Genomic DNA, 115,343 nt, shown 5'->3' on the forward strand with positions numbered 1-115,343 from the left:
AAAACAAAGACCTTGTCCTCCGTGAGCGGCTCTCTCGCATAGCCGTTTATCTTTTCAAGCTCCTCGCCTGATACTGTTTCGCTCATTGCATTTCTCCTTTATAGTTCTTTCTGTTCTTTCTCTTTCTCGTCAATTTAAAAATGTCTTTAGTGGTCTTATTTCTTCTTCAATCTCTTTATACCTTTGGTATTGCTTATCCGTCACTGCTGTCACCGTCCATTCTAGCTCCGCTAATTATGTCTCTATTATTCATTTCTCTCCAACGAATTGTAGATTTTGGTATTCCAAAGCGTTCACTACATTCTGATAATGTCATAGTCTCGTTATTGATAGTAATATAATGATTTGTAGATTTGTTGTTTGCCTGTGTTTTCATAGTAACCCATCTACAGTTATCAGGAAAATAATTTCCGTTGACATCTATCCTATCAAGGGTGAGAGTATCAGAGTATCCATTGTTTTCTGCCCAATTTTTAAAATTATAGAAGCTTTGCCATTCGTCACATACAGATATCCCTCTCCCACCATATGAGTGATAATAAGGGTGTTTCGCTCTTGTACACCTTTCCCTCATGCCGTCCCAGATTTTATAAAGACGTGTTTTTGTAGCGTGGTGAGTTGTTATTCCGTTTTTTATAATTGAATATCCTTTACATTTTGATTTTTTCCCATAGCAGGAAGACACTGTACTTTTCGCTACTCCTAAAAATTTGCAAGCATCTTTTTCAGAATTAAAAGTAATGTTTTCTTCACCTTTGATAAGTGTATAACTTGTTGTACCATGTATCATTACTTTTCCTCTTTTCAAATATCGCATTTTGCTCCGCAGTTAGGGCAGTAATTCGTTGCATTGTATTCATTATATCCGCACCAACCGCAGACCGAACATATAGGAATTTTTAATGTTATACGTTTCATCATAATCATAATTTTTTGATTAACGTTTTTGTCATCTACAATAGCACAGCTATGACCATTAGTGTATTCTTCTTTTATGCTAAGTTTGTTAGTCGGTACAAGTTTTGTGCGTTCGTGAAATATCCACTTTCCATGCTTAACCTCCTGCACGTCTGCCGCAGGTGCAGGCTCGTTTTTTGTGTTGTTTGCTATGTATTCTGAAAATTTTATGATACATTTTTCAAATCCTTCTCCTAAAACTATAAACGGGCAGGTGTCGCAACTCTTTGCTGTGCAGCAAAGTGCCGCCTCTACGACTTCCTCATCAGTGAATTTTCTACTCATTTTCAACCTCCTTAAAGAACTCTCTCGGTTCAAACCATTTATCTTTAATGATATTTCCTATTCCGACAACTAATCTATCTTCCTGTTTTACTCTAACATAACGACCTTTTATATCTTCCCATTTTGAAACGCCTACAACATACATAATTCTCGCAAGAGCTTCAAGTCCCTTTTCAGAACCTTTAAACGATGTTCCGTTGAAAAAAGCTAAGTTATAACCGCCAAAACTAGCTCCCCAGCCTGAGCCTCTAAGAGTTATAGAAAAGGTAAGGCAACAATGGTCGCCTATTCCCAGTGATACATCAGTTATTTTAGCGTTTTCATAAATAGTGTTAGTGTTGCTTTCTGCCGAAGGTATATTTTTTATTACAGGTTTAAGCTCATTATTCGTTATGTATTCAGCAAGATAAGCACTGCACATACGGTACTTATCGCTGGCACAAAGCGGACAGCCGTCACAATCTGTAGTGCCACTAACACAGTACTCCACCGCCTTTTCAAACTCCTCTTTCGTTATCATATTCTACCTCTTTCTATAAATAAAACTAAATTTTTATTTGTCGTTGTTTTCTTTGTGCGGTTTTCCGATAAACGCTTCCATCATTCTTTCCCTATCTTCTCTTTCGTGTATTACTCCAATAAACTTTTCGTAACATTGATTGCAAATATCAAGTTCAGCCCATTCAGATGCTTCATAACGACCTTTCCAAGTCCAAACTCCACTAAGTTTTTTAACCTTAAAATGCTGATTGGCTTCATTACTTCTGCATACATCACAAATACATTTATATATTGGTTTCACCTTCTCTCAATAAAAGAAAACTTTATGTATTACTTATTCATGTTTTTAAGTCTATATTTAGCTATATCTGCCCAATACCAACCTTCAAACTTACCTTTTCTATCACAGATACCATTATCTACACCTATGTAATTTCTATGTTCAATTTGAGCAGCTTTAGGGATAGTTCCTGATCCACAGCAAAAGTCAACCACTAAATCTCCTGCGTTAGAATAAGTACGAATAGCATACCTGCATAAGTCTAAAGGTTTTTGTGTTGGGTGAAGAGATATTTGTTGTTTATCTGTAGCAAATTTCCAAATACTTGTTGGGTAACGTTCGGTACTATCATAAGTTGTAAGACCAAAATCGCCATAATTAGATGTTTTAATACAATTTATTTTATTTTCTGCGGTACTTATTTTACGTTTATGTCCTGTTGTCTTTTGTGGATTGTAGGTAGGAAGTTTTTGATAAAACACCATTATATCTTCATGTATTCTTAAAGGCATTTTCTTTGCATTTAAGTGTCCTGTAGGAGTTGTTTTCTCCCATATAATATTGTATCTATGTAATTTAAGTTGAGATAACATCATTTTAGCTGTAAATTTATCTTGTCCAAAAAATAAAATTGGTGTAGTAGGTTTAGCTACTCTTATAACTTGTTCCCACATAGGTTCTATTGGAATAACATTATCCCATTTATTCTTAGCAGTAACTCCGTAAGGTAAATCTACAAAGAACATATCAACAGAATCGTTATCCATTTGTTTTAAAGCTTCTATACAATCCATATTGTATATATTATTTATTTCTAGTATTATTATCATCTCCCTCTGGCATGAAATATAGATTCTTTCCTTCATCAACAGTTTTCATAATTTCAATCATGACTAATTCAGCTTTTTCCCTCGTATATTCTCCCATATTTATTCCAAACGAACTTGCATCATAGTCTATAATACCTCGAATAACAACCGTTTCGTGTTTTACAGAAGGTTCTGCCCATATTGACACCAACGTATTCGTATTTATTATTTGAGTTCTATCTTGTGATATTATAAGCATTTCATATTCACCTCAATAAAAGAAAACTTTTATATTACTCATTCTTATCTTTCTTACCAAGCAACCACTCGATAGAGGTAGGCTTTTCATCTTCCCAAGAACAAAGATTGTTTAATACCTTTGTTATGTTGTTGACACTAATTGAATGTATTCCACCATACCATATTGCTTCTGCTTTGCAGGGGCGTGTTTCGTAAGCTACTAAAGCATTACGAATATCGTCACAAGCCAAGTACCTATAGCCGAGTAAATAAAGTCCTTCCAAAACAGTTCTCTGCTCATCTGTTATTTTTGGCTCGTTTGATTTATTCGTTATATCACCAATGATTGTACCTCTTACTGTAGGCTCATCGGTTGTGAATTTTGGATTGGATATTCTTATGATAGTTTCGCCAGTCTTTCTTTCAGTCTCAATAGTGATTGTCTGCTTAAAATTATCAGCATCTGAGTCCATGCGTTCAAGTGAACTTTGAGATATCCAAGTATAAATTCGACCCTGGTCAATTTTTACATAATATTTAATAGAATTATCTTCAAGTTTAGTGCCAACAATCGTTCCTCTACAATCTGTAATTTTTACTCTGTCACCTTTTTTAAATTCTTGATTAGCCATTTAATGTACTCCCTTTCTACATTTTAAAACAATTCACAACCCTGTGCTTTGAAACCATCAACTTGTTCATTCCATTCTTCTTTTGATAAATTAAACTCACGTTTAAAACATTTTTTACAATAAAACTTTGCTGTGTCTCTACCTAAATATTGCTGTGTCTCTACCTAAATATTTCATATTCATAGCCAACACATTGTTTTGCCGTATATTTTTACCGCATTTACAGCAAGTTTTATTAAAGAATTGTTCTGCAACATGATAATTAGACAAACCTTTATATTCCATCAATTCTTTTATTACCTCATTTGTAGGAGCAGTTCGTAGCAAACCACCATTCCAACAAGAATGATATTCTTTAACGGTACAATTAAGTTGTTGCCACCGAGAATTTTTTAAAAAATCTTCTTGTAGAATTTTATGCCAACGCTCATATGCTAACGGATACCAATATTTGTCCAATACCCAAGTTGTTTTTGTATAATAAGGACAACATATGGAACACCCAACTCTTGAATATCCTTTACGATATTTATTGTTAATTTCAAGTTGGTTATGTAATATATAAAGCCACACATCCAAGCTAGTCCATTTGCGAATTGGTAAAAGTCCATACCAATCTTTATCATTCCATTTGGGGTTATGTATGATATATTCTCTATCAGCTCGTTTGTTACTTTCGTCATTTCTCACACCCATAATTTGTATTAATTTATCTATACCATGAACTTTAAAATATTGAATAGATTGACCTTCTTTGTAGATACTACAGCAAGCTCTACCAAATCTTGTTGGAATGAAATTTGATTTATCAAAATAGTTATATATACTTTCTTCAGGTGTTGTAATTATCCAATCTGAATGCTTTTTAACAATTCTATATGTATCTGCGGCATCACAGGTTGTATTATTAAACATTACCTTTACATTAGATGTAACCTTGTAAACCAAATCGAGAACAACGGTACTATCCTTACCAGTACTTGTCAAACACCAAAAATCATAATTTGAATATGTATCAAGAGTTGATTTTATTACATTTAGACTTTCATCAATTTTATTCTGCAAGCCATTTTTTAGACGTTTGTATGTTTCTTCCCAGCTCTCTGGGTTAAAATCGCAATATTCTTTATGTTTTGTAATATTAATTGTCAGATCATCATTAACTTTGTATTTATAAAGTCTGTGTAATATTCCGTCAGACGAAAATGCTCTAATGATACCTCGGTCGAGCCAATAAAACCCCTCTGTAATTGGTATATTAAAACCCAAATCAGACCACATTCTAATCTGTTCTTTAAAAATTGGTTGTATTTTTATCGCTTCCTTTCAAATAAAATCAACTTTTTATAAGTTGCTCTATAACGTTCTTAATATCTTCAAATATTTCTTTGGTTGTCCATTTCTTGCCACAGTAACAAATACCAAAAATATAGTCATAACCAACAGTAGAGAAACTCCAACCAATATAATGACCCTTATTAGGATTTTTAATAGGAACAAATGGAAGTCCTGTATATGTGTTAAAATTAATTCCACCATGACAAGCAATATCATAAAATTCATTTTGGTTACTAGCATTATACAACTTATGCCCCTCTGGAATTTCTATATATGCACAAGGGTGAGTGCCGTAAGAAACTATAACATAATGAAAACCCTTGTAAATGCCTTCATCAAGCATATCAATAACCTTTTGTTCATTCTCTACAGAACCTTTATATATCATTTCTTTCATAGTATTTCCTCCTATCTCTTGTACTTCACAAAGTCTTTTATTTTGTAAAGCCATTTCTTAATTGTCTTTAGCACTCTTTAACCACCTTTCAACATATTAATTTTACTATGCTACTTTTGAGATTATATTTATAGTATACTACTACTTTTGAGATATGTCAAGTATACAAAATGTACAAATCTATACCATAAAAACTATATATTATTGTACAACAAACTCAACCAAGTGTTTCTTTGCGAAGCCTGCATTTTCAAGCACCTCTGAAAGGCACTAGGCTCGGCAATCAATGCACATTTAGTTTTGGCTCTGGTAATCGCAGTATACAGCATACAGCGGTCAAGCAGTTTATAATGGGTATTGTCGATCAGTACGATAACATTCTTAAAACCGCTACCTTGCGTTAAATGGCAAGTCAGACAGTAAGCCAACTCAATACTACTTAAATCATTTTGTAAGAAATCAATTTCCTTGTCGGCAAATTTAATTGTAACAACATTCTGCTTCTTGCCGTCTTTAATTGTCTGTTCAATTTTTGTAATATAACCCATTTCACCATTGAACACATTTCTATCATAGTCATTTGTTCTTTGAATAACTTTCGACCCAACACGAAATATCTTGTTGCCATACCTGATTTCAGGTGCAGTATCGGGTGGAATTATCATATCTTGTAAAATAGAGTTAATTTCAAAAGAGCTATTTATCCTGTCCTTTTTACAAGGTGTCAAAATAATCGTTTCATCATAGCCGTCTTTCTTAGCTGCCATGGTATACAATTTAATAGCCAATTCACGCATACCCTCACGGCTCTCTCTAAACATATAGGTCATGTCTTGTAGTTCACCAGTAACAACTTTTAGTTTTGGTTCAGGCAATGGGTTTTCTCCATTTCTAATTTTAACTGAGTCCGAAATAATACCTGACTTTTGAGCCTGTCTTAAAATCTTAGTCAGTTTACAACAAGTAAACGCATTACAATTAAGCAAATCATGAAAGATATTGCCACAGCCTATTGGTGGTAACTGACCGTCATCACCTACAATAATTACTTTTGCACCCTCTTTTATAGCAGAAACCAAGCTATAAAATAATGATGAATTAACCATTGAAGCTTCATCAAGTACGATAATATCACTAGACAACCTGTTGTTAGAGTTATAAACAAAACCTGTCTTGTTAAAACCAAGCAACCTATGAATTGTACTTGCGAACAAACCTGTTGCCTCAGTTATCCTAATTGCAGCTTTGGCAGACAAAGCACAAGCTGATATAGAATAACTTTTATATATCTTTGTGAGTCCTCTTAAAATCGAGCTTTTACCTGTTCCTGCTCTACCTGTTATAAGCACTACAGGGCTGTTGCAAGCCTTATATATCTCTTGTTTTTGTTCGTCAGTATAGCAAAAACCTTGTTCTCTTTCTGCTTCTGAGATACCATTTTCAATGTTAATTTTATAGTCTGTTTCTTGTTCATTGAGATTTTTTAGAATATCCAAAATAGATATTTCAGTTTTATATTGGCGTAATAGCCCTACCTTATTTTCTTCAAAATGTAAAAATATCTCATGTTGCTTTTGTGTGGATTTAAAATTCTCGTACATTTCATAACAATCGTTTATGTTATCTCTTATTGCACTGTTCAATACTGACTCTAGCACATATGAATGACCGTCATTGTTTCCAACACTCTCAAGATAATACTTAACAAATGCCACAACTCTTTTGGTTGATATCCTGATATCTGGATTTAACTTCAACGCCAAATCATCAACTCTCTTAAAACCTAAACCACGAATTTCTGTCATGATATAAGGGTTATCAAGTAACTTTTCCTTCAATAATTGAGGATTAGGCTCATTGGAAATCAATTTACTTATCATGGCATACGTTACACCTAACGGCTGAAGCATAATAAGGATATCTGAAATAACATAATTATTCAGTATATTATCCTTTATTCTATTCCAACTCTTTTCGCCTATACCCTTGATTTTTGTAAAATCAATTTCTTTGTTATGAATAACATCATCAATAACATTTGGGTAGACAGCTAAAATGTTTTTTGCTTGCAGTTCTGTGACCTGAGTTTTCAAATATGCTATTTGTTGTTCTTCTGTCTTAGGCACATTTGCAGTAATGGAGATTGGTGTATACTGATACGAGTTATATTTGCTATTAAAAGAGCAAGTAACCTCAGCATTGTACTCGACACCGATTGTCAAGCGTTGCATTTTACCTGCCAATGTGCTACCTTTTAACTGCTTTGGATCGTCACCAAAGGGATCGTCATAACAATCATAAAAATATGGAATGTCATTAGAAGTTGTTGTGAATGTGTACACTCCCCAATTACTATTTTCGTTATAAAATCGCTCCTGTTGAGGAACGATTTTAAACTTAAATGTTTTTTCTGTCATGTCTTTTCTTCCTTTCTGAAAGCCATTCAACATATGGTCGCATAGCCTGTATTGTAACTTTATCTTCGTCTGTTTTCCTGCATTTAATAGCAACCTGAGAGCCTTTCTTGGCTAGATCTTCATACTGTACAAGTTGACTATTCCAAAGAACACCCTCTATAATACCGAAAGTGGAGTAAATATTTACAAAAGCAAATGGTTTTTTATTTCTGTCCTTTTTCTTTTGCACTCTGGAAATAACACCTACAATAACGCAATCATTATCATTCTCAACGGCTTCAAATGCTGTTGTTAGATAGGGGAGTGCTTCTTCAAATGGATTATTGTGTATAAATATCTGTAATGCTTCAAACTCCCAAAAATCAGCGTTTTCAAGATATTTGTTATTGGTTGAAAGAAATTGTTTCAACCTATCTTCTTGCTGTAAATCAAACTTTTCTTTCTTTTTCTGATTTGCAAGAGTGAGTAACAAATCTTTGTCATAGTCATACTTGCCGTTACCGATACGATATTTTTCAATATCAATATCATAGTCAATAATAAGCTTGTTATATGTTGGCAACTTAGACAATTCTTTATACTCTAATGGTTTATACAATGACTTCAAATATTTTAACAAACAACTCTTTTTATCTTTCGTAGGTATTGCACCTGACTTCATTAAGTTAATAATTTGAGTTTTTGCCAGTGTTGTTCTTGACAGCATGTCTTGAAGGTTTTTATACTTGCCGTTCTTCTCACGATCAGCAACAATCTCTTGGGCTATTCGTTCACCAATGCCTGTAATCGCAGAAAAACCAAACAGCACATTGTTATCGTAAATAGAAAAATCGACTTGCGATTTATTAATATGAGGTGGTAAAACAGTTACTCCAAACTGTTTAGAGTCTACAATGTATTTATTCACCATACCTGCCTTATCTTTGTTCAAATTAAATAGTGCTTTGAAAAAATAAACAGGATAATTTATTTTTAGATAAGCAGTTTGAAAGCATAGAACAGCGTAGCTATAACTATGCGATTTGTTGAACAGATAGCCACCTTTAGTTTTCAATTCTTCACTAATCGTTTTGGCAATTTCATGAGAATATCCATTGTCAATAATTTCTTGGTACAGTTTTTCTGACTCTTGCTTAACAAGTTCAATATTCTTTTTGCCTATCGCCTTGCGGAATAAGTCAGCTCCACCGTAGCTTCTGCCACCAAAAGTTCTTACAATATCCAAAAGTTGTTCCTGATAGATCATGCAGCCGTAAGTGCTTTCCAAAATAGGCTTCATGTCGGGGTGTATATAGGTGACAAGTGAGGGGTCATGTTTACATTTAATAAACTCCTCCAAAGCTCCCATTGAATCAGGTCTATACAATGCTAAAACAGCCGACAAATCTTCCATATTAGTTGCTTGTAGTCTGAGTAGTAAGTCTTTCATACCTGCACTTTCCACCTGAAACACACCATTCGTCAATGCTTTGTTTAACAGTTCAAATGGACTTCTATCATTTTCAAATTTGGGGTTGTTGATATTTATATCGTACTCAGATAAGTGCAAGTCATTTTGAATTTCCTGCACCATTTTTAAAGTTTGTACACCCAAAATGTCAAATTTAATGATACCTATTTGTTCAACAAGTCTTTTATCAACTTGAATAACGTGTTCACCGTCAGAGCCTAGTTTCATTGCCATATAATCGCTAATATCAGTATCAACAATACCGACACCGCCTGCATGACAGCTAACTGTTTTAACCCTACCACTTAATTTGCCTGCTATATCAAGTAACTCACTGTACTCTGGGTGTTCAGATAAGTAGTTTATGTTGTTGTCAATACACTCTTGGAATGTATTGTACGAAAACTTTTTGGATAGTTTATCCATTTCATTGTATTTAAAACCTAGTATTTTACCAACATCTTTTATGGCTACAACAGGTGTTATATACGAGAAGTTTATAATCTGACAAACACGATTTTCACCATATTTATTAATAAGATAATTTATTACTGTAGGTCTGTCTGAAACATCAATATCCAACTTTACTACCTTGCATTTCTGCAAGGAATAGACTATATCTTCACCATGCGTATTACAGTTTTAACAATACGTTTAGGTGTGTGGCACTTCGAGTCAAGAATTTCACTTGGCTCTACGCTCCTTTGAGCTAGTCGTTTGACGTTTTATACTTATGATTTGACAAAGTGCTATACCTTTTATTAAATCATAAAATACAACTTCGCACAGGATTGTCATATCGTCAGACAGAACGACTTAGATATTCCCTGTTAGCTAATTAACACACCGCCATTTCCTGCGGTTACAATTATAATAATTGTTTAATTAACACCCTATATTTTATAGGTTCACCACACTTAACACATATGGTTTCCCATATGCTCGACCGAAAACCAATCTGGCATTGAAACTCTCTCTGGATTGAGGAACAATTTGTTATTAACCATAGGCTCTTTATCCTATGCTCTGGAGGTTTCCCTCATTTTCATCTGTTGGTTACTTCCAACCCAGTTTAGACTATATTTTTCAAACTTCATTTATTTATTCAAAGTTTTTATTCCGTCTTCGTGGGAAATTATTGGCTCTAAAGTCTCATTTCCTAGTCGTTACACACTTTCTTTTATCACTAAAAGATTTGGCTCGGTATTCCCTTTATCTCACCTAGTTATAGGTTTAGGGTTTCTTAGTCAGCTTATTCGTCTATGGTCTTGTCTCATTATCGGTTTGCTCTCAATGAGAAGTCTTATTTTGCTGATACCGAATTAACGGAATTTAACGAGTGCAACCTATCTACGCTCAAAAATTAATCCATATTTAATAGGGTTAAGATCAGTTATACCTATTGTATAACACACAAGGCTTCCTGCTCCAGAGCCACGTCCCGAACCTATTTTAACTTTGTGAGTTTTTGCATAATTTATGAAGTCCCATACAATAATGAAATAACCGTCAAAATTCATTTGATGAATAATTCCCATTTCATAATCAAGTCGGTCTTTCATTATTTTCTGATCTTCTTTAGAAAGCTTGTCAAAATTTCTAGTTTTCCACCCCTCATTAATAAGGTGTAAAAGAAATTCATTATTAGACTTATATCCACTTGGCAGGGGATATGTCGGTAACTGTGGGTCTTGAAAAGGCATATGTACTTCTTCTATCATATCAGCTAAAGCATTAGTCTGATATAGACCATGTGATACATTATCTGCACCAATTTGTTTATCCATAATTATATGAATTTCTTCTTCACTTTGCAGATAACAGCCTTCATAACTTTCAGACATTGTTTCAGTGTCGTGGGCTATCTGGACGTGTCTACCTTGATAGTATAAATCTTCCTTTGTGGCTGCGTGACTATCTGTAGTAATTATGTATGGAGTGTTTGTTACCTCAGATAGTTTCAAAATCTTTTTATTGTAATTAGCCTGCTCCTCTGATTTGTGAGATTGCATTTCCAAATAGAAATTAGGAAATGCCGATTTGTATTCTTCGATATACTTAACACAAATATTAAAATCACTTTCTTTAGCTAATTTTGAAGCCAAACAAGCAGAACAAATAATTAAATCTTCTGCATACGGAGCAATATCTGAAATCTGTACTCTAGGCTTAAAATAAAAATTTTCAAGATTTGACTTAGTGATAATTTTATTTAAAGCCTTTCTGCCGTTCTCATTTTTTGCGAGAGCGATAAGATGGAAATACTTATTGTTTTTATCTTTTATGGCAGTATCGAAGCACTCATACAGCTCTACGCCATATATCAGCTTAATATCAGGATATTCTTTAGATAGTTGATCGAAATATATCCATGAATATTGGTTGCCATGTTCCGTAACTGCGTATGCTTTAATACCGACTTTTCGGCATTGTTCAAGCATTTCTTTTGGTGTGCCATAGCCGTCCAACAATGAGTACATTGTATGGTCATGCAAAGAACTGTACATTACCTTTCAACCTCCTCATATTTCAAAATAACTATTTGTGGAGTAATTACACCCTTATATTCAGAAACATTTAATTGACATAGAGCATTAATACACATTTCATCATCATATCCATTCAAAAAGTCTAATACTTTATCGTCACTAGGGTTGCAAAACTTGATAATTGCGATATTGTCATCGGTAATGAATTTCCATGTATCTTCATTTTTACCCATGACAACGCCTTGGCTATGCTCCAAAACTATATTATTAATGACAAATAAAGGCTCTTTAATCCCTGCACCGTAACAATTCTCCAATGATGTAACATCGGAAATCATTCCAATATTAAATTCTCCATAATCAAAACAAAAATCTATTGGTAAAGGATTGTCTGAATCAATATTCTTATTTAAAACTTTAATTGCTTCAACCACGTTTTCGGCTTTTATCTCAAAACCAAAAGCATTTGCGTGACCCTGACACCAATTAAACAGACCTGTTTTAAGCAGATCAGCCTTTAGGTCTAGTACATAGCTATTATCAAAGTTTCTAGCAGACCCTCTATATATATTATTTTCTTCATCTTTGCGGAGTATTAAGCAAGGTTTTTTTGCATAACTAGCCATTTTCATGGCTATTAATCCAGAAAATACACTTGGGATATTGTTACCTTTTAAGAATAAAACTGTATTTTCGTCATTGTTTACGCTTTTCCTTAACGCAGGAAGTAACTTTTTCACTTGATTATCCTGTCTTGATTTAGCGTTTTTACAGAGTCTTACAACTCTTTGATAAATATTTTCTTTTGTATTTTCAGTTTCGCCACGTTTTTTGTATTCAAATTCTTCGTCCCGCTCAATAAACGCTCTGAAAAGCAAGTCCTTTTCTTCCATATCACCGACTCTACACATGGCGTTTATCAGAGAAGTAATGCAAAATGCAATAGTATGAGGATTAACCTTGCCTTTCATAGAATAATTTTGAGCATTAATAAATTCTTCAAAGCATTTATTTGTGACGTTATAAAGACCTTTATCAATAAGTCTTTTTGTTTCAAGAGAACGCAAATCCATAATGTCAGAAATATTAGCCAATGCCACAAGGTCAAGGTAATCATCGGCATAATCATTCCAGTAGCAATCATCGAGTGCTTGTAGAAATTTATATACAATTCCTGCACCACACAATTCTTTATTAGAGTATTTTGAACTAGCTTGGTTATTTACTATAACCGCATATGGATTTATTCTTTCAACATCATGGTGATCGAGAACAAGTACATCAATACCTTGTTCTGTCAACTGTTTGCATTGTTCAGTATCATTACTTCCTGCATCGGGAATAATCAACAATTTTATATTTTCAGGTATTTCTATCTCAAAAGAAATACCATGTTGCTTTCCAGAATGTATCAGATATGTAATATCAATTTTTTTGTTAAGCCGTTTCAGATAAGAATACATCATGGCAGCACTGCACTGACCGTCAACATCGCAATCAACAATAATCGCCATTTTACTATTATTTTTTATGTGTTTATCTAGTATTTGAACCGCTTCAGTAATATTATCAAGATTATCATAAGAAATTAATACATCATCGGTTAAATGAGTGTATTCACTAACGTTAGTTATTCCTCTATTAGTAAAAATAGATATTGGAATATGGTAATAATCATTATTGCCTATTATTTTATAATTCATGTTTGTTGTTTCACTTCCCATTCTTTATAACTTGCGTATATTTGGCAATCAACTGTTTAAACTTGTCGGGATTATCTGTTGGACTTTCTTTTTCTTCTAGTAAATTTTCAGTGTCAACAATAGCACTTATTTGAATACAATCCAGAAATTTGTACGCTATATCGTTTAATTCGTCTATAGTTACATCTTTATCAAAGCAAAATATAATATGAGAACTCAGTCTTGTCAGCATATTTATTTGATATTGGCTTATTTTCTTGCCACAAGTTGCTACACAATTCTTTATTCCCATATTCCAAAGTTGCATAACACCTTTTTCAGCTTCAACCACATAAACGTAGCCTGTCCGAGCTATATATTTTTCGGATAAATAAAGTCCATATAATATTCTAGCTCTGTTGCAACGCTCCAAATATATATATTTAACTCTTTGCTCTTCTTCTGTCATTTCTTCTTGCTTTAAAAATAGTCTACCCTTAACACCGACTAATGTTCCCATTTCATCTCTTACAGGAATTGTAATTCGATTGGAAACATCGTCATAACCTATTTCAAACAGCATTTGTGTACTGTATGATATGTTGTCCCTTAAAAAGAAATCATTTACGGCAGGGAAGTAGTATGATAGAACATTTTCCTTAATCGGCTTTAAAGGTTGCATTTCTTCGTAACTAGACTCATCGTCTGCCATTTCAGAAATAAATTTCGTAAACTTTAGACTTTCAGGCAAATCGTTATATTCATCTTTATAATAGTTAATGCCGCACCAATTACAAACTTTGCGAACAGCTTCATAAAACGTACAGCTGCAAAAAAATTGCACAAGGTCAAAAATATCTATTGTATCTAAGTTTGAACTACTATGTATTTCTCGTGTGTAGTCAACAGTTAAAAGACCTTCATTGAGATAAACAGTAATTGCCCCTTGATTATCTCCATCAGGATTGCCACACTGAACATAACCTGCTTTGCAGGAAATATGGTGACAACCTATTTCATCAAGTATGACAGGAACATAATTGTTCTCTAGTATCTTTTCTTTGAGGACAGAAATATCCATTTTATCCTCACTTTCTTCTTAATTCTCCGACTTCATACCAAGTGTTCAAATCTAGGTCAACTTCAAATACAACTTTCTTTTTACAACCAAATCTGTTTTTGTCTACATTGCCTACATAATACCTCTTACCAACTTTAAGTTCGCATTCAACATCTTTGCCCCATTCAGCATCATGCTGAACATAACGATATTTATGAAAGTCACCAACAGATATTTCTTTGAATAACGTCATAGTCCATATAATATGCTTTAACTGTTTTGCATTGGCAATATTATTTGAGTTTAGTTCATCAGGTTTACAAAACTCTGTATCGTCTGTGAGCTGAATTGAAAGATAGCCAAACATATCTAGTTGCTTTGCTAAATCAGTGAGTTTTGTTACTGTTGCTTTTAAAGCTGCCCAATCTCCTGTGGCTTGTGTGTCTTGCTTACAGGTATCGTAAAAGAAGTATTTCACACCATGAGTTAGATTAGCTTTTCTTATTTCAAACTCTAGTGTCTTATCGTCATAACCACCAGCCATGTCCTTAACAAGAATAAGTTCATTAGTTTCAGCCTCAATCCATTCGGCAATTTTCATTATTTTTACATATTCCTCTGAATTTTCAGCGACCCTTTGAATGTACTCTTGTAAAGTTTTTGTTGGCTCTCCCCAATCGTCTGTTTTCTGATATATGTATTCACCTGATTTATCCTTGTACAAACCAAGTGTTAATTCCTTTTCAGGCTTTTTCAACTTTATACCGTGTAATTTTTGAAACTCAGCATTGTTTATACACGTTGTAATTAAACACTTTCTGAGATCGTCAACGCCCATTTCATTAAGCATGACAAACACTCTTTCGTGCTTTACAAGCGTTAAATATGCAATGATTTTTGTCATAAATCGTGATTTTCCTGCATTGGAAAGCATACCAATAGCCATTGTCGAGCCTAGTTTACAGCCCCTAAATATATCATTTAGGATAGGAAAGGGAAGTGATACACCCAAATCAGGTTTTTCCATACACGCAATAAGCGATTGCTTAATATGACTATTCAGAATTTCGGCTTCTTGATTTGTCAAGATCACCGTATGTATTCTATCTGCTTTACCTCTAATTAATCTGTATATATCTGAAGCCGTAAACTGTTCAAACTTCTTATGCTCTACAATTTTTGTAATATCAAAGCCATTCCTTTGATACTCTCTTAACAAAGAATACTTTTTAATGATTTCCTGATACTTACCAATATCATCAGTTATAGCAATTTTCATCCAACTGTCAATAGTTTTCCAACCACCATACTTTTTATATAAAGAAAGTCTCTCAGGCTCTTCTGAAAAATAAGTTAAAATAGTAGTTTTATTGAATGTTTGTGTCCTAGTTTTGTAGATTATTTCAGCCGAATCGTAAAAAAAACGAGTGACTTCATCTGAAAAATCGTATTTACTACGTATATATTGTCCGTAATTTACCAGCAAATCAGGCTGTTTGTAAATACAACCCACAAATAGAACTTCGGTAGGAACGTTTGTTATAATATCCATGTTTGTCACCTACCTAAATTTCATCAATGATGCTGTCAATATCAAGGCTATCATTATTGTTATCACGTTCTTTGGTAAATTTTGATGTTGCCATTTTTTCATAATCTATATTAACTTGTTCTTCGCTTGTACCTGTTTTAGCCAATGCCTGTTCTTCTTTCCATTTCAAATAACCATCATATTTAGATAGGATAATAGCGAGATCATATGTAACTAACGCTGCACCTTCGATTTTTTTACCTTTACGAGTATTAAATTCGTGTACTTTACGAAGAAATGACATTTTCTTTCGCCACATATCCCATAAATCTTCAACGGGAACAGGTTTGTTCAAATTCTTGTAAGTACCTTTATACACCCTATCAAGATTTATAAAAAAATATTTTGGCAAGAATGAAATATCATATTGTTTATATAGCCAATCTGTAAATTGTATTCTTGTTTTTTTGTCCTGCTTGTCTTTCTCTATCTGTTCTTTTGTTCTTCTTTTTGCCAAGTATTTCACCGCCTTAATTAGAATAGCTAAATAAGGCAAGTGAGGGAATAACCCTCACCGCTTTATTTATTAAAAAGTTAAATCTTTGAAATGACTTCAAGAACCCTTTCGAGAGTCTTAATATCGGTGATCTTCTTCATTTCTGTTGGCTTAATGGGCAGATCTTCTGCTGAAAGAGCTTCCTTTGCCTTTGTCTTGCCGACAGGATTAAGACTTTTCATAACGGCTGAAATCTTATCCAAAAGTTCTGTTGTCTGATTTTCGGCAGAGTTTTCATCAATACTATCAACTGGCTCTCCAACCTTACCCATAACTTCCTTTGTATAAATATCCTGCTCAATATCGACAGCCTTTGTGAGATCATTCTTAACAGAAAACTCTTTCTTATCCTTTGTTCTGTCAATAATTACCTGCCAATCAACAAGTGACAAGTCCTCAACAGTTTCCTTATCATGTACTCCTGTTCTGTCCTTACTGATATACGCACAGAAATTATTATCCTCGTTAATATACATTCTCACAACAGTTTTAACGTTGTAGTTCATCTGCTTAAAGCCGTCAGGAATTTTTCTGCCTGTTGCTACGCTGGTAATTTTACCATCGTCACCCTTTACGGAAACCTTTTCGTCTGTTTCTCTTGCGGTCACAACAAAGTGTGCGCCACAAGACATAAGATCAAGTATCAAGTCCTGACCCTTAAAGTTGATTGTCTGATAATCACGAAGTTCCAATCCTGCATTTTCAATGGCAACAAGTTTTTCATCACCAATAAGCTCTTTCTTCTTTGCCTTAACACCATTTCTCTTTTTAGACAGCTCCACAAGTGCCTGCTTAGTTGTCAGGTTAAGAATAGTTGTACCATCAACTACAATAGCATCAGCTCTGAATGGCTCACCATCTCCGTCAAGTACAATTTCATCTGTTTCATTGCCCTCATCATCAAGAACATGAAAATCTTCTTTGTTCTTAACCTTATTTATGTATTCTCTTGTTTCACCAAGGGACTGGGTGTACACAATATAAATATTCTCAGTGTTAATGCCGTCAGCTTCAAGTCCACCGATAAAATCATCAATAGAGCCGTTCTCATTATCTATGTAAAGAACTCTAAACGGCTTGCCGTCAGGTCTTTTAAAATAAGCAAGCTGCAATGCAAGTGTTGACTTGCCTGTGCCCTCTTCTCCAAAAAGTATCATCTGAAGCTTGCTCTGTGTCTGTGCTGCTTTTCTTGCTCTAGCCATATTTTTTTATCTCCTTTTATATTATCGTTTCGTCGTTAATAACGGTGAGTAGCAACAATTTACCACTCATCGTCCTCGTCTGTCAGATCATTATCTGAAACAGAACCCCAATCATTATCATCAGAGCCAAAGTCCTTATTTGCGTTTTCAGTAGCCTTTGTCTTTGCGATAGCCTTATCAATTATCTCCTCCGAATATAGCTCTGTATCTACACTATCCTTATCGGCTCCAGTAATCAGAAGTATTCTCTTTGTTGGATTGTTCACTCTATCCATAGGGTTGCTTTCGCCCCAACCGTCATCATCTTCCTCAATTTCTTCAATATCATGTTCTATTACGATATCTCCGAATACTTTAAGGGCTGTATATGGCTTGAGCTTTCTTAGAGTGCTTGCAAACTTTGACTTTGACTTGTCAATAATAAATTCGGCATCTTCTATAGAATTGTATGTTACAATCTTTGCAGATACGGTGAAGTTACCCTCATCATTCTTTTCAATGCCCATGAATACAATGACCTGTTCAAAATTGCCAATCACATTAAATTCCTCTGAGTCAAAATCTACGTCCTTACAAAGCGACATTTGTGACGGAACAAATCTTGTCTGGTGTCTATCCTGATAGGTGGAAAACTCATTCTTTCCTCTGACAAACACGGACATACCGTCCTTTGCATTATCTGCTATGTACTTACAAGCATCATATTCAACAAGTATCTTCTTGTCATTTACTTCCTTGCCTGTTGAGTCAACCACCTTTGTCAAGCCAAGATTAATTCCAATAGGTCTAAAGTCCTTTTTGTTAAATGTAAATCTGTCAGCCCACTTTACCTTTTCTGTTGTTGTCTTTCTATCCTTACCTTTGCCCTCGGTCTTAGAAAAATATACTACGTCTCTTTCCATACCATTAAGGTTTATGTATACAGACTTATTCTTATCAATTTCAACTCCTACATTAACCATTCTCATAGGCTTGCCTGTAGAGGTTGTCAACTCCGTATAGAACTTGTCCTTATCACAGCCTGTCAGCTTACCTCTGATCTGAAAACTGCCCTTTGTTTCCTGAAGTCCAAGACCCTTATTATTTTTCTTTTCAGCCATATTTTTATCTCCTTTTATATTATCAGATTTTGTTGTCAAATAAAATTATCATAATAAAATTATCATTTTGTGAACTCAAAATCACACCATCTTATCATGCCTTCTTTCTAAAACACATTAAATTTAGTTTATCTTTTAGTTTATCTAACGTTAATGATTTCTATTGCTACTAACATTTCCCTCACATCCTCTTCATAACAACAATCAAAGAAAAGGTCATTGCCATTATCATCGTGCAATATACAAGAAAAGCTCTCGTTATCTTCGTCAACCTCAAATTCGCAGTTGCTTGAAACGATATCAATACTACACATTGTGGCAAAAATATCTGGGTCAAGAAGATCAGCTCCTCGACAAGTGCCACCAACCTCAGTAGTAAACCAACCCTTATACTCACCGGATTGTAATGTATATTTAATCTCGTGCCAATTTCTGCCGTCCTTTGGATTATACACTTCCATTATTTGCTCTCCTTCATGTTTTTAAGTTCTTCATGTAACGCAATTCCGAAATTATTCAGTGACTCTGCTACCCATGTATCAGCAATGTCATATCTACTAATTAAATTGTATATTGCTTTATTTATATCAGAGTGCGAGAACTGCTTATCACATCTGTACTCAGATTTTTCTTTAGGGTTTATTTTAGTATCAAAAAAACGTATCTCTTTATTATCACAACTAGCGTTAGGAAAATATATTCTAGCCAAGGCAAGCAAAGCACCAATATATGCACTATATGTATCATCAGAACAACATTTTGAAGTGCCAACTCTTACTACCTTGCCGTATTCTTTCATTTTGGCAACCGTTGTCTTATCGTGGAAAGTAATCTGAATTTCACGGTCAATATCAGACGATATTTTCTTTAAGCAATTAGCAAAATCGCTATAAATATAAAACATACTATCGCCACCATTTGGCTTAACTGTTTGATACCTAACCATTTTCTTATTGTCTATATACTCTATTGCTTTAATCCTTATTACGTTTCCAGTTTCGGTCATTCTATCACCGAAACTATCTAAACCAACTCGATAAAGTTCTCCGATCTTAAATTTTCTTTTGTTCATGTTTATCAAACTCCTTTATTTATATCAATACCTGTGATTTCTTTAAAAATCTCTGCGTCAAAATTCGGAAGTGATTTGACAATATCCTTTTCACATTCTGATAATTTATCCCAGAAAAGTTGATTACTTTCAAGATTGTTCTGTTTTCTTAAATAACCACCTAGTATCTCATAATCAGGATGCTGTTCTTTTTCTTCCCTAGACATCTTGATGGTAAGAATCCATTGAAGAGAATTATTATGAAGTTTATCTAATATAATCATTGCTTTTGAATGATACCAGTCTCCGATTGTCCAATTAGATGGCTTATTAAACATAAGAATCTTCGGCTCTTCTGTGTTAAAACAGCCACATGAACAGTTAGTACGGTTCCAATCACCACTATTACGATTACCAATATTATGGTTACCACTATTGCCATTGCCATTATTGCAGTAGCCGCTATTAGAATAACCATTGTTATTAAAACCGCTATTACGATTACCCTTGTTACAACCACCACTGTTACAATCGCCAGTATTGCGACCACCACTATTATATTTGCCCTTATTTCTTTTACCACTATTAGAGTCGCCATTATTACAAATACCAGTATTATAATTACCAGTATTATGGCTACCAGTATTATAATTGCCGTTATTATCAGTACCAGTGTTACCGAATCCTGTATTATTCTTTCCCATATTAACTTTTTTTAAGACTTCTTCCCATGACAGTTCACGGATAATTTTAATTTTATTGGTACAGGATTTTCTTCCTTCTTCTTCTGTGTCAATCTCACCGAGGGTTTCAATTTCGGCAACTTTGTTAAGTGGGTCAAAACAATAATAGTTAAAACAATCTTTTAACTCTGTGCAAAAATGAAAACCTCTCTTGCAACAGCGAGGAGTTACATCTTCTTCATATGTCTCTCCAACTGAGTACTGAAAATCTCTACACGTCCAATCGGGGTTAAAAACTTTATAACCTTTCATTGTTTTACAACTCCTTTGTTTTTTCTACAATAAAATGTGTATTTTAACGCTCTTTTCAGAGCGGAATTAAGAATAAAATCTATGTCAACAGCATGGCTGCTAATTGCTGAAACATTGTAGTAAACACTCTAACGAAGAATGTGCCAAGGTAGATTATTCTTACTACAAAACAATAATTCATTCCATATTTGTTGTGATATTATCTCAATATCAGGATGCTTACGCATTTGCTCAAATATTTCCTTTGTTTCTTCAACCGTAAATTTGCCATAAACATTCTGAAACCACTTTACCAATGTTTTATTAGTATCTTTCGGAAATAAAAATTTAAGTTCATCTGCTTTTAAAATGCTATATGTACCAAAGACATTGTAAAACATATTATGCTTTGAATTAAATCTAGCTACATCAGTTTCCCTTGTTTTAAGATTATCTGTCTTAACCGCACCAAATATCTCTGCAACTGCACACAACTCTTTATCAAAACGACCATAACTCGCACTACCACTATATTTATAATCCATACCCATATAATCACCTACTTTACAAGTTCAAAATGTTTTACGAAAGCTTCCCAAACAATGTTTATTGTACCGCCTAATATATTAGTTTCATATTTAGATTTCCAAGCAATGGGGCGTAAAGCAACATAAATAATAGTTATATATTCATTAATGGGTATAATCTTTGTATATGAAAAGAGTATGTCAATAGTAAATTCAGTATTTGTTGGTATTGTTTCTATAAAAGCACCCTCAAAAATAGAGTCATTAAAAATATAATCTTTAATACATCTATATTTTCTTCCTTTTATATATTTATTAACAACATTAAGATAGTCATTCTTTTCGCCACATCTCTTCAATTCTCTATCTGTCGCCCATCTTCTTGTATTATCAGAAAGGTCTACAAGATAATTGTCATTTATATAATAAACAACTTTACCTAATGTAGGTTTTGTAAAAGAATTTGTGTAGATTATCTTATCTCCTATTTTATATCCACCCAATCTCATTTTTACCCTCCAAAATAAAGCCACCACTTAGAAGCTTTTGCATTTATCTGCTTTTCCTTCAACTCAGTTATCTTCTTATTATTATCTTGATACACCTTTATCTGTTTCTTTACGAGTTCATCTGATTTTAAATCAGGATAAAGGCTTACAAGAGTAATAGAACTTTCAGAAGAAGTCATTGCATATGTATCACTTTCATATTCTTGATATTGCTTTACAACTGTATCAATTTGTTCTTCAATTTGATTATTTTGTTGTTCGTACATAGTAATCATTTCTACTGTATATTTAGATTTTACAACCGAAGCTGTAAATCCTAATGTTGCAAATAAACAAGTAATTGTTGTAAAACTGAACAGGATTAAAGAAGTAAACCAACCTGCTGTATCCTTTCTAGCTTCATTACCTTTCTTATTAAATATTATAGAAATAATAAGCATAGTGATTGATATAATAAATAAAAGTATAATCATATATAATTCTCCTCATATGTAAAATGTAAACTATGTGATAGTTTGTGTATAAATTGTGTATAAAAGATGAGATATGCGTTAATGGCGTTGGCAAGTTAATTGACCCATGTTATAATAAAACAAAAAGGTAAACAACTTGAAGTAAACGAAAGGTGGTGAAAATATGTTAGAAATATTCAATAGTTTACTAAGTGCAATATTGTTTATAGGCAATATGTGTAAACAACTAATAATCAACGTTCCATTCTTGGGATTTGTTCTTATTGCCCCGATCGTAACAGGCATCTTTAAATTTATAAATCACAAAGTCAATAAATACATCTAATATTCATTCGTAAGCCACTCTTTTGAGTGGCTTATTTTTTTGTTTATTCATCGCCACAGACCCATTTTTACAATTCATCGGCTGATTTATTACACGTTGGTTTGAGTTTGAAGAATTTCCAATGTGAACCATAGTCCATTATTGTTTCCGTACTCTCTTACCAATAACACCTATAAGGTTTTACGTTCCTTAATTTGTTATTTGAAATGTAATCATTCATAGCCCGACTACATTCCTGTGAAGTTCTGTAGTTTCCTATGACTCGTTTTTTGTACTTTTCTCGGCACACTCTATAAGATTAAGTTTAATCATTTTCTCACCGCCTTTATTTTACGTTATTTTATATTTGTACCCTAAAATACGTTACAAAATATTTTGGTTGGACTAGCTGGATTCGAACCAGCGGAATGAGAGAGTCAAAGTCTCTTGCCTTACCACTTGGCTATAGTCCAATGTTGGTACTGCTTTCACAGTACCTTTTTGTTCACCTACCTTTACATACAGATTAGTTTGTAATTTGTAATCAGTGTAATTTTAATTGATGAACCGTTATTGTTGTCGGCAACCGTAACCGACTTGGTGTAACTTAGGGGACTCGAACCCCGACCCTTTGATTAAAAGTCAAATGCTCTACCAACTGAGCTAAAGTCACAAGTGCAGGTATCTCACTACATTCCCATATGTTGGGATAAGCACTGTACCTGCTATGCCAATTTACTTTGTACAGTATTGGCAAACTGTACTGGTGTCACTGACGAGACTCGAACTCGCATGGATTTTCCCGAGGAATTTTAAGTTCCTTGTGTATACCTATTCCACCACAGTGACACGTCTTATATTAATTCTACTGTGCTACATTTGAGATTATGATTATAGTATACTACTACTTTTGAGATGTGTCAACACATAAAAGCTAAAGTTTACAGAATATTAATAATTATAGATAATAAAAAAACGAGACCTTAATGATCTCGTTTTTGTGCCAAAATTTAGATTTTTGATCTCTTAGAACATTGCTCCAAATATATTTTATATTCTTTCACAATGCCTGTGCGAGTTAAATCGTAATCAAGAAAGTCTAATGCTTGGCTCAAGTTCCTGCCATTCTTGCCTCCAATATCTTCCGTTCCGTACACGTTTAATAAATATTTGTGCGCTCTATAAAAAAAGCCCGATTTACTGATAATGTTTAATTTCAAACAGATTCTTGGAACTATAATTGTTCTAATACCATTAACAACATTAACCGTGCTAGTGCCACTGGATATAGGACGAAATAAATAATCATTTGTGTTATATGCTTTTGATATGTTGGCGTTGTTATATGTGGTTACATCTCTCAATCTACCACAGATATTTTGCGTTTCTTTTTCAAAATGCAATGAATAAATATTATTACATAACTCTTTATGCAGCATATCAGATACATCTGAAAAATATTTTGAGGTTAAATCTATTGTTTGCTTTTTTCCATTCTGCTGTTTTACCCATAGAATTTGCCTATCAATATCATAGTCGCCTTTTTTCATTTTGGATAACGAGCTTTTTGGAACTCCGACCCATAGTAAGTAACATATTAACTTAACATAACAGGAATACGCACTTACCTCTACCGACCATATGTCTATATCAGGGTTATTCATTACCTTGTCAATAGCGTCATTCAGTTCTTTAACATCAGTAATAAAATTCGTTTGAAATTGTATGTCTTCAATATCGCAATTTATATTTGCAAAACCCAACCAACCCTTTAATAACATTTTGTTAATCCTAAAACTACCAAGAGTCGAATTATCTTTTAAAAAGTTGGCAATATTATCGTGAAACGTCTTTTCTTCATTATATTTTTTCAAAAAACTATTCAAAGTTGATGCTTTTTTCTTTAGCGTTGAATCGCTAATAACATTTGTTTCCTTTTCAATATATTGTTGTATTGATAATTTTAGCTCTTCTTTTGTCATAATAAAAACCGTCCTTCCAAATATGATACATATAACAAAAAGCAATCTATTGTAGGAAAATATTGTACTAATTATCATATGTATTATACCAAAAGAACGGTTAAAAGTCAAGCTAGTTTTTGATTAGCACTAACATCACATGATGTTAATGCAAGAGAAATACAAATTGCCTGATCTATCCTTCTCATTTCATTCGGTGTCAAGTGACCTAAACAATTAACTATCTTTGCCTTGCTAATCGTAGAAAGTTGCTCACATAAAACAATACTTGTTTTAGCCACTCCACTTGTTTTATGAAGTAGGACATGAGTAGGGAAGTACGTTTTATTTTTTGAAGTGTTTGACGTTAGCGGTGCAACTATCAAACATGGGGAGTATTTGTTTCCTATGTTATTTTGTATAACTATTGCCGGACGTACTCCAGCCTGCACAGAACCTCCCACGTCAGGAAAGTTCACCAAAATCAAATCTCCTCTTGTGATCTCTTTGTTACATATTTTTATGTTATTTTCTTTAAAACAAATTTTTTCCATAAACAACGTCCTCCTTTCTTTTTATTTAACGTTTTGTTGTTGTCGTTGTTTATTTTTCTTCTTTTTTCTATATTATAACCATACAACTTTTAATATTCATTGTGTTTTGATGAATATAATGTTAAATCTATCTTAATATTTCCATTGAGCCTAAATCATTTCCAAACATAGAAATATTAAGCGTTGCTATTTTTTCTCTTTTCTCAAAAACATTACACAAATTAAAAATGAGTGGGTCTATGTAGCTTTTTTTATAAAGCATATCTGCATTAAATTTGCTCAAGCATCTATTCTCTTGCAAACTCCACAAGCCAATAAAACATTTCTTATGCAGCTTGTTATACATTATATAGGGTGTAGCGGCTCGATTATAGTCAACAGCCAAAGTTCCGCAATCGAGTATTTCGCATAGCTTATCTATATTTAACAATTCAAAATACAGATATTGCAAGTTACTGATTTGATTTTTATTGAGATTGCCTAGTGCATATGTGTCGATAAGCAGTGTAATCTTATCGTTCTCTACGCTTGACCTAGTTTCGTCAATATAATCTTCTTTCAGTAATTCCGTAATTTCAACCCACTGCTTTTTCTCTAGCGGAAAGAGTGGCATAGAAGCCACTAAACGTTCGGGAACGTATCGGCAAGAAATATTCAAAGTGACATCATGTATTCCTATTATAATAGTATCTCTTGCAATAGTTATAATGGCTGATGATAAATCATATTCAAGCCGACCGATCGTCATACAGTAATCAAGCAGAACCAAATCTTGCGTCCTGTCTAGTTCCAAGCATAGAAACCCGTGATCTATCCCACAAATATCTTGTAAATCCTCAAAACCACCCCTACGTTCTTCTTTAATAATTGGATTGTCAGTTAGCTTCAGAGCTGTTCCATATATTTTGTCATTATTTTTGTTGTTTGTAAGTATAAACTCGTTATAGCATTTATTGCATACTAATTTTATTAATTCTTGTAAGACCATTTTTACAACTCCCTTTTAGTTTTAATCTTTGTAAAAAGAACATCTGTTCTAATATGCTTATACTATACTATAAAACAAATGTTCTGTCAAGTGATTTATGTCCATTATTTTGTACAACATATTTTACCACACGATTAAGGTAAATATTAGTAAAACTAATTCCCACTGCCTTAATTTTATCACCATTCAATGCTTAAATCAATGATAAATTATTCCCAAAAATAAATACACGATTTAACAGCGACAATAGTTTCTTCGGAAGTTCCATACAATTCCGATATAAACTTCTTTTCGGGTTGATGGGAACGAAAAAGACTCTCCATTCTCATTTACCCATATCTCATGCGACCCCTTACCTCTGCGTGAGTATGAAAACCCACGCTCGGCAAGCAGCCTTTTAAATTTGTTTATGTTCATTTTGTTTATTGTTCCTTTCTTTTCTATTTTTGCAAGATTTGAAAACGAAACTTGCATTTTATTTACTTTAGTTTGTTGTATTACACTTTCTCAACATTCTAATAATTCCACTCTGACCCTTTGGCGTTACCATAGGAGTGAGTCCTATTCTGACTTCGCCATTCTGTATGTATGAGCTTTCTTTAAGCTGAAACCATGGCTGAGTGTCTATGTACCTTTGATAAGGCATATTCTTATGACCGTCCTTACAGCCTAACACTTTCTTCTCCCTCAGGAAATTAAATAGCCTTGTTCTACCTATCTTTATTCCATTCTTAGTTGCCAGCTTTGCCATATCGTTCATTGATATACAATCTTCAGAAGTTTGTATATGACTTGCAAAGTCCACAAGAGGTTTATCCTGCTCTATCTTGTTATTAAGTTGTCTGATCGTTGATAGATTGAGCCTGAACAATTCTCTCGTCTGAGCATCGGCATTTGGCAGATAGGTATTAATGAACATCTCGTCATTAGCTACATAACCACCTGTCTTGCGTATAGTCGGAAGAACCTCTGATGTAACCCATTTTCTAAATGGCTTAACCTTTTCTGTTTTCATTTCCAACATTAAATCATAAAGTTGAGATTCATTTATGTATTTGTGTCCGTTGCGGACACAAGGGTGTATCTCTGCACTTTTCAAATTTTGGTCTATTCTATCTTTTCTAGGGTAAAGTTCGCCCACAGCATTTTTCTTAACTTGTCCTAATGCCATGCCAACAGAATAAATTTCAAACAAAACTGTTTGATCTTCAACAATTATTCCTACATTCATGTTTTGAAATTTCATTAAATTTTGCATAAAAAATACCTCCACAAATTATTGATAAGCATAACTTGACAAAGGTATCTATTTATAGTATAATTTAAACAGATGCCTTTATCTTAATAGATGTAATGATTCTTGACAGATACATTTATCTTTTATGAGTATGGGTAGACTAAATGTATGGGAACGTTTCAACTTGCTAGGGAGGAGCGTTCCTTTTCATTTATTCACCTTTTAATTTATTGTAAACCTCTTTTATACCTGCACGAATTATATCTGATTTGGATTTTCCAGTATGCTCGACACAATATTCAAGCATTTTTACATCTTCATCAGACATTCGTATTCTCGTGTTGTTATTCTTAGGATTATCAGTAGGTCTACCCATTTTTGGTTTCACTAGAAATATCACCTCACTTTTGTGTTACCATTAATATAATAACATATGGTTACACAAAAGTCAACCATATAATCACAAAAATATTGCACAAAAAACAACTTATAATAAACGTATTTGTCAAATGTTACAGATTAAATATAATATATAGTAGGGAGAGCTTCCGAAGTAACTCAACGTTTAAATGTTTTCGCCTTTGGTAGCTTACTTCCGAGAATAAGTGAGTACAAACCAGACTCATTAATAAGCCAACCGCCACGCTGTCCTAACTCAATCCCGAATTGGGACTGAGTTTTAGAACTAACCATAAACTTGTCATCATCGTCTATTCTTTCGCTTATTACTTTAGTAGTTCTTTCGTATCCCAAAATCTCAGCCACATCTTTTCCGACAAACCAAGGCTCTCCGTCCTTAACTATTGTCCTCACTGTTCCAAATTCCTTGTTTGTGAATGTTTTGATTCCGTCCATTTTCTTTGTCCTTTCTGTTCTTAATTTACATTGTTGTTTGAAATTTCCTGCTTGCAAGCATAAAAAATACTCCCACCTCTTTAAAGATAATACTTGACAAAGGCAGAAGTATGTGATAGAATATAGTTATACAATCACCATTTGTCAATTCGCTTTTGTGTGGTTGTTCCTAGATATAGTATATTGTCCCTCCTGCAAGATGTGGCAATATACTATATTTTTTATTCTTGATGTTCATGTTCGGCTACATACTTTTTTAAAAAATCCTCAACCAATTTTTGGATTGTAGTATCATTCTTTATGGTGATGATTTTTAATTTTTTATGAAGCTCGTCATCAATACGAATTGGAACTTGTTTAATAACAAAACACCTTCTTTCTACTATCTTGATTTCATTATATCAAAGTGTCAAGGTGAAGTCAACACTTAAAAATAAAAATCTTTCACAAAATTCTAGCGTATTTTTTGTTGAAATACACAATTTTAGTTTCTGAGATATTACACTTAAACCCTAAATCTTGATTTTCAGCCTAAAATATGCTAAAATTCTCTTATTAAAAGTAATTCTAATTAATCTTAGAAATTAGAGGAAGTAAAAATGAGCAAAATAAAATTAATTCTTATTGCACTCATGACAACATTAGCATTGTCCTCATGTAATAGTAAAACAACAAGTTCCATATCTGACAGTAATTTCACTACCACTACAACAAGTACAACAACCACCACTCCCACAACAACTTCTCATACTTTAACAACAACTAAACCATCAACTACCACAACTACTTCCAAATCATCAACTACTACCACAACGACTACAACCACAACGACAACTACAACTACCACGCATGATTATAGTTCTGAAATAAGTGCTTTAGAGCAAGAAAATAATCGCCTACAGAGTGAAATCTCCACCTATCAGAACGAAATAAACAATGAGCAATCTGATATTTCCATCTATGAAATCTACAAATCGGATGCCGAAGATGATGTTGAGGAGGCTAAAATACAGCTTGAAAACGCCAATAAGAAAATGGTTAAAGTTTATGGTGATGGCGGTTGGACTACAGAAGTTGACTCAGAAGCAGTTTCAAAGGCTCAATCTCACTTAGACGATTGCCAAAGAGTTGTTGACGTGTACAATGAACTTATATCAGAAAGTCAAAGTAATATTGATTATTATAACACTTGTATATCCAATAATCAAAGTTCCATTGAAAGCAATAATAGTCTTATAAACGATTATCGTAGCAGATAATCATAAAACAGGAGGTAATACCATGAAGAAAATTTGTTCCATTCTTGTGATTGCAATAGGAATAACACTATTTGTGATAGGTTATACAACAAAAATTCCAAGCAAAAATTTAACCACATTTTCAATTTTGGAAGGTGACAAGTATAGTGCCATTGACGAATATGTTGGCGGTGACGCTTACAACTATATCATAGGAGCTTCACTTGTCAGCGGTAAAATAGCCGCTGCGAAAATTGAGAGAGTAATTTTCATATCCACTGGCTCATTAATTTTCTCCATTGGCATAATTGGTTTTGCATTTTCATTTAAAACCAAAGAAAAGAAACCTAAAGAAAAAAAGGATGTCGGCGAGCAGGGTGACTTGTCACAAACTAACGAATAAATTTTACAAAGTTCCACAAAATAGTATTGACAAAATGAGTATAGTATGCTATACTATAAATGATGAAAGGTAGTTATTTACCATTTCCGCTTACCAATATGCGGGATATAAATGGTTGGGTTGAAAGTTTTCCGCTTACCAATATGCGGGATATAAATGGTTGGGTTGAAAGTTTTAAGCCTTGCCGTTGTGGCAGGGCTTTTAATTTTGGAAGGTGAAAAATAATGGTTGAACATGGCTTTTATATAATTGATGATTTATTCTTCAAGAAATTTAACGACCCTTTTCTAAAAGGAAATAAATCCGAAAATCGTCCTCATTACTATTGTTTTAAAGATACTAATGAAGGACTATATTGGATAATTCCTTTAAGCTCACGCATTAACAAGTATCAAAAGATAATCAACCAACGCTTAAAAAATCATAAGCCATGTGATATATTACATATTTGTACTCTGAGCAATGGAAAACAAAGTGTATTTTTAATACAAGATATGTTTCCCATTACTCAAAAATATATCAAGCGTAAATATACCATTAACTCCAACCACCTCATTCTTAAAAATCAAAATGAAATACGAATTATTAAACAAAAAGCTGAACGTATTCTTAATCAGATCAATCGAGGTCAACATTGTATTCCAACTTGTGCCGATGTATTATCTATCAAAAAAGAACTGCTGTTAGAACTACAGATAGAAACTCAAACAGCGGACACTCTGACTTGTTGATTTGTGTTTTTTGAATTTGCATAAAATTCCATTCAAAACTTTTTGAAAAGCATTGACAAATTGACAATAGTATGCTATACTATAAATGATGAAAGATTATCTCTATCATCTCTAATTTACGCTTCGCAATGTGCGACACAGAAACATTGTAGATACAATTACGTTTCACAATGTACGGCAAAGTAACATTGTAGTATTCAATTTACGCTTCGCAATGTGCGACACAGAAACATTGTAGTGATGCTGTCATTTTGGTTAATCTGAAGTGACAGCATATTTTTTTGTATTAGGAGTGTCAAAATATGACGGAACATGGTATGTACTTTATTACACCCGACTATTATCAACTTATTCGAGATGTAGGAGGAACTTGGAATGATTGCAAGGAAAGACCCATTGTTTGTTTGATTAAGTCCACCGAAAATTCCAAATTGTATTGGGCAATACCTGTAGGCAAAGTAAATCATCGTGACACTAAAGCTATTAATCGTATTTATTCCTATATAAACAAAGATCCAAGAAATATTGCTTCTTGCTTTTATCACATTGGCAAGACAACCACCAAATCTATTTTCTTTATTAGTGATGCTTTTCCTGTAACAGATGTCTACATAGACAGAATTTATGAGGGCTATGATAAACAACAATATGTCATTGAAAACAATAATCTTCTGTCTGCTCTGAAATATAAGCTCCAAAGAATTTTAAGTTATGAAAATGCTAATCCAAATTTCTTCCGTCAGCATATTACCGATGTTAAAAAAAAACTATTAGACGAAATTAACAATTAAACAAAAGAGGTATTCTTATGTCCGAAATTAAATCAATAACAGACCAAGAAATATTATCATACTGGAACTCAATTAAATCCGTAAGAGGAGTTGCTATTAAACTCGGTATCTCGTGGCAAAGAGTTATTAAAAGTCTTTCTAGTTTAGGTATTATAGTTAATAATACCCACGCCAAAATCACTCAATACCACAAAGAAGGGAAGTCAGCTAATGAGATTGCCGACTTAATGAATATGAATGTTAATGTTGTGAAAGCCTATCTCCCACGCAACAGACCTCAATACAAAGTTAATCAATCTAAAAATGCTCTAGCAGTACAAAGAAGTAAAGAACGCCACAAGAAGCACTAAAGGGACTTTTAAAAGTCCCTTTTTATTTTACATACTTATCCACAACTTCCTTGCCAACTTCCATTTTTAACATTTGCTCTTTTACGAGTCTGCTATCGCAACCGCTATAATGTTGTTCAGTTATCCTCAGATCAGAATGTCCCAGACTCTGACAGGCAATACGCAAATCTCTTATAACATCTTCGCTGCCTTTTTGAATACAACTAATATACACGGAATGTGTCTGCCTAAAGCTGTGAGTGCTATATTTGCCTTCTATGCCGTGTTTGGCGGTTATATTCTTTAGAAATGTTGTAACGGAATTAAGTTCCATAGGAGCTATCCTGAGTAGTCTGCCGTTCCAATCATACTTCTCATTAGTATATACAATTTCTTCTTCTCCGTCCTCATTCAAGAAAATATCCTCAATATATTTTCTTTTACGTTCTCCGCTTTGAAAAATATAATCTTCTGGGTCAAGTTTATAATACTTGATTATAAAATTCAGCATTTTCTTTGCAGTATCACAAAGCCATGCCGTTCTCCATTTGTCCGTCTTGTCCTCTTGTAATGTCAAGTAATCTACAATTTTGCCGTTGTTATCGGTTAAATCTTTGACCCTCAAGGTCATTATATCTCCATAACGATATCCTGAATTGCAAGCAAAGATTATAATATTCGCCTTAAAATACTTTTTGCTCTGAAATAAATCTTCCAAAATCACATTTAGATCATCAGGTCTGAACCAGCTTGCAGACTTCTGCCTGCTTGCCGTATGTTTTGTAATAGCATTTCTATGACCTTTTTTTCGCTTTGGCTGTTTTGTTATCTGTATTCCTGTCGGAAGTCTATCCGATAAATCGAAAATTTTGCAAGTTTGAGCCGTACTAATATTCATTTTCATTCACTCCCATCATATACACAATGTAAATATTATTCCTGCTATCAACATAACGCTTGTAAAGAGCAAGCCAAAACCACCATAGACAACGTTCTTCACTATCATTCTAACTTTTCTCTGGCGTTCTTCTCTGAGCCTTTGACGGCGTTTTGCTTTTAAATATGCCTTCCGCATATTATAATCTTGTTCTTCCTCTATCTTCCGTAGCTCTTCTTTACGATCGTTGTCTAGCATTTTTACAAAAAGTAATGTATTCGTATTTTCATTTTTCATATTTATTCCTCCTATATTTATTCCTGCATAAAGAAATACTCCTATCAATCAATGTGATTAATAGGAGTATTTATATTTATTATATTAGTTTTATACGCACAATCGCTTTTATATCGCAAGTAAACTGTCTATTTCTGCAAGTCTTTTAAGAAGCTTTTCACGCTCCACTTTTAAGCTTTCCACGTCTATATCAGATACGAGTTTAACGCCCTCGTGGTCTTTGATTTTGCTATAAATCGTTTCAGGAACACCTTTTACACGAACGATTGTGTTCTTATCAGCCGCTATTCTAGGACTTTTGACAGAGCCACCCGAAGTGGCAAAGCCACCGTTTATAAGCATTGCATTGTCGGAGAAAATAACCTCTCTGTCACGATAAAGTCTTTTCAGAACAACGATTGAGCCAACTCTGATTTCTCCGTCCTCGTAACCCTCAGTATAAGTGTCGAGGTCAAGATCTACTGTGACAGTGCTAACCGCACCAAGTTCTCCGCATTCACCATAGCATTCGATGAGTAACGCCTTGACAGCTTCCTTGTTCTCCTCTGGGAAGACCCAGCAAGGGGCGTTCCACTTGCCCTGTATCTGCTTTGCCCCTGCGACAAAGCTCTTGTTATACGGACTGTTTACCTTGATTGTCTCGTTTTCAACTGTAACTTTCATGTTTTATCTCCTATTATATTATATTACTTCTTATTGTCAGGTATCTTAGCCCACATTTTCTCTCGATAAGCCAACTCTTGGCTATAGGTTTTATGCCATTGCTTATCCAGTTCTTTTCGTTCCTCAAGCGTAAGACTTCTACCCTCATCAATAGCCTTATAAAAGGCGTCATCATAAATCTTTTGAGCTTTGTCAAAAGCTCCAATTGGATTGTATTTTCTGTTAATTTCTCTCCGCTTATTTTCGCTGTGGTTTACCCACAAATAGATAATAAGCAAAATTATTGTAGCAAGTAACATTGATTATTCCTCCTCGTCCAACTCATACTCGTCATAAGTTTCTTCATTATTTCTGATATTGTATACAATATCCTCATCGGGATATGCTTCTTTAAAATAACACTGTAAGTCATCGGGTGTTGTAGCTATATAGATTGGTTCATAACTGCCCTCAAGCTTACTGCCTTTGATAGTTTTTCCGTCAACTTTGAACTCAGCAAGAGATAAGCTAATCTCACGCTCCAGCGGTGCGGTTTCAATGCCGTCTCCGTTAATTAGGTTTTCGATAGTCTCGCCCTCGTCCTCGTCTATCTTTTCACATTCAGCAACGAAATAGACTTCACATCTAAAAAAACGCCTTGTTGAAAACACTGTAAAATTAGTTATGTTTATAATATCTGAATGATATTTCTTCAATTCTGCTAAAGTTTCCACCTCGCTATCATAGATCTTAATAGGGTTTCCTATGTTTTCACACAAAGAAACTATATCAAACAATCTCTCAGGGAGCTTCCTTAACTCTACTCTTGACTCGAAAATTCCATATTTCATACAAATTTCTCCTTTGTTTAATTAATTATACTACAAAATTCCTCATTAGTCAACTAGAATTTTGTCGAAAACGTCCATAAAATCGGACAGTATGGCTATTTTTATTAACCACGTTTTGCACTCATTATCAGTATAGCCGTTACACTTCATTTGTGCGATATGTAATCTAATACGCTCATTCCGTTCCAATGATCTGATACGTTCCATAAGACGCTTATCAGGGTGCTGTACTACCATGTTATTCTGCTTTTCTGTCATTTTAAATTCCTCCTTAAAAGTATGGTTTTATTCTACTCCAAATAACTTGTTATCACGTTCTATTTTCTTAATAACTCCTCTCTTTGTCATATCTGTCATTTCAATTCCATTGTCCGAAAAGCCTACCCATATTTCATTTGGCGTTCTCCAGCCCTTACACGTTAAGAAAGTAACTACTCTGTTTATTTGTGACAAATGTCTCCCGTCATTTGGTATTTTCTGTACATTCATTGATATTATCCCTCCTTATTCAGCAATATTTCTTATAACTTTCCACCTACCACGATAGAATTTTACGCTTAAATCGTCCATAAATTTCTCCGTTTTAGTGTTATAAATTCTGTTATCCTCAGTGATAATATAGTTCTTTGAATAATAATATGCATTAATCATCTTTACCAAATCTTCTCTAGTACCTGTTGACATAATAGTTTTAGTTTTCATTGTTACTCACCTCAATCCACCTTCCAAACATTCAAACAGATAACGCCCTTGTTATCAGCATAAACGTTATCAATGCTCGATACTTCCGCATAGTTCATATGCTCTGGAGTATCTCCGTAATCTCCGTCATAAACAATTTTCTCCTCGTAATCCGACCATATCTGAATGTGTTGTACATCAGGATCAATGAACATTTCCATAAATTCTTGTACTGTCATAATATTATACCTCCTCTATCATTTAATTACACTTAAAATAAAATGCTCCTCATCATCAATAAACCACCCTTCAATCTCAGCATTTTTCCATTCTTCACGAAGTCCATCATTTCTTGACATTTCGCCAATTGTTGTACACAAAGTTGTATCTTCATTAACTTCATACAACTCAACATCTATATTATCTATATTAGATGATGCCTTTTCACAAAACTCTTTTACTGTCATAGTTAAATAACCTCCTCATTCTTGATTGTCTTTGCACTGATCATTCTTGATTGTCTTTGCACTGATTATCTTTACGGCTCTGCTTCCGTAGTGGTTCTTAACAGCCTGTATAGCCTCACTGCGATTGTTCACGTTGTAAACTCTTGTCCTTTCATGGAAGGGTAAACCTTTGAACATAAACTCTACCATATAATCTTTCATCATCATTTCTCCTCATCGTCAAGACCATCGTCTATAAGGTCATCAATCTCCAGCTCATAACATAGGTCATTCAAGACCGCTTCTTGAGCAGCTACATAACGATAAACTTCACGCTTTTTAGCGTTCTTTTTATCATTATTATATTCTTTGTCTGCCTTCTCAAGTGCTTCCGCTGTCTCGTTATACATTTTTATAATAATCTTAATCATTTCTTCTCTTGTCATGGTTAATTCCTCCTCAAAACAGATATTTTATTTAGATTTGTTTTGCGTCTCAAACTCTTCTAATTCCTCCCAATCAATTTCATCATAATACGTTTCAGGGTATTGCCAATCAACGCCCTCATAAACGAAAACGGCTCTCCATTTAATATTGTCGCATAATTCCATGAAGTCAAGCTTTGTATACGTTGCTACATCTTCAAGCAAGCCGTTTTCATCGGTTTCGTCATAGTATTCAGGTATATAGCAGATCTCGTCATTTGCAAGTTCATCAAAGCTTTTGTCTGACTTATACACATACCCTTGATCGGTGCAGAAAAAACCTATTTGATCTTCAAAATCACGTTTTTTAATACCTTGTTTAAGCAAGGTATCTATTTTTTCTCTTGTTAAATATGGCTTATTACTCATGGTTTACCTCCTTGTTTATTTATACCATGTTGATTTTACGTCATTTAGATTTATCGGGCAAAGTAACATAAGCTGACTATTGTATTTATTTTCCTCAACATTTTTGAAGACTATAGGCTTCAATGCCCCGCTATGGAGCATTTTAATTCTGTCGCCCTCAAGATTTTTAACAGCATCCGTAAAGCGTGTGAGATCATAACCGCTAGTCTCCGAAATATTCAAGCCCTCAATATCAATGCTTCCATAAGGTGAGACAAGTCCATTATTCTTGATTGCAAACATATCCATAGTCTTTTTAACTCTAATCTCTTTAAAGTATTTCAAGTTTTCAAGCATATTCTTTTTCTCAAATTCAAATTCAGAGCTAAAACTACATGGAATAGCTGCCTCCCATTTGAAATACTGCCCTTCAAGATTCCTGCTCAAGAGCGTAAAATCTTCCGACACAAGATTAAATGCTGTTATATCCTTAAACGATATAATATCACATTCACCCTTTTTGAATTGCTTTAAAATTGAAAATGTGTTATTATTTATTGTAAACTCATTTTTAAAGCTCAAGCCGTTATCTTCCGTATCAGTGCTGATTGCAAGTCTATAGCCGTCAAGAGCTACCATTTTATTTGCCTTAAAATTAATACCTCTTAATATAGGCTTGAGATCGTTTTGTGTGTATATAGCATAGCTGATTGAATTATAACGCTCCATAAGCTTCTCAATCGTGTATGTATGTTGCTCAAGGATATTTGAATTATTTGAATTAATATTATCAATCCAAACTTTTCCAAGATGTGCAAAAAGAGAATGTGCATCATTATCATTTACATCAGTTATTCCAGCTTTAAATGACTTTTTGCCGTCCTCAAAGTTGCACGCTTTATCACTATCAAACGTGATAATTGTATCGCTGCCCTTGAAATATTTAAGAGCTTTTATAACTCTTTTCACGTCCTCAAGAGCAAACATGATCTTGTCATCGGTTATACAGCTTATAGTCTTACAGCCGATAACCTCCAGATTATTTGCGGAAATTTTCATTTTTCCGTCCTCAGCCTGGATAAACGCACTCCGCAAAAGATAGTCAGATGATTTTGTGTTAATGATCTTTTCCACCTGCTCGAGGGCTGCTACAAGGTTCTTTGTGTTTACTATAATTTTCGTGTTCATGATTTTTTACCTCCGTATTGTTATTAGTATCTACATTTTACGATCTGAATTATTCCAGACTTAATGCACAAGTCGGCTAGTTCGTCTTGTTCTTTAACCTTGTTGATTTCAGCTTGGAATATCTCAGGATTTTTAATTGCATACTTTTCCACAAAATCATTTTTTCTGAGATTATAGAGAAAATAATAGTTCCCATCAACGGCTACAAGCCTATTGTAAAAAATCCATAACTTTGATATTTTTCTTTCTCAACTTATATGCAACTTCAAATAAAGTTCGAGGAGGCAATAAGTTATTAATAACATTACAATTCTTTATAACTCCTTTTGTCTTGCCGTTATCGCCCTTCACTGTAATTGACGTTTTGCCGATTTTTATTTCCTCTCCGTTGATTTTTGTAATTTCCATAAAATTTGACCTCCTAAAAAAATATATAAACATATTATTGGTACTCTCAACAACTTCATGCGGTCATCTTGAGTATATAGGGCGGCTTATATAACCGCCCTCAGATTTGTTTATATTATGCTTTTTTAGATCGTTCACATGGTATATCAGTGAGAACATAGTCCCAGCTCGTGCCCCAATGAGTAACACCCCATACATATAGATCTAAAGTTTCATTGTAGTATACTATTTCGTTAGTATATTCTTCAAGGATACTAGCACCTTGTGCGGAAATAATGAAATATTGAAATATTTCTGAATAGTGCTCACTATGTTCAAGGTCATCAATTTCATTTTCCAATTCTGAAATTAATTCAAGATTATCTTCTGCTTCCGCATCCTCTAAGCGTTCTTGCAATTCTTCTAGTTTATCGGTGTATTCCTCATAGTCAAGAATGTTGCCGTCCGAATCCTCATAAGTTACATTAGAACCGCTAACCATATCCCAGTAGCCGATCTCAGCCGTTGTCGATAAGATGTCATTACACATAACAGCATCAAATGACTTTGCGAGCGTTGCATAGTCAACAAAACCATTTTGCTTGCCATAGTCTGAAATCTCGTTTCCACAAAAATGTGTGCCGAATATTGTTTGTGTTTTTGCCATAATAATTGACCTCCTCAAAGTCTTAAAGTTGTATAACGTGTAAATAATGGTTATGGTATCCGCTCCACCTCATGCAGTTTCGTAGATATAAGGGGCTTAAACCCCTTTAAGATTGTTATATCTCAATTCTGCTTAATATCTCTTGAGCCTTGCTGAGAAATTCCACGTTGTAATCATCAACATAGTAGCTAATATAAAAAGCGGTTAGCTTATTTACAAGTTTATTGTCACTCTTGATATAGTCGATAACTTCTATACGCTCAATAGAATCATCACTATTAAGATTTTTAAATTTTCTTGTGGCTTCTATAAGATCATTTTTAGAAATTTCAAGAGCGTCCGCAAATTCCAGAACTGAATCAAAGTAATCATAAATGTTCATATAGTGCGGTTCGTCACTATAGATAGTAACGTGATCGTCATTAATCCATGAATGACCGCCCACGTTTATAAACGTTTCAAGGCGTCCTATTTTTGTATCTGGATCATAGTAAAAATATACGTCCGTTTGATATGGGTTTAAGTCGATCTCAAATTTCCGCAAGATCACTGCAAGTTCTGATACAAGATCATTGATATTGATGATGTCCTCATCGGTGATATAGGGCTTAATGTTTGTACTCATTTTGATACACTCCTTGTTTGTGATTTTTTTTGATGTATACATAAAATTACCTCCATTTTTTTGGTTTACGTTTGTTTTTTTGTTTTTTTGTTTTGTCTGTTGTCTCATTTCTTTTGTTTTACTGTTCTACACTTGACTTTTTATTTCTTTTGTGTTATCCTAAAAAATATGGTTGATTAAATTCAGATCATTGCACTGGATTTAATCGTATAGCGGTTAAAATAACCGCTAAAAGTTTAGGTAAACTATTAGCAAGATCCCTTTTTTTATATCCCAGAAATTCGAAAACTGGATTAAAAACATTTTGAGCCTATCGTTTTTAAGATTTTTCTATCGTACATTTGACGTTGTTCAATCGGTTTTAGCCGGTTCGGATAGAAAATATTTAATTTTCAAGTTGCAAAAATTTCAAGCTTGCAAGGCTGATGAAAAAATCCCATTTTTTTCATTAACGCTTTTAACGTCTGAATTTGCTTTTTCAACTCCATTTCTCTATTCTGTCGGACGATTTTCAAAGTGCAATCGTGAAACTTGATGACCTGGCAAAGGATTTTTATTGTGTTGTGTTCTTTTCCCTTACTGTAATTATATTATAACACATTCACGAATGTTCGTCAAATCGGCTATTTGTACACATTCACGAATGGTACAATATATAGTGGTTAGATGCAATATAATTGCTAGATATAACTATATATTGTAGTTGTGAAAATAAAAATATTTTTGAAATACGCTAAATTTTGTTGAAAACATACAATTAGTTAAGAGGTTTAATTATATGAATGAAAAAAATCAACGTAAAAAAATAGAATATAATACAAAATATAACAAAGAAAATTATGTAAATTTTAGCCTGAAAATCAAGCCTGAATTAAATAACAAAATTGTAAACTATTGCAAGTCTAATGACATTTCACGCCCTGAATTTTTAGAGCGTGCTATAGAGGCACTAAATCACAATATATAGCGGTTAATACAGTATTTATTGCTTACGATACACAATATATAGTATGCTTGCATTTTGAGCTATAAGGCTACTAGCAAGCGTTATATACTGTTGTGTGCATGGGTTGTATAGTTATACTTGATAGCCGTTAGAATGGATTTGAGAGCATACAATATATAGTGGTATTGTAGCGTATTATGTATGAGCGTATACTATATATTGTGGGTAATGGTTTATGTGTGCTATATATTGTGAGTTTGCAAGCGGAGATCTTGCAAGAGATCTTGACGTGTATATGTTTGTATGTATATATGTATGTGTACAAATATTTGGACTGTTATAAACGTTGAATAGCATGAAATAAGTGTACAATTTTTTGGACGTATAAGGACCTTTGAATGGTCCTTTACTAATGCTAGTTAATGACAATTAGTCAATTTGCATAACTTTAAAGGCTAATTTTGTGCAAATTGCTAGTTTAAAATAGGGATTGAGTATTAAATTTATAGGGTATTTTGGCGTGTGTTTACCACTTTGGTGGCAAATAAGGGGTGAAATAGGGAATTGATAGGGAACTGATAGGTTAAAATATTAATATAAAATGTTCAAATTTTAAAGATGATGATTAAGGGCGTTCGGTATATCGAATAGCAACCACCGATAAATATATTTGATAAAAATCAAATATTAGCAATAAACAAATATACAAAAAGTTCAATTATTAACTTAATCAATAATTGATAAAAATCAAATAATATAAAGTCGGTTGAGCTTGCATGGAGTCAGCAGAATTATATTAATATTCTATTAATTGAGATACAATTATTTATATATGTGATTTTGGCAAAAAGGCATATAAACCACGCAAATATGCGGTTTTATGGATATGTTAATATACTTAATTAAATAGCCTTGGAGGGGGTGACTTTACATTTATGGGAACATATGGAAACGAGATTATCCCCTTAGTAGTTCCACTCTATCCACACACCCCAAAACCAAATCTAAAATCAAAATGACACTTTTTAAAATTCCTGCACACTCTTCCATTATCCCACCAAAACTCCAATTTTCATTCGGTAACACGTTCGAGTAAACTTCGTATCTACGCCATTTTTTCAACTTTTCCAAACCTTAAAATATACCCCAATACACCAAAACACACCAAAATTAACTTACAAACATTATTTCTACACCATAAAAAAATAACCCATTACTCCCCAAAAAATATACTCCTTTAAAGACCATAATAGGTCTTATTTTTTGCCCTAAAATGGCTATAAATCAAGTTTTACACTTAAACAATCACCCATTTAAAATTCAATTTTAAATCACTGTCAACTCGTTAAACTACGCTTCAAAAATAATACACTATCACCGAAACATCTCAAAACAATAAAAAGCCATCAAAATATCATTTATAAAACCCATAAAATAACCTATCGTAAAAACGAAAAAAACGTTTTTACGCCTTGATTTACAAGCGAAAACAACGAATAAGCTATCGTAATTTTACCGAACGCTCCGAAATAAAATGTTCAGACGAAAACAAAATGTTTAAGTAGTTGCCAGACAACTCATGCAAACAATAATCTTTCAACTGAAAAAATATCTGTGAAGATTAGCGTGACCGTAGGGAACGATAATCAAGCAGGGCAGTTATATACGAGCGTAGCGAGAATATAACTGACTAGCTGTGCGCAGCACAATAATACAATATCAATACATTGTCATTATCGCTTCATTGCTCAATAGATATAATCACCTTAATAGATACAATCACAATGATCTTCATTTTATGCTAATTAATTTCATGTAAGTCATTTAATGTTCTGTCCTACATTATTTAATTTTTAATTTCACTTTTCCTGAACCTCTCTTATTTTCTGATTTTTAAATTTTATTTCATTTGTCTTGGCTTATGTTCTCTAAAAATGTAATTGACTTAATTATCCTAATACAATAACAAATTAACATAAAAGTTACATATTTATGTTCAACTCGCTATTGACACATCTCAAAAGTAGTAGTATAATAACCGTAGTATCTCAAAAGTAGCATACTAAACTTACGATATTAATATATCATATTGATTATTAGTTGTCAACAAGAAATTTATTCCTGTAAACAATTAATATTTAGAAGAAAAAACCTACACGCTTTAGCGGGTAGGAAGGATTCTCTTATTACTAAAGATATCTAATATTATTCTACTCTACACTTTGACCTACACTTTTAGTATACAGATTGCACACTTTTTTGCATTTTGACCTACACTTTTGGTATACAGATTGCAAAAATGGTGAACTAACAATAAAAGGTGGTGACAAACCATAACTGACAATTATTTTGTAAAAATGCCCAAGAAATATATATACGCTGACTCAGCAGACAATTTTGAAATTTTATTGTATCGCTGTCTTAGTTACCTATATGAAACTAGAACAAGAACGGTAGGTACATCTATAAATGAAATTTTGGAATTGTGTCATTGTTCGATTTATAGTAAAGGTAACAGAGAAAACACTCATAGGATAAAAGCACTTTTCAATATTTTTATTGTCAGGTCAGATTTGACTTGGGATAACCAATGTGACTATAAATCATTAAATAATGTTAATGCAAACGCTCATTTAAGATTTAAGGTCAACAAAGCGGTGTTTGATCCTCCAGATAATTTCGTAATATTGTATGACACAGAATGGGACAAACTAATGTCTATTTCAAATAGGCTGTCTAAGTCAATACTTCTTCGTGTTTACCTATACATAAAGTCATGGAATTTTCAGAATACGAAAATTATAACAGAGAGTGTTTGTGGCTGCTACAAAAAAGAAACGGCAATAGCGGAAGAACTACATATGTCGGTCAGACAGCTAGACAACTATTTAAAAGCATTATGTGACAATGGACTAATAATCAAACACATTACAGGCTCTTATAAAAAGAATGGCAAGGTCTATAATGCTCCTAACGTTTATGTACTTAGTTCAGATCTGAACGTACAACAACATATTCAAGAAGCTGTTGACAGACTAAAGTACACCTATAAGGTAGATGAATTTCTGCCAATAATACACAAGAACAAGAAAATTAGAAAGGATTGATAAACGTGATAGATAATAAGATTATAGTATTTGAAAACGAGGACTTTGGAGAACTTAGAACGGTTGAGATTGACGGAGAAGTTTGGTTTGTAGGTAAGGACGTGGCAATGATATTGGGTTATGGAAATGGAAAAGTTAAAAGTAAGGCTTTAGCTAACGCTATAAAAGATCATGTAGATATTGAAGATAAAAGGTTCTTAAACTATGATGAACTTAAAGCGTACCAAAATGGTGACCTTAAAAATATTAGCCACTATGGAATGACAATTATAAATGAAAGCGGTCTATATTCTCTTGTATTTGGAAGCAAATTGTCAACCGCAAAAAATTTTAAACATTGGGTAACTTCTGAGGTTCTTCCTTCACTTCGTAAAACTGGTACATATAATACGCAGGCTTTTGAAGAATTAAAAGCAGAGGTAATAAATCTCAAAGAAGAATTAGAGAAAAACAAATTACCCAAGAAAACATATAGTCCATGGTTTAGTCGTATGCACCCTAAATACAAATTAATAGAAGATAGTCTTGGTATTACTAGGGGGTGCATTGTATAGAGAAATTCTTAAAGAGCTTGCTAACAGATACGGACTTGATACATACCAAATAGAACAAGACTATTTGTATGAAAATTGTTTGGATAAATGTTATCCTCTTGACCCATATCAGTGTGTTCCGCAATATCGCAATATGATAGAAGATATTATTAATGAGTATTTAATCAGTAACAGTTTAGCTGATAAAAACGATATTATTGCAACTAAGAAATATAAGACAATTTTTTCAAAAACTAATTCTAAGACTGATTTTAATGAGTCTTACTTTAACACAGAGGACGGTGAAAACAATGAGTAGAAATCGCAAAACAGCTTCTTTACAAGAATTATTCTCTGAAGATTATACATACGAGGCTCAGGACAAGCCTTTGGACGACAATGAAGAATATTTAAGGTTTCGCAGTGAGTATTGGACTATGCTGGCTGAAACTGACGATACATACAAAGAAGATTATATGTAAGATAAAATAAAGGAGACAACAAAATGAACAATTTGAAACTTGTAGAAACAGACGTATTTAATGAAATCGCAACTTGTGACTTTTGGGGTAACATTAATAATGAGTATCTTGTCACAAGAGAACAGATTGGTAGGGCATTGGGTTATAAAAATCCAAGTGAAGCAATTAAAAAGATTCACATGAAACATAGAGATAGACTTGATAATTATAGTTGTTTAATTAAAAGTGACTTTAGTCGAGGGGTGCGTTCTGGGGCTATCGACTCTAATGGTGCAATTCAGGACAGAATGTTTTATAACCGCAAAGGCATTATGGAGATTTGCCGTTGGTCTAGGCAACCATTAGCAGATAAGTTCATGGATTGGTGTTGGGAGATTATGGATAGGCTTATCTCCAATAGCTTGAATACCGTAACATTATCAAGAGAAGAATATTCTATGATTGTTAATGCTGCCAATGAAGTGGGTCAGCTTAATAAAGTTAATGAACAGCTTACACGTCAGTTGCAAATCATTTCTGCACAGAATACTACAATGCAGGATAAGCTTTCTCGTATATGGCAGAAAATAATGCTTATTGTTCCACCGGTACATTATTCTTCTTGGAAAAACAAGATGTCTCAGAAAATTGTTTCGCTTGCAAAGATCTTAGGTTATACAAATGATGATGATAGAAAATCTATTTATGGCGATATTTACAACATGATGAAATCAGGCTATGATATTGACCTCGACTCCTACAAAGAAAATTATTTGTTATCGCAAACAGATTGTAAAAACGTAGCAATGATAGATGTTATTGATAGCGATACAGTTCTTAGAGATATTTTCGAGGAAATCGTTGACCGATACATACAAATAAAATCAGGAATGGAGGTAATTAACAATGCCTAAACTAACAAAACTTACAGGCAGTGAGTATACCAATGGCGTACTCGCAGAAGCTAAAAGAATAAACAACAACGAGACAATCCGTAAACAACCGCCTACAGAACAGCAAGTTAGATTGTGTCTTAGAGTGCTGAGAGATTTTCACATACATATAAATAAGGATAATATTCCTAGATTTAACAGCGTTCAGGAGCTAGAACTTTGGCAAAAGAAAATGATACACGATAAATTATATGACAGCAACTAAAATGGAAAGGTAGATTAAAATGACAGAAAACAACAAAACTATGGTAACAGTATTCGAGAGCAAAGATTTTGGCAAGGTAAGAACGGTAGATATTGATAACAAGATTTACTTTTGCGGCTCTGACGTGGCAAAGGCGTTGGGGTATGCAAGACCAGCGGACGCAATAACATCTCATTGTAAGGGGGTCTGCGTTTTACCGACCCCTTCGGCTGGAGGTGTGCAGAAAACAAAATTCATCTCAGAGGGTGATGTTTATCGTCTTATAGCACATAGTAAACTCCCTTCCGCAGAACGCTTTGAGAGTTGGATATTTGACGAGGTACTTCCAACCATACATAGAACAGGCAGTTATATTATGAAAGGCTCGGAAAAGGACAATGAATTAAAACTATTACAAGCTACGGTTACTCAGCTTCAGAATATGTTACTTGCATTATCGGCTAAAAAAATACCAAATGCAAAAGCTCTAAATATATGGAAGAAACAAATTAGCACTCCGCTTATAGTGAAGTTACAGGATAATGCTTTACGAACTACAGGTGAGGTTGTTGAGTTTGCAGATATGCTACATAGAGTTTATACTCAAATGACTTCAATGTTTGGCTTTTGTACTGTTACGGCTCTTAGTGAGTTTACAGATAAGTACAATTGTGATTGTACTACAATACAGCCAAGTATTATAAATGCTATTGTGGATAATCATGTATATCAGGCTTGGTTTACTCAGGCTTGTAATCAGCTTATGATTTGTGTAGGTAATGGGGATAGGTTTACATCTGACGATGGTTGTACTTATAATGCTACACAGTTTACTTTAGAGGACAGCTTTGATTTTATTGCTTACACACTGGCAGAGGTTATGAATGATAGATCGGCTCACCATGCACACACGCTGTCTATAGTTTACAAGAAGATAAACACCACGAGAGGTTGGCATAATCAAATGACTAGGAAGAAGGTTAAGACTAAGAAAGATGTAATATTGTCTGATAGAAAACAGTTTACTAAATTTGTGTTAGTTAGCAACGAAATTATAAAGGAATTGGGAAGGAGTTAAATCTATGAAAACATATACGGTAACAAGTAAAGTAACCGCAGAGGAACGTGAGGTTACAATTAACATTTCATGCGAGAATGGCGAATGGGTCGCTAATTTGTATACTTGTATTGAGAAGTATGCCAACAAATGCAAAAAGCAAGGTTGGAAACAGATTGATGAAACAAGACACACTGACGGTACGTTTATCGGAGCTACATTTATTGCTCCTGCCAAAGCCATTAGTATTAGAAACGCTCACCCAACTAAAAGAGTTATCTCAGAAGAACATAAACAAAAGCTTTTAGCTGCGAGAAATAAAGATTAGTTAAAATTGTACATTAATTGTGTTAATTTTACAGCTAAATTGTTTTGAGTATAATTTTACTTGTAAAGTATTACTCTTTAAAATTTAACACAATTAATGTATGTTCCTGACGGTAGAACGTAGATTATGATAGATATAAAGATAGGAGATATAAATGGTTACGGCAGAAATTAATAATCAACCTATAAATTGTTATGACAATAAGTATGATAGAGATACTTTGAAAAAATGGGCGGACAAAGGAATTTTGCAATGTCCTGTTTGTCATGGGAAGTATGAATATTGTCATGGCAAATTGGTAAGCCCTTTTTTTAGACACAAAGACAAAACTAAATGTGAGACAATTTACTCTGAACCCGAAACAGAAGAACATATTCAAGGTAAAATAGCATTATTTAATTGGATTAAGAAACAAAACGGTGTTGTCAAGGCTGTTATGGAGGGTTATATAGAAGAAACAAAACAAAGACCTGACATCATGTTTGAGTTTGGAGGACAACAGTACGTTATAGAATTTCAGTGTACGCCAATAGCAAGTGAGCAAATAGAACGCCATGAGTTGTATCAAGCTGCGAAAATTAATGACATTTGGATTGGCGGTAAGGAAAAATATTCAACTGGCAGGACACATATTGAGAATATTGCATATGCAATGTTTGACTATCAGAACAATACTTTGTCTAAAGTCAAAGATCTTTTGAACAAAAACTTGTTACCTTATAATAATTTACTGCTTTGGAATTTTAACGAAATACCTTTAGAGAATGTAATGTTTGACGGAAAATTTACTTTTGTGAATCAAACCATGGAAAAATATATTGATTTATCAATAAAAAAACACAATGCGGAATTAAAAAAGCAAGAGCAGAGACGACATATTCATAGTTTGGTAGAGGTTTGCAAAGTTATTCCAGAATGGTATGCACAAGTATGTCATCATTGTAAAATCGACATACTTGAAGGCAAATTATCTTCCCCATATTTGATTATGATGAAGTTTGCAAGCGATATTACTGCTCCTTTCACAATGTTCATCAAAGAAAATTCGATTGATGTGTGTGTAACAGAGATGTATAATCGTAGGATAAAAAATAATTCAACTCATTGCAGAAAGTGCTATTGGCAAAAAGCAACTAAATTTGTAAAAATTGAAACACTTAAATATTCGGACAATCAGCAGTTGGTTTCTGTGATTAAAGAATATTTTTCAAAGCAATTACAAAAGGCAGTAATTAATAAATATATGGGAGGAATAACAAATGGCTAAACAACAAATGTATCAGCAGTTTATTTTTAAGTTGCACAGTTCAAGAATTTTAAAAGCACCTGATAAAAATTTAAAGATCTCTATACAAGAAGCTAGAGATAATAGGGAAATTATTTCTCTTGCTGACGGACAAATTTTACAAATGATTGACGAGATAAATTCATTAGATAGAAAATTTACCGCAGATAGGATAAAGGAAATTAAGAGAGAAATAAAGCTTTTGAAAAAGCAGCCAAAGTCGAGAAATACGAGTGTACAAATTAAGAAATGTTATCAGGACTTAGATAACATTCAATGTAAACTTGACTATGTTGCGATTATAATGAATAATAAGGAAGATATTTTTAAGCTGAGTTACGGATTTAGAATAAACGGAACGTACTATAATAGACTTATAGGCACAACAAATGGTATAAAAAAGAACACAGTTATTTATGCTGCCGCAAAGAACTCACAGCATATAAAATTATGTGAGGAATTAACAAGACGCATGAATAATGGAAGAAACTTAAACAAGGAACTTGTGCCTGCTAAGTTTGAAGCTTATAAAGCATTAACTTGTTCAGCTTCTGTGCCTGTGACACATCCAAAAGATATTCTTGTGGTAGATGATTTGATTGTAACTTGCAAAGAAAAGGTTATAAAAATAACAGATGAGTTTGACGGAGAGCCTGTATTAACTGAGCCTGATAATCCTGAAATTATAGAAGTAAATGACAGTGACGGTTATGGTTTAATAACACCTACATTGTCGGAGATATGGGCAAAAGATGTTCTTGAGGACTATATACCTAGTGGGTACTGCATAAGAAATAGCTTTTGTAAGGGCATGGTGTTCACGTTTGACTTTCATAAATTTGCCTATGAATATGGTACATTCAATGAAAATGGTGATTGTATTGTTATTGATGTATGGGGAAATGAACATAATATAAAAAATGTAGACTTAATACTTACAACTTCGATGTTAAAATTGTGGGATAGTTATGACAATATTGATTCGTATTTGGGAAATTGTAAAAATAACGGATATGGCTTTAGAGTAACAAAAGTGTGTCCTGAGAAACTTGAAAATGAACGTAATATGAATTATCAATTCCTGCAAAGCTATGAATTAACAGATGGGGAAATTCAAGAATTGATAGCCCCTACGGTTAATGAAATAAAAGATGTAATTCACGGAGATATTGACAAAACTATATTGTTTTTAAATGGGGCTACCTCAGATGAAGATTTTAGCTTAAATGAGATTGATAATGTTACTAAGTCGGTTATGATAGAGCCAAGTATGGCAAATGACCCATTTGTTATAAATCGTATTAACTATATGATTAAGAAAAAAATTACACAGGCTAAAATCGGTGTACTTAAAGTGCATGGCAATTATGCTGTTATTTCAGGCGATCCATTTGCCTTGTGTCAAAAAATATTTGGAGTAAAAGTTGAGAATGATGATTATGGATTACTTAAAGCTGGAGAAATGTATTCAAAATATTGGTCTGATTATGGGTCTGATAGGGTTGTTTGTTTCAGAGCGCCAATGAGCTGTCATAATAATATTAGGGTTATGAACATCACAGATAATAAAATGATGTCAGAGTGGTATAAATACATGGCAACTGTTAATATTGTCAACTGTCATGACAGTATGGCAGCAGCGTTGAACGGCTTTGACAAAGACGGAGATTGTCTTATAACAACAGACAATCCAATATTGTTGAGAAATACAAGACCTACTAAAACAATTATGTGCGTTCAAAAAAAAGCAAATAAAGAAATCATTTGCGAGTCTAATTTAATGCAGGCTAATTACAACAGCTTTGGTGAGGAAATTGGCAAGGTCACAAATAGGATAACCGCAATGTACGATGTTCAGGTAAAATACCCAAAAGAAAGCAAAGAATACAAAATACTAGATTATCGTATTATGTGCGGTCAGCTTATCCAGCAGAACACGATAGACAAGGCAAAAGGTATTATATCCAAGCCTATGCCTGAGGCGTGGTACAACATATTTGCATTAAGCTACAATGATAATGATAGTGACGAGGAAAGAGTCGCAAAGGAATTTAACAAAACAATCATTGCTGATAAGAAACCATATTTTATGTGTTACATATATCCGCAGGAAATGTCAAAATATAAAAATTATATTGAAAATAATAATGCTCAATGTATAAATTTATTTGGCATGACGATTTCTGAATTAGAGGTTCTTAAAGATAAAACGGAAGATCAGCTAAAGTATTTGGATTGGTATTACAAAAAAATGCCTGTCAGTGTTAATGATTGTACCATGAATCGTATTTGTAGGGCTGTTGAGTTGGCTTTTGAAAATTATAACACGGAAGTTAAATCGTCAGCTAGATTTGATTATAAAGTTATGCAATGCAGGCAAAATGATAAATACTCTGACTATCCAAAATTAAAAAAAATGTATGAGAATTATACAAGGGATATAACTCAATACATGGTATTGTCTAAGAAACAACGTTTCGATAAAGAACAAATTGATAATGACAAGATGATAATGACAGAAAATTATCGTAAGCTATGTTCTGAGATTTGCACAGATGAATTTGTGTTGTGTGATATATTGCTTGATATATGCTATAAAACAGAGAAATCTAAGAAATTTGTATGGGATATTTGTAGTGACACTATTATTGAAAATCTTTTAAGATTAAATGATTGGCAGATGTCTTATTATGTACCCGATGAAACTGGAGATATTGAGTATGGTGGAACAAAATATAGAAAAGCCGTAAGAAAGATTGGTGTGTAAATGGATATATTTTTAAACGAAATTGCTGAGGCAGAAAAAATAATTGAAAGTAAAGACTTAGGTGTAAAACCGTCACAATCATTGTTTTTGTTGGCTAAATATTACCGATATATAATGAAGTATAAAAAATCTAAAATAATTACTGCACTAACTGATTTTATCAAATCAACAGGTATAAATTACAGACCTTCTGATTGGGAGAAAAGCGTTGAAAGACAAGTTGACAGAACACGTAATAATCCACCAATTAATATTGAGTACATTGGCATAACACAAAAGGAACTTGAAGATATAGCAAGGCTTAAAAGCCCACCAGTTGAGAGAATAGCTTTTACGGCATTGTGCCTTGCTAAATATAGAAATATTCTTTGTGCAAGAAATAATAATTGGATTTGTACTAGCCACAAAATGCTGTTTTCTCTATCTAGTGTGAATAAAACTAGATATGAAAAAGAAATGATGATACATAAGTTAGTTAAAGCAGGAATGTTACAGCCAGCATTGGCTGTCGGAAATACAAATCTTCAAGTAAAGTTTATTGATGATAGTTCTCTAATAGTGCTAAAAATTACCGACATGAGAGAACTCGGTAAAGAATATATGCTGTATAGAGGTAAAAAATATGCACGTTGCGAAAATTGTGGAAGGCTATTTTATAAGAGATCAAATAGTCAGTTGTACTGTAAAAATTGCAAAGGTTATCAAAAAATTAAAACCAAGGTCTTAACCTGCTGTGATTGCGGTAAGGAGTTTGTGGTTGATAGCAAAGCAAATAATAAGCAAAGATGTGATAAATGTCAACATATCAAACAACTTGAATATCAAAGAAAATCAATGGCTAAAGCCAGAAATATAATGTGAAGTAGTCAATTTTAAATAGAAAATAGTCAAACACCTCGTAAACCCTTTATTATTGGGCTTTTGCGAGGTGTTTTTATTTTATGGTGTTATTTCTTATTATGGATATAGATAATAAATATACTTATCCATAATATATTATAGCACGCACAAAGTCAACATTCAATAGGCATTGTGTACAAAATTAAAATTGAAAAGGTGGTTATTTTACACATGATTTTCGTCACAAAGGACGAGGCGGATTATCTTCGTCAGAACATTAAGAACGTTAAGATTTTCAAAACGTGCCGTCTGAAAAACAATGGCTCTAATCGTGGTAAGAGATACGCAGAGGAAACATCTGCGGTTGTTAATCTGCTTGCCAAGTACAGAGCTGATTAAAAAATATCTTACAGTACGTCTGTAAGGGTGGGTATATCCCACTAACTTATTTAGAAAAGGAATTTATTTTTTTATGACAGTAACAGAAGAACTTCCAATTTCCATTGTAGATAGTTTGGATAAGAGAAAGTACCCTACACCTGAAGAGTATAACTATTGGAAATCAAGAGAAAACAGAACATTTTTCATTGCTTACGAGGTAGATGAGTTTTATAACCTCATTGAATTAAGCAAAGTTATTATTCAGATGAACATGGAAGAAAGAGAAATTAAAAATCCAAAGCCAATCTTTATTTTCATTCATAGTTATGGTGGAGATATAGAACAGGCAAATTATTTTTGTGACCTGATACAGAGTAGTCATATTCCTATCGTTACTATTGGAATGGGTGTTGCTATGAGTGCAGGCTTTCTTATTTTTCTTGCTGGCAAGCGTAGATATGCGTTTGAACATTGCCAAATGCTCGTTCATCAAGGCTCTGCTGCTTTTCAGGGTAGTGCTGCTGAAATTGAGGAAGCTCAGAAAAATTATAAGAAACAGCTTGAGGGCATGAAGTCATATATCCTCGCAAGGACGGACATTGATGAAAAGACTTTTAATAAAAATAGAAATAAAGATTGGTATTTATCTCGTGATGAACTTGTGAAGTACAAAGTGGTCGATAAGATTGTCACATCGTTTGATGAAATTAATTAGGCGGTGTTATCATGGGCAAGAAAAATAATAATACAATAACCTCGTATGATAACCCACCTGAGAAAATTGACGGTGATCTGTTTTATAGTCTACAATTAGATAAAGAACAAGAAGAATTTGCTAATGCAATTTGGAACAAGGACAATGATATTATTTTCTGTAATTCCAAAAGTGGAAGTGGCAAAACTACTATTGCCATTGGTATAGCAAATTTACTTGTGCAGTACCAAATGTTCTCAAAGATTATTTATATTGTTTCGCCTTGTGCAGAAGGCAGGTTGGGCTTTCTACCCGGTGATGTAACTTCAAAGAGTGAGGTTTACTATGAACCACTCTATAATGCACTACAGACACTTGGTATAAATCCATTTACGGCTGTATGTACAAATAGTCTTGTTTCTGAGAAGTATGAAGAAGGCTATATCAAACCTCTTACGGACGTTTACCTTAGAGGCGTCAACTTTAAGGACGCAGTTATTATAATTGACGAGTCTCAGAACGCAACTTTTGACAATCTTAAAAAGACTTTAACAAGAATAGGCGAAAACTGCAAGACAATTTGCATAGGGCATACAGGACAGATTGATTTACCCAATCATAAGGCAAGTGGATTTGAGAAATATCTAAATCATTTTTCGGGAAAAGAACATTGTCAGATTTGCGAGTTACATACTAACCATAGAGGTTGGGTGTCAACTTGGGCTGACGAATTGGAGGATTAGAATAAATGGCTAAAATAACAAAAAAGAACGTTCTGTCGGTACAGGGCATTGTAAACATAGAGAATGGAAAAATAACATTTAGCGTTGAAGATATTGAGGGTGAAATTGCCCTTGCGGAACTTATGTCAGATTTCAACGGTCAGGAAGTAAAACTGTCTGTAAACCAGACAGATGAAATTGCTTAACTGTTAGTGGGAGGAATAAATTATTTCTACATATAAAAGATTTGAAGGTGAGTCTGATGACGAGCTTATATTTAGAGTGTGCAAAGATAAGGAAAAGATAGGCACTTGGAATGATGTCAGGGATATTTTAAACGAATTACTTAACGCTGATTTTGGCGAGTCAACTTATCGTAAGAAATTCCAATGCTTTGAGAAAATGTTCAATGCAAATCAGAAAACTTTTGCAGATACAGAAAACACCCTTAATGAAATTCAAGACCAAATTCGTGAATTAAAGAAAGAGCGATATAAACTTCAAACAGAGAAGTTGGAGAATAATAGGTGGCTTAGAGAAAATGCACGAGATGAATTGATAACTGAAAAAATAGTCAATGCAATTTCTGATATAGACCCTATTATAGTTCCTGATTATTTGTCGGGAGTAAATAATAGCAAATCTGCGATATTGGCATTTACTGATTGTCACTTTGGCATAGAGTTTTGCATAAAAGATCTATTTGGCAATGTAATAAACGAATATTCTCCAGAGATATTTGAACGCAGAATGTGGAGCATGCTCGAAAAAGTTGTTGACATCATTGCTAAAGAGGACTTGGCAGAAATTAATGTTTGGGAACTTGGCGACAGTATATCAGGACTTCTCAGATTAAATTCTCAGCTTATGCACCTTAGATATGGTGTCATAGATTCGGCAATAAAGTATGCTGAATTTCTTGCTAATTGGCTCAATGATCTTTCTCAATATACAAAAGTGAATTTCCAAATGGTTAAGGACAGTAATCATTCACAACTTAGACTTCTCGGACAGCCTAAGAATAGTTTTCCTGATGAAAACATGGCAAAGGTGATTATTGCTTTCATAAGGGAAAGACTTAAATATAATCGAAATGTAAACATAATTGAGAATGAAACAGGCTTTTGTTTCAGCGATGTTGAGGGTTATAACGTGCTTGGTTGTCATGGTGAGGTAAAGGATTTACAGAACTGCACAAGTTCTTTTTCAAGAGCGTACAATACAAACATTGATTACGTTTTGGCAGGTCATGTGCATCACCAAACCTCAAAGGAAAATGCAAAACATTCAGAGGTGCTTACAATACGTTCCATGGTAGGCACTGATGACTATGCTATGTCTTTAGGCAAGACTTCTGACACGGGTGCAAGCCTGTTTATATTTGATGATGAATTTGGCAAGATTGCCAACTATGATATAAAAGTAAAGTAGGTGAATACTATGATGATTAAAAAGAGTTATAACGATTTTGATACTTTTATGCAGGATATTATAGACGTATATCTTGAAAATGAGGGCTTTAGTGTTTTGTGCGACTATAAGTTAGCTTGTAAGATTATCAAGAAATTTTTATCATTTGACGATAAGACTAAAATTAATTCTATTTCTCTTGATCCGCCTGAGTGGAACGGATATGGTGGCGAATTTGTTGTTTCAACTTTTGAAAACGAGTTGTTCTGTGAAAGAGCAAGACGTGACGATAAGCCAATAATTGTTGGTGATGAGAGTATTGTTTTCGTTCAGCGAGATTTTGTCGGCAAGGATTTTATTGAAGAAGATTATGTTCCAAAGCTTTATTTTGGTTTTACAATTAACGAATAATTTGTAGTTAAATACAACTCCTTTTATTATATTTTGCAGGATAGCAAGCGTTATCCTGCATATTGTCGGATAGCTCAATCGGTAGAGCAATGCACTGTTAATGCGGAGGTTGTGAGTTCGAGTCTCACTCTGACAGCCAAAACAGAACTCAACACGCCTCTTAAAAATGCGTACCACGTTGAGTCTTTTAAATGAAAAATCTGACGAGATTTTTGCATGGATAGTTGACAAAGTTTTGTTGACTATCCTTAGTTTTAATTACAAAGTAATTCAACCTTACGCACCTCTTAACAATGTGTCCCAGTGAGGGGTATTTTGAGTTATGGTTTTGAGAATTTTGTATTACTCAAAAAACAAAATTCAAGCCCTTGTGGGCGAAATAAAGAAGATTAAGTGTGAAGGCAACACTCTAAAGAAACCCCAAAATGAAGAATAAGTGCTAAAAGCGACACTCTAAAGAAAGCTTGATATTAGAAGAAAGGAGAGGTTAAATGGCTAAGAAAAGCAAACGTATCCAAGTACATGATGACGAAATACTTTCAAAAATCAATTCAGAAACAATGAAACTATGGAACAAATATAAAATTGATATGTCACTTAGAGAACTCTCCGAAAAGACTGTCGCAGGATATCAAAATGACTTAGAGTCTTGGTGGATATACATATACAAAAATCAGGGTAATCAAAGTATTATTGACTTAACGGAAGATGATATAACTGAATTTTTATATTTTTGTAAAACTGAGGGTAATAATTCAAGACGTATGAAAAGGCGTATGGCTTCAATTTCAGCTTTTTATAAATTTCTGCGTAAGAAGAAGTTAATTACAGAAAACCCAATGGAATTTATGGATAGACCTAAGAAAGATACAGATGTTATTACTCAGACGTTTTTAACTGTTGAACAGGTACAGGAATTAAGAATTACCTTACAAAACTTAGTAGAAAACGCTGACACGCATCATAAGAAACATAGGGCTTTACAATATCAGTGTTATGCTCTATTTTCATTGTCTACAATGGCTAGAGTTAATGCGGTTGCGAATACTAAGTGGGAACAAATTGATTTTGACAATAGGGTTGTCAATGATGTAGTTGAAAAAGAAGGCTATGTTGTAACTCTTTATTTTTCGGAAGAAGTTAAGGAACTGCTGTTAGGTTTACTTGAGTACCGCAAGACAAATAATATTATTGACAATGGCTATGTTTTTGTTTCTTACACAGACGGAAAGTTTGATAAGGTAACTAATGGCACATTAAATTCTTGGTGTCATATTATTGGTGAAATGATTAATGTTCCAACGTTACACGCTCATGATTTTCGTCATTCTGGAGCTACGCTATATAAAAACGCAGGTATGTCACTAGAAGATGTTTCGGCATTGCTCAACCATAGTGGAACTGACGTGACAAGAAAATTTTATATTAGGGTTGATAAAAAGAAAATTAGTCAGAATAAGGATAAATTTGATTTTTGAGCGATTAAGCACTCATAGGGCTATAAAAGGGTGCTTTTATTACACAAATATAGAGAGGAAAATAATTATGGACGGAAAAGCAATAGAAATTGTAAGAGATTATATTGGAGAACATCTTGACAAATCAGATACAAAGCCTGATTTTGAAGTTTACACAGTATGGAAGTGCAAGGCATTGCAGAACTGGAAATACTTGCTTTCAAGCACTCTTTTTGACGGTATGTATTATGAATTAACATACAATGGCGACAAAAAAGAGTGGTATCTTGACGCCTACAAGAAGTTTGAGAACAAGGTTGTTAAAGAATAGTAATTAAATATATGCCAAATTAAGCACTCTGATTGAAAATTGGAGTGCTTTTTATATTGGCTTGAAAATTAAACAAATAAAAAGGAGGTGGTTTTGGTTATGCCAAGGAAAAAAGGTAGTGTATCAACACAAAATAAATCTGGTATTAAAACCACTAAATATATTGAACAACCAAAAGTAATAAAAACCATTTCTTGTGATGAAGAACAAGAAATGTTAATAAAAAAGCCTTATCAATGTGTGACCTGTGGCAAAAGATATGCCACACAAAAGAACAATTTTGCATATAGCCAATCACCTTTATACAATGGCAATAATAATTTCTTGCCAACTTGTAATCATTGTTTAGATAACCTTGTAGAACAATATACGTTATTATTGGGCGATCCAAATGAAGCTATTAAGCGCATATGTTTACATTACGATATCTATATTCAGGAAAGCTTGCTTAATAGTTGCAAGAAAAAAGATCTAAACCAAAGCCGTATCAGAAATTATATCAGACATTGTAATTTACAACAATATGCAGGTAAAACATATGATACATATTTGTCTGAAGTCAATGGCATTGCTATTAATAACGAGGAAGATTTGGAACAATTAAAGTCAGAGGGTAAATCTTCTCCAACAAAGGTTGCGGTTGAACGTTGGGGACTTGGTGTATTTGGTTCTGAGGATTATCCGATTTTGGAAGAACATTATAAAATGTTAAAGTCACAAAATCCAAATGCCGATAACAACCAAGAGATTTTTATAAAAGACCTGTGTACAACAAAATTGTTACAGAAAAAAGCTATTAAGGAAAAACGGTATGATGATTACGAAAAGTTTACAAAATTGTATCGTGACACTTTTAAACAGGCAGGCTTAAAAACAGTACAAGAGATAGATAACAGTGCGGAAGAAACTTTAGGTGTCACATTGGCAACTATTAGTCAATATACTCCTGAAGAATATTATAAGGATAAAGAACTTTACAAAGATTTTGATGGACTTGGTGACTATATAAAGAGGTTTATTTTAAGACCTATTAAAAATTTAGTTTTGGGAACTAATGAACGTGATAAAACTTATTGCGTGAAGGACGATGGTGAAAATGGCTAGGAGAAATAAGTATGCTGATGACAAACAAGCTGTGTTGCACACTAAGTTTCCTTCAACTCATTTTCTAAGCAATCCGACAAATGTGGATCATACATATAGGTGGTGTACATTTTTTAGAAGAAATTTGCACAGGTTTGCAACTGATTATTTGGGCTTGAAATTACATTGGTATCAAGCTATTATTCTATATTTAATGGGAATATGTAATTTTATAGTTATTGTTGCTTGTAGAGCTGCTGCAAAGTCTTTTATTATTGCACTATATTCTTGCTGTAGATGTATCTTATATCCCAATAGTAAAGTTGTTATTGCTTCCGCAACAAAGGGACAAGCCAAACTGATTGTCACGTCTAAAATCAGAAACGAGTTAATGGCGTGGTCGCCAAAATTGCGAGAAGAAATTAAGGGCATTAAAGATAACCAAAATGAAGTTATCGTATATTTCAAAAATGGCAGTACGATAACGGTTGTAACGGCAGGTGAAAGTGGACGTGGTAACAGAAGTTCTGCTCTCATAAGGGAAGAATATAGACAAATCAAAAAGGAAATTGACGATAGTATATTATCACCATTTCAGACCATAAGGCAGACACAGTATTTGCTTGATCCTTATTATGAAAATATTTCTGAATTAAAAGAAGAACCAATTAATACTTACATATCTTCAAGTTGGCTTGATAACGGACACTGGATGTGGGATATTGTAGATATGGCTGAGAGCAATATGCTGAAAAGTTATCAGACTGGCGATATTGATACTTGTTTGTTGGCATTTGACGAGTCTATTACACTCAAACATAATATTCGTACTATGAAACAAATGCAGAACGAAAAGAAAAAACAAGATAGTTTAACTTGGAGATTGGAGTATCTTAATGAAAGAGTTAAAGAAAATACTTCGGCTTTCTTCAGTTATTCAATGTTTTCTACTAATATGCGTTGCAAAAAGCCTTTTTATCCTCGCAAGAACGTTGATGTATTAGCGCATAGAAGAAATCCTTACGCTATTCCAAAACAACAAGGAGAAATTCGTATAGTCGCTTGTGATATGGCGTTTGTTACTAACAAGAAAAACGATAATTCTATTTTTTCGTGTATAAGGCTTTTACCTGAAACTACCACATACCAAGTTGGTAATGTTGAGGACTCGAAAAATATGAAACGTGGTTATAGGCGAATAGTCTGTGGCATGGAGTCCATTCAAGGTGGCGAGGGAGATATGCAAGCAATTAAGATTAAGCAGCTTTATGCCGATTTTGATGCCGACTATTGTGTTCTTGACGCTAGAAATGGTGGTATTTTGATATATGATAGATTAGCTAGAGTTTTATATGACGAAGAACGAGATGTTGAATATGAGCCATGGACTTGTATGAATGATGAGGGTGCTAGCAATCGTATCAAAATTGAGGGAGCAAGACCTATTGTGTTTATTATAAACGCTTCTGAAAGGCTAAATAGCGAAATAGCTATGGAGTTCAAAAGTGTTCTTGAAAACCAGATGATTGATTTTTTAATACCATTGCAAGAAGCACAAGAGTCTTTGATTGAAAAGATACCAGAGTATAATAATGCTACAAGTGCAGATACTCAGATATTTTATGAAAACCCATATTTACAAACACAAGAGTTGGTAACGGAATGTATTGAATTGACTTATACGAAAAAAGAACAGACGGGTGCTATTGTTATCTCAGAGCAAGGCAATAATCGTAAAGACCGTTATACGAGTGTAAGTTATGGAAATCATTTTGCCTGCTTGCTTGAAAAGGACTTGTTGTCTGATAACGATGAATACGATTATTGTTGTTTATTCAACTAATGTAAACACAAATGAAAGTGAGGTGAAGCTATGCCTGAGAATATTGCAGAGAATACTGAGAATGTTATTGAAAACAATCAAGATAAAACAGAAAGTGTTTCAGAAACTAACTCCATGTCAAATATACAAGAGCGTTCCTATGAGTCAAATGCTTTTTATGAAATGACATCTTTTTGGGAAGATTGTATTGAAGATTTGCCTATTAATATTGAGGACATTAAGAAATTTGCTCATAATCCGCAAATACATATAAAAAATATTCGCAAAATTTGTCGGTGGGCGTATTATGAGAATGGCTCTGTTATGACTTCTATCAACTATCTTAAAACCATGTTCACCTTGGATAAGGTGGTTTATTCAAAATCAAAAACCAAACGCAAGAAGAAATTTGAAAATGCAAGGCAGTTAATGCAACAAACTCTTGACACAATAAGATATAAGGAAGTTATTCGAGATAATTTGTTTAACGATATGATCGAGGGAATGGACTTTAAATACTTTGAGATTACAAAGTCCGTATTCGCTGACAAGTATCTTGATGATATTGATACTTTAAACATCGTAGAGATTAATGAATTGGGGGTTAAATGTGCTGTTATTAATCTGCCTGTTGACTATTGCCGTATAGTTGGCAGAAAGAATGGTTCACCTATTGTTGCTTTTGATTTAAGATACTTTGACGATATGGCAGAAGACGACAAAAGAAGAAAACTACAGGCTTTTCCAAGAGAAATTCGAGAAGCGTATAGTAAATATTCAACTCACAATAATATTAAGCCATGGAAAGTTTTAAATAATGATAATACAATGGTGACAAAAATTAACTGTAAGGCTATTAATCCTTATGGTGTGCCATTAATGATTTGTGCGTTGGACGATGTATTATACGCAGATTATTTCACTTCTACAAAGCGGAATGTATTAGATCAGTTGAACAATCAAATTATTTATCAAACATTTCCTGAAGCAAAAGACGGACGTTGTACTTTGACGGAAAGTCAGCAGAAAAACCAACATAAGGTAGTTAAAGAAGCTATTACTACAAGACAAAATAAATATGGCAAGTCATTTTTCTCGCTTGCCGCAGGTACAAAATTAAATGATATAAAAGTTGACACTTCTATTTTTGATGAAAAGAACGAAAATGCCAATAAATCAAAAGTGCCTGCCGATTTGGGTATTGCTAGTAGTGTCCTTGACGGTAATAGTACAGGAAACTATGCTGTTGCAACACTTAATTTGGAGTTGGTTGCAGGAAACGTATATGATTGGATAAATATGTTTATTATGGAATTGAATAAATGTATTAATGCCAATATTATTAAGGATAAAAAGCTTTATATGGAGTGTGCTATTTTACCTGTTACTTTTGTAAATAGAGATAAACAGGTTAAATATATGACCGACCTTTATGCTAGAGGTAAGGGGTCTTTGACGGCTTGGATTGCAAGCACTGGTTGGGATAGCGATGTATACTTGTCGCTTATGGATTATGAACTTGATAATGATTGGGAAAATAAATATCCAACGCATAAGACGAGTTATACCATGAGTAGCAAAGACAACGATCCAAGTGATGCAGACCACTCAAATGGTGGTAGAAGTAAGGTAGCTGAAAAGACAAACGAAAATAGCATAATGAGCGAAAATCTAAATGGAAACGCTCAACCAAAACCTTCAACAACAAACTAAAACCTAAGTTGCGTTAAGTGACTAGGTTTATTTTATGTCAGAAAAGAGGTGAAAGTTAGTGTTTCATTGTGAAATAAGCGAAGCAAAGAGGTCGGACGGTCGCAGACGTGTAAAGTTGGTACTACACGAAATTCATCAAGACCGTAATCACTATAACAAAAATGGTATTAGTTACAATGAGCAATATGTTAGAGATAACGCAGATAGTATTATTGGTATGCCTATTTGTGCAACATTTTTGGATAGTGAAAAAGATATTCCATACGACCATGGAATGACAGGTCAAGACGGCAATATGCCATTATTTGAAAATTCTGTTCAAGTAGGTTCTGCTGATGGTTGGTCTATTGAAGATATTCAGATTAATGGTGAAAAACATAAAGTTCTTATTGCCGAGGGTTATATTAATCAGCAACGTTATCCACATTTTGTTGAATGGCTTGAAAACAAAATTAATGATGGTGATACAATATATGGTTCTGTTGAATTTGTTGGTAAGGGCAAAAACAAAATAGTGTATGACGGAGAGCCTGTCGAAAAAGGTAGAGTACCAAAAGTTTATGACTATAGTGGATATTGCATTTTAACTGTCGAGCCTAGTGACGATAGTGCAATACTGATAGAACTAAATCAAAAGATAAAGGAGGACGAGAAAGTGGACGAAAAGACACTTAATCAGATTATTTCTGCTGTTGAGAATAAGATTACTGAACTCAATACTAAAAATGCAGATTATGAGAGTAAGATTGCTGAAATGAATGAGATTATTTTTACAAAAGATGCCGAGATAGCAACTCTTACAGATGAAAAGGCAACAGCCGAAACAAATGCTTGTCAGAAAGACGAGAAGATTAATGAACTTAACGGACTCGTTGAAACAATGAAAGCAGAATTGAATGAACTTAAAAAGTCTGCAAAGATTGCAGAACTCAATTCAGCTCTTGGAGATTTTTCAGACGATGAAAAGAACATGGCTAAGGATAAGCTTGACAAGTTTAACGCAGATCCTATGGGTTGTGGTATCGAGGTAAACGATATTGTTACAGAAATCAACGCTTGTATCGGTGCTGAGACAAAGAAGAAGGAAAAGGCAATGGCTGTTGAGATTAATTCTCAGAACAATTTTGCCGCTGACATATTTGGTTGCGTAGATACCGACAACGATGACGATAAGAATGATAAACTCGATATTGATAATCTGTTTGTATAAAAAAATACGATTGGAGGAATTTTAAATGATTAAATTTGCAAATATTGGTGATTTCAAGGTAGCGCAGAATTTTGGCTATCTCAAGACACCTGTTGTTCTTGAGAACGGCATGGCTGTTACATATGATCTTAAAACAAAGGCTGTTGCTCTGCCAACCGCAACAACAGCAAAGCAGACTGGTCTTGCAGTTGTAATGAACAGAATTGATAAGCCTGAGACACTCACTCCAAATGATTATAGAATTGAGGTTGGTGAGTTTCCACGCATTTTTACTCTTGCTTCTCTTGCAGGACATCTTTTTGATATGGACGATGCAGTTGTAACAACAGCTTACAATACACTCGCAGTAGGTGACAAGCTTGTAGTTGGTACTGATGGTAAGTGGGCTAAGAGTGCTGATGTTTCTGATTATGCAGAGTATCTTGAAATTGTGGAAAAGACAAGTTTTGGCGGTAACGGACTTAGAGTCGTTGTACACGCTTAATTAATGAATGTAAAATAAAGGACGGTGTTTTAATAATGATTAATACTTCTTTTGAACTTAATAATCTGAATAAGTCTGAGGTTGCTGTCAAGAACGCAAAGGCTTTCAACGAAGTAGTTGAGATTTGTTCTGCTCTTTTTGCAGGCAAAGATACATCAAAGTACGGTCAGAAGGTAGACGCAGTACGTTCAAGAATTTCAAAGCTTGGTGAACAGGCACTTGCAGGCGATAGCAGAGCAGTTGCAGAGATTAATACTATTGTAAAGTATATTATACAGCCAAGGCTTCTCGAGGCAACAAAGGTATTTAATTTCCTTGGTAACTATCGTGAGATTGGCTATGATGAGCAGCCAAGAGTTAAGACTTATTCTTATGAGGGTCTTGATGCCAGACTTCAGGCTTCTGGTTCTGATGTCGGTTTTGCAGGTAGAAAGTGGGTAGAGTACCCAATCGTAACTCAGACAATTTCTTCTGGTATGGCTATTGATTATCGTGAGCTTGCTTCTGGTAATTTTGCTGGTACTGTAGCAGAGGAAATGGCACAGGTACAGACCGACATGAACAATAAGGGTGTTGCTTATGTGTTTGATGTTATCAAGTCTGCACTGAAGAATAACACTGAATATGTAAAGTTCTATGGCGAGTATGACTCTGCTCCAACTCAGGCACAGGTTGACGGTATGATAAATAAGGTTAGAAAGCTTGGCAAGGTTGGTATTGCAGGTGATTTCTCACTTATTTCTGGTATCTGCGATTGGAACGGTTATAAGACAGTTGGTTCTACACCAATCCCATTCTTCAACGCTACACAGGTAGATGAGATTGCTAGAACGGGTCTGAATGGCTTCTATAAGGGTTCAGCTCTTATTGAACTTGAGAACCCATATAACTTCACAAAGCCACTTGCTGACAAGTCAGGTTTTGACACATACTACAATCCAAACGATCTGTGGTTTATTGCACAGGGAGCAAATTCTCCAGTAAATATCTTCAGACGTGGCGGTATTACAACTATGACAGGCAATGATGTTGAGACAGGTACGGTAAAGACACGTTTCGATATGGAGCTTGGTGCTGACGTTGTAAAGGGTAGAGAATTTGAAATTGGTCTGCTTACAAAGCAGGGTTAATTACATAATAATTATTGATGTGGCGAGGGTGTAAGCTCTTGCCACATTATTATTATATTTGAAAGGAAGATTAAAAATTTGGCAAATGTAAGAAAAAATACAACTACTGCCACAATTAATAACGATATTACAGAAGTAAAGTCTAAAAGGGAAATTCAGCTTACCGATAGAGTGTTTCTTGAAAACACTCGTAATTGGGAATTGGGTTTTAGGGCTGTGGAAACACAAAGAGATATTACTATTCCACCAAATGCAAAGAAATTTGCACAGCTTAATGTTGGAGAGGTTATGGCTCAGATACAGGAAGGTAATGGAATGTTCTGTGGTACTGATGGCTTTGGCAATAATGCTTATCTGAAAATTCTTGACGAGGATATAAGAAGATACGTTTTTTCACTTGACGAGAATGATAATAATGAACCTGTTATTCTTGATATTAACAGTGTAAAGGCACTTCTTGGCATTAGCAATAAAGCCGATTTTATGGCTGAACTCTCAAGACTTGTAGTTACTGAAGGCGATAAGAAAATGATTATTCCACTTGCCAAAGAAGTTGGAATTGACAATGTGGCAGTTTATAAGCGTAACGAAATAGAAAATATTTCAGGCTATAAGTTTTAAGAAAGGGTGTGGTTAAAATGGCTACTACCTATGAAGATGTGGTCGCTGTTTTTGAGTCCACATTTCTTGAAAGGGTTGCGTTAAGTGACGACCTTGTTTTTCAGTGGTTTAAAATGGCTTGTGGCGAGTTTTCAACTCAAATTAGTCAACTTTGCTTTAATAATGAGAAAAGAATATTTACTGATATTGACGGAAACGATATTGTTTTAAATCAGATAGTTGTTAATATATTGGGCTATACAATAAAGAGATTTTATTGTGAAAGACAATATAGTAAAATTGTCAAACGTAGCAACATAGTTTCTAAGGATTTATCAATAAACAACTCAGAGGGTGACAAAAGACAAGCTAAAGTTGAGATTGATTGGGTGAACTTTAAAATAGTTGACCTTTATGAGCAACTTAAAGACACTGCGTATAATTGAGGTGGTTGAATGAGTAAAGAATGGTACATAATTCAGCAACCGTATTATACGGAAGGTTCTGAAAAACCAGATTTGTTGTTTGATAGTGAAATGTCTTTTAATGACGTTTTAGAGGATAGTGTTATTGAAGATGATATTATTCTGTGCAGTGGAGTGTTCAACGGTGAGAATTTTGAAAATGAATTTGCTACAAAGGGCATAATTCAGAATGAAATACCTGACACGCCAACACAAGCTTGGCAAAGACAGGTTTTGACTTATATTAGTACAATATCGGACTATAAGTACATTAAATACGATAATAAGATTTGGCTAATATTGACCGAGCCTACAAATAACAAGTTGTATGAAAAATCTATTTTGTACTTGTGTAATTACGTTATTAAGTGGCAAGACGAAAACGGCATAGTTCACTATAAGCCGTGTAATATTCAAAATGCTTCACAGTATAATTCAGGCACAAATGAGACAAAAATAATTACCATTGGCTACGATCAGTTGATGATGTACATTTCGCTTGACGAGGAAACGAAATATTTTCCTCATGATAAGCGTTTTTTCATTGATTATAATGAGAAAGAGCCTACACCTTACAGAATTACTAGACCTGATACTGTCAGCTTTTCTTTTGGAAATGGCAGATGTATGCACATTATCTTGTCAGAGAGTCAATACAATCCGCAGACAGATAGAATTGACCTTATGCTATGTGACTACTTTAAGCCCAATAATGCAACCAAACCTGTTGAAATATCTTACAGTGGCAATGCAGAAATTCGTTGTGGTGGTACAGTAAAAACATTTACTGCAAAAACAGATAAGAGTGTCACTTGGTCTTTGAAATTACTTGATAAACAACAAGATTTTATTACCATGATAGTAAATGAAAATAAGGTAAAGATAAAGTGTTTAAACAACAATACTTTAATCGGTAGCTCTTTTAAATTGGTTTGTACAGTTGATGATGTTTTGTCTGAATTGTTAATTAATATAGTGGGAGGTGTGTAAAATGCCAATAAATTCTGTTATATCGGAGTGGAAAAATAAAGCTATTTCTATGATATTATCACAAGATAATATATTAGATTTATTTGAAAAGGACGATGAAGAACTAGAAAATATTGTGTATTCTAATATATACCCTTTTTTATATATACCTTACACTCAAACTAATGTAGAATTGTATCTTAACATTGAAGTTTCAGTTCCGAAAGTAATATGGGGAGCATTTAAGGGTTATCCCCAAATGATAATCCAAATAATTTGTCACCAAGATAAAATGAGACTTAACAAAGCTGGTATTTCCAAAACTAGAATGGATTATGTGTCTGAATTGTTAGGTCAGTTATTTAACAACTCAGATGGTTGGAGTGGCAATAGAATACAACTTATTTCGGACGTACCAGATAATTTGTCACCTGTTTATAAAAGGCGTACCTTAATATTTCAAGGTGAAGAACTTACGATAAATCCATGTGAAGGTAATTAGTTATGGACGAGCTTTCGATTTATCGTAATAAAAAAGAAACATTTATGTTAGGCAAGTTTGAAATTCACAACCCAACTTTGGACGAGATTTCAGACGAGTCAAAACTAGGTGAAAAACAGTTTTGGGTCATTGTGTCTGACATAATTTCAACTCCATATGATAGAAGGCTATATCTTTGGAGCAAGGGTATTGATTTTAACTCAGTAGATAGTTTTGACTTGTTTTGTGATATTGTCGAAAATCATTTGCTAACTGATGTTTCATTTATAATCCGTAATATTGATTTTGGTAAGATGAAACGCTATATTGACACGAATAGCGGTGATATTATTTTATTTGATGTTTACAATAATATTCAAATAGGTAAAGCAGATTATGAACTGCTTACTGAATATTTCAGGAAAATGCTTAATATCGCTGATAACAATATTAAAGACGGAAATGAACACACCCGAAAATGGAGATTGCAATATGAATTAGACAAGCTTGAAAGACAATTAGCTAGGGGTGAGTATCAAGAAAAAGAATTTCGTTCTATTTTGTTGCCATATATTTCAACATTAACAAATATTGAAGGGTTTAAATACAACTGGGACACGGTTTGGTCGTTACCTATTAATGTTTTTTATGATTGTCTTTTAAGAAATCAAATCATAAATCAAGCACAGAAACTTACCACAGGTTTGTATAGCGGTACTTTTTATTATAAGGACATTAAGAATAGAGAAGAATTAAATTGTTTCCGTACATGGTAACGGAAACAATAGAAAATAAAGGAGGAAATAATATGTTTAATCCAGACAAATTGCTTTTTAAACAAGCTATTTCAGGTCAGATGTTTTCGCCTACTGACGGAGTGCTGTTTTGGACTCTTGAAGATTTGAAAGACGTAAACATTCAGACCAATGCTACTTCACAGGATAAGACAGATGCAACAGGTGCGGTAATTGCAAAATACTATGATGCTGATACAGTTCAGATTACAGGTAATACATCGTTCCTTACGCTGTCACTTCTTGCTGCTCAGTGGGGTACAGAAAAGAACGTTGCAAGTTCTACTAACAAAATTCTCATTCCTAAAAGAGAGAAGATTAAGGTGGGTAGCGACATAACAAAGATTACTCTGAGTAAAGTTCCTGTGGGTGGAATATCATTCATTTATCTGCTCAATGAAAGGAAGGAACAGGTTGCTTCTTACAAATATGCAGCGGTAAATTCAGAAAAGGAATTTTCACTTGATGCGGCTAAGAAAGAAATTACACTTCCGACAGATACTGCTATCAAGGAAGGAATGACTATTCAGGTATATTATACATATGAGTCTGAAAATGCAGTTGACATTACAAAGAGTACGAATGATATGCCAAAATCAGGTGAATTTTGGCTTGAATCAATCTTTACAGATATTTGTGATAAAAATATTGAATATCATGGTTGGGTTGTCGTGGCATCTTCACAGCTTTCTCCTGAGACTCAGATACCGCTTGACAAAACAGGCGACTTCCCATTTACTATTGACTCTCTGAAGGACTATTGTAGTGACGAGGGTCAGCTTCTGAGATTTGTTATTCCAGAGGATTAATTTATGGAAAACAACCATGAATGTATTATTTGTGGTAATGGATATTATGCGTGTAATAAATGTAATAAAATAAATAGTTGGAGGAGATATGTGGACACACCATCTTGTTATCAATTATATTTAATCATAGAAGAATATATGCACGAAGTCATTTCCAAGGTTGAAGCAAGAAAACTTCTTGCCAATATTGGTATTACTTCCGAAACATTAAAAAAGAAAGATTATAAAGAGTCGGTCTATAATGTTTTGGCTGATATTACAAACCTTAAAAATAGTACAATAAATAAAAAAACTAAATAAAATAGAAAGGGCGGTTATTATGATAAGTATTGACCGCCCTTATTTTTTTTATAAAGAGGTAGAAATGACAGATAGAAGTAAGTTTAATGTAGATAAAGACAAATCAAAACGTAGTTATAATGGTATTATTTTTGACTCAGTGTTAGAAATGAAATATTATCGTGACGTACTTTGTCCTTTAGTGGAAAGCGGTGAAGTGATTTCGTATGAGTTACAGAAACCATATGAACTGCAACCGAAGTTCGTTCACGATGGCAAAACTGTGTTGCCAATTAAATATGTCGCTGATTTCGTGGTTACTTATAAAAATGGTGTCACTGAAGTTATAGATACAAAAGGTATGCCAGACTCAGTGGCAATACTTAAACGTAAATTGTTTTGGTATTGCTATCCAGACATTACATATAAGTGGATTACTTATGCTAAAAAGTTTGGTGGGTGGATTGATTATGATGAGTGTAAGAAACTGAGAAACGCAGAAAAGAAACGCAAGAAAACGGAGGAAAATTGAATGAAAAATAAGCTTAGTTTTGCGGAAATGCAGGCATTTATAAATAATGTAGTCAAGGGTACAGTTGAGTACGGAGCAGGATATGAAGAAATTTTGCGTAAATATTACGTTGTCACTCTTTACGGAGAACATAAATTTTCATCAGATGATATTGCAGAGATTTATGATAGTGGAGAGCTGGATAGGGAATGTAATAATATTGATTGGGAGTCGATTGATGACGCACAGTATAGCATGATTAATGCAGCTATTGACAGCGGTATTGACATGAATGTTAGATACAAGGCGGCTGAAAAGGTTATGAGCATGGCAAACATAGCTATAACGGAGCTTGCAAGCAAGGCAAAAGAAATGATAGAACAGATTAGTGTTACTACGAAAGATATTGACACTGAAAGCTTAAATGAAGTGTTAAAAACACTTAAAGATAGTAATGACATGGCAAATAAAATTGTAATTTCAAACAACAAGGACGGTGACTAATATGTTCTTTGCAGAACAGGAAATAACACTTGGGATAGTGCCTAATGCTAGGAATATTCATAGGTTTGTGTATTTTGCACAGGTACGTCCCTCTGTGATTAATCTGACAACAGATAGAACGGTCAATGGCAAATCAATTATAGGTCTTTGTAGCCTTGGTTTGAAAAACGGTGATAAAGTTACGATAGAAACACATAGTAAAGTTTCTCAGGAGCAAGCTGACGAGGATTTAAAGCTTGTTGTAAAGTGGTTGTGTGGTGAGGAATAAATGGTTGTAAAAAACCTTAAAGAACTAGAGCGAGAACTAAGAACAAGAATTGATTACGCTCTGCTTACAGATGTTACCGAGGTTGTTACCACTGTTATGCTAGATCATATTGAAAGAGATGTTTACGATAGTTATGTACCACATGAATATGTAAGACGATATGATAATGGTGGTTTAATGGATATTAATAATATTAATTCTTCTATCGAAGGTGACACTTTGGTTGTTGAAAACAACACAATGGCTAACCCTTATATTTTTGTACAGGGGAAAATGATTAAGTCAGATAATGCAGGTCAAGAATTAGCACCTATCATTGAAACTGGTTGGGGGTACGATTTTGGAAACTGGACGTATCATGGTGTTGCTAGACCATTTGTATATAACGCAAAAGAGGATTTAAGTGATAACAAATATCACGTTATGGCTTTAAGACAAGGACTTAAAAGACAAGGAATAGAGGTGAAGTGAAATGGCAGATGATTTAAAAATACGAGTTCCTGTGGAACTTGACACAAGTAAAGTTAAGGACGATATACCTAAATTAAATAATGTACTTGCAAATGATAATAAGGCTCATGCTAAAATCATTGGTGAGTTGGACTTGAATAAAACACAAAAGAAAATTCAATCTCAACTTGCTACAATCAGCAAAAATCTAAAAATAGATATTGGTGGTTTAAATGCAACTTCTATTCAGAGCAGTATAAAGGTTGCTGAAAAACAGGTAACTAGCTCTGTTAAAAATATAAAGCATGAGATACAGAATATTGACACAACTCTTGCAGAAACTTTCAAGGCGGGTTTTAATAAAGACGGACAGATAGATATTGTTAAAACTGTTGAAAATGCAAGAAAAGTTTTGAGTCAGTTTGGCAATCCGACATTTTCATGGACTAAAGATAGTTCAGGTGAAGTTACTCAAATTACGGCAGAAGTTACAAGCTTAACAGGTCAAGTTGAAAAACTGAAATATGCTCTGAACGAAACAAATGGGTCATTTGACTATCTATCGGGTAGTAGTTCTGAAAAGGGTATCTTAAAGCTGATTGCAGATATTGATAAGGCTAAGTCAAAATACACAACACTTCTTTCCGAGTTTAAATCATCAAATTCGGGCATTGAAACAGGACTTACTAAGGAAATCGCAGATGTTAATAATGCTATTAATAACCTTGGTAAAGGTGGCTCCGTTGCGGAAGTTGATAGTTTATTTAATACTCTTAAAACTACTGCAAACGAGATTAAGCAAAATCTTGATACTACTTCAAGTTCATTTAATAAAGTAACAAATGCTGAAAACACTTTGGCAAAAATGCCTACCACAATACAAGAAATTTCAAATAACTTTTCTAAGCTGAAAAATCAGCCACAAGAAATTGTGGATTTAATTCAAGGTTTAAACACTCAATTAACTAAGGTAAAAGATACCGAGGAGAATTTTGGACGCAATAAACAATGGTCTGAAGAATATCGTGAGTTAGTTGTTTCGGTTAAAAAAGCAGAAACAGAAATAAAGAGTTTACAGTTACTTGAAAAATCTGATAATTCTGAGGCACAACAGCAAGCTAGTAGATACAATAAAATTATCGAAAATATTTCGCTAATTAACAAGTTAGAAAAACAACGTATTTCAGCAGGCAAAGAGGAAACTGTTGAAATAAATAGGCAAATAAAAAATGCAAAGGGCAGAATATCTACAGCCGAAAGCTATTTGAAAAAAAATAAATTAATTTCTTCGGAATATGAAGAACAAATACGTTTGCTCAAGAAAACAGGTGAATATGAACAGGCTATTGTAAAAGCTAAGTCTGCCGATAAATCGTCAGCTACCTCCACTAAAACAGAAAATAATGTAGCTAGACTTACGCAAAATCTCACTACCTTAGAAACAAAGTGGAAAGAGTCTCCTATTTTTAATGGAGAGTTTCAGGAAAAGTTTAATGAGCTAAAAACAAGTTTGTCTAATGTAGGTGGTGATCCTAAAGCATTAGACGAATATCGTATTAAACTCAATGAGCTAACAAACGAGTTAAAGAGGGCTGATGTAGCTTATAAAGCTAGTTTTTCTAGCAACAAATCACAACAGAGCATAGAAGCCACAAAGCAGAACATTAAAAAGTTAATATACACAATTCAGACATGGCAACAGGCTAATACTAAAGCCATGAGCAAGAATACTTTTAATGGCGGTACATATCAGGTTGAAACTGATAATATGATAGCTTCACTCAAAAAGTTGCTTAATGCCAGTGATTTAACTGCGAGCGATTTGAAAGCCAATGTTGATAAAATCAATCGTAGTTTTAGGACAATGAGTTCTGAGGCACAGGCGGCAGGTGTGAATGGTTTAAGCTTTTTCGATAAGATTAAAGAGGACGCTTTAAAATTCACAAGCTGGATGAGTTTAACTACTGTGATTTCAGGCATATCAAGAGAAGCCGTTAAGTTCTATAATAATGTTGTAGACATTGATACAGCTATGACAGAATTGCGTAAGGTTACTGATAACACAAATCAGCAATATGCCGAGTTCTTTGATAATATAGGTCAAAAGGCTAAAGATTTAAAGATTAATTTATCTGATCTTATTTCTCAAACCGCAGAATGGGGCAAACGTGGTTATAGTTTAGATGAAGCTGAAACACTTGCCACAAACTCAGGCATTTATTCAGTTGTTGGTGAAGTAGATAATGCAACAGCAGTACAAGACCTAACAACAGTTATGAAAAGCTATAACATGACAGTTGATGAGTCTATCAATATTGTCGATAAGTTTAACGCAATATCAAACAAGTATGCTGTTTCAGCAAGTGATATTGGTGATATGCTATCAAGGTCAGTATCTTCACTGAGCGTAGCAGGAAATACACTAGACCAAGCAATAGCAATGGGTACAGCCATTACAGAAATAACTGGAGACGCAGCCGAAGCGGGTAAACGCAAATTGCCCGACTATATAATAATATATAGTATGCAGATAACTATATCGGTCAAAGGCTAAAGGATAGTTAAGACCGAGGTAAGACTCAATTTTTTTTGAGTAACCGTAGAGACTACAGGATATATATGGCAACATATGTATTGAAGTTATCCGTCCTTATTACAGGGCGTAATATATAGTCCGAGCATCGTATTATAATCCTATAAAAAAAGAAATACGAGAGTTAGCCAGAAATGACTAACCGCTACATATTTAATGTAGTCAGTACCAATATAATTGGGAAAGTAACAGATTGAACAGTTTGAAAGTTCTGTCAATGCGACTTCGTGGAGCGAAAACAGAACTAGAAGATGCAGGCGAGTCAACAGAGGGCATGGCAGTATCAACCTCAAAACTGAGGGAAGATATTAAAGCTCTTACTAATGTAAATGGCACAGGTGGCTTTGACATAATGAAGGACTCTCAGAACTTTAAGAGTACCTATGAAATTATGAAAGGTATCGCCAATGTTTGGAACGACCTTACTGATACATCAAAAGCCGCTGTCATAGAGAAAATTGCAGGTAGAGTTTACCTGAATGTACAGAAATGTGCATAAAGAATATATTTAATTGCAGGTAATGAGTAAAGCCTTACACCACAATAATGAAGAAATTACATTATGACGGTGCGAAAGCAGAAATAACGTAAGGATTGTATAAGGTCAAAAGCCTAAGTACAGTAACAATCTCTGTTCATGCAGCTAAGTACCCTAACGTTATCCTAGATCATAGGACAGTTTAAGTCGAGGGTAAAAGTTCAACGACTATTCCCCATATGGGGTTGTAACAATAAAATAAAGGTGGAAATCCTGAATAGTTGCAACAAAAGAAGTACGGCTCAATCGCAAATGGAGTGGGAGAATAACCCTTAAACGGAAAAGGTATAATTGCTGTCATAAATGACGTGATTAAGAAATAGTCTAAGCTCTATGTGAAAGCATAGGATATGTTATATAACATATAAGTAAATTTGCGACTTACTTTAATATAATTGAAGCAAAGAGGCAATACAATTACTGCATTGCTTACGAATATGAGTCAAGCGGATAAAATTGTTAATGACTCAATAGGCTCTGCTGGGTCTGCTATGTCAGAGTATGAAAAATACCTTGACTCTATTCAAGGAAGAGTGCAAGGTTTTCAGACAAGTATTGAAAATTTGTCAGCTACTCTGATTAATGGTGATTTAGTTAAATTCGGTATCACCAGTGGAACACAAATTATTGATGTTCTTGATAATCTAATTAGTAAATTCGGTGTTTTAGAAACACTTATTCCTACCGTTATGGCAGGATTATCATTCAAAAACGTAGGTAAACAATTATTAAAGATGCCAACTTATGCACAGCCACAAACTATATGTGCATAGGTCACACACGTTTTAAAATAAGGTTGCCAAATTGCTGGGCAGACAAACTGTTTGTATAAATTTATAAATATTTAGACAAATTTATATAAATAGTACGAATACCCTTTGTATCAAGTAATTGGTGCAAACTCCACGTTAAATGCTTTTAACTCCTAAAGTCTTACAACCCAAACAGTAATTTGAAAAGATAAGCTGAGAGGTACGAAAGTAGAAAAAATAGTAAGAATAGTCTATGCTGAAATAAAAGCTAATCAGTGCTAATGAGAGGATAAACGTGACACATTAGAAACGTTAGTGCTAAGGACTAATACAATGGACGTTTAGCAGGGAAATTCCTAAGTTATATATAATAATATGGAAAACCCCCAACGACTATCTCCTAGAGGGAGAGTAAAACCACAAGCTTATGGTGGAAGAAAAATGTGGCTCTATAATGCAATATTATAGATGAAGATATAGTCTACGCTCATGTGAAAGCATGAGAGGTCTGTCGGTAACGACAAGACTGTATTGGAAGTTGCGTTCCAATATGAATAAGATAAATATGTACAAATCAAATAAATTTATAAAAATCTATTGACATTTATATCATTTAGTGTTATAATCATTATAGAGGTGATATAAATGGAATTATTAAGCATAGGTAAATTTGCTAAATTAGTGGGAATAACACCCGCAACATTAAGACGTATGCAAGAAACAGGGGAATTAATACCAGAACATATATCAAAAGGTGGAACAAGATATTATTCTACCGAGCAATTAAAAATGTTTAAGAATGATACCGTCAAACAAGTTGTGATAGGATATTGTCGAGTGTCTACATTTTCTCAAAAAGATGATTTAAACACACAAATTAATAATGTTAAATCATATATGATTGCTAAAGGTTATCAGTTTGAGATAATAACAGATATAGGTTCAGGAATTAATTACAAGAAAAAAGGTTTACAAACATTATTAAAAAGAATTAATAACCGTGATGTATCAAAAATAGTAATCTTATATAAAGACAGATTAGTGGGGTTTGGCTATGAGATGATCGAATATATATGCCAACTGAATAATGTTGAAATAGAGATTATTGATAATACAGAATATACTAAAGAGCAAGAACTCACAGATGATTTAATACAAATAATTACAGCATTTGCTAATCGTTTGTACGGTCAAGGTTCAAAAAAGACAAAACGGTTAATTGAAGAGGTAAAAAATAATGTTGACAACAAAGAAGGTACGTCTTAAACTAACTCCAGAACAAGAGATACAATTTAGAAAAAGTTGTGGAGTCGCAAGATGGGCTTATAACTATCTTTTATCTGAAAAACAACGAGTGTATGATGAATATATTTCTAATGGTAAAACTGGTAAAAAGACAATTAGCGAAGGAGAAGTGCGTAAATATATAAATAATGTTTTAAAACCTACTACACATCAATGGTTGAAAGAAGTTGGTAGTAATGTTATGAAACAAGCAGTTAAAGATGCTGATAATGCATATAAAAACTTCTTTAATGGATTGTCTAAAAGACCTAAATTTAAGTCAAAGAAAAGTAGTAAGCAATCTTTTTATGTAAATTATGAAAGTCTTACAAGAATAAATGGTGGTTTTAAAGGTGAGAAGTTAGGTTTTGTTAAAACTTCTGAACCATTGCCAAAACTTGCTGACGGAGAAAAATATGCCAATCCTCGAATTACATTTGACGGAAAATATTGGTATCTATCAGTGGTATATAATATTGAGCCAAAATCAGTTCAATTAACTAATGAAAGTTTAGGTATTGATTTAGGTGTAAAAAACTTGGCAATATGTTCAAATGGTGTAACTTATAAAAACATTAATAAATCGAAACGAGTAAAAGCATTAAAACGCACACTTAAAAGAGAACAGCGAAAACTTTCAAGAAAGATTGAATGTAATATTATAGGTTACGCAAATAACAGAAAACCTATATTTAGAACACCCTTACAAGGCTGTAAAAATATTCAGAAACAAATTCATTATATCAAACTCATAAACAGAAAGATAAACAGTATAAGAAATAATCATCTTCATCAAGCAACTGCTGAAATAGTGAAAACCAAGCCATTTCAGATAGTTATGGAAACATTAAATATTACAGGAATGATGAAGAATAAACATCTTGCAAAAGCAATAGCAGAAGAAAAGCTTTTTGAGTTTAAACGACAGATAAAATACAAGGCTGAAATGTATGGAATAAAAGTTGTAGAAGTTCCAACATTCTATCCAAGTTCAAAAACTTGTTCTGTATGTGGCTGTATAAATACAAATCTTAAATTATCTGATAGAGTGTATCATTGTGATAGCTGTGGTATTACTCTTGATAGAGATTTAAACGCAGCAATTAATTTAGCAAATTATAAAGTTATATAATTCACTATAAAGAATTTTATAACTATGTACCTATCGTTACTGGGGAATTTAAGTCTACAGAGTGTTATAACAAATGAGAGTAGCTTAGGCAAAATCAGACACGATGAAGTAGAAAGTCTAATTCGTGAGAATAGACATGGTGTAGATATTTATAAATTATAATAGATTTGTACATATTTATCGTAACGGAACGGCTAAAGCTTTGCGACTACTTATAGCAATGGCACTATAAGAGTGAGGAAACTCGGAAACAATAGCAAAGATGACATATGCTGAGATAAAAGCCTATTATACTATTATAATAGGTGCTAAGTGTTGTTAAAAATGTCAGGTCAGCAGCCAACCCCTATCGGGAGATACGGACTAGGTTCAGAGAGTAGACGGTAACTATCTTGTGGCAAGATAAAGGTGTATTCCAACTATAGGTAACACCTATAGCGTTTCAAAAAATGAATTATCCCTCATTTATTTAGTTTTGCCCTTTAACAGTAAGGGTGGGATAAAACTGTTATTAATCATTTTGCATAGTGATTTATTTTACACTATTCATTTGCGTATGTCAACACTAAATTTGTTCGTTAATAAAAATTTTACATTTATATTCACACAATGTTTGTTAATGCAACCAATATATGGCTTGACATTAGTTCCCAAAATGGGTATACTAATAATAGAAATATGCGTTAGACGCATAAATTATTATTCTTACGCATAATTTATTAGTTATACGCATATTTTAGGTGCTTGCCCCTATAATATAATAGAGGTGATACCGCATGGGAGAAACTAATAACAAAAAGAATGTACGTAAAAAGAAGGAGGAGTTGATAGATATGGCAGTTATGAGTAAACCTGTAAATCTTGCCTTCGTTGTTAGAGAAGATAAAGCGGACGAATTTATTAATTCCAAGTCCTCCGCAGCAGTTATTTCAAAAATAAAAAAACAGGCAAGAGAGATGATGAAACATTCGACTTTTAACGGACAGCCATGGGACGAAGATATTAGGAAATCACTTGAAGATTAAACTATAAGTATTTCATTTTAATTAACAACTACACACAAAGGTATAAAATTATTTTAAAATTTAGAGGTGAGATTTATGGCTAAAACAATAAATGTACAGAATACTAAGATGTCGATTGAGGAGTTTAATCAATTTATTACAGCCAATTTAGATTTTATACTGAGTAATGTACCGCACAATCCTACAATAAACAAAGATGATGAGTGGAATGATAAAATCTACGATAATTATGCAAAAATCGATGACGATAGGAAGTGACATAAATGGCGAAGAAGCAATGGGAGTTGTGGTATGCCAATTTTCCTTTTGAAGATAAAAATATCTCAAAGGATAGACCTGTTATTATATTGAGTGTGCAACCTTTGTGTGTACTGTCAATTAAAGTGACAAGTCATGAAGTGAGAAAAGCCGACAAATATGACGTACCTATTACTCATTGGCAAGAGGCAGGATTAAAGCATGAGTCTGTAGCACGAATTTCCAAAACTGTATCGTTGGATAACAGTAAGTTCCGAAGAAAAATTGGTGAACTACATAAAGACGATATTGATATTATTCTTGAAAATTATGTTCAGTTTTTGCTTGAGTCAGATCAGGTTAAAATGGAAAACGGCAAGGGTGACAACGAGTTACTGAACGCAGCAAATGAATAGTCATAAAATAAGACCTTAGTTCTCCACAAACACTTCAAATGTTTGTCGCTACTAGACAAGCGACTAATAAATAGTCTAGTTCAAATGTAGTTTCATATAGTCTCGCCTAAAGCGAGGCTATATGTTTTAATTGGCATAAACTACAAAGCGTTAAAGTCAAAAAAATAAATAGAATACAATGCAAATAAAGCTCCGATATTCTCGGAGCTTTTGTTATACATGAACACACATTGTTTACTTTTGCCCATTTGTACACTTGTGTATACTCATACACTCATACACTCGTATTCACTATCTATTCTCTCAAATTAACATTTACGTTAGTCCAATCCTTGCCGTCACGTTCCATAGTGACAGTATAGTACAATCTGCCCTTAACACCAAAACTATTTTCAGCATCCACATAAGATGATACGGTGTAGCTATCATTATGATGCGTAATAAAGTTTTTATCATACATTGGATAATCTGCCGTGGCAGGGGCTTTTAACTGTTTATTTACATAGAATTTAGCTGCTGTGTAAGCTTCTTGGCTGTAGTCTTTTTCGTAGTGTGAAATGTCAGATATTTTGTCAACCAGCCCCCAAATGGCAAAAAATAAAAATATAATGACAAATACAATTCTACCAATGGAATAATGAACTTGCTCGGTAGTTCCATTATTAGTAGATGAGGTATTTTCGTTAGCTAAATTATTTGTGTTTTCTTGATTATTTGTCATAACTATTCTCCTTTAAAATTTATATCAAAACTATAAACGAATAACTGTTAAGGTCTTTAAAACAGTTGAAAATGAGAGTAGTGGCAAGACTAATATCAGTATATTAGGCAAGACTATAACACAACTTTCAGATTTAAAGAACTTGCTTCATAATAAATCGGATATAACTTTAATTCCTGCAAATGAAGTAGCAAATGTCCGTCAGTTTAACAATCTTTTGGCACAGGGTAAATCGGTAGCTGAAGCCGAGTCAATAGCTTTAAAGGGTTGCTCTGAAACAACTCTCAATGTTGCTAGAAGTGCTAATGGTGCAGCGGTATCAGAAGAAATGTTGTCTGCTTCTTTAAAGGGTGTTGCGACTTCTTCTAAGCTTGCTGCCGCTGGCATGAAAATATTGTCAACTGTTGGTAATATGGCTGTCGGCTTGCTCGTAGGTTTGGCTATTGATAAGATTATAACACTTTTTGATAATATTGTCAATGGTGCAGATAATGCAAAAGAAAGTTTAGCTCAGTTTACAAGTAGTTTCTCTGACTCTATTGACAAATTAGATGAAGAAAACAAATCAGTAAACGAATTAGTAAATCGTTATGTAACTTTGGTTGCGACAACAGATGACTTGTCAACTGTTAAGGACGATTTGAATACTATTCAGGACAACTTAATTGACAAGTACGGTAATGAAGCTAAGAGCCTTGACTTGCTTAATGGCAAAATGTCTGAAAATATTAAGAAAATCAAAGAGTGGAAAAAAGAAAAGGCTGAGAGTGAACTTTATCAAGAGTCGGATATTACTGATCCTGATGATAGTGATAGAAAGCTGAGTGTTAAAGAAGCCTATGATTTAGCACAAAAGAAATTAAAAGAGGGAAGCTCTTTTAACAAGGGTCTTTTTACTACTGATTACGGTGGCAAAGGGCAAGCCTATGTATCAGACGGTCTATTTAGTGGCTATAATTCTAATGCTGACATCAACAAGGTCGGCTCTCGTGGTTATGGTGATTGGTACAGTTACAAGAATGACATTGAACCAATTCTCAAAAAGTATAATAACGTTGGTATAAGCACTAATGCTTATAGTAATTTACTTTTCGCAGGTACAATGCAAGAACGTATTGATACCATGCAAAAGGTTTATGATGAATTATCCGAGAAATGGGCAAACATTTCAAAAGACGATAATCGTAACAAGTGGTTGGCTGATTTGCAAAAAGAAATTGCTACCACAACAGAGGAATATGATAAACTTTCTAATGCCGTTGATAAATACAACGAAATTCAGAAAACACTTGAAAACTATAACACAAGTGAAGAATTTAGTAAAGCATTTGATGAAGCTCAGAAAGCTACTGAAAGTTATAGTCATGCTGTAGCAAATAAAAATATTGATGATGTTGATAGGCTTTATGATTTAACTCAGCAATACAAGGACAAATTAATTGACTTGGCTAATGGTGATGAGGATTTAATTAGCTATGTCAATACTTTCTTTGAGTCTTTGCCTGCAAAATTGACAACAGGTACTTTTGATATTTCTGAGTGGACGGACGATATTGACGAAGTTCAAAATAAAGCAAAATCACTTAAAGATACCTTAACAAGTCTGCAAGACGGAAGTATTTCGGATAGTGATTTAGTTGAACTGTTTAAATCATATCCTGACTTAGCTAAGTTCTCAGGCAACACGGAAAAGCTGACAGAAGAAGTTAAGAAACTGATAAGACAAAACCCTAAAGAATTAACAGACAGATTAAAAGAACTCTCAAATAGTTTACCGAATGGCAATGATAAGGCTAATGTGGAAGGCCTTATTTCAAGCCTTGAAAAACTTGGAGAGGTAGCTTCTTCTATTTCTGAAGTTAAACTGTCTGTAGATGATATTGAGAAAATTTACGAGGAAACGTTTGATGATCTTATAGATAAAGCCGAGGACGAGAAAGATGTTCTCGAAGAACAAAAGAATATTCTTACAGAACAAAAAACTCAACTTGACAATATTATTTCTCAGTACGAAACTGTTGCAAACACAGTAGAGTCTTATATTGACGAGCAGAAATCAGCTATTGAGGACAGATATAATGCTGAAATTGATGCCATTAAAGCTGTTAATGAAGAAAAACAAGATACTATTGGCTTACAGGAAAAGCTAAATAATCTTGAAAATGCTAAAAAGAAAAAGGTAAATGTTTATTCTGAAGCTAGTGGTTGGCATTTGGAAACCAATACCGAGGAAGTAAACAAGGCACAGCAGGAATATGAACAGGCTAGTGCTGATAAACGTGTATCTGACCTTGAAAAGCAGCGTGATAAGGAAACTTCATTGTGGGATAAGTATAAACAACAGTGGCAAGACCTTATAAATAGTTCTACTGATACAGAAAATGAACAGCTTGCTAAAGATATTTTAGGTGTTAATTGGACGGATAAGATAGCACAACAAGACACGAATATTCTTAATGACTTTGCGAGTAAATATCAATCTTATCGTTCTCAACTTTCAGATCAGGTTGAAAAGGAAATTGAGAGCGTTGACAAAGAGATAACGGCTAAAAGCAAAGAAATTGAGGCATACAAGAAAGAAAAAGAAGCTTTATCAAACTATGTTACAGATATTACGAATAAGAACAAAGATTACATAAAACAGTTGACGGACGTTTCTGAAAAAGAAATGCAGACTATGGAAGGTAGAACCAAGTTCTTAGAGGATTGTAAAAAACGTGCTAGAGAGGCTCTTGATTATTCTGATATTTCTGTTGAGGGAGCTAAATCAAATGGCTTGTATTTGGTTCAATATGACGGTGAAACTGTTGGCACAGGACTTGATGAAGCACAAGCAGAACAGTTAAAATCTGAGCTGTATGGCAAAATGGTTTCGCAAGAACTGTTAGCCAATCCTATGCTTGGCAAGAATAAGGGTGCATTAACGGCTATCCTTAACGCTTTGAAGAGCAAGTTTAACATAATCAAACCATATCGTTCGGGCGGTATTGACGATTATACAGGATTTGCACAACTTCACGGAAAGCCAAATGCAGTTGAAACTATCTTCAATTCAGAGCAAGGCAGAAAGCTATACAACCTTGTGGCTAATACAGATAATCTTGTCAATTATATTGGAGATAAGATTTACAATGGTATAACAGATTTGGTAAGGACAAAAATGTCTACACCAAATAACATTCAAAATAGAAATGATACAAACAATAAGACTATTGTATTCCAGATTGATACTGTCAATACAACAGACGGCACAACATTCTTAGAGCAGATGAACGCTTATCTGCAACAGGCTGATTTGGATAGAATAGTTGGCAAAAATTATTAAATAAATGCAAAAGTAATAAAGAGCCATTAATTATTTAGTGGCTCTTATCTTTTGGAAAATAAGAGAGGTGAAGAAAAAAATGATTATGACTCCTACATTGGTATTTCCTGATGATGAGGTTGTAAAGATAGATAAGCATAAGGACACAAATGGTGAATATGATCGTGCGCCACACTTCAGTTATCAGTTTAATTGTACGGCAGGTTCGGCTATGCGTTGGGCATTGTGCGAGTACACAAACCTTAAAACAGGCGAAGTTAATCACTCTTATTTTCCAAAGGGTGGTGACATAAACACCTTTTATAATGGTGATAAAGTCGGTGTTAATGAACTGGTTTTTAATGACATTGCAGAGAACGGTCATGATTACCAATATCAATACATTCTTTTTCAAACAGACCCTACAACCATAGCTGATGATACTCAATATGGAGATGGTGTTGGTTTGTACGATATGTATTTCTGCCGTGGAAAAGTTCAGAGAGCAGGTTCTTCAACATCATTTTATATAAATAAGGAAATAGGCAATTTGAAAGACGCTTATTATTATGAACGTGCTGACGGTTCAAATTACCTAGTTGGTGGTGCATACATGGAGATAGGCGAGGAACGTAGGTTTATTGAAAAGTATGACTACAAAACAGGCATGGTTACATTGAAATCTGCTTTTACAAATACACCAACAGTAGGCACTGAATTTAGGATATTTACTAATTACTTTATAGATAAACCGCATTATGTAAAATGCAGAAATGACCCTGATTGTATTGTTACGGCTGAAGTGAATGAAAACAATTCTACTAGACCAATACATTGTGAAACAACGTACACTCACCCTAATCATGTCGGCTTGAAATATTATAAATACTATTTGTATCAGACAATTAATTCAAATGTAGTCTATGACGGAACTATTCAGGACAGCACAAATGATACAACTCAGGTCAATCTTGGTAAAAGTATAGGTGAAAATATAGTAAATAAGTGTATTACTATAGAGGTAGAGCCTAGTGGAACAGAGGGTCATGTTACCGAGGGTATTAATGGTTTTATTTCTAACTACAATACTGCTACTGGAATGGCTATAATTTATTGCCCTGCAAATACTCAGTTTGTAAAAGGTGCAAAATTTACTGTTTATAGTGAAACACAGAAATTAATTGGCGAGAGTCCTGCAATTTATAATTTCAGACTCAACTATGATTTCTATGTTATGCAAGCAGGAAATTCATATTGTGTTGTTAGTGAGATTATGACACTTGACGATAAAATGTATCATTTTAGCAAAAGAGTATCGTTCCAAGGCAACGAGTTAGGTGATTTAGTAAACAACTTTAATTGTCTAATGATTAATAATCGTATAGCAATGCTGTCATGGAATACAACTCTTAGTGGTACTGCAAAGATTTTTAGACGTAATGTGAATGAAGAAGATTATGTTTTTCTTGGTACTACTAATACAAAGAGCTTTTTTGACACAACAGTTGGCAATAAGCAGACTTATGAATATTATGTTTGTTACGGAGATTACAAACCATATAAATCAGAGCAAGTATCGGTAGACAAGGACGGTTGGTTTATATACTCTTTAACCGATTTGGGTACAAAATATAACAAAAAGTATTATGCTATTTCTGAGTGTTGGGAGTTTATAACAGGTATGACCGATAATGATATTACATCAAATATTGGTCTTGCGGTACACACAGGAACAGGTATTAAGCCAAAAACAACTAGAACAGTAACAGATTATGAGAGTGGTTCTTTCTCTGCTGATCTTTTAACAATTAATTGCCCTGATGGTCGAATAGTCGATAATATTGACAGGGTAAAAGCATGGACTAAATTTATTAAAGGCAAGAATGATTTTATGTTAAAATCTCATAAGGGCGATGTTTGGATTATAAATATCTCAGATAACCCTACTAGAATTTATGATAGCACAAGTGTATTAGGGTTGACTAATATTAAGTATGATTGGATTGAAGTTGAAGATATAAACGATGTAATAATTATTAGATAGGAGGTAGGAAAGTGTTATGGATTATTATAATAAAATAGACAATGCTTATCTTGCCGAGTTACATAAACCAATGCGAAAAATGTATGTCAAAATGGAAATTTTATCACACTATGAAGGTGCTATTGGCGAAATAACAAGTGACTTATCTTCTACAGATGGTTCAATAACGATTAATAAAGAGCAAGGCTGCCGTAGGTCTTGCTCTTTATCTATTATTGATAGAAGCGGTAAATATATACCTCAAAAAGATAGCTCATTTTGGTACAATCGAAAATTCAAGATCTTCATCGGCTTGCAAGTTGATGAGAATATTTATTGGTTTCCGCAAGGTGTTTTTGTTACAAAGTCAGCAAACTCTAATGGTAGACGATTGAATGTTGAGGGTGTTGATAAATATGGTTTTCTTGACGGAACATTAAATGCTAGAATGTGCCTTGTTGAGTATCAGGCTAGTGTAACTAATTCTAAAAAAGGAACGAATATTGCAACTTTAATTAAGGACACGCTTATGCTTGATTTGGGTAATAATATACCTCTTGACCCTGTTGAGCCGATTATTGACCCTATATTTTATAATGTAACTCTGTATGACGATATTGTAATCGATGAGGGTGGTTATCTTGGTGAGATTTTTGACAAGATTGCCGAAATGTATGGTGCTAACATCTATTACGATGTCAATGGCAGATTGAGAATGGAAAGAGTTTTTAACTATAACTTACCTTCTTGGTATCGTCATTTATCACCACAATTTGAATTGAGTGAAACCGAAATTACAGAAACGGATATTAATTATACTTATAATTATGACGGTGTAAACATTATTACAGTTACAACAGACAATACAAGTGGTGAAATTTATTCGTACACAGCTAAAAATGAAAACCCACAATCACCTGTAAACATAAATGCTATTGGCTATAAGGGCTTAGATGGTGGCACTTATTATATACCCCTAGGAGATACAAGTGAAGAAAGCGGAGAGGAAAAGTGTAGGCAACAAGCCGAATATATGTTATTACAACATACTTGTATGAGTACAGGTATTAGTTATAATCTGCCGATCACTCCACATCTGAATGTTGATAATACCGTTAGGGTTAGTAATGATTATTATAATTTTGACAAACAGTTATTTATCGTAAATTCTATTACAATGCCTTTATCGGCTACTGAAATGAGTATTGAAGCCACTAATCTACAATGGCTGCCATTTGATACAGATTGTATTTCGATTTACTGTGAAACTTTAAGTGATACAGTGACAATATCTTATAATACGAATGGTGGCAAGGACAAAGACGGCAATACTATCACTTATAAGAGTATCAGCCAACCCCCTAATAAACAAATTGTTTTACAAGGTGGGGATATGTATAACGAGAATAAATTGTTCGCATGGACGGATAGTCAAGGCAATAAATACAATTATGGTGACGTGTACATTGTACCAAATAATAACGCAACACTGATAGCTCAATGGATAACAGGAAATGAAGTTACAGTTACCAATACATTGTCGGCAGATAGTACGGTAGAATTTCAATCTATGTCACCGTCACGTTGTTTGATACGTTATGATGATAACGAAGTAGCCAGACGTAATACAAACGCAATTTCAACATTTAAAAAGAATTATTCTTTGGGTACACACGATACAACTATTGTGTCTGAAAGTGATGATTTAACTAACTTTGACAATGCTTTTGATAAAGAAACAACTACAAAGATAGATTGTTCCAAAGTAAAAGCTACCTACCTCACTTCACCTATGGGAAACAGATTTGAGAATATGACAGACTTTGTTTTCCCTGCTAATCTTGCAAACATTTCGACCAGTAAGGGCGTGCTGTCAGGTTGTAAAAAGCTTACCAAGATTACATTTCCTATAGCATACTGTGATATTTCACACCCTGAATCGTTTCTTGCTAATAGCACATTTGTTAATGGTTTGGAACTACCTTACACCTTGAATTTCGTACCAATGGTTTCAGTTGATGGGCAAACAGGTATCGAAGAAATAAAACAAAACGAGATATTAAAAGGAAGTCATGTTGTTGGAAACTTAAACATCAAAGCGGCAACTACAAATAAATGTGTAGTGTATGTAAATAAAGAAACAACAAGTTTAGTTATTTATCCCGCAACAGTGCAGGGAAGATTTTATCTTATGGGCAAAGGTATTGATGGAGATTTATCTGGACTTCAAACTATACAAATTGGGCGATCTACTAACATTAACGACACCGATGGTTTTGCAAGTAATACATCAGCAAGCATAAATCTAAGTTTGGACTTTCAATCGGGTAATTGTACTACCAAAATACCTAAAAACGCTTTTAATGGCTATAGTGGTAATATGATTAATGTTGTAATTTATGGCAATGTGACCGACAGCAATGGTATCACGCTTGAAAACGGATCGTTTTGCAATATGTCTAATATGGCAAAATTGCCAATGACAAATAGTACAAGTTTAAAAACTATACCTGAGAACTGTATGAATAATTTAACATCATTAACTTCAGCGACTACAGGCTATGTGGTTGACGTTGAGGGTTGTAACGATATGCCTAATCTGACAACTCTAAGAATTGAAAGTTCTTGCGAAATAGTAAACGGATTTAATAACTGCCCTAAATTGAAAAATTTGTCATTCATGAGTGACGGAAAAGTAAAAGAAATTGGTGGTTTAAATAGTAATGCTATTACAACATTTTATATTCCAAATATGGCTTTGTCTGTATCGGGCGTGAACAATTGTTCTGCATTAACAACGGTTGTTATTGGGGCTTCTTTGACTAGCTTTACAGGGTTTAATAATTGTCCTAAATTAAACAAGTTTACTGTGGATAGTTCTAATACTACTTTTAAAGTCGTTGATAATAACCTCTGCCAAGGGAATAAACTCTGCCGTGTTCCAATGAGTAAATCAGATATTGTGGTAACAAATGGTACAACGGAAATCATGAGCAATGCTATTCAGATTGCCTTTGTAAACAGCATTTCTATTCCAAATGGTTGCATTTTAGCTAACGACTCAATCAAATGTCAAAGCGTAGGTCAAATTATTCTCCATACTTCTTTTAACACAGAAACTGGGAAATATAATAATTTAACTATGACCGATTTTAGTACCCTTGATAATGTACAAGTCGGAACTATTTTCACGTATGGAAATGGTATAACAGATACTACAAACGCAAATTGTTTGCCTATTGTAAAATACTGTATAGAACATAATATCAATTATGTTGATATGAACGAAACAAATACTAACGCTCGTGGAGCTATTGGAATAAGCGGTAATGCAGAATTGGATGGTGATAACTGATGATAAATACTTATACTTGTACTCCAAATCAAACTTCTTCTGAAACTGTGTTTGCAGATTTAAAAACATTTTTTGAAGATAAGTGGGCTTGGAGTAAAATTGAAACAAATTATCCTGATAGTGAGTCCACCGATTATAACACTTTGACATTTTGGATTGATGGTACAACGTACTTTAGAATAATGTTTGACCCTGCAAAGTCACGTTATTGGGCTGGGTGTGGTGAATATGACTCTTCCCAAACGTCACCATATGCTGATTATGTCAGCTTTACCTATAGCAAGTTTGATAGTGTCATGTTGTATACTACAAGTCGGGGAATGTTGATTTTGTTTAAAAGTGGAGATAATGACTATGTATTAGGTGGGGCTATTGCAAAGATGAGAAAGCTGTCCGATGATACAGAGATAACAGGTTTCTTTACCCCTACTTCAAATTCAGGACATCAAGGAAGTAAAATGGCAAGTTTGTATAATATGTTTAGTCAAAGTTTGCACAATGGCGGTACGAACCTTGTACCACAAGTTGATTTTAATATACCATTGAATAGCACAGTTGAGGGACAATACGCTGCTAAAACTGACGGAATATTCTATGTTTATATGGGACAAGACAGTGTGTTTCCTGCTGACGGAACTGTTGTAAAATTCACAATGAATGGTGTTAAATATGTAGGTAACTGCAAAATGGTTTTAGCCGATTATTCGTAAAGGCGGTGTACAGAATGTCTAAAATGAATAAGCTGATTAAGGAAAGTCAAGATAATAAAAAAACACTTGGTTACACCTATGGAACGGTTAAAAGCTACGACTCTACAAATTGTACAGCCATTGTTTCGCTATTAGAGTATAATGGTGCTGAAAAATCTTTTCTGAATAAATCAGGTGAGATTTTAAGCATGGGAGACAGTGTGTGGATCTATTTCCGTGGTGGCGGTATAAACGCTGGCTACATTGCTATTAGGAATGGCAAACCCATACCTCTAGGAAGTCAAAATTCTAGTGTAGGACGATTTGTTGAATACGTTGATAGTAATGGTCATCATCACATTTCGGAAAAGTTTAATTATTATGGCAATTCTTATTGGTATACTATAACCCCTGATGGAACAAAAAAGATTACTATTTATCTCGAAAATATTGCTCATGGTGATTATAACCATGTTGAAGGTCAAGCAAACCACTGCTACGAATATAGTTATGACAGCAATAATTATATTGATTTTTCAGAAATGAAAACTCGCAATATACCCTATCTTCGTGAAAATAGCAGTTTAAATTCCTTAACAGGTTTTAATAATACTAGCGTTGGTGGTATTTCTAATCACATCAGTGGTACGTGGAATACGTCTGAATATAGTGTGGCGGTTGAGTGTAGCGGTACAAAAAATACTATTTCCAATTCTCGTAATACATATGTTAGTGGCATAGATAATATACTAGAGGGTGTAGCTGATAGTATTGTAGTTGGTATATACAATATTGTTAAGGGTGACAAAACTAAAGACCAAATGGCAAAATATAACGCCGTGTTTGGAGAGCAAAATGATGTTCTTAATTATGATGGATGTCTTGTCGCAGGTACATGGAATAGCGCCACGGCAGATTACCAAACCGTTATAGGTATCAATGCAAAATCAACTTATGAAAGCTCGGAAAATGCAAGTATACTATTTAATATAGGAAACGGTCATGAAGAAGATGGTACTCTAACTCAAAATTCTGCAATGCAAGTGGACTTTTTAGGCAATGTTTATGCTGGCGGTGCGTACAAAACTGTTGGTGCTGACTATGCCGAATATTTTGAATGGCTTGACGGAAATGTTGACAATCAAGATAGGATCGGATTATTCGTTACGCTTGACGGTGATAAAATCAAGCTTGCAAATAAAGACGATTATATACTCGGCGTCATATCAGCTAATCCGTCTATTGTTGGTAACTCTGCTGAATTAGATTGGCATGATAAGTATAAAACAGATGTTTATGGACGGTTGATTTATGATGAGTCACACAATCCTATAGTCAGTAAAAACTATAACGATACGCTTGAATATGTTCCTCGTGGGGCTAGAAAAGAGTATAGCAAAGTTGGCTTGTTAGGACAGTTAGTAGTTCAAGATGACGGAACGTGCGAGGTCAACGGATATTGTACGGCTAGTGTGAATGGCGTGGCAACCAAGTCAGATAGTGGTTATAGGGTTATCAAACGTATTGATGAAACACATATAAAAATAATACTTAAATAGAAAGAGGGCTAACAACCCTCTTTTATTATTGGAGGAAAAGTTATGAAAGAGATTATTACTCAGATGATTACAGAGTATTTGCCTGTAATTTTAACAGCGGTTATGACGGCTATTGTCGGTTTTGTAAAATCGAAGTATACAAAAATCGCAAATGACAGCATTAAGAAAGATGTGGCGGCTACAACGGTTAAGTACATAGAACAGATTTATAAAGACGTTCACGGCACAGAAAAGCTTGAAAAGGCTAAAGAAACCATGCTTGCCCTGCTTGAAGAAAAGGGTATTAAGATTTCCGATGTAGAGCTTGTCATCTTGCTTGAAAGTGCTGTTAAGGATATGAATTATAAATCACTCACAGATTTTATTGACGAGGTTAAGAATGGCGGTGAGTAATTATGAGCACGGTTAAGGAAATTGCTACCTACTGTGGAAGTATTACAACCATTTTGGCACTGATAACAATTATTGTTAAACCAATCAGGAATAGATTTGTAGAGTGGATTTCAAAAACAAGTGGCAAAGATAATCTAAATAAAAAAATAGATAAATTAACAGCATTAGTGGAAAGACAGGTAGAACAGAACCAAAGCATGGAAACTGAGTTACAAAAACAAAGTTTGGCTTTGCAGGCTACGTTGAGAAATTCTATTTTAGCGATTTATAATTCAAGAATGAAAGAAAATAGTATTTCACTATACGAAAAAGAAAATCTTGCAAGACTATACGAAAGCTATTCATCTATTGGTGGCAATAGTTTTGTACATAATTGTGTAGACGAATTAAATAAACTACCTGTAAAGGAAGATTAATTGGAAAGGAAGTATACATATGACTATTAAGGGTATAGACGTTTCTGAACATCAGGGCAATATTGATTGGGCTAAAGTAAAAGGAAATGTAAGCTTTGTTATACTGAGAGCTGGCTATGGTGATGCTATCACATATCCAAATCAGATTGACAGAACATTTGAAAAAAATTATAAAGGTTGTAAGAATAACAATATTCCATGTGGTGTTTATTGGTATTCATATGCACAATCAGTAGAAGCAGCAAAGCAAGAGGCAAAGGCTTGTCTCAAGGTAATCAAAGGCAAAAAGTTTGAGTACCCTATTTATTTTGATTTAGAGGAGCGTTCACAGTTTAATAAAGGTAAGGCATTTTGCGATTCTATCGTAAAGGCATTTTGTGGCGAGATCGAAAAGGCAGGCTACTATGCTGGACTTTATATGAGTCGTTCTCCTTTGCAGAATTATATCTCTTCTGATGTAGCAAAGAGATATACACTTTGGATTGCCGAGTATAACAGCAAATGCAATTACAATGGTAAGCATGATATGTGGCAGTATTCTAGCATTGGCAAGATAGACGGAATTGCGGTTAGTGTTGACGTAGATTATTGCTACACAGATTTTCCCACGAAAATAAAATCGGCAAACCTGAACGGATATACTAAGACAAAGAAGCTACCAACACTTGAAAAGTCTGGCTATAAAAGGGGCAATGAGACCAGAGGTGTTCTTGCACTGAAAGAAATGCTTATCATAGCCAAGGCAAGGAAACTTCACAATGTCACACTTGATGAAAATAGTATATTTGGCGAGGGTACTGAAAAGGCTGTTAATGCTCTGCTGAAAAAGTGGGGTTATAAGCAGAATAGTGTTGCAGGTGAGAAGTTTATCAAGAAGCTTGCAAGTGCTATTAAGTAATACTAATTGTTTTTGTTTTTAAAGGGCGAGGTAACACAGCTTCGCCCTTGTTATATTTTATTTATACGAAAGGAAGATGATTTATGGCGTATTGTGCTACAAACGGAAACCTGTACGAAAATGGAAAAGCTTTTGAGCTGAAAGTTGGCATTGGTGCTGATTTTAAAGTACAGGCTTCGGGAACTGGCAGTTTTCAGGTTGTAGGAAAACTGACTCAGAATGGTGCAGAGGAAGTGCTTATGATGGTTGATTTAAGTGACTTCTCAACAGTTGATACGATTACAACAGAAAATGTTTATGCAGGAGATGTTAGTGGTTACTATAGTGTGACCGTTAAAAACGTCAAGGGTGTAAACAAAATTTGGGGAACTATAACATATTAAGGAGGTGGATTTATGGCTACAGATATTATTGCTAGAGGTATGGCGGCTAATGCTAAAAAGTCTGTCACCGAATTAGGCGATAAGGTTGAAAGCGAAAAGTGGATTGGCACAAAAGCCGAGTGGGAAGCCGTTGATAAATCCACTATAAAAGACGGCACAATTGTATATATCACTGATGATAAAACGGTGATTTTATACGATAAGGCGGAAATGGAAAAGATAGCCGCACAGGTCGCCGCAGACCGCAAAGCCGCTGAGACCGCCGCACAGACAGCACAGGCGGTGGCTGACAGTCTGCCTGAGGACTACGTGACGGCAGTCAGTAAGATAGCTGAAAATACAGCTGAAATAGGACGTATAAAGCTGACGGATAAAGAATTGACAAGACGTGTAAATGCACTGTATGACTTGGGCAACGGCATAACACACCAATTTGAAACGGACAGCGAAACGGCATATGCCAAGACAGTTCCGACAGGGGCAAAGCTGATGTCGGTGAAGAGTGTTGGTGGTAGGTCGATTGTGTTTAACCAGCTGATACCTGACAGCATAATCCATGTCACAGTAACAATTGACGAAGACGTTACCGAGGATAAATGGATTAGCCGTATCGAAGCTGACACGTCAAATATAATTAGCGCACATGGTCATAAGGTATTTGGAAAATGCGTAAAAGACGCAAGCAACCCAACTGCAAATGTTGTAGTGCGTTTCGGTGATAACAATACCAATATCTCAAACGGATACGAGTCAGAACATTCCACTGAAAAGGGAATATACCCCCTGCAACCTAGCGTTAAAAATGGTGCCCTGTATTATCGTGCATTTGCAGGCGCAACCGCAGGCACATACGGATTTACATTGCAGTTATTTGACCTCACCGCAATGTTCGGCTCAGGCAACGAGCCGAACACAGTTGAAGAGTTTGAGAAAATATTTCCAGCGGACTACTACCCATATAATGCTGGGGAAGTTGTCCGCGCTGGGGTGACAGAGATCGCTGTGGGTGATACCGCCTACCCTATCCCCGAAGCAATCAAGGCACTGCCTGGCTACGGCTGGTCGGCAGGAACGGCACGAAACTACGTTGATTATGAGAACAAAAAATACTATCAATGTGTACAAAGTGTTGATTTGGGGACGTTGACGTGGGTTGTGAGTCCCACTGGAAAAGTAAATTTTCAAACGTCGCAGGTTATAGGGCAAAAATTGACAAAAAGTTATAGCATTGCACCAAATTTCATGTGTTTAAAATATTCGACAAAAACGCAAGATGAATTGTGGGGCAAACCCAATGTGATAGGCATAACAGCTGCTGCAAAAGGCGAGTACACATATAGAACTATCTCAGGTCTTAATTGAAAGGTTGTGTAGAAAATGCTCTACACAGCCTTTCTTCTTACATAATACTGCTTGAAATCAGCCGTTGCGGTTGCTGTCACGACGTTGAAGCGGAAGTGAATATCCACCTGCTGAGTGCGGTTTGCCCTTCCGCCTTCGGGAGCGTGAACAACGATCCTGTCAATCAGTTCGTGCATGATCTCAGGGGTAAGCTCCGTGAACTCCTCATACTTCTTGACGATACCCACAAAGTTCATCACATCGTTTTTCTTCTGCTCCTTGCGGCTGATCGTTTCGGAGAGCTTGGCTGCATCGGCTTTCAGCTTGCTCTGCTCCGTTTCATATCTTGCCGACATCGTAGCGAAACGTTCATCGGAGATCTTACCCGACACGTTGTCCTCATACAAACGCTCGAACAGGTCATCAAGCTCATTGATACGCTTTTCTGCAACTCTCAGTGCCTTTCTTGCGGTCTGCATCTCACTGTCTTGTGTCGTTGCGGAGTTTTCCATTGCCCTGCGGACAAATTCGTCCTCATTGTTCCTTACAAATTGCGAGAGCTTGTTCAGCTCACCGAGGATAATTTCGGTCAGTACACAAGTCCTGATATAATGGGCAGTGCATTCGTCCGAATCGTGTGCGTAGGTGGAACACATCATATGCTCCTGATTAGGCGATAAGGTCTGCGCCCTGCCGACATAGAGAGTGTTACCGCAGTCCGCACAGTAGACTATTCCTGCAAAGGGACTTACCGTACCGCTTTTCTGCCTTCTTTTCTTGTGACTGCGTATCTCCTGCACAAGGTCAAAATCGTGCTGAGAAATAATAGGCTCGTGAGTGTTTTCAGTGATAAGCCAGTTCTCTTTCGGATTTTCATACAGCTTCTTATTCTTTTAGGACTTACGATAGGTCTTGTAATTGACCGTGTGTCCGAGGTATTCCATTCGTTCGAGTATATGAACGACCGTTGCCATTCCCCAATGCTTTGTTTTAGCGTTCTGATTGCATACGTTCATACCTTTGGAACGGTAATATGCTGTCGGTGTCGGTATGCCGTCTGCAGTCAGGATATTTGCGATCACGGTCGGACCGTTTCCCTCAATGCAGAGCTGAAATATTCTCCTTACCACAGCGGCAGCTTCTTCGTCAATGACCCATTGGTTTTTATCCGTTTCGGACTTCTTGTATCCGTAAGGCGGGTGCGTGGCAAGGGGCTTGCCTGCCTGAGCTTTTGCTTTCTGGACGGCACGGATTTTCTTGGAAGTATCACGAGCGTACCAGTCATTGAAAATATTTTTGAAAGCCATCAGCTCATTTTCGGATTTTAAGGTATCCACACCGTCATTGATCGCAATGTAGCGGACATCATAATCAGGGAACACCATTTCGATCAGTTCACCTGTTTTCAGGTAGTCACGACCGAGTCTTGAAAGGTCTTTTGTAATCACGATACCGACCTTGCCGTCCTCAATGTCAGCCATCATTGCTTTGAAGCCGTCACGTTCAAATGTTGTTCCCGAAATACCGTCATCCACATAAAACTTGGTGTTGCGGAAACCATTGTCAGCGGCGAACTTTGAAAGGATCGCCTTTTGGTTAGTAATACTATTGCTCTCCCCGTGAAGCATATCTTCCTGCGAGAGACGGCAATAGAGTGCTGTAATTTTGTCTGTAATTATTTCCTCACTTTCCGACAAAAAAACAGCAGGCTATGATATACTCAGAAAGTCGGGAATATCAAGCCTGCCGTTATCTGTTCACGCAGACTTTTCTATCTCACGGGCGATAAGCCGGTTGATAATATCTTCCAGACTTTCATCTGTATCTGAATTGAAACTGATCTTGACACGATAAGTTGTCAGACCGATACGGTACTCCGAATAGGAGCAGTCTACCTTCTCTTTCTCTATGGTAGTAGTTGTCTCTTTCAATTGTCTCCTTTCCGCTTGCGATTATCTATCTCTACACGCATAGCTGATGTTGCAGGGCGTTACTCCTGCACAATAACATTATAGCGCGCACCGCCGAGGTTTGTCCATTGGTATTGCGCCCAAACTTTTTGTCTCTGATTTGTGCGCGTAGGACACTGTTTCGGACGGTACGGCTACAATCGTTTTGTTGTCGGAATATATGTTACTCCGAGTAGGAATGATTACTTTCAGAAAAGCTCATCTGCTTGCCGTACTTCTCGGCAGAGCTATCGTCAGCCAGCTCACCGATCTGCTCATAGGTCATACCGCTTGCAGTCAGCTTACTGATAAGAGTATGCTCCGTTGTCACAGTATCGACAAGCTCCTGTCCTTCCAAGCCGTAAAGCTCAGAGAGCATATCGTAAGCGATCTGCTTGCTTTGCATAATGATCTTACGCTTACGTTCAAGGGCAGCTCTCACAGCCTTATCAGCGTTGTCAATCTTAGCCTGGTTGTCGTTCAGATTTCCACGCATTCATTTCACCTCACTTCATTTGGTATCGTAGGATACTCACATACCCCACGGTAATATTATAGCGCGCATCGAAAGCGTTTGTCTATTCGCAGTGCGCATGAACTTTGAGTAAATTTTCAAAATTCCCCAGTGTAAAATGGCGGCACTCTTACAGCCAGTGACCGCAGGAGAATAACGCTCTCCTACATATCAATACCAATATTTTCAGCCATTCGTTAAGTACCATCGAGATATTCTCCGTTATGCACAAACAGGCTATAAAAAATTCAGTAAAAGATTTCGCAGACTATGCTTAACGAAGCCGTGATTATTTTGGTAATAACTATTGAGAAGGATTTTCACCAGATTGCCGCACTCCCAGCACGATAACTGCGCCGTACCAGTTTAGAATATTGACACCGATGATGATTGAGAGCATCACGCTGGAGCGTGAGCGAGATACCGCCGACCGAAGCGGCGGTGAGAGATGTCGCATTCGCTCCACGAATTCGCTGACGGAGCATCGAAAGCCTGAGCAGAGAGATAAGCTCAGGCGGAAAAAATATGCGCCATAGCGCAACAAAAATAACAAGCATTGTATTTTGCGCCGCACAGCGAGCGAAAATACCAAATGCTTGTTGGGGACACCCCAAGCCCCGAAATGACCGCACAGCGGTCATAAAAAAATCGGCTTACGCCGAAATAAAGATAAAGGAGACACCACTATGGAAACCGAGAAAAAGAAGCGTGGCAGACCGCCCAAGCACAAGGCTATGGAGTTCGAGGGCATGACTTATGAGGGAGCTATCAATAATGCTCTGGACAAAGAGGTTGCTGCCGAGCTTGACGATACCCTTGCACACAAGTCCGAGGACGAGCTTTCCAACGATGAACGCAAGTACCTGAAACGCAAGAGGGAGAAGAAGTCCTACACGCTGAATGTTCGTTTCACGGAATCAGAAATGCAGGATATTCTTTTGAAGTGTGAGCAGTACGGGTACAAGAACAAAACCGAGTATATCCGTGACTGCGTTCGGGCGAGGGTTGATCTCACTCCCGACCGCACCGAGATCGCTGAAACCAACAGGCTTATGAAGCGCATCGGAGCGAACATCGACCAGATACTTATCAGACTTTACAGCACAGGCACTATCTATGCCGAGGATATTACCGAGATAAAGAAAGGGGTAAACGAGATTTGGCATACACTTCTATCCATACGATCAGGGCAACAGTCAGCGCAGCGATCGCTTACATCACAAACGGAGATAAGACCGTCAACGGTGTATATGTCAGCTCTTATGCTTGCCGAGCCGACAGCGCAGGAGCAAGCGAGGACTTCCGGACAGTCCGAGACAGAGGAACAGGGCGAACAAAAATCCTTGCATACCACCTGATACAGAGCTTTGCTCCCGGTGAAGTTACACCTGAACAGGCTATGCAGATCGGTGAAGAACTTTGTGACCGCTATCTTAAAGGTGATTATCAGTATGTGCTTGCCGTTCACAGCGACCGCCAGCATATCCATACACACATCATCTTCAATAATACCAATCTGTATAACGGACTGAGCTTCACCACCGAGCATAATCAGGGTAAAAAGACTGAACGTGCGTGGGCAGAACTCAGGCAATTATCGGACGAGATATGCACCGAACACGGCATATCTGTTATCTCCGAGCCTGAAAAGGGACATGGGGTATCTCACTTTGAGAGGGATATGCAGAAAGAGGGCAAGTCGTGGAAAGAAAAGCTCCGTGTCCGTATTGCAGAGGTCATGCTTTACAGCCATGACTTCAAGGACTTTCTTGAAAAGTGCAGTGAGTGCGGTATTGAATATGTGTATAAGCCGAGCAATAAGGTCAAGTTGAAATTCAGACTATCAGGTGACGGTCAACAGAAGTTTACAAGAGCCGACACTTTGGGCGCAGACTTCACCCCCGAACGTATCACCGAGCAGATAGCAGAGATACAAGAAAAGCTGTCAGCGGCGAATGTCACTCCCGATATGCTTATCGAACCGCCGAAGCCTGTTGTTGTTCCCAAGCCTGAGCCGAAGCCGACACAGACAGTCACCACACCGACAAAGCCGAAACAATCTGCCGAGCCTGAAACTATCACGGAAACGAGTGAAACCGCAAAGAGAAAAGCTGCTGCGGAACAGGTTGAGAGGTTCTTTGCAGCCCGACGAGCAAGACGGCAGGCACAGCTTGATATGCTTAACGCAACTGCTACCAAGCCTAACGAGCCGAAGCCTGAACTGCCTACCCCGACACCACAGCCAACACCTACGGAGAGTAAAGCACCTGAAAAGAAAGAAGATGTATGGGCAGAGATCAGGGGTATGCGTGATAGCGAAAAGATGATTGCTGACCTTGAAACAGGCGGTATCACATCGCTTAACGATCTCAGGGGCTTCTTTTGGAATTTCAAGCATCCTGATGACCACACGGACGAACTTGCCAAGCTGAGAGCTAAGATAGAGCCGATAGACAAGCTCATTGCGATGATGGAACAGCATTCTCAGAACTATGCTATATACAAGGAGTATCAGGAGCGTTCTGCTTTTACACAAAAGAGTTTCCGCAAGAAGAATGCTGCCGCTATCGACGCATTTGAAGAAGCCGACAAGTATATTGCCGAGCATATCAAGCCTTATTACATCAAGGGCAAGCCACCGAAACTGAGCGACCTACAGGCGATGTCTGCCAAGCTGAAAGAGAAATACAATGCTCTGGTGCCTGAGCATAATGTTTTTCTCAGAAGAAAGGCGGCGGCATCACAGTACTCCCGTCAGGTACGAAAGTATCTTGACGATCAGCGTCAGCAGGAGCGTAACAGGCAGTATCAGGAGAGAAAACGCTCTCAGCAGAGGAAGAACGACACACTTGAATGATAACAGGCTCTCTGCCGAACGGAAGTGCCCTTCAGAGCCGTCCGTAATGATTATGGGGAAAGCTGTACCCTGAAAACGCAAACGCTCCCTGAGCGTTCAGAGAGCGTATTTCGACATACGGCATATTGCACCGGGGATAATTATTCTGTTGCTGCGCCCTGCACAAAGATTATTACAGTTTCCGTGCAGAGCTGGACTCCTGCCGTCTTGTGATATATAATATAGCTACAATAAATATCACGGAGGTGCGATATGTTACATTATCCTGAATTGGCAATGCCCCGAAGCCGTACCGTCACTACTGTCTGCAACGGCAAGCGTGAGGTCTGGACGGACTATGAAGAAGCTAAGGCATATTTCCTTGAAATGATGATGTCATCGAACGGCGAGGAACATGAACGAGCTGAGTGCGTATACATTCAGCTACTTCACGGACTTGACGAGTGTAGTGATGAGGACGAGTAATCAAACAGGGCGGGTTGTTACGGCAGCTCGCCCTTGCTATGTCCTGTGACGAACAGAAACGTCCCTATGAACTTTTCAAGTTAATTAAAGTGTAATTACGTCACCAGCAGACAAACGCTCCCTGAACATTCAGGGAGCGTCATTGGAACGGATAGTATATCGGCTTATTCAGCGTTTATTACATCACTAATTATTTTATTTATTTCGTTTCTCAACTGAGAGACTTTAGTTGAGATATCAGATTGATTGTTTATTTTATCTTGTATTTCCCGTATGATCTGTTCTTGTGTAGATATTGGAATGTCAGGAATAATGATATTTCCTATTTGATCAGGATATATTTCAATTTGATTAGTAGATCCTGCGTACTCCTTCTCAATTTGATAACACCCTAATACACTCCATAAGTAATATACGAGAAATTGCTTGAGACATCTATCTTCACTGATACGTAGTATGGTTACATGACCATCGGCAAACATATCTATATCATGATTCATCAAATCAACTTTTCCAATAGACGGTTTTCCTGTTGAAGCAATTAATATATCTCCTTTAGCTACCTGCGCTAATGGTTTAGAGTCAAAAAATGCTTTAGTAACGAATTCTTCTTCCGTGATCAATACTTCACCATTTTTTAAGTGCGCGGTTTTAACAACGGGAATTTCTCCATCGGGTACATATGTAGGAGACTTGCCACGATGTATTTCTTCTGAGACAATTTCGTTTATGGTATAATAACCGTATTTCTTCACTATTTCTTCAAGTTCTGAAAAAATAGGAGTTACAGAACGAGCTGAAAGGCGAATAGCACCAGTCTTAGATAATTGAGATAAAGACGAAGTGAAAGTCGAAAAATGAGTATTCATTGACGACTGAGTGCCGAATGTCATACCTTTATGCAGTTTGTTTCGTAACTCAGAATCAAGTGAAAAGTGACGGCTGAATACCTCATCTACGATGATTTGAGTATCAACTTTTTGAGAATTAAGTGTTATAATTTCAGCTATGATAGCCTTGATTTTCTCGTTTGCTGTTTCAATCAAGTCTTTTTTTATTACAGGAACACATATTTTAAGGAATTCCGTAGGGTTCACTCGCTTATGAGATGGAGTCTTTCCTGTTTCTAAGCACCTATAAGCATTTCGCATCTGCGGCATAAGTAATAGATAAAGGTAAAACAATCCGTTTGTATTTGCTAATGTGCGATAAAGAAGTAATAGAAGTGTAAAAAATTTTGCCGTTCCTATCCGGCACTTAGGGCTGTGTCGGATAGGTCAGGCGTTAGGCTTCCGGCAAGTCTATCTTGCCGACAAAGCTGTAATAAATCTCAATGTCCTGCCTGCGGGTGCCGTTCTCGTCATAGCTGCACTCATGCACGACGATTTTCTCAATCATTTCCCGCAAGAGGGTGGGGGTCAATTCTTCAAAAGCAAGGTGCTTTCTCACAATCCCCATGAATTTCTCGGCGTTGACGGTGGCGGCCTGCGACTTGGAAAGTTCCTCCTGCAAAGCGGCAGCCCGGTCTTTCAGTTCCCGCTGCTCCTGCTCATAGTCCGCCGACAGCTCCATGAAACGCTCGTCGCTGATTTTGCCGCTTACATTGTCCTCATACAGCCGCTTGATAATGCGGTTCACTTCGGCAATGCGTGTCTGGGCCTGTTCAAGCTGCTTCGTGGCTGCGGCGGTCTTTCTCTTGCCGCCGATTTCGTTCTGCTGGATGAGCAGCTTTACAAAGCGGCTCTCATGCCTGGCGGCGTATTCCGTCACTTGCCGGAGATTGGAAAGCACGCCCGCCGTCAAAAGGTCGGTGCGGATAAAGTGTGCCGTACAGTCACGGGTACGCTTCTTGTAGCTGCCGCAGATATAACAGTCCTGCTTGCGGTTCTTGTTCTGATACCGCTGCTGATACAGCACATGGCCGCAGTCGGCGCAGAACAGCATACCAGAGAACAGCCCCACTTCATCATAGCGGTTCGGGCGTTTTCGCTGCTTGCGTAACTCCTGCACACGCTCCCATGTTTCCGTGTCGATAATCGGCTCATGGTGATTTGGGAAGATAGCCTGCTTCTCGATGGGGTTCTCAACGCTGTGCTTGACCTTGTAAGAGGGCTTCTCCGTCTTGAAGTTTACCAGACAGCCAGTGTACTCCCGGTTTTCCAGCAGATGGACGACGGTGTTTGTCGCCCACTTGCACCCATAGCCGGGGTGGTAGCGTCGGGTGCTGCCCGTCCTGCGGTATTCCAGCGTCCCCGGCGTGGGGATTTGCTGCTCCGTCAGCATACGGGCAATCTTGGTCGGGCCATTTCCCGCAAGGCAAAGCTGGTAAATCTGCCGGACAACCGGGGCGGCTTCCTCGTCAACGATATAGTTCTCGTCCTTGTCCATGAGATAGCCATAGACTGGCTTGCTGGTTACAGGCTTGCCGCTCATGCCTTTTGCTTTCTTTACTGCCTTGATTTTCTTGCTCGTATCTCTCACCAGCCATTCGTTAAATAAGTTCCGCAGAGGGGTAAAATCATTGTCCATGCCGCCGTTTGCGCTGTCCACGTTGTCATTGACAGCGATAAAACGCACGCCCTTTTGAGGGAACAGCATTTCCGTGTAAAATCCCACCTGCAAGTAATTACGCCCCAGCCTGCTCATGTCCTTGACTATGACGGTGCCGACTTTCCCGGCTTCAATGTCTGCAAGCATGGCTTGAAATCCGGGCCGCTGGAAGTTCGCACCTGAGTAGCCGTCGTCGGTGTACCAGCGCAGATTGGTAAAGCCGTTCTGCTTGGCGTAGGCTTCCAAAATCCGTTTCTGGTTGGAAATGGAATTGCTCTCGCCTTGCAATTCGTCCTCATGGGACAATCTCGGATAAAGGGCGGTAATGAGGTTTTGGGTGGCTTGTCTTAACATAAAATCCTCCGTTTCCGACAGCCAGCCCCACTATTCCGTGGTTTCATTGTACCACGGAACAGGGGCGGCTGTACAGCGGTAAAAGTGATAAATCTGCTTCTTTACAGCTTGTCAAATCGCCTTTTTTTGTGTAGCAGCGGCTTCCGCTTCCAGTACCCTCGCCATCTTGTCGGCGGCGGTGCTGGTGGTGTCTTTCTTGAAAAAGCCGGACACGACAAGAACGGTATTCCCCATGCGGATTTCCGTCACGCAGTCGGGGCGGCGGGTGGTACGGTGGTCGTGCTGCTTGATATTCTCCATAGGCAATACTCCTTTCATTCAGCCAGCAGTTTCTTCATGGTTTCCATTTTCCGCTTTGCGGTTTCCTGCCGGAAGTTGACGCCAGTAAAGCGTATCGGGACGCACATGGACAGCAGTCGGTCATAAATCCGGGAATGGGCCGTGTCTGTCGGCTTTTTCAACTCGTCCAGCGGGCGGTTGGTGGTGGCGATCAGCGGCTTGTTGCTGCGGTATCGGGTATCAATCACATGGAATACCTGTTCCAGTCCATAGTCGGTGCCACGCTCCATGCCGAAGTCGTCAATGATAAGCAGCGGATAGCGGCAAAGGCGGGAAATATACTCATTCCGGCCTGTAAAGCCGGGAGAGAGGTCGCCCAGGATAACGGCGAAGTTCGTCATATATACGGGGACTTCTTTCTCCATGAGGGCGTTTGCGATACAGCCCGCAAGGTAGCTTTTCCCGTTGCCGACGTTCCCCCAGAACAGGCAGCCGATGTTTTCGGCCTGCATTTCTTCCCAATGCTCCGCATACCGCCGGGCAATCCCGGTCTGCGGGTTTCTGCCGTTGTCGTTCTCGAATGTCCATTGCTGCATGGCTGAGTCGGCAAAAGCCCTCTGTTTCAGATTTTCCACGGCTTCCACATGGCGGCGGTGTTCCTCGGCGGCCTGCCGCTGCTCACGGGCGGCTCTCTGGCAGTCGCACTCTGCCGGGTGGCGGTCACGGCCAAACAGCTCCTTACCCTCCGGGAAGTAGGCTTCTTTCGGCGTATGGCACTTTCCGCAGTAAAGCAGTCCGTCCTCGCCGATATAGTCCTCCATCTCCGGGGCGGCGGTTGTCATGTTCTCCAAAATATCTTTGATTTCACTTGTCATAAGCTTTCTCCCTCCATACAGGTATAGTCGGGGATGCCCTGTTTTACGGCTCCCTTTTTGTCATTGGCCGCCCATCTGTGCAAGGCGGCGGCATAATTCTGGTAGGCTTTCCCGCTGGCGGCAAGGTAATGGCTCATTTCCTCAATCAGCCGTTCCAGCCTGTCCGGGTATTCTGCCTGTAACTCGTCATATTCGTCCTTTGACAGAAAAATATTCTCATATCGGCCATAAGCTGTGGGCGGCTCCCCACTCGCTCTCATTGTTTGGTTCTCTATTAAGTTGTTTATATTAGTTTTGTTAGGGGTCGGTTTTCCGACCATCATAGGGTCGGTTTTCCGACCGTCATAAGGTCGCTTTTCCGACTGTATGAGGGTCGCTTTTCCGGCCATCAGTTGGTCGGAAAACCGTACCACTGGGACAGGCGGCACTTTCACATAAAGCCGATTGGGTGCGGAGAAGCCCCGCCGTTCCCGTTCTAAAAGCCCGGCTGCGTCCAGTTCTTTCAAGGCTCCCTTGATGGCGGTACAACCCTTGTCCAGCATTTCCGCTATCTCCGCAACGGGGTAGACAATGAATATCCTGCCCTCGCCGTCCTGCCAGCCGTTCTTCTGTGACAGGGTGGAGCGGTCTAATAAAAGCGCATACAGCAGCTTGGCGGTCTGTGAAATCTCCATTTTCAGCAGGAAACGGGGGTATGGAAGATAGGCGGGCAGCGTGGTGTCTGCCCTGATATAATCAGCGATAGTATCACCTCCCTCTGTGTTGTGTCGTTTTTGGGCTTTGTCACGCATTAGGACGGCATTTCCGGGGGGAAAGGATAAATGTATCGCATACCCTTTGACACCCACGAAAAAAGCCTTGATTTATGCGGGTTTGAAAGGCTCTAAAGCGTGACATTTCTGCCTTTGTTTCCGCTTTCTCTCGGCGGCTTTGCGTTTCTTCATGCACCCGGCGCAGCCGGGGCAGTATTTCCCCCGGTTGGATTTGGGGACAAAGGCCGCCCCGCAGACCGCGCAGCGTTTCCGGCTCCCCCGGTACAAGAGGGCTGCGGCCAGCTCCCCGTCAAGGGGCAGGACAGCCACACGGAACCAGCGGCACATGAGGGAATAGGAAATGCTCTGGACGCACACGCAAGGCTCCCCGTCGTCTAACAGCAGGCAGTTCCCCTCGTCGTAGTTACAGCACTCATGCACAAGGCGGCGGGCTGCCTGGTGCTGGCGGTAGTCCATGCGGGACGGCTTATCGTTCATGGCTCTGCTCCTTTCTGCGGTGCGGCTCTTCCCGGCGCAAAATCTGGTCGATGTTCCGCTTGACGGTCTGCAACTCCCTGAACCGCTGCTTCTGTTCGTGATAGGTGTTGTACAGGCCGTCTTTCTCGGAGATAAGCTGCTCGATCTCGGCCTGCAACGCTTTTCGGCCGGGCAGCTTGGTAAGCCCCTGTGCCTTGAAATACCGGGCGGCGGCTTCGGCTATGATAAAATCGCTCTCGTTTGCCTGGCGGTATGCGGCGCGGGCTTTCTCGGATTTCTGCGCTTTCAGCCCCTCGCGGATGGGCTTGGTCTTGGCATAGGCAAGTACCTGTTGCCGCAACTCCCTTTTCCCTTGCAGCTTCGTTTCCAGTGCTTTCAGTTCGCCGCTGGTCTGGCGCATTTCCTGATAGGCGGTAGCAACGGCGGCTTCAAGCTGTTCCGGGGAAGAAAAGCCGTACTGTTGGTAGATGGTCAGGGTCTTGGCGGCCTGTTTCAGATTGTGTATCTTCGCCCATCGTTCATAGCCTTTGCCCTTGCCCTCGGCCATCTTCTGCTCAATGTCCACAAGCCGCTGCACACTGTCCTGTCTGGGGTCGATTTTCCCTGTCTTTTCGCCCTGTAAGCGGCCTTTCCCGGCGTGTAGGTATTCGGGTATGGCTGCGGTCTGTTCGGCGGCTCTGGCGGCTTGGTGCTGCGGGGTGTAGCGAACCGTTACGCCCCTCTGGGCGTTCTGCTCCAAAACGGCAAGGACGGCGGTGCGGTCAAAGTCGCCGCCCAGCTTCCGGGCGGTGATAGGCTTCGTCCTGTCTGGCGTGAGGTAGGACAGCCGCCCCCGGCTCTCCTTGACGGTCACACCCTCCCGCAACAGCAGAGAGGAAAACTCGTCAAAGCTGGCAGCGGTGGCAAGGGCTTTCCGTAGGGTCTGCCGCAGCTTCTCCTTGTTCGTTTCAAACTTGGTCTGCCGGGGCGTGATACCGCCTGCAATCATGGGGGCGTTCTGCTTGTCCAGTGCGGCCTGTCCCTTTTTCTGCGCCCAATATTCCCGGTCTGTGACACGGTTCTTGCTGCCGTTCAAGAGGTCGATTTGGTAAAGTCCTTCCCGGTGGCACATCTCCATGACCTCGGACTTGAAGTAGCGTAGGGCTGCGTCGGTGCAGCGGTGCTTGCACCCGGCTTTCGTGTCCGCTGGCCTGTCCATGTAGGGCAGGAACGGCACTTCCTCTATCCGCAGGCTGTTAATGACGATATGCACATGGATGTTGCCGCTGTGGTTATGCCCGTCCGGGTGGGTGCAGACAAGGGCCTGATGGCCGGGGAAATGCTCTTTACAGAATTGCTCCCCCAACGCCTGCGCCCGGTCTACGGTCAGGCCGTTGTCCGGCCCGTCCCGTGGGTCAAAGCTGATGATATAGTGGTGGCTTTTCACATCCTCCCGCCGCTGATTTTTCTCATAGCGGAGATTGGAGCGCATACACGCAACGGCAAAATCCTCGCCGCCGCAGTTCAGCGTGGACAAGCGATAATCCTCACGGGGGATAAGCCTGCCGTTTTCATCAAGGACGGGCTTCATAGTAAATTCGTCATGCTCAAAGAGCAGGTATTGTTCGGCGGCTCCGTAGTCGGCGTTCTTAGAGCCTAAATGCTTGAGTGTTGCCAACGGCGTCACCTACTTTCTTTAGGACTTCATACTTGAGGGCGGCAAGGTCGGCGGCCGCTTCCCGCAATTCCTTTGCCATAGCCGGGTAGGGGCTATGCCACTCGTTGAGGGTGCGGGCAATCTGGTTGAGATTGCCGCCAATCCTGCCGTACTCGGCTGTGAGCTTCCCGACAGCGGAGAGCAGCTCGTCATTGACTGACGACACATGGAGTACGGGGCGTATGGTAGTGCGCCGGATGGCCTGCCGGAGAAATTCGGACTGACTGATACCATAGGGCGCAAGCCGTTCTGTGAAGTCGGCGTATTCTTCATCGGTCAGCCGGGTTTTCACAACATGGCTGCGGTGGGGGGTGTTGTATCGCTTCGGCATGGGCTGTAAACCTCCTTTCACTTATCACAAAAAATGGGCTGGTCTGTTAGCTATTTTCGGGGCATTTCCTGTCTGCCGGACAGAAATATTTTTGCGGCGTAAGCCGCATAGCAGGGTTTGGGGAAGGCACTCCCCAACAAGTTTCCCGCGAGGGGCAAAACCGCAGAATTGCGGATTTTGGCACCGTGGTAGAAACTTGCTCTAAGTAAGCCGTAGATTTCCCCTTGCACTTACTACTCGTATAGCTGCCGCCTGTTTTGGCCGGATTTCTGCAAAAATCTTACGGCGTGGGGCGATTTTTACCCGCAGTTCTTTCTTTCCGCTAAAGATACATTTCAAAGGCCGCCAGCTACCCGCTTGCCGGGAATTTTCTCAAATTTTCCTTTGCCTTAGAAATACAGAAAATGCAGATTTGGCTACCGCCGCAGAAAATTTTTTGTTTCCGGCTTCACCTACCTACTACGGATGACTTTGCGATTTTGCCAAACGGATAAAGAAAAAAGCAGCAAATCTTTTTCAGACTTACTGCTTTCGCTGGCCGCCGATGGGCGGTGGATATTCAGTTTTGAAAGTTCAGGTCAGGTTGGCCCGATGATGGATAGCACAATAAATTCCTGTTTTCCCTTTAAGGCATTGTGCATTTTTTCTATTTCTCTTGATGATTATTTTTTTCATAATCAATCAATGTACCTATAACAATTCCAATCAACATTCCGATACCTGCACAAATAGAAATAGCAAAAAGATTTTGCAAAAACGCCCATGCCAACACACCTATGCAACCACCGACAATAAATCCTGTTAATAAGCCAATAGTTAAGTATTTATTACTTTTCATATTGCTATATCTCCCCTAAAAGTATATTTGTCGTTGGTTCTATTATACTATGACCTGCTTCCTTTAGGAATAGATGAATTGTAAACTGGCTGGAGTGAAACCGCTAATGACAGCCAGTGTTTGTTCTTTGTTTATCGGTCAAAGCGAAATTTGAACAGGGCGGCAATGAGCTGTTGCTTTATATGTTCCTCAACTTCGGCGTTGACTTTCCCGTGTACTTTGGAACAGTAGCGGATATATCCGGCATAGTGGGAAAGAATGGTGTCGATTGCGTCCGGGTCGCCCTCATGGGCTTTGACGATTGTTTCATAGGGGAGAAGTTTACTCATAGTCATTTCCCTCCATGAGCCGCCTTAACCGCTGCAAGGCAAGCCGGATATGCCGCCCCGCTGTGCTGCGTGTCCGGCCAATATGTACGCCGATCACTCGCTGCGGCTGGCGCAGGAAATAGTAACGAAAAATTTCTTCCTGCGTCTGCTCCGGCAAAAGGGCAAGGGCGGCGGCAAGCTCCGCATGATACAGAACGGCGGTCTGGCCGCAGGCGGTAAAAAGATATTCTTCAAGCTACTCCGGCTCGGCAAGCTGGACAAACTTTTCACTCATCAGATAATCAAGGGAAACTTCCCGTTCCCACCTCCGGCGCAGCTTCAAGATTTTATCTATGGCTGCGTGACGAATGACTACCTTGCAAAAGGCATTGAATGTGTACTGGATATGCACCTTGTAGGCTTCATCTTCGGTCATGGAAATTCCCCCTCTCTGAATAATAGTGCGGGGCGGCAGCACTCCTTGCTGTCGCTCCTTGACTGCCTAACTGCGAAACCGGGCGGGGCTGTCAACGGTGGGCGAAGCCCGTTCATCTTGACCGCCCGCTGGCTCGGCTGGCTTTGCTATTTACCCGACAAACTTGAATTTATTGTAAGGTATCACGTTTTACCTTCTTAAGCCTTACTATCATTACCATAGGAATTTCTTTGTTGGTTTTGAAACATTCTTCATAAAATCCATCAATGACAAATCCAGCTCTAAAACAAAGGTTAAAAATATCTTGTATGGAACGATGATAATAAATCTGCTCTTTCGGTTGCCCTTCAATCGCTATATCATAGTAACTGTGCGGTGTCATATATTTTTCAGTCAACGTGACAAAACAAGGGTGTTGCGTTGCAAAGACAAAAATTCCGCTTTCCTGCAACAGTTCATAAACAGCCATAAGAAGTGGTTCAATATCCGTAATATCCATAATTGCCATATTAGAAACTGCTTTAGTAAAGGCTCGATTTCTTTTTAATTCTAATATACTTTTTCTATTGGTCGCATCCGCCACACAAAATTCAATTTGTTTTGCATATTGTGATTGCCGTCTTTTAGCCAATTCTATCATTTTTTTGCTGTAATCAAAAGCGACAACCGAAGCGCCTCTTTGTGCAAGATACGAAGAATAATTTCCATTGCCACACGCAATATCCAAAATATAATCCGCAGGATTAGGAGATAGAAGTTCCGTTACTTTGGGACGCACTACCTCTCTGTGAAATTCATTAGATTCGTCACCCATTGCATTATCCCAAAATTGTGCGTTCTCCTCCCAGATTTTTTTACTTTCCTCTGTTCCCATGTTCTCTCCCACTCCCAAAATTTGCTTTTTTGCTTCCATTAAATCTTCCTTACGATATTCCATTGTTACCCTCCATAACTTCTGATTGTTGCCGTCTTGACGATTATGTATCTTTACATTACCTTCTGAAACATATGGCGCACCTTGTCCAGGCGGTTGTTTGGACGGCGGGGCTGGATGACCGGCTGGCCGACAGCGGCCTGATACCCTTTTAGCTCTGTAAGGCATACGCTCTGCCCGTTGGTGTAAAAGGCCAGATCAGTACGGTATGCCTGTATACAGCGGGCGGGAATCTCGCCAGTAAAGACAACTTCATCCTTTTTTACCTGGGCCGTTTCGATGGTGGCACAGTATTTCGGTGCATCATGATAAGCCCTGGAAAGGTATTCCTGGGGCGCATAGAGGGTGAAGGAGAGATAAGGTTCCAGCAGCTGCGTCCCCGATTCCTTCAATGCCTGTTCCAATACAATCGGGGCCAATGAGCGGAAGTCCGCCGGCGTGCTGACTGGACTGTAATAAAGCCCGTATTCAAAGCAAATCTTACAGTCCGTTACGTTCCAGCCGAACAAGCCCTGCTCCAGCCCGTAACGGATACCATCCCTGACAGCGTTTTGAAAACTCTGGTTCAAGTATCCCAGCGAAACCCGGCTCTCGTATTGTACGCCGGAGCCAAGCGGGAGTGGTGTAACAGACAGTCCGATAGATGCCCAAAACGGGTTGGGCGGCACCTCGATATGGATGGTGTGGCTGGCTGCTTTGAGCGGCCGCTCCATATAAATGACGGTGGGTTCCTTTACCACTGTTTCAAGCTTGTATTTTTCCGACAGCAAAGCGGAAACAACCTCCAACTGCACCCGGCCCAAAAAAGAAAGAATGATCTCATGGGTGATGGAATCCACTTCGCAACGCAAAAGCGGGTCAGTATCCGCAAGTTGCGTAAGAGCGTCCAGCAGCCGTTCTCTTTGCGCTGCCGTTTTCGGCGCAATCGTCGTCCGCAGCATGGGGAGGGGGTCCTCGCGCCACCTTTTACGAGGGAGCCGGGTTTGATCCCCTAATACATCGTTTAACCTCACGCTGTCGCTGGGAAGGATAACAATTTCGCCCGGATAAGCGGTGTCTGTCCGAACAATTTCCCCTTTGGATGGAATACGCATCTCTGTGATTTTCAGCTTTTCTCTCCCGGCCAGGGCCACCGTATCCCGCAGGCGCAGCGTTCCGCTGTATAGCCGCAGATAGACACGCCGCTGGCCGCAATCGGTGTACTCAACCTTGAAAACGCTGCCGCATAGGGTGGCGCTCCCCTGTTCCCCAATCGGTTGGAACAGTCCTGTCACCGCATCCATCAACGGTTGAATGCCAAGGCCCTTTTTGGCGCTGCCATGATAGACCGGAAACAGGGAGGCTTCTTGAACCCGCCGCTGTTCCTCCCGCGCAAGTTTTTCCTGGCTGATTGGTTCTCCTGCGATATACTTTTCCAATAATGCATCGTTATTTTCGATGACCGCATCCCATGCTTCTATGTCGGTATTTTCCTCCAGGACTATTTCCGGGGACAGCGACACCGTCTGCTTGATGATAATATCGGCGGAGAGCTTATCCCGAACAGACTGAACCACGCTCTGCAAATCAACGCCAGCCTGGTCGATCTTGTTGATAAAGATAACGGTGGGAATGTTCATTTTCCGCAGGGCATGGAACAGAATACGGGTCTGGGCCTGCACGCCATCTTTAGCGGAGATCACCAAGATGGCCCCATCTAAAACAGCCAAAGAGCGGTACACCTCCGCCAAAAAATCCATGTGGCCGGGCGTATCCACAATGTTGACTTTACATCTGTGCCACTGGAAGGAAGTGACTGCCGCTTGAATGGTAATCCCACGCTGCCGCTCCAAAAACATGGTGTCCGTCCTCGTTGTCCCTTTTTCGACGCTCCCCGGTTCTGAAATGGCTCCGCTGGCATATAGCAGGCTCTCCGTCAAGGTCGTCTTTCCAGCGTCTACATGGGCAAGAATTCCAATATTGATTATTTTCATGTGATTGTCCTCCCTTTACTGCCCCGAAGGGCATAAAAATCCCCAGCAGTAAAATACTTTTACCACTGGGGATGATAATTTGCGGACATACACATATACAGCATACACCTGTTTGTGAGTGCTGTTTTTGGGGATATGTCAAAACTGATAAGGCAAAAGTATTCTTAAATTGGGTACAAAAAACTAAGCCCCTACAAAAGGGACTATCATAATCCTTTGTTCCCACTATTTGATTATAGTTTTATTTAAGAATACCTTGCCGCATATTTTTTACTCCTTTTCTAGAATAGAATTATTATATCACATCAGTTTTAGGAAAACAAGTATCTAAAAGAAATTTTTCTTCCCCTTATATGTAACAATCATACCGGCTTCCTAACGTTCAGAATGGTTTCTACTGTCTGCTGCGGTGTTTGGTTGGAATTGTCCAGCCAAAAGCCGATCCGTGGTGTTGTCTGCATTTTACTAAATACAAATTCAATGTATACAGAAAGAAATATATAAGGAGTGGGAGGGATTCCGCCGTAGTCGGCATTGTAGGAAAATCCAAAAGTTTAGATTTTCTCAAAATGCTTATCTTTTGGTCTTTGGTTCGGAATAGTGTAGTGCTGGCGGTCTATCTATTGTTTTCGGTTGCTTGCTTCTTTACCGTACATGAGCATTATCTCTGAGCTTATATGGGATAAATTCAGATGAACCTATCAACGGCATTTTGGATTCAGGCTTTAAATATATATACCCTCTTGTCATTCCGAGTTTTGAAACAAGAATATCGCAGTCTGAGAGTATAGTTTTGTCAGAATTCAATACGTCAGCAACGGCAACATTGTTTTCATTAATTATTCCTTCGCCTGGTGTTTGATCCGAAATATTTATTAAATAGTAATCATCATTCAGCTCTCCCTTACTAACTTTGCTTATGGGGAGTGGTATGAGCAAATCAGATAATGCTTGCAGTTGTCCATTATATTGAAAAGCATTCCACGAATCCTGTGAAACAAAAATTCCGTATTTCGCATCGCATCTGCATTGACCGCTTATACTGAAAGTCGAGCTGTTTATAGTAGCTTGCTTTATCATTTACTCACCTTCAATCCCATTCGATTTTTCTCATTTCATCAAGCACGGTTTCTACTACATTATCGTCAACAACAGGTTCATTATTATTTACCGAACGATAAAGCTCGTTAATTGTTTCTTTCTCAGATCGAGTCGTTCTCTTGTAGCCGATGCTGTCAACCTCAGCCATAAAAATATCATAAGACAGCTGCTTTGCAACATCGGAGAACACCCACCAAACATTTACATAACCAAAATAGTCCTGCAAATCCTTATCTAATTTAGTGATAGTCGTAAGCTCTGAACGGTATTTTGTAACAAGCTCAACTACACTCTTATCCTTATCAGCAGGAGAAAGGTATGATTGAAGCATTGCCTTTATAACTTCAGCTTCTTCTTTTTCCGTCAGATTTTTGATAGACGGAAGTTTCGCCTTCGCTTTCTTGCCATCAACTACATCAATAATGTTTTCTGTTCTTGTTTTAAGCTGCGAATACTGTTTTGATACATCAACCCATATCTTGTTCCATTTTTCAATTTCGGCTTGTGTTTTCTTCTGAGCAAATAATATGCTTGTCTTAGTAGAAGTAAATGGCTCAAAAGCAAGCTGGGGCAAAGAAACAACAGCCTTCACCTTGAAATACTTGTAAATGAACAATCTGATATACTTATTCTCCGACGTATCGAACACGCTTTCAGGCAACACTGCTGCAAGTCTCCCATTTTCACGGAGCAACTGATACCATCTTTCAATAAAGAGATTTTCGGAGTTTTTCTTATCTCCAAAAAGAAATCCTTTTTTCAGTGATTTTTTCGTATCATTATCGAGTTCAACACTGAACGGAGGATTGGTAAGAATTAAATCAAAATTACCATTTACTGATTTATCTTGATACAAAGCATCATCTTTGCTGTCATGGAGTACGTTAGGAGATGATTCTTTGACATACTGAGAAAAAGGCAATAATCCGTCCTTCACAAATATATTTGTAGAACCATCACCGTGCAAAATCATATTGACCTTTGTAGCAGTGCCTAAGTTAAAATTGATTTCAGAACCGTAAATGAATTTTGCGGCCCATCTGTTTTCACGATTATCAATTCCAAACCATTCAGCAAGTGCGTCTTTAACTTTTCTTGCTGTTCCCAAATCAGCGTTATACCCTGTAGCACCACGATTACGATACTTCATGTTGAGGGTTATGAACTTCATATATTCAATCAGAAATGTTCCGCTTCCTGCTGAAGGATCAACCATATATGGTATTTCCAAATCGTTCTTTATACGCTTTATAGCAAGCCGGTCAGCCTGGATAGCATAAAGCATAAATCTTACAATATTTATATGTGTGAAGAATTGACCTTTGCTCTGTTTAAAGCCGTTTCGGATAATACCCTCAAAGAAATCACCGAGTATATCTTTTCCGCTTAAACTGTTTTTTCCATCAACAAAAGAAAGACCTTCCATTTTCTGAACGGCATACTTCAATTTTGAAAGTGCGAACTTCTTGGTGTCAATAACGTATGATTTCTCAAGTTCCTTTGTATCATTGATATAGAGTTTAGACGATAATGCTCTACGATACAGATCATTTATACGATCGAAGAGCTGCTCGTTAGTTTCAAACTCTTCATCACCGCCCTTATCAAAAGTAAGGGATTGAAAATCATAAGTATCGCCATCTTCCTTTTCATCCTCGTCTTGAATCTTAGCAAGAATGAGGTTTGTTAATGAGGAGAAAACTTCGTTGTCATCTGTTCCTCCGCCACCCCAAAGAACATTATGTAAATCAATCTGAAGCTGAGTAAGCATCTCATTATTGAAATCAGTTTCGAGATCCTTTGAAGATGCCTTTACATAAGGTGTTTTTTGTGCTTTTCCATATCTTGCAGGAAGCGTATTAGTTGAGTTACGACCATTTTCCCAATCAGTAAAAGTTGGATATTTTTCAGTATCAATGATGATACACTCATCGTAAACGCTACCCTTTGTATCGTTTGTAGTGTACAGAACAAGATACTTTACTTTGTGCCCTTCGTTCTTCTCCATCCCTGCAACTTTATAAAGCTGCTCTTTGATTAACTGATCTTTATCTTCCGAGGCATAAGCATCTGGAGATTTACATTCGATAAACAAAAAAGCATCGCCATTACTATCTCTGACAATGACATCAATTCTACTTGTTATAGTATGAGGGCGACCTGCTGTATATTCTGTTTCTATCTCGATTCGATCGGCTGGGTAACCGAGTTCATTTACAAGACGAGTAAGCAAAAAGGCTCGTGACACTTCTTCATCGCCTGGAATGTCACGAATATCTCTTCCAGTCTTTATGCCCGAATACTCGATTTTACACTTATCTAAATCTAATACAGAAACAATTTTCTTATCAAAACTGTTAATATATTTCTCAATCAGTTTGCGATCCATAATCATTACCTCCATAATCGACGGTATTTATACAATTATACCACAATTCGCCCAAATAGTCAATCACTCTGGTACTCTTTTTTCTTGTTTTTCACTGAGGAAAACATAATGTGTAAGGAGAAAACTAAAGATGAAATCAGCTAATGAAAATAGCAAGAGCCTTACTCTCCTTGATAGGAGTGTAAAGCTCTTTTCATAGCCTGCCTATTTGTCTTGGTTTAGAGATACTTCTTTATGGAGCATCACCGAACGTTGACGGATTTGTTTATGTCAACGATACGTCCTACACCGACGCTACCGCATTCAAACAGGCAATGCAGGGCGTAATGCTATATTACGAATTGGAAACCCAAATCGTAACGGACATATCAACCCTAATTGACGACGACTTTCTGCGAAATC

Annotated in this window: 129 protein-coding genes, 4 tRNA genes and 3 pseudogenes (1 of these 136 running past the window's edge); 67 read left to right on the plus strand and 69 right to left on the minus strand. The window is 36.5% G+C overall.

The genetic code is table 11. From position 1 onward, the window contains the following. Positions 1–193: 193 nt before the first annotated feature. The 34 genes and pseudogenes from OCV57_RS00005 to OCV57_RS00165 form a co-directional block, all read right to left on the minus strand. Positions 194–790: a hypothetical protein gene (locus OCV57_RS00005; protein WP_267300071.1), complete on the minus strand. Its 597-nt coding sequence runs from the start codon at positions 788–790 to the stop codon at positions 194–196. Positions 791–804: 14 nt separating this feature from the next. Then, entirely contained in the window at positions 805–1,242 is a 438-nt protein-coding gene (locus OCV57_RS00010; RefSeq protein WP_267300072.1) for a hypothetical protein, read from the minus strand. Next, on the minus strand, positions 1,235–1,762 hold the full coding sequence (locus tag OCV57_RS00015) for a hypothetical protein (RefSeq protein WP_267300073.1): 528 nt from the start codon (positions 1,760–1,762) through the stop codon (positions 1,235–1,237). The genes OCV57_RS00010 and OCV57_RS00015 overlap by 8 nt, the downstream gene beginning before the upstream one ends. A 33-nt stretch (positions 1,763–1,795) precedes the next feature. Continuing rightward, positions 1,796–2,044, minus strand: coding sequence for a hypothetical protein (locus OCV57_RS00020; RefSeq protein WP_267300074.1), 249 nt, complete (start codon positions 2,042–2,044; stop codon positions 1,796–1,798). A gap of 29 nt (positions 2,045–2,073) precedes the next feature. Then, a complete protein-coding gene (locus OCV57_RS00025; RefSeq protein WP_267300075.1) occupies positions 2,074–2,853 on the minus strand; it encodes a DNA-methyltransferase in 780 nt (259 codons plus the stop codon). Beyond that, positions 2,828–3,091, minus strand: coding sequence for a hypothetical protein (locus tag OCV57_RS00030; protein WP_267300076.1), 264 nt, complete (start codon positions 3,089–3,091; stop codon positions 2,828–2,830). The genes OCV57_RS00025 and OCV57_RS00030 overlap by 26 nt, the downstream gene beginning before the upstream one ends. 34 nt (positions 3,092–3,125) lie before the next feature. Next, complete coding sequence (locus tag OCV57_RS00035) at positions 3,126–3,704, minus strand: hypothetical protein (protein WP_267300077.1); 579 nt, start codon at positions 3,702–3,704, stop codon at positions 3,126–3,128. Between the two features lie 138 nt (positions 3,705–3,842). Then, on the minus strand, positions 3,843–4,985 hold the full coding sequence (locus OCV57_RS00040; protein ID WP_267300078.1) for a phosphoadenosine phosphosulfate reductase family protein: 1,143 nt from the start codon (positions 4,983–4,985) through the stop codon (positions 3,843–3,845). A gap of 55 nt (positions 4,986–5,040) precedes the next feature. Beyond that, positions 5,041–5,439, minus strand: coding sequence for a hypothetical protein (locus OCV57_RS00045; RefSeq protein WP_267300079.1), 399 nt, complete (start codon positions 5,437–5,439; stop codon positions 5,041–5,043). Between the two features lie 194 nt (positions 5,440–5,633). Beyond that, positions 5,634–7,856, minus strand: coding sequence for an AAA family ATPase (locus OCV57_RS00050; RefSeq protein WP_267300080.1), 2,223 nt, complete (start codon positions 7,854–7,856; stop codon positions 5,634–5,636). Next, positions 7,837–9,888, minus strand: coding sequence for a DNA polymerase III subunit alpha (gene dnaE, locus OCV57_RS00055; protein ID WP_267300081.1), 2,052 nt, complete (start codon positions 9,886–9,888; stop codon positions 7,837–7,839). The genes OCV57_RS00050 and dnaE overlap by 20 nt, the downstream gene beginning before the upstream one ends. A 764-nt stretch (positions 9,889–10,652) precedes the next feature. Further along, complete coding sequence (locus tag OCV57_RS00060; RefSeq protein WP_267300082.1) at positions 10,653–11,813, minus strand: PHP domain-containing protein; 1,161 nt, start codon at positions 11,811–11,813, stop codon at positions 10,653–10,655. Continuing rightward, positions 11,813–13,519: a DHH family phosphoesterase gene (locus OCV57_RS00065; RefSeq protein WP_267300083.1), complete on the minus strand. Its 1,707-nt coding sequence runs from the start codon at positions 13,517–13,519 to the stop codon at positions 11,813–11,815. Before OCV57_RS00065 ends, OCV57_RS00060 begins: the two co-directional genes overlap by 1 nt. Beyond that, the gene (locus tag OCV57_RS00070; RefSeq protein WP_267300084.1) at positions 13,509–14,558 is read right to left on the minus strand and encodes a toprim domain-containing protein; all 1,050 of its coding nucleotides are present in this window, start codon (positions 14,556–14,558) and stop codon (positions 13,509–13,511) included. The genes OCV57_RS00065 and OCV57_RS00070 overlap by 11 nt, the downstream gene beginning before the upstream one ends. A gap of 7 nt (positions 14,559–14,565) precedes the next feature. Continuing rightward, positions 14,566–16,089 (minus strand): hypothetical protein, encoded by a 1,524-nt coding sequence (locus OCV57_RS00075; protein ID WP_267300085.1) that lies wholly within the window; start codon positions 16,087–16,089, stop codon positions 14,566–14,568. 13 nt (positions 16,090–16,102) lie between these two features. Then, the gene (locus OCV57_RS00080) at positions 16,103–16,585 is read right to left on the minus strand and encodes a hypothetical protein (RefSeq protein ID WP_267300086.1); all 483 of its coding nucleotides are present in this window, start codon (positions 16,583–16,585) and stop codon (positions 16,103–16,105) included. 77 nt (positions 16,586–16,662) lie between these two features. Then, entirely contained in the window at positions 16,663–17,826 is a 1,164-nt protein-coding gene (locus OCV57_RS00085; RefSeq protein ID WP_267300087.1) for an ATP-binding protein, read from the minus strand. A gap of 59 nt (positions 17,827–17,885) precedes the next feature. After that, complete coding sequence (locus tag OCV57_RS00090) at positions 17,886–18,926, minus strand: hypothetical protein (RefSeq protein WP_267300088.1); 1,041 nt, start codon at positions 18,924–18,926, stop codon at positions 17,886–17,888. A gap of 140 nt (positions 18,927–19,066) precedes the next feature. Then, positions 19,067–19,387 (minus strand): DUF5406 family protein, encoded by a 321-nt coding sequence (locus tag OCV57_RS00095; RefSeq protein WP_267300089.1) that lies wholly within the window; start codon positions 19,385–19,387, stop codon positions 19,067–19,069. Continuing rightward, on the minus strand, positions 19,387–19,998 hold the full coding sequence (locus OCV57_RS00100) for a hypothetical protein (protein WP_267300090.1): 612 nt from the start codon (positions 19,996–19,998) through the stop codon (positions 19,387–19,389). The genes OCV57_RS00095 and OCV57_RS00100 overlap by 1 nt, the downstream gene beginning before the upstream one ends. Before the next feature lie 5 nt (positions 19,999–20,003). After that, positions 20,004–20,972: a pentapeptide repeat-containing protein gene (locus tag OCV57_RS00105; protein ID WP_267300091.1), complete on the minus strand. Its 969-nt coding sequence runs from the start codon at positions 20,970–20,972 to the stop codon at positions 20,004–20,006. Positions 20,973–21,100: 128 nt separating this feature from the next. Continuing rightward, positions 21,101–21,502: a hypothetical protein gene (locus tag OCV57_RS00110; protein WP_267300092.1), complete on the minus strand. Its 402-nt coding sequence runs from the start codon at positions 21,500–21,502 to the stop codon at positions 21,101–21,103. Positions 21,503–21,510: 8 nt separating this feature from the next. Continuing rightward, positions 21,511–21,987, minus strand: a complete 477-nt coding sequence (locus tag OCV57_RS00115; protein ID WP_267300093.1) for a hypothetical protein — start codon at positions 21,985–21,987, stop codon at positions 21,511–21,513. A gap of 2 nt (positions 21,988–21,989) precedes the next feature. Then, positions 21,990–22,460 (minus strand): hypothetical protein, encoded by a 471-nt coding sequence (locus OCV57_RS00120; protein WP_267300094.1) that lies wholly within the window; start codon positions 22,458–22,460, stop codon positions 21,990–21,992. 701 nt (positions 22,461–23,161) lie between these two features. Beyond that, a tRNA-Gln gene (locus OCV57_RS00125) sits at positions 23,162–23,237 on the minus strand. 125 nt (positions 23,238–23,362) lie between these two features. Further along, positions 23,363–23,437: transfer RNA gene (locus OCV57_RS00130), tRNA-Lys, on the minus strand. A gap of 91 nt (positions 23,438–23,528) precedes the next feature. Beyond that, positions 23,529–23,613 (minus strand) — tRNA-Leu (locus OCV57_RS00135). A 161-nt stretch (positions 23,614–23,774) separates the two neighbouring features. Then, positions 23,775–24,746 (minus strand): hypothetical protein, encoded by a 972-nt coding sequence (locus OCV57_RS00140; protein WP_267300095.1) that lies wholly within the window; start codon positions 24,744–24,746, stop codon positions 23,775–23,777. Positions 24,747–24,853: 107 nt separating this feature from the next. Continuing rightward, positions 24,854–25,279, minus strand: a complete 426-nt coding sequence (locus tag OCV57_RS00145) for a type II toxin-antitoxin system PemK/MazF family toxin (RefSeq protein ID WP_267300096.1) — start codon at positions 25,277–25,279, stop codon at positions 24,854–24,856. Between the two features lie 127 nt (positions 25,280–25,406). Then, entirely contained in the window at positions 25,407–26,267 is an 861-nt protein-coding gene (locus OCV57_RS00150) for a hypothetical protein (RefSeq protein WP_267300097.1), read from the minus strand. Between the two features lie 234 nt (positions 26,268–26,501). Continuing rightward, positions 26,502–26,741, minus strand: coding sequence for a type II toxin-antitoxin system HicA family toxin (locus OCV57_RS14320; protein WP_394804257.1), 240 nt, complete (start codon positions 26,739–26,741; stop codon positions 26,502–26,504). 10 nt (positions 26,742–26,751) lie between these two features. Further along, the gene (locus tag OCV57_RS00155) at positions 26,752–27,525 is read right to left on the minus strand and encodes a phage antirepressor KilAC domain-containing protein (RefSeq protein ID WP_317244775.1); all 774 of its coding nucleotides are present in this window, start codon (positions 27,523–27,525) and stop codon (positions 26,752–26,754) included. A 190-nt stretch (positions 27,526–27,715) separates the two neighbouring features. Further along, positions 27,716–27,892, minus strand: coding sequence for a ribbon-helix-helix domain-containing protein (locus OCV57_RS00160; protein ID WP_181986836.1), 177 nt, complete (start codon positions 27,890–27,892; stop codon positions 27,716–27,718). Positions 27,893–28,065: 173 nt separating this feature from the next. Then, a pseudogene (locus OCV57_RS00165) lies at positions 28,066–28,359 on the minus strand (BRO-N domain-containing protein); the annotation flags it as partial. A gap of 599 nt (positions 28,360–28,958) precedes the next feature. Here OCV57_RS00165 and OCV57_RS00170 point away from each other — a divergent pair. The 5 genes from OCV57_RS00170 to OCV57_RS00190 all read left to right on the plus strand — a co-directional run bounded on the left by OCV57_RS00170 (position 28,959) and on the right by OCV57_RS00190 (position 31,872). Further along, positions 28,959–29,618, plus strand: a complete 660-nt coding sequence (locus OCV57_RS00170; protein ID WP_267300100.1) for a hypothetical protein — start codon at positions 28,959–28,961, stop codon at positions 29,616–29,618. Positions 29,619–29,640: 22 nt separating this feature from the next. After that, positions 29,641–30,000, plus strand: coding sequence for a hypothetical protein (locus OCV57_RS00175; RefSeq protein WP_118160666.1), 360 nt, complete (start codon positions 29,641–29,643; stop codon positions 29,998–30,000). Between the two features lie 224 nt (positions 30,001–30,224). Next, positions 30,225–30,731, plus strand: a complete 507-nt coding sequence (gene cptIN, locus OCV57_RS00180) for a type III toxin-antitoxin system CptIN family toxin (RefSeq protein ID WP_267300101.1) — start codon at positions 30,225–30,227, stop codon at positions 30,729–30,731. 302 nt (positions 30,732–31,033) lie between these two features. Beyond that, positions 31,034–31,522, plus strand: coding sequence for a hypothetical protein (locus tag OCV57_RS00185; protein WP_267300102.1), 489 nt, complete (start codon positions 31,034–31,036; stop codon positions 31,520–31,522). A 17-nt stretch (positions 31,523–31,539) separates the two neighbouring features. Next, entirely contained in the window at positions 31,540–31,872 is a 333-nt protein-coding gene (locus OCV57_RS00190) for a hypothetical protein (RefSeq protein ID WP_267300103.1), read from the plus strand. 22 nt (positions 31,873–31,894) lie between these two features. Here the strand turns inward: OCV57_RS00190 and OCV57_RS00195 are convergent, their stop codons facing one another. The 17 genes from OCV57_RS00195 to OCV57_RS00275 all read right to left on the minus strand — a co-directional run bounded on the left by OCV57_RS00195 (position 31,895) and on the right by OCV57_RS00275 (position 39,345). Beyond that, complete coding sequence (locus OCV57_RS00195; protein ID WP_267300104.1) at positions 31,895–32,749, minus strand: tyrosine-type recombinase/integrase; 855 nt, start codon at positions 32,747–32,749, stop codon at positions 31,895–31,897. 15 nt (positions 32,750–32,764) lie between these two features. Further along, entirely contained in the window at positions 32,765–33,025 is a 261-nt protein-coding gene (locus OCV57_RS00200; protein WP_267300105.1) for a hypothetical protein, read from the minus strand. A gap of 108 nt (positions 33,026–33,133) precedes the next feature. After that, complete coding sequence (locus tag OCV57_RS00205; RefSeq protein ID WP_267300106.1) at positions 33,134–33,688, minus strand: hypothetical protein; 555 nt, start codon at positions 33,686–33,688, stop codon at positions 33,134–33,136. A gap of 23 nt (positions 33,689–33,711) precedes the next feature. Beyond that, positions 33,712–33,987 carry a hypothetical protein gene (locus OCV57_RS00210; protein WP_267300107.1) on the minus strand — a complete coding sequence of 92 codons (276 nt, stop codon included), beginning with the start codon at positions 33,985–33,987 and terminating at the stop codon, positions 33,712–33,714. A gap of 3 nt (positions 33,988–33,990) precedes the next feature. Further along, positions 33,991–34,518: a hypothetical protein gene (locus tag OCV57_RS00215; RefSeq protein WP_267300108.1), complete on the minus strand. Its 528-nt coding sequence runs from the start codon at positions 34,516–34,518 to the stop codon at positions 33,991–33,993. A gap of 45 nt (positions 34,519–34,563) precedes the next feature. Beyond that, positions 34,564–34,776, minus strand: a complete 213-nt coding sequence (locus OCV57_RS00220) for a hypothetical protein (RefSeq protein WP_267300109.1) — start codon at positions 34,774–34,776, stop codon at positions 34,564–34,566. A gap of 27 nt (positions 34,777–34,803) precedes the next feature. Then, positions 34,804–35,007, minus strand: coding sequence for a hypothetical protein (locus tag OCV57_RS00225; RefSeq protein ID WP_267300110.1), 204 nt, complete (start codon positions 35,005–35,007; stop codon positions 34,804–34,806). A 15-nt stretch (positions 35,008–35,022) separates the two neighbouring features. Further along, the gene (locus OCV57_RS00230; RefSeq protein WP_267300111.1) at positions 35,023–35,220 is read right to left on the minus strand and encodes a hypothetical protein; all 198 of its coding nucleotides are present in this window, start codon (positions 35,218–35,220) and stop codon (positions 35,023–35,025) included. An 11-nt stretch (positions 35,221–35,231) separates the two neighbouring features. Next, positions 35,232–35,438 (minus strand): hypothetical protein, encoded by a 207-nt coding sequence (locus OCV57_RS00235; protein WP_267300112.1) that lies wholly within the window; start codon positions 35,436–35,438, stop codon positions 35,232–35,234. Between the two features lie 18 nt (positions 35,439–35,456). Beyond that, a complete protein-coding gene (locus OCV57_RS00240; RefSeq protein ID WP_267300113.1) occupies positions 35,457–35,666 on the minus strand; it encodes a hypothetical protein in 210 nt (69 codons plus the stop codon). A gap of 15 nt (positions 35,667–35,681) precedes the next feature. Beyond that, positions 35,682–35,867: a hypothetical protein gene (locus tag OCV57_RS00245; RefSeq protein ID WP_267300114.1), complete on the minus strand. Its 186-nt coding sequence runs from the start codon at positions 35,865–35,867 to the stop codon at positions 35,682–35,684. Between the two features lie 2 nt (positions 35,868–35,869). Next, the gene (locus OCV57_RS00250) at positions 35,870–36,091 is read right to left on the minus strand and encodes a hypothetical protein (protein ID WP_267300115.1); all 222 of its coding nucleotides are present in this window, start codon (positions 36,089–36,091) and stop codon (positions 35,870–35,872) included. Positions 36,092–36,118: 27 nt separating this feature from the next. Continuing rightward, positions 36,119–36,499 carry a hypothetical protein gene (locus tag OCV57_RS00255; protein WP_267300116.1) on the minus strand — a complete coding sequence of 127 codons (381 nt, stop codon included), beginning with the start codon at positions 36,497–36,499 and terminating at the stop codon, positions 36,119–36,121. A gap of 15 nt (positions 36,500–36,514) precedes the next feature. Then, on the minus strand, positions 36,515–37,537 hold the full coding sequence (locus tag OCV57_RS00260; RefSeq protein WP_267300117.1) for a hypothetical protein: 1,023 nt from the start codon (positions 37,535–37,537) through the stop codon (positions 36,515–36,517). 339 nt (positions 37,538–37,876) lie between these two features. Then, positions 37,877–38,074 (minus strand): hypothetical protein, encoded by a 198-nt coding sequence (locus OCV57_RS00265; protein WP_267300118.1) that lies wholly within the window; start codon positions 38,072–38,074, stop codon positions 37,877–37,879. 115 nt (positions 38,075–38,189) lie between these two features. Continuing rightward, a complete protein-coding gene (locus OCV57_RS00270) occupies positions 38,190–38,720 on the minus strand; it encodes a hypothetical protein (protein ID WP_267300119.1) in 531 nt (176 codons plus the stop codon). Positions 38,721–38,835: 115 nt separating this feature from the next. Beyond that, positions 38,836–39,345 carry a hypothetical protein gene (locus tag OCV57_RS00275; protein ID WP_267300120.1) on the minus strand — a complete coding sequence of 170 codons (510 nt, stop codon included), beginning with the start codon at positions 39,343–39,345 and terminating at the stop codon, positions 38,836–38,838. 778 nt (positions 39,346–40,123) lie between these two features. Between OCV57_RS00275 and OCV57_RS00280 the strand changes: the two genes are divergently transcribed. The 46 genes from OCV57_RS00280 (at position 40,124) to OCV57_RS00505 (ending at position 78,760) form a co-directional block, all read left to right on the plus strand. Further along, positions 40,124–40,312, plus strand: coding sequence for a hypothetical protein (locus OCV57_RS00280; protein ID WP_267300121.1), 189 nt, complete (start codon positions 40,124–40,126; stop codon positions 40,310–40,312). A 2,840-nt stretch (positions 40,313–43,152) separates the two neighbouring features. Continuing rightward, on the plus strand, positions 43,153–43,398 hold the full coding sequence (locus OCV57_RS00285) for a hypothetical protein (protein WP_267300122.1): 246 nt from the start codon (positions 43,153–43,155) through the stop codon (positions 43,396–43,398). A 5-nt stretch (positions 43,399–43,403) separates the two neighbouring features. Continuing rightward, the gene (locus tag OCV57_RS00290) at positions 43,404–43,952 is read left to right on the plus strand and encodes a BRO-N domain-containing protein (RefSeq protein ID WP_267300123.1); all 549 of its coding nucleotides are present in this window, start codon (positions 43,404–43,406) and stop codon (positions 43,950–43,952) included. After that, positions 43,945–44,250 carry a hypothetical protein gene (locus OCV57_RS00295; protein ID WP_267300124.1) on the plus strand — a complete coding sequence of 102 codons (306 nt, stop codon included), beginning with the start codon at positions 43,945–43,947 and terminating at the stop codon, positions 44,248–44,250. The genes OCV57_RS00290 and OCV57_RS00295 overlap by 8 nt, the downstream gene beginning before the upstream one ends. Then, entirely contained in the window at positions 44,243–44,413 is a 171-nt protein-coding gene (locus OCV57_RS00300) for a hypothetical protein (RefSeq protein ID WP_267300125.1), read from the plus strand. The genes OCV57_RS00295 and OCV57_RS00300 overlap by 8 nt, the downstream gene beginning before the upstream one ends. A 23-nt stretch (positions 44,414–44,436) precedes the next feature. Continuing rightward, positions 44,437–45,306 (plus strand): BRO family protein, encoded by an 870-nt coding sequence (locus OCV57_RS00305; RefSeq protein ID WP_267300126.1) that lies wholly within the window; start codon positions 44,437–44,439, stop codon positions 45,304–45,306. Further along, positions 45,299–45,550 (plus strand): hypothetical protein, encoded by a 252-nt coding sequence (locus tag OCV57_RS00310; protein ID WP_267300127.1) that lies wholly within the window; start codon positions 45,299–45,301, stop codon positions 45,548–45,550. The genes OCV57_RS00305 and OCV57_RS00310 overlap by 8 nt, the downstream gene beginning before the upstream one ends. Before the next feature lie 19 nt (positions 45,551–45,569). After that, positions 45,570–46,607 (plus strand): BRO-N domain-containing protein, encoded by a 1,038-nt coding sequence (locus OCV57_RS00315; RefSeq protein ID WP_267300128.1) that lies wholly within the window; start codon positions 45,570–45,572, stop codon positions 46,605–46,607. A gap of 4 nt (positions 46,608–46,611) precedes the next feature. Continuing rightward, a complete protein-coding gene (locus OCV57_RS00320) occupies positions 46,612–46,914 on the plus strand; it encodes a hypothetical protein (RefSeq protein ID WP_267300129.1) in 303 nt (100 codons plus the stop codon). 154 nt (positions 46,915–47,068) lie between these two features. Then, complete coding sequence (locus OCV57_RS00325) at positions 47,069–48,181, plus strand: competence protein CoiA (protein WP_267300131.1); 1,113 nt, start codon at positions 47,069–47,071, stop codon at positions 48,179–48,181. Then, positions 48,174–50,966, plus strand: a complete 2,793-nt coding sequence (locus OCV57_RS00330) for a hypothetical protein (protein ID WP_267300133.1) — start codon at positions 48,174–48,176, stop codon at positions 50,964–50,966. Before OCV57_RS00325 ends, OCV57_RS00330 begins: the two co-directional genes overlap by 8 nt. Beyond that, positions 50,967–51,827, plus strand: a complete 861-nt coding sequence (locus tag OCV57_RS00335; protein ID WP_267300134.1) for a hypothetical protein — start codon at positions 50,967–50,969, stop codon at positions 51,825–51,827. Positions 51,828–52,037: 210 nt separating this feature from the next. Next, positions 52,038–52,205, plus strand: a complete 168-nt coding sequence (locus OCV57_RS00340) for a hypothetical protein (protein ID WP_181986839.1) — start codon at positions 52,038–52,040, stop codon at positions 52,203–52,205. A gap of 73 nt (positions 52,206–52,278) precedes the next feature. Continuing rightward, positions 52,279–52,902 carry a ClpP family protease gene (locus tag OCV57_RS00345; RefSeq protein WP_267300135.1) on the plus strand — a complete coding sequence of 208 codons (624 nt, stop codon included), beginning with the start codon at positions 52,279–52,281 and terminating at the stop codon, positions 52,900–52,902. Between the two features lie 11 nt (positions 52,903–52,913). After that, complete coding sequence (locus OCV57_RS00350; RefSeq protein ID WP_267300136.1) at positions 52,914–53,624, plus strand: PhoH family protein; 711 nt, start codon at positions 52,914–52,916, stop codon at positions 53,622–53,624. A 5-nt stretch (positions 53,625–53,629) separates the two neighbouring features. Continuing rightward, positions 53,630–53,809: a YonK family protein gene (locus OCV57_RS00355; RefSeq protein WP_267300137.1), complete on the plus strand. Its 180-nt coding sequence runs from the start codon at positions 53,630–53,632 to the stop codon at positions 53,807–53,809. A gap of 76 nt (positions 53,810–53,885) precedes the next feature. Continuing rightward, on the plus strand, positions 53,886–55,034 hold the full coding sequence (locus OCV57_RS00360) for a hypothetical protein (RefSeq protein WP_267300138.1): 1,149 nt from the start codon (positions 53,886–53,888) through the stop codon (positions 55,032–55,034). A 9-nt stretch (positions 55,035–55,043) separates the two neighbouring features. Beyond that, positions 55,044–55,424 carry a hypothetical protein gene (locus OCV57_RS00365; protein WP_147339956.1) on the plus strand — a complete coding sequence of 127 codons (381 nt, stop codon included), beginning with the start codon at positions 55,044–55,046 and terminating at the stop codon, positions 55,422–55,424. A gap of 63 nt (positions 55,425–55,487) precedes the next feature. Then, positions 55,488–55,563 (plus strand) — tRNA-Asn (locus OCV57_RS00370). A gap of 352 nt (positions 55,564–55,915) precedes the next feature. Continuing rightward, positions 55,916–56,902, plus strand: a complete 987-nt coding sequence (locus OCV57_RS00375; protein ID WP_267300139.1) for a tyrosine-type recombinase/integrase — start codon at positions 55,916–55,918, stop codon at positions 56,900–56,902. 67 nt (positions 56,903–56,969) lie between these two features. Next, positions 56,970–57,212 carry a DUF6275 family protein gene (locus OCV57_RS00380; protein ID WP_267300140.1) on the plus strand — a complete coding sequence of 81 codons (243 nt, stop codon included), beginning with the start codon at positions 56,970–56,972 and terminating at the stop codon, positions 57,210–57,212. A gap of 99 nt (positions 57,213–57,311) precedes the next feature. Beyond that, entirely contained in the window at positions 57,312–58,316 is a 1,005-nt protein-coding gene (locus tag OCV57_RS00385; RefSeq protein ID WP_267300141.1) for a hypothetical protein, read from the plus strand. Next, entirely contained in the window at positions 58,309–60,138 is a 1,830-nt protein-coding gene (locus OCV57_RS00390; RefSeq protein ID WP_267300142.1) for a hypothetical protein, read from the plus strand. The genes OCV57_RS00385 and OCV57_RS00390 overlap by 8 nt, the downstream gene beginning before the upstream one ends. A 30-nt stretch (positions 60,139–60,168) precedes the next feature. Beyond that, positions 60,169–61,830, plus strand: coding sequence for a hypothetical protein (locus OCV57_RS00395; RefSeq protein WP_267300143.1), 1,662 nt, complete (start codon positions 60,169–60,171; stop codon positions 61,828–61,830). A 217-nt stretch (positions 61,831–62,047) separates the two neighbouring features. Further along, positions 62,048–63,040: a coiled-coil domain-containing protein gene (locus OCV57_RS00400; protein ID WP_267300144.1), complete on the plus strand. Its 993-nt coding sequence runs from the start codon at positions 62,048–62,050 to the stop codon at positions 63,038–63,040. A gap of 25 nt (positions 63,041–63,065) precedes the next feature. Then, a complete protein-coding gene (locus OCV57_RS00405; RefSeq protein WP_267300145.1) occupies positions 63,066–63,524 on the plus strand; it encodes a hypothetical protein in 459 nt (152 codons plus the stop codon). Between the two features lie 35 nt (positions 63,525–63,559). Then, on the plus strand, positions 63,560–64,654 hold the full coding sequence (locus tag OCV57_RS00410) for a hypothetical protein (RefSeq protein WP_267300146.1): 1,095 nt from the start codon (positions 63,560–63,562) through the stop codon (positions 64,652–64,654). Between the two features lie 78 nt (positions 64,655–64,732). Continuing rightward, the gene (locus OCV57_RS00415) at positions 64,733–65,275 is read left to right on the plus strand and encodes a hypothetical protein (protein WP_267300147.1); all 543 of its coding nucleotides are present in this window, start codon (positions 64,733–64,735) and stop codon (positions 65,273–65,275) included. Between the two features lie 17 nt (positions 65,276–65,292). Continuing rightward, positions 65,293–65,700: a hypothetical protein gene (locus OCV57_RS00420; RefSeq protein WP_267300148.1), complete on the plus strand. Its 408-nt coding sequence runs from the start codon at positions 65,293–65,295 to the stop codon at positions 65,698–65,700. 9 nt (positions 65,701–65,709) lie between these two features. Continuing rightward, entirely contained in the window at positions 65,710–66,708 is a 999-nt protein-coding gene (locus OCV57_RS00425; protein WP_267300149.1) for a hypothetical protein, read from the plus strand. Position 66,709: 1 nt separating this feature from the next. Next, positions 66,710–67,189: a hypothetical protein gene (locus OCV57_RS00430; protein WP_267300150.1), complete on the plus strand. Its 480-nt coding sequence runs from the start codon at positions 66,710–66,712 to the stop codon at positions 67,187–67,189. 2 nt (positions 67,190–67,191) lie between these two features. Then, entirely contained in the window at positions 67,192–67,944 is a 753-nt protein-coding gene (locus tag OCV57_RS00435; RefSeq protein ID WP_267300151.1) for a hypothetical protein, read from the plus strand. A 32-nt stretch (positions 67,945–67,976) separates the two neighbouring features. Beyond that, a complete protein-coding gene (locus tag OCV57_RS00440; RefSeq protein ID WP_118159597.1) occupies positions 67,977–68,771 on the plus strand; it encodes a hypothetical protein in 795 nt (264 codons plus the stop codon). A gap of 3 nt (positions 68,772–68,774) precedes the next feature. Beyond that, complete coding sequence (locus OCV57_RS00445) at positions 68,775–69,071, plus strand: hypothetical protein (RefSeq protein ID WP_267300152.1); 297 nt, start codon at positions 68,775–68,777, stop codon at positions 69,069–69,071. A gap of 19 nt (positions 69,072–69,090) precedes the next feature. After that, positions 69,091–69,582 carry a DUF1064 domain-containing protein gene (locus OCV57_RS00450; RefSeq protein WP_267300154.1) on the plus strand — a complete coding sequence of 164 codons (492 nt, stop codon included), beginning with the start codon at positions 69,091–69,093 and terminating at the stop codon, positions 69,580–69,582. Then, positions 69,583–70,065: a hypothetical protein gene (locus OCV57_RS00455; RefSeq protein ID WP_267300157.1), complete on the plus strand. Its 483-nt coding sequence runs from the start codon at positions 69,583–69,585 to the stop codon at positions 70,063–70,065. Between the two features lies 1 nt (position 70,066). Beyond that, positions 70,067–70,333, plus strand: a complete 267-nt coding sequence (locus OCV57_RS00460) for an HPr family phosphocarrier protein (RefSeq protein WP_267300158.1) — start codon at positions 70,067–70,069, stop codon at positions 70,331–70,333. After that, entirely contained in the window at positions 70,334–70,804 is a 471-nt protein-coding gene (locus OCV57_RS00465; protein ID WP_267300160.1) for a hypothetical protein, read from the plus strand. A gap of 1 nt (position 70,805) precedes the next feature. Then, positions 70,806–73,337, plus strand: coding sequence for a phage tail tape measure protein (locus OCV57_RS00470; RefSeq protein ID WP_267300169.1), 2,532 nt, complete (start codon positions 70,806–70,808; stop codon positions 73,335–73,337). A gap of 232 nt (positions 73,338–73,569) precedes the next feature. Further along, positions 73,570–73,875 carry a hypothetical protein gene (locus tag OCV57_RS00475; protein ID WP_117939336.1) on the plus strand — a complete coding sequence of 102 codons (306 nt, stop codon included), beginning with the start codon at positions 73,570–73,572 and terminating at the stop codon, positions 73,873–73,875. A 434-nt stretch (positions 73,876–74,309) separates the two neighbouring features. Further along, on the plus strand, positions 74,310–74,687 hold the full coding sequence (locus tag OCV57_RS00480; RefSeq protein WP_147339958.1) for a phage tail tape measure protein: 378 nt from the start codon (positions 74,310–74,312) through the stop codon (positions 74,685–74,687). Positions 74,688–75,311: 624 nt separating this feature from the next. After that, positions 75,312–75,932: an IS607 family transposase gene (locus OCV57_RS00485; protein WP_117939338.1), complete on the plus strand. Its 621-nt coding sequence runs from the start codon at positions 75,312–75,314 to the stop codon at positions 75,930–75,932. Continuing rightward, positions 75,904–77,082 (plus strand): RNA-guided endonuclease InsQ/TnpB family protein, encoded by a 1,179-nt coding sequence (locus tag OCV57_RS00490; RefSeq protein ID WP_117939339.1) that lies wholly within the window; start codon positions 75,904–75,906, stop codon positions 77,080–77,082. The genes OCV57_RS00485 and OCV57_RS00490 overlap by 29 nt, the downstream gene beginning before the upstream one ends. Positions 77,083–77,858: 776 nt before the next feature. Beyond that, a complete protein-coding gene (locus tag OCV57_RS00495; RefSeq protein ID WP_267300171.1) occupies positions 77,859–78,107 on the plus strand; it encodes a hypothetical protein in 249 nt (82 codons plus the stop codon). Positions 78,108–78,182: 75 nt separating this feature from the next. After that, positions 78,183–78,365, plus strand: a complete 183-nt coding sequence (locus OCV57_RS00500; protein WP_267300173.1) for a hypothetical protein — start codon at positions 78,183–78,185, stop codon at positions 78,363–78,365. Between the two features lie 5 nt (positions 78,366–78,370). Then, positions 78,371–78,760 (plus strand): type II toxin-antitoxin system PemK/MazF family toxin, encoded by a 390-nt coding sequence (locus OCV57_RS00505; RefSeq protein WP_267300175.1) that lies wholly within the window; start codon positions 78,371–78,373, stop codon positions 78,758–78,760. 295 nt (positions 78,761–79,055) lie between these two features. Here the strand turns inward: OCV57_RS00505 and OCV57_RS00510 are convergent, their stop codons facing one another. Then, positions 79,056–79,481: a hypothetical protein gene (locus tag OCV57_RS00510; RefSeq protein ID WP_267300177.1), complete on the minus strand. Its 426-nt coding sequence runs from the start codon at positions 79,479–79,481 to the stop codon at positions 79,056–79,058. Positions 79,482–79,623: 142 nt separating this feature from the next. On the opposite strand from OCV57_RS00510, the gene OCV57_RS00515 reads away from it, so the two are divergent. The 10 genes from OCV57_RS00515 to OCV57_RS00560 all read left to right on the plus strand — a co-directional run bounded on the left by OCV57_RS00515 (position 79,624) and on the right by OCV57_RS00560 (position 93,863). Then, positions 79,624–82,806: a coiled-coil domain-containing protein gene (locus OCV57_RS00515; RefSeq protein ID WP_267300178.1), complete on the plus strand. Its 3,183-nt coding sequence runs from the start codon at positions 79,624–79,626 to the stop codon at positions 82,804–82,806. Positions 82,807–82,873: 67 nt separating this feature from the next. Next, a complete protein-coding gene (locus OCV57_RS00520) occupies positions 82,874–84,829 on the plus strand; it encodes a hypothetical protein (protein WP_267300179.1) in 1,956 nt (651 codons plus the stop codon). Positions 84,830–84,845: 16 nt separating this feature from the next. Beyond that, complete coding sequence (locus OCV57_RS00525) at positions 84,846–88,163, plus strand: leucine-rich repeat domain-containing protein (RefSeq protein WP_267300180.1); 3,318 nt, start codon at positions 84,846–84,848, stop codon at positions 88,161–88,163. Then, positions 88,163–88,873 carry a hypothetical protein gene (locus OCV57_RS00530; RefSeq protein WP_118060026.1) on the plus strand — a complete coding sequence of 237 codons (711 nt, stop codon included), beginning with the start codon at positions 88,163–88,165 and terminating at the stop codon, positions 88,871–88,873. Before OCV57_RS00525 ends, OCV57_RS00530 begins: the two co-directional genes overlap by 1 nt. 14 nt (positions 88,874–88,887) lie before the next feature. Then, positions 88,888–90,411 (plus strand): peptidase G2 autoproteolytic cleavage domain-containing protein, encoded by a 1,524-nt coding sequence (locus OCV57_RS00535; RefSeq protein WP_267300183.1) that lies wholly within the window; start codon positions 88,888–88,890, stop codon positions 90,409–90,411. A 42-nt stretch (positions 90,412–90,453) separates the two neighbouring features. Then, a complete protein-coding gene (locus OCV57_RS00540; RefSeq protein WP_195551124.1) occupies positions 90,454–90,804 on the plus strand; it encodes a phage holin, LLH family in 351 nt (116 codons plus the stop codon). 2 nt (positions 90,805–90,806) lie between these two features. Beyond that, positions 90,807–91,220, plus strand: a complete 414-nt coding sequence (locus tag OCV57_RS00545; RefSeq protein ID WP_195551125.1) for a hypothetical protein — start codon at positions 90,807–90,809, stop codon at positions 91,218–91,220. Between the two features lie 19 nt (positions 91,221–91,239). Then, on the plus strand, positions 91,240–92,118 hold the full coding sequence (locus OCV57_RS00550; protein ID WP_267300184.1) for a glycoside hydrolase family 25 protein: 879 nt from the start codon (positions 91,240–91,242) through the stop codon (positions 92,116–92,118). An 83-nt stretch (positions 92,119–92,201) separates the two neighbouring features. Next, entirely contained in the window at positions 92,202–92,501 is a 300-nt protein-coding gene (locus tag OCV57_RS00555) for a hypothetical protein (protein WP_195551127.1), read from the plus strand. Positions 92,502–92,513: 12 nt separating this feature from the next. Then, entirely contained in the window at positions 92,514–93,863 is a 1,350-nt protein-coding gene (locus tag OCV57_RS00560) for a hypothetical protein (protein WP_267300186.1), read from the plus strand. A 20-nt stretch (positions 93,864–93,883) separates the two neighbouring features. Here the strand turns inward: OCV57_RS00560 and OCV57_RS00565 are convergent. From OCV57_RS00565 to OCV57_RS00575, 3 genes and pseudogenes are all read right to left on the minus strand, one after another. Beyond that, positions 93,884–95,518, minus strand: a pseudogene (locus tag OCV57_RS00565) (recombinase family protein). 81 nt (positions 95,519–95,599) lie between these two features. Continuing rightward, a complete protein-coding gene (locus tag OCV57_RS00570) occupies positions 95,600–95,773 on the minus strand; it encodes a transposon-encoded TnpW family protein (RefSeq protein ID WP_205582236.1) in 174 nt (57 codons plus the stop codon). Positions 95,774–95,975: 202 nt separating this feature from the next. Next, on the minus strand, positions 95,976–96,287 hold the full coding sequence (locus OCV57_RS00575) for a hypothetical protein (protein WP_267300188.1): 312 nt from the start codon (positions 96,285–96,287) through the stop codon (positions 95,976–95,978). A 401-nt stretch (positions 96,288–96,688) separates the two neighbouring features. Between OCV57_RS00575 and OCV57_RS00580 the strand changes: the two genes are divergently transcribed. The 4 genes and pseudogenes from OCV57_RS00580 (at position 96,689) to OCV57_RS00590 (ending at position 99,627) form a co-directional block, all read left to right on the plus strand. Continuing rightward, positions 96,689–96,841, plus strand: coding sequence for a hypothetical protein (locus OCV57_RS00580; RefSeq protein WP_267300191.1), 153 nt, complete (start codon positions 96,689–96,691; stop codon positions 96,839–96,841). A gap of 150 nt (positions 96,842–96,991) precedes the next feature. Further along, the gene (locus OCV57_RS14250) at positions 96,992–97,663 is read left to right on the plus strand and encodes a plasmid mobilization protein (protein ID WP_317244787.1); all 672 of its coding nucleotides are present in this window, start codon (positions 96,992–96,994) and stop codon (positions 97,661–97,663) included. Next, a pseudogene (locus tag OCV57_RS00585) lies at positions 97,579–99,162 on the plus strand (relaxase/mobilization nuclease domain-containing protein); the annotation flags it as partial. The gene OCV57_RS14250 and the pseudogene OCV57_RS00585, both read left to right, overlap by 85 nt. 252 nt (positions 99,163–99,414) lie before the next feature. Beyond that, the gene (locus OCV57_RS00590) at positions 99,415–99,627 is read left to right on the plus strand and encodes a hypothetical protein (protein ID WP_267300194.1); all 213 of its coding nucleotides are present in this window, start codon (positions 99,415–99,417) and stop codon (positions 99,625–99,627) included. A 164-nt stretch (positions 99,628–99,791) separates the two neighbouring features. Here OCV57_RS00590 and OCV57_RS00595 read toward each other — a convergent pair whose 3' ends face one another. From OCV57_RS00595 to OCV57_RS00640, 10 genes are all read right to left on the minus strand, one after another. Further along, complete coding sequence (locus tag OCV57_RS00595) at positions 99,792–100,811, minus strand: restriction endonuclease subunit S domain-containing protein (protein ID WP_267300196.1); 1,020 nt, start codon at positions 100,809–100,811, stop codon at positions 99,792–99,794. Positions 100,812–100,911: 100 nt separating this feature from the next. Next, entirely contained in the window at positions 100,912–102,531 is a 1,620-nt protein-coding gene (locus tag OCV57_RS00600) for a recombinase family protein (RefSeq protein ID WP_267300198.1), read from the minus strand. Positions 102,532–102,642: 111 nt separating this feature from the next. Next, positions 102,643–102,831 carry a transposon-encoded TnpW family protein gene (locus OCV57_RS00605; protein WP_000427739.1) on the minus strand — a complete coding sequence of 63 codons (189 nt, stop codon included), beginning with the start codon at positions 102,829–102,831 and terminating at the stop codon, positions 102,643–102,645. A 14-nt stretch (positions 102,832–102,845) separates the two neighbouring features. Next, positions 102,846–103,685, minus strand: a complete 840-nt coding sequence (locus OCV57_RS00610) for an ATP-binding protein (RefSeq protein ID WP_000200031.1) — start codon at positions 103,683–103,685, stop codon at positions 102,846–102,848. Next, positions 103,682–104,476 carry a replication initiator protein A gene (locus tag OCV57_RS00615; protein ID WP_001205019.1) on the minus strand — a complete coding sequence of 265 codons (795 nt, stop codon included), beginning with the start codon at positions 104,474–104,476 and terminating at the stop codon, positions 103,682–103,684. The genes OCV57_RS00610 and OCV57_RS00615 overlap by 4 nt, the downstream gene beginning before the upstream one ends. Before the next feature lie 72 nt (positions 104,477–104,548). Then, positions 104,549–104,935, minus strand: a complete 387-nt coding sequence (locus OCV57_RS00620; protein ID WP_000998386.1) for a cysteine-rich VLP domain-containing protein — start codon at positions 104,933–104,935, stop codon at positions 104,549–104,551. Continuing rightward, positions 104,925–106,592: a relaxase/mobilization nuclease domain-containing protein gene (locus tag OCV57_RS00625; RefSeq protein ID WP_009249723.1), complete on the minus strand. Its 1,668-nt coding sequence runs from the start codon at positions 106,590–106,592 to the stop codon at positions 104,925–104,927. The genes OCV57_RS00620 and OCV57_RS00625 overlap by 11 nt, the downstream gene beginning before the upstream one ends. Continuing rightward, the gene (locus tag OCV57_RS00630; protein WP_001126628.1) at positions 106,564–106,962 is read right to left on the minus strand and encodes a plasmid mobilization protein; all 399 of its coding nucleotides are present in this window, start codon (positions 106,960–106,962) and stop codon (positions 106,564–106,566) included. The genes OCV57_RS00625 and OCV57_RS00630 overlap by 29 nt, the downstream gene beginning before the upstream one ends. Before the next feature lie 646 nt (positions 106,963–107,608). Beyond that, the gene (locus OCV57_RS00635; protein WP_000841357.1) at positions 107,609–107,800 is read right to left on the minus strand and encodes a hypothetical protein; all 192 of its coding nucleotides are present in this window, start codon (positions 107,798–107,800) and stop codon (positions 107,609–107,611) included. 131 nt (positions 107,801–107,931) lie between these two features. Continuing rightward, complete coding sequence (locus OCV57_RS00640) at positions 107,932–108,129, minus strand: helix-turn-helix domain-containing protein (RefSeq protein WP_001909500.1); 198 nt, start codon at positions 108,127–108,129, stop codon at positions 107,932–107,934. A gap of 82 nt (positions 108,130–108,211) precedes the next feature. On the opposite strand from OCV57_RS00640, the gene OCV57_RS14455 reads away from it, so the two are divergent. After that, positions 108,212–108,745 (plus strand): hypothetical protein, encoded by a 534-nt coding sequence (locus OCV57_RS14455; RefSeq protein WP_174255853.1) that lies wholly within the window; start codon positions 108,212–108,214, stop codon positions 108,743–108,745. Here OCV57_RS14455 and OCV57_RS00650 read toward each other — a convergent pair. The 4 genes from OCV57_RS00650 to OCV57_RS00665 all read right to left on the minus strand — a co-directional run bounded on the left by OCV57_RS00650 (position 108,714) and on the right by OCV57_RS00665 (position 114,941). Next, complete coding sequence (locus OCV57_RS00650) at positions 108,714–109,481, minus strand: class I SAM-dependent methyltransferase (RefSeq protein ID WP_004010385.1); 768 nt, start codon at positions 109,479–109,481, stop codon at positions 108,714–108,716. The genes OCV57_RS14455 and OCV57_RS00650 overlap by 32 nt on opposite strands. A gap of 50 nt (positions 109,482–109,531) precedes the next feature. Beyond that, entirely contained in the window at positions 109,532–111,451 is a 1,920-nt protein-coding gene (gene tet(W), locus OCV57_RS00655; RefSeq protein ID WP_267300203.1) for a tetracycline resistance ribosomal protection protein Tet(W), read from the minus strand. 645 nt (positions 111,452–112,096) lie between these two features. Continuing rightward, a complete protein-coding gene (locus OCV57_RS00660; RefSeq protein WP_267300204.1) occupies positions 112,097–112,531 on the minus strand; it encodes a hypothetical protein in 435 nt (144 codons plus the stop codon). A gap of 10 nt (positions 112,532–112,541) precedes the next feature. Then, positions 112,542–114,941, minus strand: a complete 2,400-nt coding sequence (locus OCV57_RS00665) for a type I restriction-modification system subunit M (RefSeq protein ID WP_267300205.1) — start codon at positions 114,939–114,941, stop codon at positions 112,542–112,544. 326 nt (positions 114,942–115,267) lie between these two features. Here OCV57_RS00665 and OCV57_RS00670 point away from each other — a divergent pair, with 326 nt between their 5' ends. Then, positions 115,268–115,343, plus strand: the 5' portion of a protein-coding gene (locus OCV57_RS00670) for a hypothetical protein (RefSeq protein ID WP_267300206.1). Its footprint extends 119 nt past the window's final position; 76 of the gene's 195 nt are visible here — the first part of the coding sequence; it begins with the start codon at positions 115,268–115,270; the stop codon falls past the right edge of the window.

It is taken from the genome of Hominimerdicola aceti (assembly GCF_025567495.1).
GTDB lineage: Bacteria > Bacillota > Clostridia > Oscillospirales > Ruminococcaceae > Hominimerdicola > Hominimerdicola aceti.

What these genes read in the sequence shown, in the direction of transcription:
- OCV57_RS00380 (WP_267300140.1), top strand. Translation starts at nt 56,970, where the DNA reads ATGGACGGAAAAGCAATAGAAATTGTAAGAGATTATATTGGAGAACAT.
- OCV57_RS00010 (WP_267300072.1), bottom strand. Translation starts at nt 1,242, where the DNA reads ATGAGTAGAAAATTCACTGATGAGGAAGTCGTAGAGGCGGCACTTTGC.
- OCV57_RS00490 (WP_117939339.1), top strand. Translation starts at nt 75,904, where the DNA reads ATGTTGACAACAAAGAAGGTACGTCTTAAACTAACTCCAGAACAAGAG.
- OCV57_RS00065 (WP_267300083.1), bottom strand. Translation starts at nt 13,519, where the DNA reads ATGGGAAGTGAAACAACAAACATGAATTATAAAATAATAGGCAATAAT.
- OCV57_RS00525 (WP_267300180.1), top strand. Translation starts at nt 84,846, where the DNA reads ATGGATTATTATAATAAAATAGACAATGCTTATCTTGCCGAGTTACAT.
- OCV57_RS00545 (WP_195551125.1), top strand. Translation starts at nt 90,807, where the DNA reads ATGAGCACGGTTAAGGAAATTGCTACCTACTGTGGAAGTATTACAACC.
- OCV57_RS00460 (WP_267300158.1), top strand. Translation starts at nt 70,067, where the DNA reads ATGTTCTTTGCAGAACAGGAAATAACACTTGGGATAGTGCCTAATGCT.
- OCV57_RS00455 (WP_267300157.1), top strand. Translation starts at nt 69,583, where the DNA reads ATGAAAAATAAGCTTAGTTTTGCGGAAATGCAGGCATTTATAAATAAT.
- OCV57_RS00145 (WP_267300096.1), bottom strand. Translation starts at nt 25,279, where the DNA reads ATGGAAAAAATTTGTTTTAAAGAAAATAACATAAAAATATGTAACAAA.
- OCV57_RS00340 (WP_181986839.1), top strand. Translation starts at nt 52,038, where the DNA reads ATGATTTTCGTCACAAAGGACGAGGCGGATTATCTTCGTCAGAACATT.
- OCV57_RS00505 (WP_267300175.1), top strand. Translation starts at nt 78,371, where the DNA reads ATGGCGAAGAAGCAATGGGAGTTGTGGTATGCCAATTTTCCTTTTGAA.
- OCV57_RS00600 (WP_267300198.1), bottom strand. Translation starts at nt 102,531, where the DNA reads ATGTTAAGACAAGCCACCCAAAACCTCATTACCGCCCTTTATCCGAGA.
- OCV57_RS00250 (WP_267300115.1), bottom strand. Translation starts at nt 36,091, where the DNA reads ATGACAAGAGAAGAAATGATTAAGATTATTATAAAAATGTATAACGAG.
- OCV57_RS00305 (WP_267300126.1), top strand. Translation starts at nt 44,437, where the DNA reads ATGAACAATTTGAAACTTGTAGAAACAGACGTATTTAATGAAATCGCA.
- OCV57_RS00640 (WP_001909500.1), bottom strand. Translation starts at nt 108,129, where the DNA reads ATGAGTAAACTTCTCCCCTATGAAACAATCGTCAAAGCCCATGAGGGC.
- OCV57_RS00035 (WP_267300077.1), bottom strand. Translation starts at nt 3,704, where the DNA reads ATGGCTAATCAAGAATTTAAAAAAGGTGACAGAGTAAAAATTACAGAT.
- OCV57_RS00045 (WP_267300079.1), bottom strand. Translation starts at nt 5,439, where the DNA reads ATGAAAGAAATGATATATAAAGGTTCTGTAGAGAATGAACAAAAGGTT.
- OCV57_RS00140 (WP_267300095.1), bottom strand. Translation starts at nt 24,746, where the DNA reads ATGACAAAAGAAGAGCTAAAATTATCAATACAACAATATATTGAAAAG.
- OCV57_RS00075 (WP_267300085.1), bottom strand. Translation starts at nt 16,089, where the DNA reads ATGGATATTATAACAAACGTTCCTACCGAAGTTCTATTTGTGGGTTGT.
- OCV57_RS00205 (WP_267300106.1), bottom strand. Translation starts at nt 33,688, where the DNA reads ATGAAAGTTACAGTTGAAAACGAGACAATCAAGGTAAACAGTCCGTAT.
- OCV57_RS00400 (WP_267300144.1), top strand. Translation starts at nt 62,048, where the DNA reads ATGCCTATTTGTGCAACATTTTTGGATAGTGAAAAAGATATTCCATAC.
- OCV57_RS00275 (WP_267300120.1), bottom strand. Translation starts at nt 39,345, where the DNA reads ATGAGTACAAACATTAAGCCCTATATCACCGATGAGGACATCATCAAT.
- OCV57_RS00355 (WP_267300137.1), top strand. Translation starts at nt 53,630, where the DNA reads ATGGCTAAAATAACAAAAAAGAACGTTCTGTCGGTACAGGGCATTGTA.
- OCV57_RS14250 (WP_317244787.1), top strand. Translation starts at nt 96,992, where the DNA reads ATGGAAACCGAGAAAAAGAAGCGTGGCAGACCGCCCAAGCACAAGGCT.
- OCV57_RS00610 (WP_000200031.1), bottom strand. Translation starts at nt 103,685, where the DNA reads ATGACAAGTGAAATCAAAGATATTTTGGAGAACATGACAACCGCCGCC.
- OCV57_RS00260 (WP_267300117.1), bottom strand. Translation starts at nt 37,537, where the DNA reads ATGAAAATTTCCGCAAATAATCTGGAGGTTATCGGCTGTAAGACTATA.
- OCV57_RS00155 (WP_317244775.1), bottom strand. Translation starts at nt 27,525, where the DNA reads ATGCAAAATTTAATGAAATTTCAAAACATGAATGTAGGAATAATTGTT.
- OCV57_RS00170 (WP_267300100.1), top strand. Translation starts at nt 28,959, where the DNA reads ATGAGCAAAATAAAATTAATTCTTATTGCACTCATGACAACATTAGCA.
- OCV57_RS00280 (WP_267300121.1), top strand. Translation starts at nt 40,124, where the DNA reads ATGAATGAAAAAAATCAACGTAAAAAAATAGAATATAATACAAAATAT.
- OCV57_RS00060 (WP_267300082.1), bottom strand. Translation starts at nt 11,813, where the DNA reads ATGTACAGTTCTTTGCATGACCATACAATGTACTCATTGTTGGACGGC.
- OCV57_RS00085 (WP_267300087.1), bottom strand. Translation starts at nt 17,826, where the DNA reads ATGGCTAGAGCAAGAAAAGCAGCACAGACACAGAGCAAGCTTCAGATG.
- OCV57_RS00325 (WP_267300131.1), top strand. Translation starts at nt 47,069, where the DNA reads ATGGTTACGGCAGAAATTAATAATCAACCTATAAATTGTTATGACAAT.
- OCV57_RS00115 (WP_267300093.1), bottom strand. Translation starts at nt 21,987, where the DNA reads ATGAGATTGGGTGGATATAAAATAGGAGATAAGATAATCTACACAAAT.
- OCV57_RS00070 (WP_267300084.1), bottom strand. Translation starts at nt 14,558, where the DNA reads ATGGATATTTCTGTCCTCAAAGAAAAGATACTAGAGAACAATTATGTT.
- OCV57_RS00255 (WP_267300116.1), bottom strand. Translation starts at nt 36,499, where the DNA reads ATGAGTAATAAGCCATATTTAACAAGAGAAAAAATAGATACCTTGCTT.
- OCV57_RS00350 (WP_267300136.1), top strand. Translation starts at nt 52,914, where the DNA reads ATGGGCAAGAAAAATAATAATACAATAACCTCGTATGATAACCCACCT.
- OCV57_RS00560 (WP_267300186.1), top strand. Translation starts at nt 92,514, where the DNA reads ATGGCTACAGATATTATTGCTAGAGGTATGGCGGCTAATGCTAAAAAG.
- OCV57_RS00620 (WP_000998386.1), bottom strand. Translation starts at nt 104,935, where the DNA reads ATGAACGATAAGCCGTCCCGCATGGACTACCGCCAGCACCAGGCAGCC.
- OCV57_RS14455 (WP_174255853.1), top strand. Translation starts at nt 108,212, where the DNA reads ATGTACGCCGATCACTCGCTGCGGCTGGCGCAGGAAATAGTAACGAAA.
- OCV57_RS00030 (WP_267300076.1), bottom strand. Translation starts at nt 3,091, where the DNA reads ATGCTTATAATATCACAAGATAGAACTCAAATAATAAATACGAATACG.
- OCV57_RS00540 (WP_195551124.1), top strand. Translation starts at nt 90,454, where the DNA reads ATGAAAGAGATTATTACTCAGATGATTACAGAGTATTTGCCTGTAATT.
- OCV57_RS00615 (WP_001205019.1), bottom strand. Translation starts at nt 104,476, where the DNA reads ATGCGTGACAAAGCCCAAAAACGACACAACACAGAGGGAGGTGATACT.
- OCV57_RS14320 (WP_394804257.1), bottom strand. Translation starts at nt 26,741, where the DNA reads ATGCAAGTTTCGTTTTCAAATCTTGCAAAAATAGAAAAGAAAGGAACA.
- OCV57_RS00220 (WP_267300109.1), bottom strand. Translation starts at nt 34,776, where the DNA reads ATGACAGAAAAGCAGAATAACATGGTAGTACAGCACCCTGATAAGCGT.
- OCV57_RS00235 (WP_267300112.1), bottom strand. Translation starts at nt 35,438, where the DNA reads ATGACAGTACAAGAATTTATGGAAATGTTCATTGATCCTGATGTACAA.
- OCV57_RS00550 (WP_267300184.1), top strand. Translation starts at nt 91,240, where the DNA reads ATGACTATTAAGGGTATAGACGTTTCTGAACATCAGGGCAATATTGAT.
- OCV57_RS00195 (WP_267300104.1), bottom strand. Translation starts at nt 32,749, where the DNA reads ATGAATATTAGTACGGCTCAAACTTGCAAAATTTTCGATTTATCGGAT.
- OCV57_RS00225 (WP_267300110.1), bottom strand. Translation starts at nt 35,007, where the DNA reads ATGAATGTACAGAAAATACCAAATGACGGGAGACATTTGTCACAAATA.
- OCV57_RS00410 (WP_267300146.1), top strand. Translation starts at nt 63,560, where the DNA reads ATGATTAATACTTCTTTTGAACTTAATAATCTGAATAAGTCTGAGGTT.
- OCV57_RS00605 (WP_000427739.1), bottom strand. Translation starts at nt 102,831, where the DNA reads ATGGAGAATATCAAGCAGCACGACCACCGTACCACCCGCCGCCCCGAC.
- OCV57_RS00635 (WP_000841357.1), bottom strand. Translation starts at nt 107,800, where the DNA reads ATGAAAAGTAATAAATACTTAACTATTGGCTTATTAACAGGATTTATT.
- OCV57_RS00285 (WP_267300122.1), top strand. Translation starts at nt 43,153, where the DNA reads ATGTCGGTCAGACAGCTAGACAACTATTTAAAAGCATTATGTGACAAT.
- OCV57_RS00200 (WP_267300105.1), bottom strand. Translation starts at nt 33,025, where the DNA reads ATGAAAAATGAAAATACGAATACATTACTTTTTGTAAAAATGCTAGAC.
- OCV57_RS00405 (WP_267300145.1), top strand. Translation starts at nt 63,066, where the DNA reads ATGATTAAATTTGCAAATATTGGTGATTTCAAGGTAGCGCAGAATTTT.
- OCV57_RS00265 (WP_267300118.1), bottom strand. Translation starts at nt 38,074, where the DNA reads ATGGAAATTACAAAAATCAACGGAGAGGAAATAAAAATCGGCAAAACG.
- OCV57_RS00185 (WP_267300102.1), top strand. Translation starts at nt 31,034, where the DNA reads ATGACGGAACATGGTATGTACTTTATTACACCCGACTATTATCAACTT.
- OCV57_RS00320 (WP_267300129.1), top strand. Translation starts at nt 46,612, where the DNA reads ATGAAAACATATACGGTAACAAGTAAAGTAACCGCAGAGGAACGTGAG.
- OCV57_RS00495 (WP_267300171.1), top strand. Translation starts at nt 77,859, where the DNA reads ATGGGAGAAACTAATAACAAAAAGAATGTACGTAAAAAGAAGGAGGAG.
- OCV57_RS00385 (WP_267300141.1), top strand. Translation starts at nt 57,312, where the DNA reads ATGCCAAGGAAAAAAGGTAGTGTATCAACACAAAATAAATCTGGTATT.
- OCV57_RS00230 (WP_267300111.1), bottom strand. Translation starts at nt 35,220, where the DNA reads ATGAAAACTAAAACTATTATGTCAACAGGTACTAGAGAAGATTTGGTA.
- OCV57_RS00210 (WP_267300107.1), bottom strand. Translation starts at nt 33,987, where the DNA reads ATGTTACTTGCTACAATAATTTTGCTTATTATCTATTTGTGGGTAAAC.
- OCV57_RS00650 (WP_004010385.1), bottom strand. Translation starts at nt 109,481, where the DNA reads ATGGAATATCGTAAGGAAGATTTAATGGAAGCAAAAAAGCAAATTTTG.
- OCV57_RS00050 (WP_267300080.1), bottom strand. Translation starts at nt 7,856, where the DNA reads ATGACAGAAAAAACATTTAAGTTTAAAATCGTTCCTCAACAGGAGCGA.
- OCV57_RS00100 (WP_267300090.1), bottom strand. Translation starts at nt 19,998, where the DNA reads ATGAACAAAAGAAAATTTAAGATCGGAGAACTTTATCGAGTTGGTTTA.
- OCV57_RS00535 (WP_267300183.1), top strand. Translation starts at nt 88,888, where the DNA reads ATGTCTAAAATGAATAAGCTGATTAAGGAAAGTCAAGATAATAAAAAA.
- OCV57_RS00120 (WP_267300094.1), bottom strand. Translation starts at nt 22,460, where the DNA reads ATGATTATACTTTTATTTATTATATCAATCACTATGCTTATTATTTCT.
- OCV57_RS00665 (WP_267300205.1), bottom strand. Translation starts at nt 114,941, where the DNA reads ATGGATCGCAAACTGATTGAGAAATATATTAACAGTTTTGATAAGAAA.
- OCV57_RS00485 (WP_117939338.1), top strand. Translation starts at nt 75,312, where the DNA reads ATGGAATTATTAAGCATAGGTAAATTTGCTAAATTAGTGGGAATAACA.
- OCV57_RS00575 (WP_267300188.1), bottom strand. Translation starts at nt 96,287, where the DNA reads ATGCGTGGAAATCTGAACGACAACCAGGCTAAGATTGACAACGCTGAT.
- OCV57_RS00270 (WP_267300119.1), bottom strand. Translation starts at nt 38,720, where the DNA reads ATGGCAAAAACACAAACAATATTCGGCACACATTTTTGTGGAAACGAG.
- OCV57_RS00430 (WP_267300150.1), top strand. Translation starts at nt 66,710, where the DNA reads ATGCCAATAAATTCTGTTATATCGGAGTGGAAAAATAAAGCTATTTCT.
- OCV57_RS00630 (WP_001126628.1), bottom strand. Translation starts at nt 106,962, where the DNA reads ATGCCGAAGCGATACAACACCCCCCACCGCAGCCATGTTGTGAAAACC.
- OCV57_RS00190 (WP_267300103.1), top strand. Translation starts at nt 31,540, where the DNA reads ATGTCCGAAATTAAATCAATAACAGACCAAGAAATATTATCATACTGG.
- OCV57_RS00025 (WP_267300075.1), bottom strand. Translation starts at nt 2,853, where the DNA reads ATGATAATAATACTAGAAATAAATAATATATACAATATGGATTGTATA.
- OCV57_RS00390 (WP_267300142.1), top strand. Translation starts at nt 58,309, where the DNA reads ATGGCTAGGAGAAATAAGTATGCTGATGACAAACAAGCTGTGTTGCAC.
- cptIN (WP_267300101.1), top strand. Translation starts at nt 30,225, where the DNA reads ATGGTTGAACATGGCTTTTATATAATTGATGATTTATTCTTCAAGAAA.
- OCV57_RS00470 (WP_267300169.1), top strand. Translation starts at nt 70,806, where the DNA reads ATGGCAGATGATTTAAAAATACGAGTTCCTGTGGAACTTGACACAAGT.
- OCV57_RS00330 (WP_267300133.1), top strand. Translation starts at nt 48,174, where the DNA reads ATGGCTAAACAACAAATGTATCAGCAGTTTATTTTTAAGTTGCACAGT.
- OCV57_RS00105 (WP_267300091.1), bottom strand. Translation starts at nt 20,972, where the DNA reads ATGAAAGGTTATAAAGTTTTTAACCCCGATTGGACGTGTAGAGATTTT.
- OCV57_RS00465 (WP_267300160.1), top strand. Translation starts at nt 70,334, where the DNA reads ATGGTTGTAAAAAACCTTAAAGAACTAGAGCGAGAACTAAGAACAAGA.
- OCV57_RS00395 (WP_267300143.1), top strand. Translation starts at nt 60,169, where the DNA reads ATGCCTGAGAATATTGCAGAGAATACTGAGAATGTTATTGAAAACAAT.
- OCV57_RS00450 (WP_267300154.1), top strand. Translation starts at nt 69,091, where the DNA reads ATGATAAGTATTGACCGCCCTTATTTTTTTTATAAAGAGGTAGAAATG.
- OCV57_RS00530 (WP_118060026.1), top strand. Translation starts at nt 88,163, where the DNA reads ATGATAAATACTTATACTTGTACTCCAAATCAAACTTCTTCTGAAACT.
- OCV57_RS00375 (WP_267300139.1), top strand. Translation starts at nt 55,916, where the DNA reads ATGGCTAAGAAAAGCAAACGTATCCAAGTACATGATGACGAAATACTT.
- OCV57_RS00300 (WP_267300125.1), top strand. Translation starts at nt 44,243, where the DNA reads ATGAGTAGAAATCGCAAAACAGCTTCTTTACAAGAATTATTCTCTGAA.
- OCV57_RS00435 (WP_267300151.1), top strand. Translation starts at nt 67,192, where the DNA reads ATGGACGAGCTTTCGATTTATCGTAATAAAAAAGAAACATTTATGTTA.
- OCV57_RS00040 (WP_267300078.1), bottom strand. Translation starts at nt 4,985, where the DNA reads ATGTGGTCTGATTTGGGTTTTAATATACCAATTACAGAGGGGTTTTAT.
- OCV57_RS00580 (WP_267300191.1), top strand. Translation starts at nt 96,689, where the DNA reads ATGATGATTGAGAGCATCACGCTGGAGCGTGAGCGAGATACCGCCGAC.
- OCV57_RS00500 (WP_267300173.1), top strand. Translation starts at nt 78,183, where the DNA reads ATGGCTAAAACAATAAATGTACAGAATACTAAGATGTCGATTGAGGAG.
- OCV57_RS00425 (WP_267300149.1), top strand. Translation starts at nt 65,710, where the DNA reads ATGAGTAAAGAATGGTACATAATTCAGCAACCGTATTATACGGAAGGT.
- OCV57_RS00440 (WP_118159597.1), top strand. Translation starts at nt 67,977, where the DNA reads ATGTTTAATCCAGACAAATTGCTTTTTAAACAAGCTATTTCAGGTCAG.
- OCV57_RS00005 (WP_267300071.1), bottom strand. Translation starts at nt 790, where the DNA reads ATGATACATGGTACAACAAGTTATACACTTATCAAAGGTGAAGAAAAC.
- OCV57_RS00555 (WP_195551127.1), top strand. Translation starts at nt 92,202, where the DNA reads ATGGCGTATTGTGCTACAAACGGAAACCTGTACGAAAATGGAAAAGCT.
- OCV57_RS00215 (WP_267300108.1), bottom strand. Translation starts at nt 34,518, where the DNA reads ATGAAATATGGAATTTTCGAGTCAAGAGTAGAGTTAAGGAAGCTCCCT.
- OCV57_RS00660 (WP_267300204.1), bottom strand. Translation starts at nt 112,531, where the DNA reads ATGATAAAGCAAGCTACTATAAACAGCTCGACTTTCAGTATAAGCGGT.
- OCV57_RS00365 (WP_147339956.1), top strand. Translation starts at nt 55,044, where the DNA reads ATGATGATTAAAAAGAGTTATAACGATTTTGATACTTTTATGCAGGAT.
- OCV57_RS00510 (WP_267300177.1), bottom strand. Translation starts at nt 79,481, where the DNA reads ATGACAAATAATCAAGAAAACACAAATAATTTAGCTAACGAAAATACC.
- OCV57_RS00175 (WP_118160666.1), top strand. Translation starts at nt 29,641, where the DNA reads ATGAAGAAAATTTGTTCCATTCTTGTGATTGCAATAGGAATAACACTA.
- OCV57_RS00015 (WP_267300073.1), bottom strand. Translation starts at nt 1,762, where the DNA reads ATGATAACGAAAGAGGAGTTTGAAAAGGCGGTGGAGTACTGTGTTAGT.
- OCV57_RS00310 (WP_267300127.1), top strand. Translation starts at nt 45,299, where the DNA reads ATGCCTAAACTAACAAAACTTACAGGCAGTGAGTATACCAATGGCGTA.
- OCV57_RS00335 (WP_267300134.1), top strand. Translation starts at nt 50,967, where the DNA reads ATGGATATATTTTTAAACGAAATTGCTGAGGCAGAAAAAATAATTGAA.
- OCV57_RS00590 (WP_267300194.1), top strand. Translation starts at nt 99,415, where the DNA reads ATGTTACATTATCCTGAATTGGCAATGCCCCGAAGCCGTACCGTCACT.
- OCV57_RS00420 (WP_267300148.1), top strand. Translation starts at nt 65,293, where the DNA reads ATGGCTACTACCTATGAAGATGTGGTCGCTGTTTTTGAGTCCACATTT.
- OCV57_RS00090 (WP_267300088.1), bottom strand. Translation starts at nt 18,926, where the DNA reads ATGGCTGAAAAGAAAAATAATAAGGGTCTTGGACTTCAGGAAACAAAG.
- OCV57_RS00110 (WP_267300092.1), bottom strand. Translation starts at nt 21,502, where the DNA reads ATGGGTATGGATTATAAATATAGTGGTAGTGCGAGTTATGGTCGTTTT.
- OCV57_RS00095 (WP_267300089.1), bottom strand. Translation starts at nt 19,387, where the DNA reads ATGGAAGTGTATAATCCAAAGGACGGCAGAAATTGGCACGAGATTAAA.
- OCV57_RS00240 (WP_267300113.1), bottom strand. Translation starts at nt 35,666, where the DNA reads ATGACAGTAAAAGAGTTTTGTGAAAAGGCATCATCTAATATAGATAAT.
- OCV57_RS00150 (WP_267300097.1), bottom strand. Translation starts at nt 26,267, where the DNA reads ATGGTCTTACAAGAATTAATAAAATTAGTATGCAATAAATGCTATAAC.
- OCV57_RS00445 (WP_267300152.1), top strand. Translation starts at nt 68,775, where the DNA reads ATGGAAAACAACCATGAATGTATTATTTGTGGTAATGGATATTATGCG.
- OCV57_RS00245 (WP_267300114.1), bottom strand. Translation starts at nt 35,867, where the DNA reads ATGAAAGATTATATGGTAGAGTTTATGTTCAAAGGTTTACCCTTCCAT.
- OCV57_RS00345 (WP_267300135.1), top strand. Translation starts at nt 52,279, where the DNA reads ATGACAGTAACAGAAGAACTTCCAATTTCCATTGTAGATAGTTTGGAT.
- OCV57_RS00315 (WP_267300128.1), top strand. Translation starts at nt 45,570, where the DNA reads ATGACAGAAAACAACAAAACTATGGTAACAGTATTCGAGAGCAAAGAT.